Below are 82,500 nucleotides of genomic sequence, written 5' to 3' on the forward strand. Positions count from 1 at the left end.
GGAAGGGCCATCGCTCAACGGATAAAAGCTACCCCGGGGATAACAGGCTTATCTCCCCCAAGAGTCCACATCGACGGGGAGGTTTGGCACCTCGATGTCGGCTCATCGCATCCTGGGGCTGTAGTCGGTCCCAAGGGTTGGGCTGTTCGCCCATTAAAGCGGTACGCGAGCTGGGTTCAGAACGTCGTGAGACAGTTCGGTCCCTATCCGTCGTGGGCGTAGGAAATTTGAGAGGAGCTGTCCTTAGTACGAGAGGACCGGGATGGACGCACCGCTGGTGTACCAGTTGTTCTGCCAAGGGCATAGCTGGGTAGCTATGTGCGGAAGGGATAAGTGCTGAAAGCATCTAAGCATGAAGCCCCCCTCAAGATGAGATTTCCCATAGCGTAAGCTAGTAAGATCCCTGAAAGATGATCAGGTTGATAGGTTCGAGGTGGAAGCATGGTGACATGTGGAGCTGACGAATACTAATAGATCGAGGACTTAACCATATAATATGTAGCAATGTTATCTAGTTTTGAAGGAATATGCATTGAAATTTCTTCTTGACATTTCGAAAGAAATGTTTATAATGATAAAAGTCTGGTAATGATGGCAGAGAGGTCACACCCGTTCCCATACCGAACACGGAAGTTAAGCTCTCTAGCGCCGATGGTAGTTGGGACCTTGTCCCTGTGAGAGTAGGACGTTGCCAGGCTAATATTATTCCGCAGTAGCTCAGTGGTAGAGCTATCGGCTGTTAACCGATCGGTCGTAGGTTCGAGTCCTACCTGCGGAGCCATTATGCTTCCATAGCTCAGCTGGTAGAGCACTTCCATGGTAAGGAAGAGGTCACCGGTTCAAGCCCGGTTGGAAGCTTGGGAATAGGTTTAAAACTTTTTTGGCCCGTTGGTCAAGTGGTTAAGACACCGCCCTTTCACGGCGGTAACACGGGTTCGAATCCCGTACGGGTCACCACTTTTGGAGGATTAGCTCAGCTGGGAGAGCACCTGCCTTACAAGCAGGGGGTCGGCGGTTCGATCCCGTCATCCTCCACCATATATATTTAAAATGTCGGAGGGGTAGCGAAGTGGCTAAACGCGGCGGACTGTAAATCCGCTCCTTCGGGTTCGGCAGTTCGAATCTGCCCCCCTCCACCATTTTCTTTAAAATAACCTGAGAGGGTTTATTTTTTTGAAAAGATAACCATACTAGTAAATATTAATGGGCTATAGCCAAGCGGTAAGGCAACGGACTTTGACTCCGTCATGCGCTGGTTCGAATCCAGCTAGCCCAGCCATTTACGAGCCATTAGCTCAGTTGGTAGAGCATCTGACTTTTAATCAGAGGGTCGAAGGTTCGAGTCCTTCATGGCTCATCATTTTTGCGGAAGTAGTTCAGTGGTAGAATACAACCTTGCCAAGGTTGGGGTCGCGGGTTCGAATCCCGTCTTCCGCTTAATTAATAAGGGGCCTTAGCTCAGCTGGGAGAGCGCCTGCCTTGCACGCAGGAGGTCAGCGGTTCGATCCCGCTAGGCTCCATCTAAATAAAAAAGCTTACATCATACGATGTAAGCTTTTTTTGTGTTTAAAAAGACAACTTTTATACTTGTCGTTTAAAATGAAGAAAACGTAAAAATAAGGGATGGGGAGATAATTGTGAAAGTTGTTATTGCATCTGATTCATATAAAGAAAGCCTAAAAGCTATAGAAGTATGTGGAGCTATTGAAAGAGGTTTTAGAGCAATTTTTCCTAATGCAGAGTATGTGAAAATACCAATTGGAGATGGAGGAGAAGGGACGGTTGAATCACTTGTTGATGCTACAGGGGGGAGAATTATATCAATTAGTGTGACAGGACCGCTTAGAGAAGGTATACAAGCTTTTTATGGCATTTCTAAAGATAAAAAGACAGCGTTTATTGAAATGGCAGCAGCATCAGGATTACAGCACGTTCCAGTTGAAAAGCGCAACCCACTTATTACAACGACAAAAGGAACAGGAGAACTTATATTACATGCGTTAGATCAAGGAGTGGAGTACATAATTTTAGGACTTGGAGGAAGTGCTACAAATGATGGTGGGGCAGGTATGTTAGCAGCTTTAGGAGTAAGATTTATAAATGACAAGGGTGAAATAATAGATCCATCTGGAGGCACATTACATTCGATTGTTGCTATTGATTTTTCACGAATGGACCCACGCTTAAAGGGGGTAAAGATAGAAGCGGCATGTGATGTGGATAATCCATTAGTCGGAATGCAGGGAGCATCTTTCATATTTGGGAGACAAAAGGGTGCAAATGTAGAGATGATGAAAGAGCTAGATGAGAATTTACAACATTATGCGAATATGCTTAAACGATATGTATCTTTTGATGTATCTGAAATACCTGGTGCAGGGGCAGCGGGAGGAATGGGAGCGGCTGTTATTTCAGTGTTAAAGGGAGACTTGCGGAGGGGCATTGAAATTGTATTAGATTATACAAATTTCGATAAACATATAGAAGATGCAAATCTCATTATAACTGGTGAAGGTAGAATAGATAAACAAACTGCATATGGAAAGGCTCCTGTGGGTGTTGCGGGGCGTGCAAAACGTTTTTCTGTGCCTGTAATTGCTATTGGAGGGTCTGTATCATCTGATTATTCAGCTGTGTACGAGAAAGGAATAGATGCGGTATTTAGTATTACAACGAGACCGATGACACTAGAAGAAGCATATAAAGTAGCAGAAGAAAATATCGAAATGACAACAAAAAATATTGCAATAGTATGGAAAATAGCATCAGAAAAACACTTCTAAATGTAGGAGTGTTTTATTATTATTATTTAATAATAGTGATTGCGATTGTTTCATTAAGTTAACTTTATACATAGAATAGTCTTGAAATTTGGTTTTCAGTATGAATATAAGTGAATAAATTGTATATCCATACAGAAAAATGTCGAGTTGAGTCAGACTATATAAAAGATTTAAAATATTTAGTGAAGGCATAAAAGGGGGATACTATCTATGAAAAAAGAAATCTCAGTTATTGGAGTTCCAATGGATTTAGGACAGATGCGTCGTGGAGTTGATATGGGACCGAGCGCGATCCGTTATGCAGGGGTAATTGAAAGAATTGAAGAAATTGGATATGACGTTAAAGATATGGGAGATATATGTATAGAGAGAGAAAAAGAGATAGATGAAAATACAAAATTAAGAAACCTTACACAAGTTGCAACTGTATGTAATGAATTAGCAAGTAAGGTGGATCATATTATAGAAGAAGGTCGTTTTCCACTTGTATTAGGTGGTGACCATAGTATTGCTATCGGTACATTAGCTGGTGTAGCAAAACATTATAAAAACTTAGGCGTTATTTGGTATGATGCACACGGTGATTTAAATACAGAGGAAACTTCACCATCTGGAAATATTCATGGTATGTCACTTGCAGCAAGTTTAGGTTATGGACATTCTTCACTTGTAGATTTGTACGGAGCATATCCAAAGGTGAAAAAAGAGAATGTCGTAATTATCGGTGCGCGTGCATTGGATGAAGGAGAAAAAGATTTCATTCGCAATGAAGGTATTAAAGTGTTCTCAATGCATGAAATTGATCGTATGGGGATGACGGCTGTTATGGAAGAAACAATCGCATATTTATCTCATACTGATGGTGTACACTTATCATTAGATTTAGACGGTCTTGATCCTCATGATGCACCAGGTGTTGGAACGCCTGTAATTGGCGGTCTATCTTATCGTGAAAGTCATTTGGCGATGGAAATGTTAGCAGAAGCTGATATTATCACATCTGCTGAATTTGTTGAGGTAAATACGATTTTAGATGAGAGAAATAGAACGGCAACAACAGCAGTTGCTTTAATGGGTTCTTTATTCGGTGAAAAACTAAAATAAATGTAAGAAAAGCAACTGAGAAGTTGCTTTTTTTATTTGAAAATAGGCGTATAATAATGATTTATATTATACTGTACAATAAAAATGTTTGACATCTTACCAATTTGAGCTAAAGGGGGTTGTTTGTAATTGTCGTTTGTTTCATGTATGGTATAATTAACTAGTTGTTGGAAATACATACAGATAGAGCATAAAACAATATTTCAATATATGGATAGAATTGCTCGTAAGTAGGAGGAAGGGATAGCATGCCTTTTGAAGATACGACCATTTTGAAATATCTTAGTACGGCATTAGATATTGCCATTGTATGGTTTATTATATATAAGCTAATTCTTATAATCCGAGGGACGAAAGCTGTTCAACTTTTAAAAGGGATTACAGTTATTATCGTCGTTAAGATGATAAGTATTTTCCTTGAATTGCGTACGCTATCTTGGCTAACTGAACAAGTATTAACGTGGGGATTTTTAGCCGTTATTATTATCTTTCAGCCAGAATTGCGAAGAGCACTTGAGCAGCTAGGGCGCGGAAGTTTATTTTCGCGTGTTGGAACAAATGAGGATGATGAACCTGAAATGGTTGCAACAGCGATAGCAAAAGCAACCGAATATATGGGGAAACGTAGAATTGGTGCATTAATTACTTTGTCAAAAGAGACCGGTATGGGTGATTATGTGGAAACGGGTATTCCGCTTAATGCAAACGTATCATCGGAATTACTTATTAATATTTTTATTCCAAATACACCTCTTCATGACGGAGCGGTAATTATGCAAGGAAGTACAATTAAAGCAGCAGCATGCTATCTTCCATTATCAGAAAGTCCGTTTATTTCTAAAGAATTAGGAACTAGACATCGTGCTGCCATGGGAGTTAGTGAAGTTACTGATAGTATTACAGTAGTTGTGTCTGAAGAAACTGGTCAAATTTCTTTAACGAAAAATGGTAAGTTGCATCGTGATTTGAAGACAGAACAGCTGAAGGATATGTTATTAGCTGAATTTAGTGGAAACGAAAAAACGACTTCTTCGTCTTTATGGAATTGGAGGAGAAAGCGTCATGGATAAGTTAATGGAGAATCATTGGTTTTTAAAAGGGATCTCATTACTATTGGCGTGTATGCTTTTTATGTCAGCGACGTTAACTGAAAAAAATACGACATCAGGTATATTACCTTTTGCAAATGATACAAAAGAAACATTAACTAATTATGCTATTAATCTTAAGTATGATGAGGAGAAATATATTGTAAGTGGTATTCCAGCAGAGGGCGTTAAGGTGAAATTAGAAGGCCCAAAAGCATCAGTTGCTACAGCAAAAGCAAAAAAACAATTTGATATACCGATTGATTTGCGAGATAGTCCAAAAGGAACTTATGAGATTTCTTTAAAAACGAACGGGCTTCCAGATGATGTGAAAGGAACAGTTCAGCCATCAACAATTAAAGTTACTCTTCATGAAAAGGCGAGAAAATATGTTCATGTAGATCTGAAATTATCAAATGAGGATCAGATGCCAGCGGGGACTACACTAGAAAAATCAAGCCTTAAACCGGATACTGTTGAGGTAGTTGGGACGAAAGAAGAAATTGAAAGTATTTCATCTGCCAAAGCGTATGTTGATTTAAAAGGTGTTAATAAAACTGTTACAAAAACGCCCGAAGTTACATTATACAATAAAGAAGGAAAACGTTTAAATGTAAGAACAAGTCCATCTAAGATTAGTGTAACGTTGAATGTGGCAACGCAAACTACAGCCAATAATACTGAAAAAACTGTTCCTGTAACGTATACGAAGAAGGGGAGTTTAGCAGAAGGGTTGGCAGTTACAAATATCAGTGTTGAGCCGAGAGAAGTAACTATAGTTGGTCCAAAAGATATTTTGGATAATATACAATCGCTAGAGGGGGTCGAAGTAGATCTTAGTCAATTGACAGAGTCTACAACATTCGATGCCTCTGTTTTATTACCCAAGGGTGTAACAAGTGCAAAACCGAATCAAGTGAAGGTTTCGGTGGGAGTGCAAAAAACAAAACAAACGAAAACAAAAACGATTGATGGTATCCCAATCCAGCAAAATGGACTTTCTAAAGATGTTACTGCTCAGCTACTTTCGCCGCAAGATGGAAAGATAAGTGTTGATATTTCAGGAGAAGCAAGTATAGTAGATAAAATAACAGCTGCTCAAATAACAGCGGTAATTAATCTGCAAAATGTATCTCCAGGAACGAAAGATATTTCCATTCAAGTGAGTGGTCCTGGTAATATTTCAATAGAGCCAAAACAAAAAAGTGCTAAAGTTACTATTGTGAAGAAAGAAAAACCAGATAAAGAAGTACAGGGTAACGGTCAACAACCGGATTCAAACACCGATCAAGAAAATCAAAATGAGAAACCAAAAAATCCTGAACCTGATTCAGAAAAAGAACAGGAAAAGAATCAAAACCAAAATCAAAATCAAGATAAAGATAAAGATAAAGAAACGAGTCAAGAACCAACAGTAGATAATCACAATCAAAAAGAGCAAGAAAAAGGAGCGAATCATAATGGGTAAATATTTTGGTACAGATGGAGTACGCGGAGTTGCAAATAAGGAGTTAACACCTGAATTAGCTTTCAAAATTGGACGTTTTGGTGGTTATGTATTAACAAAAGATACAGATCGTCCAAAAGTAATTATCGGTCGTGATACACGTGTATCTGGCCATATGTTAGAAGGAGCTTTAGTAGCAGGGCTATTATCAACTGGAGCAGAAGTAATGCGCCTTGGCGTTATTTCTACACCGGGCGTTGCTTATTTAACAAAAGCACTAGACGCACAAGCGGGTGTTATGATTTCTGCATCTCATAATCCAGTACAAGATAACGGTATTAAATTCTTTGGTTCAGACGGCTTTAAATTAACAGATGAGCAAGAAGCTGAGATTGAAGCTTTATTAGACAAAGAAGTTGATGAACTACCACGTCCGACAGGTACTAATCTTGGACAAGTGAGTGATTACTTTGAAGGTGGACAAAAATATTTACAGTACATTAAACAAACTGTTGAAGAAGATTTCTCTGGCCTACATATCGCTTTAGATTGTGCACATGGTGCAACTTCTTCTCTAGCTCCATACTTATTTGCAGACCTAGAAGCTGATATTTCAACGATGGGAACTTCTCCAAATGGTATGAATATTAATGAGGGTGTAGGATCTACACATCCAGAAGGCTTAGCTGAATTGGTAAAAGAAAAAGGTGCGGATATCGGACTTGCTTTTGATGGCGATGGCGACCGTTTAATTGCTGTAGACGAAAAAGGAAACATCGTTGACGGTGATCAAATTATGTTCATTTGTGCGAAGTACATGAAAGAAACTGGTCAATTAAAACATAATACAGTTGTTTCAACTGTTATGAGTAACTTAGGTTTCTACAAAGCACTTGAAGCAAATAATATTACAAGTGATAAAACAGCAGTTGGTGACCGCTACGTAATGGAAGAAATGAAGCGCGGAGGTTACAACCTAGGTGGAGAACAATCAGGCCATATTATCTTACTTGATTACATTACAACTGGTGATGGAATGTTAAGTGCACTTCAACTTGTAAACATCATGAAAATGACGAAAAAGCCATTATCTGAGCTTGCAGGAGAAATGACGAAATTCCCACAATTGCTAGTAAACGTTCGTGTAACAGATAAAAAATTAGCATTAGAAAATGAAAAAATTAAAGAAATTATTCGTGTTGTAGAGGAAGAAATGAACGGTGATGGCCGTATTCTTGTTCGCCCATCTGGAACAGAGCCACTTATTCGTGTAATGGCAGAAGCACCAACACAAGAAGTTTGTGATGCATATGTACATCGCATTGTAGAAGTTGTGAAAGCCGAAGTTGGCGCTGAATAATTAGCTGAATTTATATGAAAAAGGAGCACAAAAAGTGCTCCTTTTTCATATGTTTTATAGACGATGAAAAAAATTTCATTGACGGTTTATCCATGTTTGTTATAAGATGGTCTTGTTCTTTTTCTCAAAGGAAATATTGTAAATTATAAAAGCGCCAGAACTACAAATAGTGTAGTTGACGAGGTGGGGTTTATCGAGATTTCGGCGGATGACTCCCGGTTGTTCATCACAACCGCAAGCTTTTACTTAAATCATTAAGGTGACTTAGTGGACAAAGGTGAAAGTGTGATGAGAGAAGAGGAACGGATGAAAACTAGCTGTATAAGTATATACGGACTTAAACCCAATCGAGAGGAAGGTGAAAGCCGTTACAAGCTTACAGGGCTAGCAATATGTAATCCGTTTTTTAGTATAAATAAAAATGGTATCGGACTATGTCGTTACATGTTCGCAGAGCAGTGTAAGCATTTGTAACGGCGACTAAACATGTGTGGAATCGTAGGATTTATTGGAGAGCAAGATGCAAAGGAAATTTTATTAAAAGGTTTAGAAAAGCTAGAATATCGTGGATATGATTCAGCAGGTATTGCAGTACAAGCAGAGAACGGTGTTGTTGTATACAAAGAAAAAGGCCGTATCGCAAAACTTCGTGAAATCGTAGATGAGAACGTAGCAGCAAGCGTAGGTATCGGACACACACGCTGGGCTACACACGGTGTTCCAAGTAAAGTAAACGCGCATCCGCATCAAAGTACATCAAAACGCTTTACATTAGTTCATAACGGTGTAATTGAAAACTATGAATTAGTGAAAAAGGAATATTTACAAGATGTAACGTTCGTAAGTGAAACAGATACAGAGGTTATCGTACAGCTTATGGAACAACAAGTGAGCACAGGATTAAGTGTAGAAGAAGCGTTCCGTAATACGCTATCTCTTTTACATGGCTCTTATGCAATCGGATTACTTGATGCTGAAAATCCAAACATGATTTATGTTGCTAAAAACAAAAGCCCGCTATTAGTAGGTGTTGGTGACAACTTTAATGTTGTGGCAAGCGACGCTATGGCGATGTTACAAGTTACAGATCAATTCATTGAGTTAATGGATAAAGAAATCGTAATCGTAACGAAAGAAAGTATTACAATTAAAAACTTACAAGGTGAAACGATTGAACGTGCACCGTTTACAGCGGAATTAGACGCAAGTGATATTGAAAAGGGAACATATCCTCATTTCATGCTTAAAGAAATCGATGAGCAACCACTTGTAATCCGTAATATAATTCAAAAGTATCAAGATGAAAATGGCGAAATTGAATTAAATCAAGACATCCGCAATGCGATTTTAGATAGCGATCGTATTTACATCATTGCATGTGGAACGAGTTATCATGCAGGTCTTGTTGGAAAACAATTTATCGAGAAGTTTGCAAAAATGCCAGTTGAAGTACACGTGGCAAGTGAATTCTCTTACAACATGCCATTATTAACAGAAAGACCATTCTTCATTTACATTTCACAAAGTGGTGAAACAGCTGATAGCCGTGCAGTACTTGTACAAACAAATGAAATGGGCCATAAAGCATTAACAATTACAAACGTGCCTGGTTCTACGCTTTCTCGTGAAGCTGATTATACACTTCCGTTATACGCTGGACCAGAAATTGCAGTTGCATCAACGAAAGCTTACACAGCACAGCTTGCAGTACTTTCAATTTTAGCGGCTGATATTGCTAAAGCAAAAGGTGAAGTTCTTGATTTCGATTTAACACACGAACTAGGACTTGTAGCAAATGCAATGATAGAACTTTGTGATCAAAAAGAAGAAATGGACGCATTAGCAAAACAATTTTTAGCAACAACGCGTAACTGTTTCTTCATCGGACGTAGCGTAGACTTCTACGTAGGATTAGAAGGTGCGTTAAAACTAAAAGAAATCTCTTACATCCAAGCAGAAGGATTCGCTGGAGGAGAGTTAAAACACGGTACAATCGCTTTAATTGAAAATGGTACACCAGTTATCGCACTTGCTACACAAGAGCACGTAAACCTTGGAATTCGTGGTAACGTGAAAGAAGTAGTAGCACGCGGAGCTAACCCATGTATCATCTCAATGAAAGGCTTAGAAATGGAAGGTGACAGCTTCGTATTACCAGCTGTACACGAAGCACTAGCACCGCTAGTAGCAGTTATTCCATTACAACTTATCTCGTACTACGCAGCACTTCACCGCGAGTGTGACGTTGATAAGCCACGTAACTTAGCTAAGTCTGTTACTGTTGAGTAGGAGATTGGTAGGTTAATAAATATAGTTATGCGTTTGAAATAAATTTTGATAGTTTATAATAAATTAAAACTAAGAAAAGAACTCTGTAAAAATCATTTTACAGAGTTCTTTTAGTTATTTATTGTTTTACATAACAAATTGTTACTTGTTCGTCTATGTGGAAAATCTGTAATGCTTTACCATCTAAATTTTTAACCTCATATGATGAATAAATAGGTCTTTCCAATTTCACTTCTTGACCATTTTGAGTTCCTTTTTCCACCATTAGCGTTAACTGATGGGAAGAAACGTCTGCTTGGTATGTTCCTGTTAAGTAATTATCTTTATTTGGATAAGAACCATTTGCATATGTTTCAAATGTCTTATCTGCTTTTAGGACTAACGTAGTTTTGACTCCGTCTCCGTAATCAATACCCCAATTACCTACAAGCTCTGTACCGTCTTTATAGTTGTTCTGTACATTCTTAAACTTAGCGGAATCCTCGTCTGGTGTATCAATTTTTCCTTTGAATATACCAGTTGTATCTTGGGTACTGTATGTTTTAACTGTATTACCACTAGATAAACTCGGTGAGTTAGAAGAACTAGTACCACTTGTTGTAGAAGTAGTTGTTGAACCACCCTTAGCTTCCGCTTTTAACTTATCAAATACAGGTTTCCAAATGCGTTTTGCTTCATCTAATTTATTGTTTGCTTTATCTATGATTGCATCATCCGTATCTTTAAGTGTTTTAGAGTAATCAAATAACTTCGATACTTCTTTGAAAGATTCTTTTAACTTTTGAACAGCTTTTACAATTTCCTTATGATCTTCCTTGTATTTTCCTGGTGCATCTATACGCTCTATTTTATTAAATACTTTATCTAAGTCTTTAATACTATCTCGTACCTCTTCATTTGACTTACTTCCCTTTTTATTATCCCTCACAGAAGCATCATAGTAATCTAGACGTCTTAATAAGTCTTCTTCAATGTCTACCATAAGTTGTGGGTAATCCTCAGGTAAAACCATAATCATCTTAACATCTTTACTTTCTTCTTTTGAGTTAGTTGATTTTTCCTTTGTTTCAGATGATTTACCTTCTGTCTTAGTTTCTTTACTTTCTTGTTTACCAGATTCAGCATTTGTTTTTTCTTTTTCTCCAAATAAACTAGTTACACTACAAGCTGACATAGAAACTACTAATCCGGATGCTAGTAAAATTTTACCTGTACTCTTTTTGAAATTCTTCATATGATTTTTCAATTCTCCCTCTAAAAACATAAAATAGATGTGCTTTAGCCCCTTTAAAACTAAAAAACATACCCCTTCTATATTTATTTTATAATACCTTTCTATGTATAATATTTTACAATTAATTACAGATGCAGTCAAAATTTATCTTAGTTTAACGATGTTTACAAAAAAGATGCGAAGCTTTATTCTTCAAGTAAAGATTCTAAGTGAGTTTTGATTAAAATTTTTTTATAAAAATCTCATACTTAGTTAAAAAGAGTAATTCTATTTTGATCAATCGCTTTTTCAAAATGGATTTTTTTGTTGTTAAATAAAGATTTATGACTTCATTTTTATCAAATTTTATTCCAAACCAACATATAGTTATAGCTTTAAAATAAATTTACAAATTTGTATCTAAAAGGGGTATTTTTGTGTCGAAAAAGAACATCTAAAATTGATAAGCGGAAAGAGCCCTATAGATTAAAGTTTTACTTTATCGGATTCACTTTTATTTATCTGAATTTTCCGTTACTATTTTAAGTATCCGTGAACAATTTCCTTTATTACGACAAGAAGAGACGGTAGATTCATGGACATTACAAGGGGGCTTATTATATGAAAGTGAAAGCAAAAACATATTTAAGTATAGAAGAGATTATTTCATTACCAACCGTATCAAGTACAAACATAAGTGATGATGGTAAAAACGTATCATTTGTTAAGAAGACGGCTGATTGGAAAGACAATATATATAGGAATCATGTATGGATATATGAAAAAGATAAGAAGCAGAGTTACCCATTATCAAATGGTGATATAGATAGTACACACCCATTATGGTCTCCAGATGCTAGGTGTATCGCATATCTTAGTCCAGTTGGTGATGGGGGAAATCAGATATTTGTTAAGTCACTAGATGATTATAGAGAGGTTCAAATTACTGATGAGAAAGAAGGAGTCAGTACATTCAAATGGGGTCCTACTGGCAAGGGTCTTTATTATGTTACGCAGTCAAAAGAATGTGAAGAGATAAAGAAACGTAAGGACCTATATGGAGATTTTCAACATATAGGTAAGGAACACCAGAATAATTGTTTATATTACATTGAAATAGAAAAGGTGATACAAAGTGATACAGATGAACACGAGAACAGAGTTGTTTATCAATTAACGGATGGTAAGGATTTTCATATCCATGAATTTGATATTTCAAATGATGGTAAAAAGGTTGTATTTATGGCGACACCAAGCTCAAATATGGCAGATTATATAAATGGAGATCTATACATACTCCATATTAAAGCTGGAGAGCTACAAAAGCTGAATATGGATAAGTTGTTGGGAGGGAGTGTTTGCTTTTCTCCTGACGGCAGTAAAATATGTTACACAGCAAGCATAAGAGAGAAGGATTACTATAGAAACCATATACAAGATAGTACGTTAGAGATATATGATATGAATACTGGAGAGGTAATTCAGCCTCTAACAAACTTTGATAGTACAGTTATGCCATTACAGTGGACAGCTAAAGGAATTTTAATTAGATGGCAGGATAAAACGAATTATCGTATTGGATTACTAGCTGAAGATGGCACTGTGGAAGCATTAAGCGACAAGGCAGATGGCTTTATAATGGATGCCTCTATAACAAAGGATGGAGATCATATAACCTATAATAAGGCTATAACAAATGAAACCTTTGAAATCTATTTAGACGATAAAAAAATAACGGATGAAAATAGCTTTTTCAAAGGGAAACTTAAAAGTAACAGGGAAATCATCTCATGGAAAAGTAGTGATGGTCTTGAAATAGAAGGTGTTTTATCAACGCCAGTAGAGTTTGACACTAATAAAAAATATCCTTTATTAGTAGTAATTCACGGTGGTCCGGCTTGGGCATCTTTTCCGATATTTTCAGACTGCTTCAATGAGAAATATCCGATTGAACAGTTTGTTGAAAAAGGCTTTATCGTTTTAGAGCCAAATTACAGAGGAAGTTCAGGTTATGGTAATGAATTTTTAAAAGCTAACTATAGAAAACAGGGGATTGCTGACTACGACGATGTTATATCAGGAGTTGATAAACTAGTTGATCAAGGGATAGTAGATAAAGATAGAGTAGGAGTTATGGGATGGAGCAACGGTGGATATGTATCAGCTTTCTGTTCTACATTTAGTAGAAGGTTTAAAGCTATTTCAGTTGGCGGTGGAATAACTAACTGGAGTACCCATTATGTAAATACAGATATACCTTACTTTATTAGAATGTATTTAGGAAATACTCCATGGAATGATCCAGATATATATACGAAGACATCACCTATGACGTATATTAAATCAGCTTGTACGCCTACCTTAATTCAACATGGGGAAAAGGATGCAAGAATTCCAATTACAAATGCATATGATCTATATCAAGGATTAATGGATATGGAAGTTGATACAGAATTAATTATATTTAAAGGAATGGCATATAGTTCTGACCAACCAGGAGTTCATGTGGCTATTATGAAGCAGAACTTGATGTGGTTTTCACACTATATGCTTGAAGAGAGTATGGAGGGTTTTAGGACTTTGTAATAGATGTTTGTACAAGATATATGATTGAAACGGTCTTCATATTGAGATGATTTATTATAAAATATATACTTAAACTACTATCAGTACATATATCAGGGAGGACTAATATGACAGGAAATAAAAATGACTTATTAGTAGAAAAACGTGAAGAGTTATTGAAAGTATTGCAAGCTCGTTTTGAGAAAAACATGAACCGCCATGAAGGTCTTGAATGGGCTAAAGTTGAAGCGAAGATAGAAGCTAATGCTGAAAAATTATGGTCACTTAACGAAATGGAAGTAACTGGTGGTGAGCCGGATGTTATTGGTTATGATGAAGAAAAGGACGAATATACTTTCTATGATTGTTCAAAGGAGAGTCCTAAAGGCCGCAGAAGTCTTTGTTATGATCTTGAAGCGTTAGAATCAAGAAAAAAGCATAAACCAGAAAATAACGCTATTGATGTTGCCAATGCTATGGGCATTGAACTATTAACGGAAGAACAATATCGGGAATTGCAACAACTTGGAGATTTTGATATGAAATCATCGAGTTGGGTACAAACACCTTCAGATATTAGAGAGCTTGGTGGTGCTCTATTTTGCGATTATCGCTTTGGACATGTTTTCGTGTACCACAATGGAGCAGACTCTTACTATGCTGCCAGAGGTTTTCGTGGTTCGTTAAAAGTTTAAATTAGGATAAATAAGAAAAAGAGCCTATATTCAGGCTCTTTTTCTTATTTATATTTTAAAAGTAAATTGTTACTACGCAGTTTTACTTAATTTATATATTCCGTGGTTGTTTTTACGGAAAAGTTTAGGGAAAACATAGCCATCTAATCCAATACGTCCAGCGTTCTGCCCTGCAACTAAAATGAACATAGTCAAAATAAGCAGGTTTGGGTTTACACTAACAGTTCCGCTTAATAAAAATGAAAGATTCATTATGATTCCGAAAAATGCAGCTGTTTTTGTTAATCCGCCTAAAATTAAACCTAGACCTACTAAAATTTCTCCCCATTGAACTAAAAAGCTAAATAGGTCTGCGTTTGGAAGGACAAAATGTTGAAGGAAATCTGCCCACCAACTTTGTACTGCAGGGTGGTCCCCTGATGCTTGAGCAATAGCACCCTTTAGAAAGCCACTTGCGTCAAAAGATTGTCCGAAGACTTTGCCTATCCCAGCAGCGAACCATGTATATCCTATGTAAAGCCGTAAAAGTAATAATATGAAAGTAGCACGTTTATCAGTTCTTAAAAAATTGATAACCATTGAAATCCCTCCAATATTGTATTTACACGTTTATTATATATCCAATGTGAAAAGATTCACAATGGAGAGAATGTGAACAAGGATAGGTTGTGAATAATTGTTTTATTTTTTGTAACATTTTATCTGCTTTGATAAACTAAGAATAGAGATATATGTAAAGGAGACAAAGACTCAATATGTGGATGAACTTGTAATGATTAGAAACTACTAGATAGATAAATTTTGCTCTCATAAGCGAGGGTTTATTTAGTTATCTGTAAATCATTCAAGGAATGCATATTTGGCTTGTACATCCCTTTTATAAGGATAGGTGTCTATTTTATGTATCTGTCTTTTTTGTGGGAAAGTTTATATCTCTTATATAAAATATGCGTCCTTTAAACTTGGAGGAGTATATGATGAACCAATTAAAAAATAAAGTAGCAGTTATTACAGGGGTAAGTCGTCTAGATGGTATAGGGGCAGCGATTTGTAAAGAATTAGCTGAATCAGGATACGATATATTTTTTACGTATTGGACAGCTTACGATAAAGAGATGCCTTGGGGCGTTGATAAAAATGAACAAATACAATTAAAAGAAGAGTTACTAAAAAACGGTGTTAAAGTATCAAGTATGGAGTTAGATTTAACTCAGAATGATGCACCAAAAGAGCTTATAAATAAAGTTACTGAACAATTAGGGTACCCTCATATATTAATTAATAATGCAGCATATTCTACGAATAATGATTTCTCTACGTTGACTGTTGAAGAATTAGATAAGCATTATATGGTAAATGTTCGTGCGAGTACCCTGTTAAGTAGTCAATTTTCTCGGGGATTTGATAAGAAATCTGGTGGTAGAATTGTTAATATTACTTCGGGGCAATTTCAAGGTCCTATGGCAGGAGAACTAGCTTATGCGACAACGAAGGGAGCTATTGATGCTCTTACTAGTACGTTGTCAGCAGAGGTAGCTCATTTAGGAATAACAGTGAATGCAATTAATCCAGGACCAACCGATACAGGATGGATGACTGAAGAGATAAAACAAGGGTTAAAGCCGATGTTTCCTTTTGGCAGAATTGGTGAGCCAAGGGATGCAGCTAGACTCATTAAATTTCTAGTAAGTGAAGAAGCCGAGTGGATTACTGGGCAAGTTATTCATTCAGAAGGTGGATTTAAAAGATAAAAAAGAAGGCATCTCACCAGGGTGAGATGCCTTCTTTTTTAATCTTTCTTCAATCTTCGTGCAACACCATTCCCTAAAGACTGTAATCCTTGAACGAGGATAATTAAAATAAAGACAGTTGCATACATTACTTCAGGCTCGTAGCGTAAATGTCCGAAGCGGTATGCTAAATCCCCTAGCCCGCCAGCACCTACAAGGCCAGCCATTGCTGTTGCGCCGATTAAGCCGATCGTTGCGATTGTTAATCCGAGTACAAGGGAGGGACGTGCTTCTTTCACCATAACGTGCCAAATGATTTTTATAGTAGAAACGCCCATCGCTTGGTAGGCTTCAATGACACCGCGATCGACTTCTAGTAAAGCTGTCTCCATTAAACGTGCGATATAAGGGGCTGTGAAGACGACAAGCGGTACGATAACACCTTGCACGCCAATGGACGTTCCCATTAGAAACTTTGTAAAAGGTAAGATGAAGAATAATAGAATGATAAATGGAAGAGAGCGAATGATATTAATAATTGTATTAAGAATAGGATAGATGATTTTATTTTCACGTTGCCCACCAGGTCTCGTTAAAACAAGTGTGACGCCAAGTGGCAGTGCAATAAGGATCGAGATGAGTAATGAAATAGATGTCATTTGAAATGTTTGGATTGTTGCTTCCCATATGACTTTACCCCATTCATCCAAAAAGGACTTGTTTCCCATAGTCTGTTCTACCTCCTTCTACGATGATTTCTTGCCCTTGTAAAAATGATAAAACACGGTGGATTTCATTTTGTTCCCCTTGCATATGAACGACTAGTTTCCCATATGTTTCATGTTTTAACTGCGTAATATTACCGGATAAAATATTCGGATACACTTGGAAACGTTTTGTGGCAACGGCTAAGGCAGGTTCCCCTGAAGTAGTGCCAATAAATGAAAGTGTTACAATTTCTCCAGTACTTTGTAGTTCTTTCTGTACCTCTTCTGGAATTTTCGCTGCAAATGCGCTATTTACAAATTTCTTCGTTGTTACATGTTGTGGGTTTGTGAAAATATCTTTTACAGTCCCACTTTCGACTACAGATCCATGTTCCATAACAGCAACGCGGTCACATATACGCTGGATGACATTCATTTCATGTGTAATGAGTAAAATCGTAATTCCGATTTCTTCGTTAATCTTTAATAACAAATCAAGGATAGAATCGGTTGTTTCGGGATCTAATGCGCTCGTTGCTTCATCACTTAATAACACTTCAGGTTCATGTGATAGCGCACGAGCAATTGCAACACGCTGTTTTTGACCACCAGAAAGTTCGCTTGGATACGCATCTTTTCGATTAAAAAGATCGACAATGCGTAAATACTTTTCTACTCTTTTTTCAATTTCTGCTTTTGGAATGCCAGCAAGCCGTAACGGTAATGCGATATTTTCATAAACGGTAACAGTTTTAAGTAAATTGAATCCTTGGAAGATCATTCCGATTCTTTGTCTCGCTTTTGCTAGTTCTTTTGTCGATAATGTTGTTAAGTCTTGTTGGTTTACAATGATATTTCCTGTCGTTGGTTTTTCTAATAAATTTACACATCGAATCAATGTACTTTTACCAGCGCCACTATACCCAATGATTCCAAATACCTCGCCTTTTTCTACTTTAAGGGAAGTAGACTTAAGAGCCTCAACATTCCCTTTTTTTGTTGTAAATACTTTGGATATGTTTTGTAATTCAATCATTATCGTCAGCTCCTACCAAGATGGTAAAACTGAACCATCAAATTTTTTCTCGATAAACTCTTTTACTTCCTTAGACTGATAAGCTTTCTTTAATTTATTTACAACGGCATCATCTTTATTTTCAGTACGAACAACGACCCAGTTCACATATGGTGAATCTTTTCCTTCGCGGAAGATAGAATCTTTCGCTGGACTTAATTTTGCACCTAATGCAAAGTTTGTGTTAATAGCAGCTGCTTTCACTTCACTTAGTTGTGTTGGTAATTGAGATGCCTCTAATTCGACAATCTTTAATTTTTTTGGATTTTCAATTACATCTTTTGCAGTCGCTTTTTCTGTAGCCTTCGGATCAACTTTTAAAACCCCTGCTTTTTCAAATAATTTTAAAGCTCGAAGTTCATTCGTTGGGTCATTTGGTACAGCAATTGCGTCGCCCTCTTTTAAGTCTTTTACATCTTTTATATCTTTAGAATATACGCCCATAGGGAATGTTACTGTTGAAAATACTTCAGCTAATTTCATATTGCGTTCAGCTTTAAATACATCTAAATACGATTTCGTTTGGTAGCTATTTACATCAAGGCTTTTTTCATCTAAAGATACGTTTGGCGCTACATAATCATTAAATACTTTTATATCAATTTCGAGACCATCTTTTGCTGCAACTTCTTTTACCTTTTCAAAAATTTGTTCATGTGGTCCACCTGTTACACCGACAGTAATCTTTTTCTCGTCTAATGCTTTTACCTCTTTATCTGAACTCACGCTACATGCGCCTAATAATAATACTGCTCCGCTTACAATGCTTAATAATACCTTTTTCATCTATAAATCCCCCTTCATATACGTTCCAAAATAAAAAGCACCTCCCAAAAATAAGAGAGGTGCCGAATAGACGAAATAGATTCCTCTCTTATCTTCCAAAACGAAAACTCGTTTTGCAGGAATTAGCACCTTAGCTTATACGTCATAAGCTCGGTTGCCGGGCATCATCGGGCCAGTCCCTCCGCCACTCTTGATAAGAGTATGTGTATGTAGTTTTGAATATGGTACTAATAGTAAATCTTACAAAAAGAATTGTCAATAATATTTTCAGAATATATTTTATTTTAAGGTAATCGAAACGTTCCCCTTTTTATGTCCTTTTTCTACATATATATGAGCTTCAGCAATTTCTTCTAATCGGTAAGTTCTATCAATAACAGGTTTTAGCTTTTCTGTTTCAGCTAGTTGTTTTAGCAGGTTCATATCTTCTTTACTGACCTTTGCCATCATTCCGTTCACAGATACATATTTTCCATTAGGCATTAATGCATCTGTACAAAGAGACTTTTTATATTTTCCAACTGCATCAAATATAATATCGTAGTGCTCGCCCCGCTTAGTAAAATCTTCTTTCATATAATCAATTACGTTGTCTGCCCCTAAAGTTGTTACTAAATCGAAATTCGAACTACTACAAATGGCTGTGACAGTCGCCCCGAAGTATTTAGCAAGTTGTATGGCAGCTGTCCCTACTGACCCAGAGGCGCCATATATAAGTACTCGTTGCCCTTTTTTTATCTGTCCTTTTCTAAGGAAGTGCAATGCTGAAGTTCCGCCGAAAGGAATAACGGCAGCTTCTTCATATGTCACATTGGTAGGTTTTAATGCTATTAATCCACTTTCATGCACGCATGTGTATTCCGCATAACCACCAAGGTTTAGTTCTGTTAATGCAAAAACTTGATCTCCTTTTTTAAATTGTGTTACATCTGTTCCAATGTCTTCGATTTCACCGGATAACTCTACGCCAAGTATAGGTTTTCTCGGTTTTCTGAAACCTAATATGATCCGCATAGGAATCCAAAATAAGAGTGGGCTATTAAAGCCACGTATTCTACAATCTCCAGTCGATACACTTGTTGCGTGAATTTTAACTAATACTTCATTTTTTTTAGGTTTAGGCTTTTCTACATTTTGAAGCTGGAGAACATTAGGTGGTCCGTACTTTGTACAAATAATCGCTTTCATAATGACCTCCTGAAATGAGTTGTTATTATTTACATCATATTTAAACTTTTTCTCAAACATGTTGTTATATAGGAAATAAATTTAAAGATAAATATTACGAATTATATAGATTTCATAGGAAAAGAGATGATATTATTTTTGGGAAGGAGGGGACGTTATGAAAAAACTTATTTTAATTTCAAGTTTAGTACTTGCAGTCGGTCTAGGAGTAGGGTGTAGTAATGAGAAAACAAAAAAGACTGACGAACCGAAAAAAGAAGCTGTGCAGAAAGAAAAGGAATTAACAGCGAAGGATGTTTTTAATAAAGCGAATGAAGCTTTTAAAAACGAAGAAAATGTAACGATGACATATGATGTGGGAATAAAGGCTGAAGGAACAGAGATGAATGTAATAAAGGCTAAAATGCAACTAGAGCCGAAGAAAAAAAATTCTCGTTCTGAAATGAATGTTTCTGGTACAGAGGTTGTTGTTTATGATGTGGGTGGCAAAATTGCTGGTCAGTTAAAAAATCCTAATACGGGTGAAATTATGTCTGTACCAGAGGAACAATTGAATGCTAACGGAATGAACGCGACTCAAGGAATGGTAGATAATTTAGAGATTCCATCGGAAATTTTAAATAAAGTGAAGATGGAGAAAAGTGGAGATAATTATAAGCTGAAGTTTGCATTAAAAGGGCAAGAGACAGAGAGTATGTTAGCTAGTATGGATGAAAAGCAGAAACAAATGCTACAAGGCCAAAATGCAAAGATAGAAGAAATAGATGGGGAATATATTATTACAAAAGATTTTAAATATGAATCAGCAAAGATAGATATGGTTATGAGTAGCAATGGTGAGGATAAAGCGCACATTATTACGGATGCAAAGTTTACATCGTATGATAAATTTGATCCAATACAATTGCCAGCAGCAAAGTAATCACTGTCAAGAGAGGTACCTGAAAGAACGGGTATCTCTTTTTGTTGCTAATAAGGAGAGTGTCCTTTGAAAAAAAGAAAGATAGCAGTGGTCATTGTCGCATATACGGTTTTGCTTGCAACGTCTGTACATACGTATAAAAAACAAATTGATCATCCTATTATGAGTGATGTAGGTAAATTGCTTCCGACAAAAATAAAACGTGTTGAAAGTGCTACGGAAGAGCACTCGTTAATAAAATTAGTGCGAGATGCAAAAGTTTCAGGAGAGAAAATTTCCATTGCAGGCATGCAACATAGCCAAGGAGGACAGACATATTATCCGAATGGCACGATGCTCGATATGAAAGGATATAATAAAATATTAGAATTTGATCCAGAGAAGAAGCGGATTACAGTTCAAAGTGGTGTCACCTGGAATGATATTCAGAAGAAAATAAATCCTTATGGCCTTGCGGTACAGGTCATGCAGTCTCAAAATATTTTTACTGTTGGCGGTTTATTAAGTGTAAATGTACACGGGCGTGATATTCGTCATGAGGCACTGATTGATACAGTAGATTCATTTAGATTGTTAATGGCAGATGGCACGGTACGTAATGTAAGTAGAGAAGAAAATGCAGAGTTATTTCCATATGTCATTGGGGGTTACGGTTTATTTGGAGTTATTTTAGATGTGACGCTGAAGTTAACAGATGATGAATTATATGAAATGCACACGAGAATGATAGATTATAAAGAATACGCATCTTATTTCAAAGAGAAAGTGAAAAGAGATGAGAATGTTCGTATGCACTTAGCGCGTATTTCTGTTGCTCCAAATTCATTTTTAAAAGAGATGTATGTGACAGATTATACTTTGGCACAAAATCAAAATATGAGAGAAGAGTACAGTGAATTAAAGGAAGAAAATATTATAGCTGCACCGAAATTTTTACTTGGTTTATCACGTTATAGTGATTGGGGAAAGAATACATTTTGGGATATACAAAGAGGTTATTTTGAACGTACAGATGGAAATTATGAGACGCGTAATAATGTTATGAGATCAGATAGTGCTTTTATGGAATATGAAAATCCAAATAGGACCGAAGTGTTACAAGAATACTTTGTGCCTATAGATGCTTTCACAGAGTATATAGATGATTTACGTAACGTATTAAATGAAGAAGAGTTTAATTTACTCAACATTACGATTCGTTACGTGGAAAAGAATGAAAATGCAGTTTTGTCCTATGCGAAAGATGATATGTTTGCGCTGGTTCTTTTGATTAACCAGGGACGCTCAGAGAGTGAGATAAAGAAAACAGAGGATGTCATTCGAAAGATGATTGATGTTACTTTAAAGCATAATGGTAGTTACTATTTGCCGTATTATTCTTATCCAACGAAAGAGCAGTTAAAGAGGGCATATCCTCGCATTGAAGAATTTCTCAAGAAAAAGAAGGAAGTAGATTCAGAAGAGAGATTTGTGAATTTATTTTATAGGGAGTATACGAAATGACATATAGAAGATTTGTGGCTTCGCAAAGTATCATCATGATGGCAGGAAGTATGGTATTTCCTTTTTATATATTATTGCTTCGAAACGTTGGAAATAGCTTCTCGCAATTTGGCTGGGCGTATGGCTTATTTGCTTTAACATCAGCACTTGTATATCCACTAGTGGGAAAGGTATCTGATCAAGTAGGGGATAAAAAATTATTAATCATATACGCTTGGTCCATGGCAATCTTAATGCTTTGCTTTCCAATTGCCACGGAAGTTTGGCATGTGTATATTCTTCAAATTGTAATGGGCGTTTTAGGTGCTGTGCAGCGTAATACTGAGAAGACTTCGTTAGCACGAAAGGTTGCGCAGGAAAAGGCTGGTTATGAGATTGGAAAATACCATGTGTGGACATCCATTGGCGGAGCAGTAGCGGTTATTGCCACGGGATATTTAGTAGATTTCTTTACAATTGGTACAATTTTTTATATTGCATCTATTTTATATGTAGTGAGCGGGATTGTATTAAGTAGTAAAAAAAAATAACTATTCCTATTTTCACCTTAATACCCTTTATTTGTTATACTAAAAGGGAATACAAAAGAAAAGGGGACAGTGCCTTTGATGAAATTTGTAGTTTTAGCTATTCTTACTTTGTTTTTGATTCCATGGACAAGAAGTAGTAGTAAGCTTCGAGCAGTGGATAAGAAGGGAGATAAGAAGGTTGTAAAGGGTAAGAAATCATCTATTTTAGTTATTCCTGTTTTATTTTGGATAGGTATTGCAATCTATGAATACTTTTGGCTAATTGATGATCGAGTAGATTCGATTCTTACTCATTATTCTGTTGCAGTAGCAATTTTAATTGGGCTTGTTTTATTTTCACAAGATCAAATAGGGAAATTAGAAGGTACATTAAAAGGACTTCTAATGTTTATTTTACTCGCAAGTTACGGCTACTTTGGTTATTTGCACGATATAGTAATCTCGCAAAAGAAATATGATTCTGTTGTTAAGGTAGAGAAAGATATTTCAGAGCCATTTACTGAAAATGACCAGCCGTTTACAGTGCCGCCAAAGACAGCGGAGAATAAGATGAAAAAAGTATTTGGTGATATTCCAAAAGTAGCTTATTTTGAGCTAGGAGAATTAACGCCACAAATGGTAAACGGCGAAGCTTTATATGTAGCGCCGATTGAAGTTTCAGGTTTTTTTAAAGCACGTAAAGCTGAGACAATTCCAGGGTATGTAACGATGTCAGGTACGAATCCTGATGCGGAAGCGAAACTGCACCTCGGTTATAAAATGAAATATGTGCCAAGCATGTTTTTTGGTAATAATTTAGAGCGTGTGGTAAGGCAAGCAGAACCAAATTTAATCTTTAAAGGAAAACCTAAATTTGAGGTTGATGATAAAGGAAAACCATATTATACAATGACGTATGGTGAATTTATTTCAGGAAGATCTGGATTTGAGGTAGAAGGTGTTGTCGTAGTAGATGCACAAACAGGTGAAGTGAAAAGATATGATAAAGGAAAGGCACCTAAATTTGTTGATGGTGTATTAAATCATGAGACTGCATCTACGTTAAATACGTACTTTGGTAAATATATTCACGGATTTTGGAATACGAAATTTTCACAAACAGATATGAAAATTCCGACTGAGTGGGGAACGAAAGAAGGCGTGACCCCGATTTTTGGTAAAGATGGAACACTGTATTATTTTACAGACTTTACTTCTCCAAAAGAAGGAGTAGATTCAGCTCTAGGCTATTCATTAGTAGATGCACGCACAGGCAAGCTATATTATTATAATGGAAAAGAAGTAAAGGGGATTATGGATGGTTCAGCAGCTACAGAAGTAGTGGATAATTCCTTTAAGAGAGAGAAATGGCATGGGACAATGCCTGTCATTTATAACGTATACGGTAAACCAGCTTGGATTATTCCGGTTGTTGATGACGGAGGCCTAGTACGTGCGCATACAGTTGTATATGCTGCTAATGCAAAAATATTTGCGACAGGTTCTTCGCAGAAAGAAGCGCTTGAGAATTATAAAAACGTAATGAGCGGTAATGGTGATACATTTAGACCAACCTCAACAGGAAAAGAAGCGCAAAAAGAAGGTATTGTACAACGTGTATATAAAGAAAAATCTGGTGAAAATACAATCGTGTACGTACTTTTAGAGAATGAACAAAAGGTATTTATGATACCAGTGAAGAAATTTCCATATGCTATGTTTACAGAAGTAGGAGATCCAATTCAAATTACATATTTAGATACGGGAGAGACGATGGCCTCGGTATCTAAATTTACGAATAGCAATGTGAAAAAGTAAAGCGGTAGAATTTCTATCGCTTTTTTTACATTATGAAAGAGGAAAATGCACTGTACTTGACGTATGTTTATGATGTAACTATAATTGTTACGATTCAGTGTGTATAGGAAAGGGTGAATTGAAAAAGTGAATGAAGTTAATCACGAAATATATAAACCTGTAAAGGCAAACAGGTTGTGGATGATTCTTGTATTAGGGACACTTACGGCAATTGGGCCATTATCTATTGATATGTATTTGCCTTCATTACCGAAGTTAACGGATGACTTGCAAACAGGTGCATCCCTAGCGCAGCTTACATTAACAGCTTGTTTACTTGGGCTTTCAGTAGGGCAATTATTTGTTGGCTCAATTAGTGATATTTACGGAAGACGCAAACCACTTATTATTGCTCTTATTATTTATGTTGCTTCTTCTTTACTTTGTGCTGTTGCGCCATCTATTTGGACATTAGTATTATTGCGCTTCCTACAAGGAGCTTCAGGATCAGCCGGGATTGTTATATCACGTGCGATGGTAAGAGATATGTACTCAGGTTCTGAAATGACGAAGTTTTTCTCACTGCTTATGTTAGTAAACGGAGCAGCACCTATTTTGGCACCGATTATTGGGGGGCAATTGTTACAGTTTACAACGTGGCGCGGTGTTTTCATCGTTCTTGGAGCAATTAGCGTATTCATGTTAATCTCAGCTACTTTTGTATTACGTGAAACATTACCTCCTGAAGAAAGAGAAACGGGTGGTTTGTCAGGGACTTTGGCGACGTACGGAAAATTGTTAAAGGACCGTCTGTTTATGGGATATGCATTGTCACAAGGATTAGTAACAGCGGCAATGTTTGCATACATTTCGGGCTCACCATTTGTGTTGCAGAACATATACGGAGCATCACCACAGCAATTTAGTTTATTCTTTGCGATTAACGGCATCGGTATTATTATTGCTAGTCAGGTAACGGGTCGTTTAGCGGGGAAAGTGAATGAGAAGACATTATTTGTTGCGGGTATTATTATCGCAGCTGTTGGTGGTCTATCTTTACTACTGACAATCGTACTAGGAATAGGTTTAATTGGTGTTTTATGTTCGTTATTCCTTGTTGTATCAAGTGTCGGGGTTGTATCAACAACTGGGTTCTCATTAGCGATGAGAAATCAGAAACAAGCTGCAGGAACAGCATCAGCTTTATTAGGTTTATTACAGTTTATTTCAGGAGCTCTTGTTGCTCCGCTAGTAGGTATCGGTGGAAGTAATACAGCATTACCGATGGGTATTGTTATTGCGCTTTGTGAAGTAGGAGCAGTGTTATGTTATCTATTTATGGCCAGAAGAAGTGAGAAACAGTTTGAACTGCAACAAAAACAAAATCTAGAGGCTTAACAAAAAAGAACTGATTCAAAGGGAATGTTTGAATCAGTTCTTTTTTCATTTCTTTGAAATACCTCATACAGTTTTGTAAGGTGATGTAGTAAAGCATTGCAAAAATTATTTGTATAAAGTGACGATACTGTGACAAACATGTTGGTATATATATTACGGTGTCGTCTTAAGTGTAAAAAGTAGGATGTTCTCGGTATAATAACAAGTGGAGATAAAAGAAACTATAATGAGTAATAGTTGTAGATAAAAGGAGAAGAAGAGATGAAGAAGGTTTTGGGTATTGCCGTAATGGGAGGAATGCTCCTTCTAGCAGGATGTAATGGAAATAAAGATACGAAAGAACCGAAAGAAAAGGTAGAGCAATCTACAGAACAAACAGAAGAGATGAAAGAATACCGTGCAGTACATGAAAAATACGATACGAAAATGAATAAAGAAATTAATAAAGCACTGCAGTTATTTGAAGTAGCAAAAGAAAAGGGCGGTAAGGAAATAACGACTGCTACATATAAAGAAGATGTGCAAAAGGTAACAACGAGCATGTTAGAAGATATTGATCATATACGTAAAGAAATTCGTGTGCCGAAGTCGAAAGAGCAAGAACATGAAGTATATGTTGGTTTCTTGAATGAATCGGAGCAAGCAATGAAAAAATTACAGAAGTTAGCTAAAGAAGAAGATTCATCGTTGATTCGTGATATAGAAATTAATTTTGCAACAGCATCAACATACTATAAACGTTTTCAAGCAGAAATGAAAAAATAACCTTGCCTGTGCAAGGTTATTTTTTCTTCTTACTACCGCCTACCTCTTTATTTTATTTCTCTTTTGTATTCTTTTTTCGTTCCATCAGAGAAGACAACTTCTAAATCAAATTTTTGATAGTCTTTATCAAGTTTGAACACGTTCACTACTTGATCGATTACTTCTTGGTCAGCAGTATTTTTATCAAATTTTAATTCTTGTAAGAGTGGGCTTAATTTTGTGATAGCCTCGTCTCCTGTTAATTTTACATCTGCTTTATGATCTTCAATTTTTGCTTCCATTTTCTTATCAGCTGCTACATTTTTATAGTCTGCTTCGTAGTCTTTCTTTGTATCTTGGTAGTCTGCCTTTAAATCGAATTCATTGAAGTTTAGTTTTAAATCTGCAGGAGCCTCATTTTTTGCTTCTTCAGTCGTCTTTTTATTAGAAGTTGTGTCTTCTTTTGCAGGAGCTTTACATCCTGTTAATGCAGGTACTAGCATAAGAGCTAATAAAACTGATAGTAGAATTCTCATTATAAATTCCTCCTTATGTAAATTCGTTCTATACAAGTTTTTCCCAAAAACATGTAATTATGTATGTGTTGAAAATAAATTATTATTCTGTAGTTGCAAGGGCTAATCCGCAATTTAAATCAAAAAAGATTTGTATGTATATGGTAAATTGAAGTTGTGAGGAGGGGCTAAAATGCATGAAGAATATAAAGAGATAATAAAAAAATCAATTGAATATATAGAGAATCACTTACATGAGGAGCTTACAACAGAAAGAGTGGCATCTCACAGTGCAGTATCGATGTACCATTTTCATCGCATCTTTCAAAGATATGTTGGGATGAGTGTAACAGATTATATTCGAAAGAGAAGGTTAACTCATGCTGCGCAAGTTTTAGTGTCAACGGAGAGAGCTGTTATTGATATTGCAGTGCAATACGGTTTTTCCTCACAAGAGGCATTTACGAGAGCTTTTAAAAGAATGTTTCAATTGCCACCAAAGAAATATCGAAAGTACTTTCAGTCATTTTATATAGAAAGAGAGGGTGTTTCAATGCAAAAAGGTATACCGAAAGGATGGATCTTAAGTGGAAGTCATCCTGCTGAATATGAGATGGGTTTAGATTATGAAGTTGTCCATCAGGGGAAAGTATCTGCATACATAAAAGCAAAAGAGAATGTTACGCACGGAGGATTTTCAACATTAATGCAAATGTTCCGAGCGGATAAATATGTAGGAAAGAGATTACGTTTTACAGCATTTATTAAGAGTGAAAATGTAAGAGATTGGGCAGGATTGTGGATGCGAGTAGATGGAAAAGATACAGAACCGCTCGCTATGGATAATATGCAAAATCGCCCCATTAAAAATACGAATAACTGGCAATCGTACTCGGTTGTATTAGATATAAAAGAAGAAGCACTTGGTATTGCATTTGGTGTTTTATTATCAGGAGAAGGTTGTGTGTGGCTAGATAGTATTCGATTTGATGAAGTAGATGAAAAAATTCCTTCAACAGATTTGGCAGAGAACTTTTATGAAACACTTTTAGAAGAGCCAGTGAATCTACAATTTGAAGAAGTAGAAAAATAAAAAACAAGGAGAAAAGATATGCTCAAATATGTAAAACTAATAAGTATTAGTTTAGTAATATCGTCTTGTATTATGGGAATTAATTATTTAGTTAGCTATCTTTGGTCAGGGCATATACCTTCTTTGACGTGGAGAACATATTTGATGTTTGTGTTTATATTTATGATGAGTTTTGGTTCAATGCAAAAAGAAGGAAAAGAGGATTATTGACAATAGTCTTCTTCGCCTTTCTTTCATTAACACAAATGTTTGTAACTGTTTTTGGAGATGCAGGTATGATTTTCAATATCATCTCACTATCGTTACAACTTGTAAGTTTGGGTGTAATTGTACCACATGAAATGCTTTCTAAAACATATCAAACAATCGGTGAATTATTTCCTGCAATATATGCAGGAAATGGCTATTATACAATAATATTTGGAGGAGTTAGTTTAGAAAGAAATATTATTTCATTATTAGTTATTGTATTGGTTATACAATTAGTAGCAGGTATGATTTTAGCTATAAAAGGAATGGCAAAGGGAAGAGGAAGCTCTGTAGTTAAAGTTGTATAAAAGTAAAAAGGTATCCTTCATGGGATACCTTTTACTTTTGTTACTTTGCAACTTCTGTCCACTTGTAGTTAAACTCACCACCGAAGTCAGTTGTTACAAGTCCTTTAATGAAAGAGCGTTGTAAGTAAGAACGACCTTGTTGGTATAAAGGAGCGACAGCGCCGTCTTGTAATAGAATTTTTTCAGCTTGCTTCATTGCTTCAAAGCGTGCTTTTTCATCGCCAGCTAAATCTGTTTTCACTTTATGAATTAGCTCATCGTACTCTTTGTTAGAGTATTTATCGAAGTTATAAGCACTATCTGTTGTAAATAGATCTAAGAATGTAATTGGATCAGCGAAGTCAGGGCCCCAGCCGTCAATACCAATTTCATAGTCTCCACTTAATAGTAGTTTTAGCTGTTGTTTACGTGGTTGTGGTTTTAAATTCACTGTTAATCCGTCTAAGTTTTTTTCTAATTCACCTTTTAAATATTCGCCAGTCTTTTTAGCTAAAGCATTGTCACTTGTTAATAGTTCGATTGTTACTTTGTCAGTACCAAGTTCTTGTTTTGCTTTTTTCCAGTTTTCTTTCGCTGTTTTCACATCATCCTTGACTAGATTTCCATTTTCTTTACGGAAGTCGTTGCCTTCTGGGCTCTTTGCGAATTTCGCAGGAACCATTCCTTCAGCTGGAACAGCGCCGTTATTTAAAATTGTTTCTACGTAAGCTTTTTTATTCATTGCGCCGTTAATAGCAAGGCGTGCATGTTGATTTTTTAATGTTTCATTTTTCTGATTTAGTCGTAAGAATTGAATGCCGACTTCAGCGCGTTCCTTGAAGTTTGGATCGCTCTTATATTTATCAACAAACTCTGCAGTTAAAGCAACGCGATCAATTTGTCCTGAATCATATAAGTTCACTTCTGTAGACTTATCTTTAACGACATTGAAGTTGATTTCTTCTAATTTTACCGTTTTAGCATCCCAATAGTTAAGGTTTTTCTTCAATTGGAAGCTTTGTTCATGTTTCCAGTTCTCTAATGTGAAAGCACCGTTGTAAATTAAATGATTTGTTTCCAAACCATATTTATCACCTTGAGATTTTAAGTACTCTTCATTAATTGGTAAGAATGTTGAGAATGTCGTTAAGCTTAAGAAGTAGGGAACAGGACGGTCTAGTTGTACTTCTAACGTTTTGTCATCGACAGCTTTGACCCCTAGTTGATCAATTGGCAATTGTTTTTGGTTTATTTGTTTCGCATTCTTTATATCGAAGAATAAGAATGCGTATTCAGCTGCTGTATCAGGATTTACGGCACGTTGCCAAGCGAAGGCAAAGTCCTTTGCTGTAACAGGAGTACCGTTTGACCATTTTGAATCACGCAGATGGAATGTATATTTTGTTTTATCGGGACTAATGTCAACCGACTCAGCGACACCAGGAACCGGTTTATTATCTTCTCCCATTGCATATAACCCTTCAAAAACATTGCGCATTACGTTCATGGATTCCCCATCCGTTGCTTTTGCAACATCCATTGTTGGAATTTCTGAAGCGAATGATAAGTTAATTGCCTGTTTATCAGGTGCTTTATCGTTTGCTTTCGCTCCGCTTGCATTATCTTTATTTCCCCCGCAAGCAGTTAGTAATAGACTTGCCCCTAAAACAGATGCAACAACAGGTATAACTTTTTTCTTCATTGTTCGTTCCTCCCTAAATGTGTTGTTCGTAACGTCATAATGTCCATGTCTGAAGTAGCTATAGAAGGAGATAAAACCTATTATAAATATTTGTTTATAGGTAATCAGGTGTTCTATATGTATATACATGTTGATCTATAATCTATCGTTATATGTTTCAACGTAGTAGACATTATATTTTGATGGTGAAATATTTCGTTTCTTTGATTATTTAGAATATTAACACTGAAAAGAACTATATGTCAATAATAAAAATAGATTGTTAATTTCTTAGAATAATATATTGAAAAAGCAGATTCTCATGTGTGAGAGAACCTATTTTAAATATATTTTGCTAAAAAAACAATTGGTGTGGGCTAATAATAAGTGGGGATGAAGAAACCCCCACTTATTAAAGTTTCACTTTATTTTTCAATTTTTGCCCACTTGAAGTTTAATTGACCTGCAAAGTCTACTTGCACAATTCCTTTCACATAAGAACGTTCTAAATAAGATTCGCCTTTTTGGTAAAGAGGAGCGATAACAGAGTCTTTAAATAATATTTTCTCGGATGCTAGTAATGCTTCCCAGCGAGCTTTTTCATCACCAGCTAAAGTTGTTTTCACTTTTGCTATTGTTTCATCGAATTCCTTATTAGAGTAATGATCTAAGTTATAAGGGTTATTCGTTGTAAATAGCTCAAGGAATGTAATTGGATCCGCAAAGTCAGGGCTCCAGCCATCAATTCCGATTTCATAGTCACCTTTTAATAAAAGCGAAACTTGTTGCTTACGCGGTTGCGGTTTTATATTTACTGTTAATCCATCTAGATTCTTTTCTAGTTGTCCTTTTAAGAATTCACCAGTTTTCTTATCAAGGTCAGCATCACTCGTTAATAATTCTAATGCTATCTTTTCAGAACCAAGCTCTTGTTTAGCTTTTTTCCATAACTCTTGTGCAGATTTTGTATCAACTTTTGTTAAATCGCCATTTGCAGTACGGAAGTCTTTTCCTTCAGGTCCTTTTGCAAAGTTTTTTGGAACGAGACCAAATGTTGGTGTAGATCCATCATTTAATAACGTATTTACAAAGGATTTTCTATCAATTGTTTGATCAATTGCTTGGCGTGCAGAAACGTTTTGAAGCACTTTGTTTTGTTGATTCATACGTAAAAATTGTACGCCTACGTTTGGACGTTCTTTAAAGTTAGCATCTTTTTTATATTTATCGACGAAGTCAGATGTTAGTTTTATACGATCTAATTGTTTTGACTCGAATAAATTTACTTCTGTTGATTTTTCTTTTACGACGTTAAAATTGATTTCTTCTAGTTTGACAGTATCTTTATCCCAATAGGTAGGGTTTTTCTTGAATTTAAAGCTTTGTTCGTGCTTCCAATCGCTTAGTGTAAAAGCTCCGTTGTACAAGATTGTATTATCTTCTAAAGCGTACTTATCACCTTGTGCTTTAAAGAATTCCTCGTTAATGGGTAGAAATGTTGGGAACGCTGTTAAGCTAATAAAATACGGAACAGGACGCTCCAATTCTACCTCAAACGTATGGTCATCAACTGCTTTTACACCAAGTTGGTCGGCTGGAAGTTCTTTGTTGTTAATTTTTGTTGCGTTTTTAATATCAAAGAATAGAAATGCATATTCAGAGGCTGTTGCTGGATCTACGGCTCTTTGCCAAGCGAACACAAAATCTTTAGCTGTAACAGGAGTGCCGTTTGACCATTTTGAATCTCGCAAATGGAATGTGTATTTCGTTTTATCGCCACTTACTTCATGAGATTTTGCAACACCAGGAACAGGTTTGTTACCTTCACCAAGATTATACAAACCTTCAAATACGTTTCTCATTACTTGACCAGAATCAGTATCTGTAGCACGAGCCGTATCCATTGTTCGTATTTCAGTAGGTGAAGATAAGTTTAAAACCTGTTTACTAGGTGCCTCGTCTTTTGCATTTGCTCCGCTTGCTTCGTTTTTATAACTACCGCAACCAGTTAATAAAATACTTACTCCTACAACTGATGCAATACCGGGTACAAACTTCTTTTTCATTTAATTTTCCTCCTAAATAATTAAGTTTGGATGATGATGAGGGAAATGAAAAATAAAAAATCCCTCTTTTCATATTGAGAAAGAGGGATTTTCACGTACAAGTTATGCACCCGTATATAAACGAAGTCCCTCATTCTATCTTTCAAGCATAAAGCTTGCAGGAAGTGGCACAGTATTCAAAATGAACCTGTTGCCGAGGTTTCAAAGGGCCAGTCCCTCCACCTCTCTTGATACAATGAGTAAACGAATAAATTTTATTAATTTTTGTGTTTCTTTGATAATTCAAAATCTTACACCTTGAATAATGAAGTGTCAACTAAATGAAATATAGTTTAAATATTCAGTTTTCTTAAATAAAAAAACCACTGCATAGGGCAGTGGTTTTTCTACTAGAAGTTAAAGTTATCTGGATCTGGACCAACGCGACGATCTTCATTTAAAGCTTGAATTGATTTCATATCATCAGCACTTAATTCAAAGTCGAAGATGTTTGCATTTTCAATAATGCGATGTTCTTTAATTGATTTGGGAATTGTTACAACTTCGTTTTGTAAATCCCAGCGTAAAATAATTTGCGCAGTTGATTTATTATATTTTGTCGCAATTTCTTGTAACGTTGGATTATCTAGTAGTTGTCCTTGCATTAATGGTGACCAAGCTTCAAGCTGGATATTATGTTCTTTACAGAATGCATGTAACTCTTCTTGTGCTAAACGTGGGTGGTATTCCACTTGGTTGACCATTGGCTTAATTTCAGCAATTTCAAATACGTCTTGTAAGTGGTGAATGTGGAAATTACTCACACCGATAGCGCGAACACGGCCATCTTTATAAAGTTTTTCTAATGCTTTCCATGATTCGGTATATTTCCCTTTTACAGGCCAATGTACTAAATATAAATCTAAATATTCTAGACCTAATTTCTCTAATGTAGTTTCAAATGCTTGAAGTGTTGTTTCATATCCTTGATCGCTATTCCATACTTTTGAGGTAATAAATAATTCTTCGCGTGAAACACCGGATTCACGAATCGCTTGTCCAACGCCTTCTTCATTTTGATAGATTGCTGCAGTATCGATGCTGCGGTAGCCATTTTTAATTGCTGCTTTTACAGAATCAATTACTTCTGAACCATCTTCTACTTTAAAAACACCTAAACCAAACCAAGGCATTTTTACACCGTTATGTAATGTTGTATAGTCTTTTAAACTTGTTAAAATCATATTATTTCCCCCTAGCTTTTTTGTTTGTTGCTTCTACTGCTTTTTGAATTGCCTCTGAAAAATTATATTCGTATAAAGTTTTGAGACCCTCGGCTGTGGAACCACCTGGCGTTGTTACTTGTTCGCGGAGGTTAGCTGGATTTTGCGTTTGTTCGAGCATAGAAGCAGAGCCAGAAATCATTTGAATGACAAGATGTTTTGCGGTTTCTTCATCGACTCCATAACTTTTTGTTGTTTCAATTAAGCTTTCAGCAAAGTAATAAAGGAAGGCTGGTGCACTTCCAGTAACTGCAGTAAGCTGATGAACTTCTTCCTCAGTACAAAGTTGCGAAGTACCAATACCTTTTAAAAGCAGTTGCAGGGTTTCTTGATGCATCGCGTTTACTGATTGTCCCATTGTATATAAGGAGATAGATTTTCCAATTTCAGCAGCTGTATTAGGCATAATCCAAGCAACAGGCGTGCCCTTTGGGAGTCTAGCTTCTAAATAAGATGGTCCAATGCCGGCTGCGACTGTTACGACTAGTTGATTTGATAGTAACGGAGATAGCTCAGCTAATAACTCTTCATGAGCAGAAGGTGGCATTGCTAAAACAACCGTATCAACAGATGTAACATGCTGTTTCCAATCTGTTGCAGTAGACACATTATATCGATGTTGTAACTGTTTTAGCTTTTCTACGTTGCTTCGGTTAGAGACGATAATTTCTTCGATGTACTCTTTGCTTGTTTTAAGTAATCCGGAAAATATAGCTTCTGCCATACGACCGGCACCAATAAATAAAATTCGATGTTTAGTTAGCATATCCGTTATTCCTTTCTAGTAGAGATATGTTATAAAAACGATATCATCTTTAAGAGAATTTTGTAAAAAGAAAAGACTTACCGTAGATGGAATGGATAATGAGAAGGCGGAAATTCATGCTAATATTAGCTGTTATTAATCTCTTTATATGTGTAGCTGGTTTGCTAGAGTGGAAGAGCAATTATAAGGGGCAAGAACATACAAATAATTATATCTAGAAAATAATTCGAATTGAAAAACCCCTGAAGCATATATGCTTCAGGGGTTTACTAATAGAATATAAGATTATGCTTTTGTCATACCAAGTAATACAGCGCCGCCGATAATTAAAACACTACCGAGTGCAATAAAGATCAATTGGCGTTTTGTTTTCTTTTCACCTAAGAATACAATCGCACCGAATGTTGAGATAACGATTCCGGTTTGAGATAATGGGAAGCTTGTTGCTACTCCAACACGTGGTAATGAAAGAAGTAAGAATAAGTTTCCAGTTCCCCATAGTAAACCAGACAAAGCATTACGGATTGCATATTTGTTAAATGGTTTATGTTTAGACGTCAGTACAACTGCACCAACAAACATACCAACTGCTTGTGGTAAAATAGCAGACCAACCATCGATATTATACCAACGAATAATAATTACATATACAAGATAGCCGAAAGTAGAAACAATTAAAGTAAGAAGTCCTTTTTTCAATTGTCCAGGTGGCTGAGCATTTTCTTTATCATCTAATGATGTGAATACAACACCAACTACAATTAATAGGATTGCAATCGTTCCCAGAATGATTGTTGTAGTAGTAGTCCACTCACGGAAAGCGATAACCCCAAAGATAGAAGTTGCAACAAGTTGCATACCAGTAGAAATCGTTACAGTAGTTGAAACACCTAGTTTTTCAACTGTTTTTAATTGGTTTACTTGTCCTAAAGCCCAGAATAAACCTGAAATAAAACCAACAATTAAGATTGTCATTGTTAAAGCTGGTTGAGTAAATACATACATAATTGTTGCGAAGAATAGAGCACCGATTGTCATACCTACCGTTTGGCTATATGCACCACCGCCCATTTTTACGCTTACTAATAAGATGTTTCCCCATGCAATTGCAGGAAGAAGCGCTAATAAAATGTCCATTACAAGACTCCCTTCGGTTTGCTATACCAATATAGTTACATATCGTTCTAACGATCGGTAATGCCCCACTAATAGAGTAGAAGATTACCGATCGCTAAAACAGGATGAAGAATTCACGATATAAATGCGTTTTCATTTCTTCATTTTTTGAAACACCTCCATATAATAACAGGAAATTGCCTATTTTAGAAAGTGAATTCAAATAAAATGTATATTTTAATAAGAGGTAAAATTCAGTTATTTCCCGGTGGTATATTTTATTTCCTAAGAAATAAAGAAGCAGCTTCGAAAAAAGCTGCTTTAAGAGTTAGTAATTCTTTTATTAATAAGTTGAATACATAGGAGAAATAAGAGTGACATAACGATAGTAATAACTACAAGTGTCCAGGCGAGTTGCATATTACTTGCATCAATAGCCATGTAAATTGCAGTTGGGATTGTCTGTGTTTTACCAGGAATGTTCCCGGCAAACATAAGTGTAGCACCAAACTCACCGAGCGCGCGGACAAAGCTCAAAATCATCCCGCTTAGTAAGGCAGGAAATGCGAGTGGAAGTGTAACGTGCAGAAAAACTTGATATTCACTTGCGCCAAGGTCACGAGCACTTTCTTCAATTTGTACATTTGCGATAGAAAATCCCGTTTTCGCTGATTGGTACATAAGCGGAAATGCAACAACTGTAGAAGCGATGATCGCAGCAGTAGATGTGAACATAATAGACTGCTGAAATAATGATTCAACCCACTTTCCGATCGGGCTGTTGTTTCCAAAGATGATAATGAGAAAGAAGCCGATAACAGTTGGTGGAAGTACCATTGGTAATAAAAATATGGTTTCTAATAGTACTTTATATCGCCATGAGGAGCGAGCTAGTGCTCGCCCGACAATTGTCCCTAAAATTGTAACGAGAATAGTGGCGCACGCAGCTACTCTTAAAGATAGAAAGAAAGGCGATAAAATAGCATCAATGCTCATAGTAATTACGACAGGACTGTAAATCCATATTTCTTAAAGATAGATTGTGCATCTTTTGACTGCAAATACTCATAAAATGAAGTCGCCTCTTTCTTATGTTTAGATTCCTTTATAACACCTAAAGGATAGTGGATTGGCTCATGAGAAGTAGCTGCTGCTGTCTCACCAATCTTTACTTTATCCGAAATGAGAGCATCTGTTTTGTATACGATACCAGCATCGACATTCCCTGTTTCTACATATGTTAACACTTGGCGAACATCTTTTGTAAATACGACTTTATTTTGAACATCATTCCAAAGGTTTTCGTGTGTTAGAGAAGCCTTTGCATATTTGCCAGCAGGTACAGATTCAGGTGTACCAAGTGCAATTTTTTTGATTTTCTCATCTTTTAAATCTTGAAATTTTGTAAGATAACTATCTTTAGGGATGACTAGAACTAGTTCATTTCCAAGAAGATTTTTCCCTTCTTTTTCATTAATGAATCCTTTTTTTACAAGGGTTTGGAATTTATCTTCTGCTGCTGAGAAGAATAAATCAGCAGGTGCACCTTGTTCAATTTGTTGTTGAAGTGCTCCAGAAGCACCGAAGTTAAAAGAAAGTTTGATATTTGGCTCTTTTTCTTTATATTGTTTTTCGATTTCTTTTAATGCATCTTGTAAGCTTGCAGCAGCTGAGATAGTCAGTTCAACTGTTTTATCCTCTTTAGCAGTTGACTTTGTATGCTTTTCCCCACTTGTACAAGCAGTGCTAAATATAAGAAGGAAAGAAAGTATAAGTGCCCCGATGGAACGTAATGTAAATTTATTCATAAAAAAATCCCCTTTCATTTTGATACATCTAATTATAACTAAATATAACTAAATATAACTATTTATAATTGAATATAATTTGAACATATATCTATTTTTAAAAAATAGGAGAAATATTCTTTTCTTTGTTACAATGAAAGGAGAAAGTGAGGAATCGTCTATGGATCATCATTCCTACACAACGGAAGAAGTAGCAAAGCGATTAAAAGTATCAAAATTAACTGTATACGACTTAATTAAAAAAGGAGAACTTCCTTCTTATAGAGTTGGTAGACAGATGCGCATTGATGCAGCAGATTTAGATCAATATATAAAGCAAATGAAAACAGGAAAAGTACAAGTTAATCCTGTAAAAAACGATGGTAGTAGTATCTTGAACACGTGTATTATTAGTGGTCAAGAACTAACGTTAGATATGTTAGCTAAACGTATAGAAAATCGTTTGCCAAGTTCTAATGTTTTAAGAGCGTATCAAGGTAGCTTAACGAGTTTAGTGAAAATGTATCAAGGAGAAGGAAGTATCGTTAGTTTGCATTTGTTTGATGGTGAAACGGGTACATATAATATTCCTTACGTAAAACGTATTTTAGTAGGACAGCCATGTCTTATGATTAATTTATTGTCCAGAAATGTAGGGTTTTATGTTCAAAAAGGAAATCCGAAGAAAATAAAGACATGGGCTGACATATCCGGGTCCACTATAAAGTTTGTGAATCGAGAAAAGGGTTCTGGTATTAGAGTGTTAGTGGATGAACAATTACGAATCCAAAAATTAAATAAAGCTGATATTAGTGGATATGAATGGGAAGAATCGAATCATCTTGGTGTTGCCACTCAAGTTGCAAATGGAAAAGCTGATGTAGGAGTAGGTTCAGAAAAGTTTTCGCAAATTGTAAATGTGGACTTTATTCCAATCATGAAAGAACAGTATGATTTAGTAATTTTGAAGAATAAAGAAAATGAAGAGTTGATTGAAGTTGTGAAAGATATTCTGCAATCGAAAGAATTTCATAATGAATTAAATGCGATTGGCGGATATGATATTACGAAAACAGGTCAAATTGTATATGAAACAAACTAAAAAGCTGCTTGTCTATAAGACGAGCAGCTTTTTCTATATAAAGGGGGTTGGGGAAACAAAGTGTTAAACAAGACCTTGAGCAAGTGTATAAATGAAAGCCGTAAGAAGAGTAGCTCCACTTGCAAGTCCGATAAAGTCTGATTTGTTGAAAGTAATGTTGTTCATTATAATCTCTCCTTATTTGTTTAATGTAGTTGCAACAGCTTTTGCATCGACAAGTGCGGATAGCACCATGCCCATTGTATTTAAAAGTTTATTTGATTTCATATTGTTCATCATGCGTATCCGCTCCTCTTCGAATTGTTGTTGCCCTGCTTATGTCTTAATTATAGGAAATATGTCTACTTGCAACTATCGAATTAGCTTACGAAAGACTTACACTTTTGTAAGAAAAAAAGACATTCGTGTAAGAATGTCTTTCATAGCATATTGATATGATGATGTTCTTCAATTGTTTTTAAAAAACTACGCATTGAATTCGTCATATAGCTATCTTTACGGCGTATGAAAACCGTTGAAATACTGCCGTATTTTTCAGGGATTGCATGACAATGTACCTTACCTGCTTTAGAAAGATGATGGACAGCAGACTGTGGTACGAGTGTAATTCCGAGACCGAGTGCAACACTGTTTAATATTGTCTCTAATATATTGAATTCCATAATTCTTTTTGGTAGCAAACCTTCATCTTTAAGCCAACGTTCTAGTTTGGAGCGGTATCCACATCCTTGGTTAAAAACGAGTAGAGGAGTTGTTGTAAATTCTTCTATATGAAAGGCTTTATTTTGTGTTATAAGCATTAATTTCTCTGTACTAACATCGTATTGTTCGATTAGTGGATGTTTAATAGGACCTGATATAAAGGCACCATCTAATTGGTGATCAAGTACTTCTCTAATTAATTCTTCTGTTAGACCCGCTTGTAATGATAAATCGACATTCGGATAGCTTTTATAGTAAGAAGATAAAATGGTAGGCAGTGTACTTACTGTTTCGACTGTACCGATTTTTAATATACCGGAGGGTGTTTCGCTATCTAAAAATACTTGTTTTAGTTCATCGACATCTTGCAAAATTTTACTAACATAAACGAGCATTTTTCTTCCTTCAGCTGTTAAAGTCATTCCTCGTTTATGGCGGTAAAAGAGTGGGGTTTTTAATTCGTTTTCTAGTTGTTTAATACGTGCAGTTACATTTGATTGTACATAATTTAATTCCTTTGCTGCGCTACTTACACTACCCTGATCGGCAACGCTTTTAAAGATTTGTAAGTCTCGTAATTCCATTTTGTAATCCCCCTTGATGTTAACTATCATTATAAATGATAGTTAACATCATTTTGAATCATTTTACGTGATATATTTTTTCTTTTACAATTCTCTTTGTGCAAATAGAAAGAAACGGGGGATTGCGGTGAGAAGAGGTCAAATGATAATAGGGGCTTTAGCGTGTTTAATTGCGAGTATGTCATGGGGAGCGATGTTTCCAGTTGCTGATCATGCGCTAGAATACATAGATCCATTTTATTTTTCGCTTATTCGCTATGGAGCAGTGGCGATAATGCTGATTGTATTGTTGTTAATGAAAGAAGGAAAACAGGCATTTCGTTTAGAGGGAAGAGGAAAGTTACTCGTCTTTTTTGGAACGATGGCATTTACAGTATATAATGTCCTCATATTTTTAGGGCAAATGTTGATGGGTAAGTCGGGTGTAATGGTAGCTTCCATTATGGAAGCACTTATGCCGATGATTTCTATTTGTATTTTATGGGGATATAAGCATATAAAACCGAAGAAGTATATGATAACGAGTATGGTTATTGCTTTTGTAGGAGCTGTGTTTGTTATTACAAAAGGTGACATGAGTTTCTTTGTAACATTGAAAGATAATATGTTCCCATTAGCATTTATATTTATTGGTGTTGTAGGCTGGGTTATTTATACGATGGGTGGTCAAACTTGTAGTGATTGGTCAACATTACGTTATTCTACGTTGACGTGTGTATTCGGTACGACTGTTACAGCGATTATAACGGTAATTATTACGTCGCTTGGATATATTTCAGTTCCGAGTATGGGAACGATTTCTATTGTGAAATATGATTTGTTATTTATGATGACATTGCCAGGTATTGTAGCGCTACTTGCTTGGAACTATGGTGTGAAAATTTTATCATCCATTAATGGGATTTTATTTATTAATTTTGTACCAATTACGACTTTAGCTATTATGATGATGCAAGGGTATCAAATCACAATGTTTGATATTATAGGGACTGTACTTGTTATTGCAGCGCTTATTCGCAATAACGTTTGTCAGAGAAAAGAAGAAAATATAAATAAGAGAGTTTTACAAGAAGAACAATTACGTCAAGCTGTTTAATAGGCAAATGGAGGATTTTACATGTTAGAAAGTTTATTGTTTTTCTTCGCCGTCGGAGTTGCCTGTGAGCTTGCAGCAATTAATCGAAATGGTCGTAAAAAGATAAAACAACAAGCTGAGCTGATACAGCTTTTAAAAGAATTGAAAGAAAGAAAAAATTAAAAAGACGACCGGGCATAGACGGTCGTCTTTTTCTATATAAAGGGGAAAGGGGACACAAAGTTATACAAGCGTAGCAGCGTAAATAAAAGCAGTAAGAAGAAGAGAGCCGCTAGCTAATCCTAAAAAGTCTAATTTGTTAAAAGTGATGTTATTCATAATACATTCTCCTTACTTGTTTAGTGTAGAAGCAACAGCTTTTGCATCGAAAAGAGCCGATAATACCATGCCCATTGTATGTAAGAAATTGTTCGTTTTCATTTTGTTCATCATATTAATCGACTCCTTTTCGAATAATTGTTGCCCTGTTTCTGACTTAATTGTATGAAATATAGTAAGAAGTAACTATCGAATTAGCTTACAAGAAAATTACACTTTTGTAAGAATTAAAATGTAACAATTCATACTCATTTTTATTACCAACTCCTAAAACTTAGTGTTATAATTGTTGTAAGAATATGATTATACTTCGGATGTTTAGAAAGGAACGAAATAAATGTATAAACCAATTACATTTTTGTTGAAATATATATTTAAAACAGCTGGGAAAGTAGAAGTGCAAGGAAGAGAAAAGCTACCAGAAGGTGGTCCGTATGTTGTTGCGTGTACACATACAAGTTTTATGGATGTATTAATGTTAGCTACAGGGATGTACCCAACTCAAATTCATTACATGGCAAAAAAAGAATTATTTGAAGGGAAATTCAAAAATTGGTTCTTTAAAAATGTAAATGCATTCCCTGTAGATCGCGCGAATCCGGGACCGAGTACACTTAAAATTCCATCACGTTTATTAAAAGAAGGAAAGGTAGTAGGGATTTTTCCGAGTGGAACGAGATCAGCGGAAGATGTTTCATTAAAAGCGGGTGCTGTGACAATTGCGATGCGTTCTAATGTACCTTTAGTGCCGGCAGCTTATGTTGGTCCATCAAGTGTAAAAGAATTAATAAAGGGGAAAAAGGCACAATTGATTTTTGGAGATTCGATTCAAATTGAGGCTGGAGAACAAATAGATCGAAAAACTGCTATGAAAATGATGACAGATCAATTAAATGAGAAATTTGAGGAGTTAAAAGAAGCTTTGCAATCAAATCAAAAATAAGAAAAGACGACCGGGCATAGACGGTCGTCTTTTCTATTACTATTTATAATAAAGGGGAAAGGGGACACAAAGTTATACAAGCGTAGCGGCGTAAATAAAAGCAGTAAGAAGAAGCGAGCCACTAGCTAGTCCTAAAAAATCTAATTTGTTAAAAGTGATGTTATTCATAATATATTCTCCTTACTTGTTTAATGTAGAAGCAACAGCTTTTGCGTCGATAAGAGCGGAAAATACCATGCCCATTGTATGTAAGAAATTGTTCGTTTTCATTTTGTTCATCATATTAATCCGCTCCTTTTCGAATGGTTGTTACCTTGTTTCTGACTTAATTGTATGAAATGTTGCCGAAAGTCACTATCGAATTAGCTTACAAAAAAATTACACTTTTGTAAGAGAAATGAATGAAGGTGTAATGATAAGAAGATTTGACATATGTTCATGAGATTCATTAACTTAAAGATAGAGGTGAGTGTATGGCTAATATTAAAGATATCGCAAAGATGGCGGGAGTTTCAGTTACGACTGTTTCGAGAGTGTTGAATGATCACCCATATGTAAGTGAAGAAAAAAGAAAAGCGGTTATAGAGATAGTTGAGAAATTGAATTACTCGCAAAACGCAAATGCTGTTCATTTATCAAAAGGAAAGACGAATATTGTTGGTGTGATTTTACCGTATATTAATCATCCGTGTTTTGATGCGATGGTGAGCGGAATGATGGAGATTGCGTTAACTCATAATTACAGAGTGTTACTTTGCCAAACGAATTATAATAAAAAAGAAGAAATGAAAAGTTTACATATGTTAAAAACAAAACAATTGGATGGTCTTATTATTTGTTCCCGTGCAAATGATTGGGAAACGATAGAACCGTATGCTTCTTACGGCACAATAATTGCTTGTGAAGACAATGATATTTCAAACATCTCAAGTGTATATACGAATCATTCAGCGGCCTTTCAATTAGGAATGGATTATTTGATTGAGAAAGGTTATAAAAAAATTGGTTATTGTACGGGAAGAAAATTAGGGCCGAGTAGTCAAAAGCGTTTTGATGTTTATAAACAGCAATTGCAATCTATAGACGAAGAGGTTAATGAAGAATGGATTTTTACAGAATGTTTTACACTAGAAGATGGTGTAAAAGTGGCTCATAAGTTAAAAGAGATGCAGGATCTTCCTGAAGCATTAATAGTAGCAGGTGATGAAGTTGCGATTGGGGTTATGACAGAGGTTGAAAAATTAGGGATTCAAGTTCCTGAGGATTTAGCGATTATTGGCTTTGATAATCAACCTATCTCGCAAGTGTTACAATTGACAACTATTGATCAAAATTTAAAGGAGATAGGGAAAACTGCTTTTGAAATGTTGCATAGAAAAGTGAATGACGAGAGTTCTGAACAAGAAAAGCTGGAAATTCCATACGAACTTGTGGAACGCTCTACGGTTTAATTTTAATCCGTTATGTGTATAATCGCATAACGGATTATTTTTTTGAAATATCTTTGACAGGAAACGCGTTTCATACTTTATAAAGGAGTTAAACCGGTCTGTAATATCCATGGATTCTTTTCAAGTGTTAAAGCAGTGAATAGAATTTGGAGGAATATGCATGAATGAACTTTTATCGAGTATGAAAAAGTATGTAGATGATGATGAAAAGATTTTGGTTTTTGTGGTAGGGATATTTGAGAAGGATAATTTTATATTATCGTATCAACATGGGGTTTTTGTTGCCACTACTAGACGTCTCCTTTTTTACGGGGAATTTCCGTACTATCCTTCAACATTTAAAGAGTACTCATATTTGCATATAGATAGCATAGATTTTCATCCGTACTTTGAGTTTACTTGTAATCATGAAACCATTCGCGCTAAGTATATTCAGAAAGGGAATGTGGAGCAATTTGTCCGTGCAGTTAGAGCAAATATGAATAATTAATCAACCCTCTGTTTAAACATAATATTTCAATTTTTAAGAGGGAAAATGCGGAATAAAAACCACTTCTAAACCTCTAGGAGATAGTGATACAATGTCAAATGGGGGGAGGGTATGAACTATGGTTAATCAACGTATAAAGGAAATAACACTAATTACAATTGGTTCATTATTATTCGCAATTGGTATTAATTACTTTGCAATTCCAAACCGTTTATCGGAAGGTGGAATTATTGGTTTAACGGTTGTTACGTACTACTTATTTGATTGGTCACCAGGGATTGTGAATTTTGCTATAAATGCAATTTTACTAGCTATTGGTTATAAATTTTTTGATAAGAAAACAATGATTTATACAATTTTAGGGATTGTAGAAACATCTTTGTTTTTATACGTTACAGAACATATTGAGTATCATGTAAATAGTGATACATTATTAGCAGCTTTATTTGCTGGTTTATTTGTGGGTATTGGATTAGGCTGTATGTTCAAAGCCGGAGGTACATCGGGAGGGTCAGCAATCTTAGCTCGGTTAGCAAATCAATATTTAGGTTGGAGCGTAGGTAAAGGCGTACTAATTATTGATATTGTTGTAATTGCTGGTTCTGTATTTATAATAGGGCAAGAAAAGGCAATGTATACACTTGTAGCTGTGTTCATCGGAGCGAAGGTGATTGATTTCATTGTAGAAGGAATGGATACAAAAACGGCTGTTACGATTATTTCGAATCAACCAGATTTAATTCGTGAAGCTATTACGAAAAATATGACACGCGGTGTTACTGTATTAGAAGGGCGCGGCGGATATACTGGTAAAAATAAAGAAGTTTTATATGTTGTTATTAATAAACAAGAGCTTGTTAAGTTAAAACAAGTTATTAGCCGGGTAGATGAAGATGCTTTCGTTGTTATACATGATGTACGTGATGTACTTGGCGGTGGCTTTAAAGCAAGCTAAAAGGTGAACGAGTAAATTCGTTCACCTTTTTTAATTCTTACAAAAATGTAAGTGTAATGTAATGAGATTCAATAGTAGATTTTATTCCCCCTTTTTAAAATGGATGTATATATATCCTGCAGAGGAGGAATGTTTATTATGAAGAAAAAAATGATCACTACTATAATAGCGATGATAGTGATAGTAGTAATGTTACTACCTACGAAACTTGGACCGGTTATCGATAAATATAATCCATTTTATAAGACGAAAGAATACTATACGGTTGTGAATACAATTGGTCAGCATATTGGTGATGAGTGGTATGAATATGAATTTATTGCATTCGATGAACGTGGTAGAGAGCAGAAAATAAAGAAAACGGTTAAGCATATGTTAAAGAGAGATGAAGCATTAAAGGTGTATGCAAAAGGACGTTACGGTGAATCGATTGAAGAGATTGAGGTTGCAAATATTCCTATAAATGCGAAGAGTAAACTTTTAACGATGAGATAGTAAAATATACCCCCAGCTATTTTTTGTCGAAAATAAAAATACTAGGTAAGGGTATTTTAGGGGTTAGCAAAAAAGCCTTAGTCCATATAGACTAAGGCTTTTTTATTATATAAAGGGGAAGGGGGTACATTGTAGTAGCATGGATGAAAGGTATAAGAAGAGTAGCTACTAGCAATGCAATTTGGTTATGTGAGTGTTCTTCTTATTTGGCTTACTTTCTAACTTTATTGTACGAAATATAAGTAAGGGGAACTATCGAATTACATTACACATAACTTACAAACATGTAAGCCTTCTGTAATGTAATTCGATAGTTAAAAGATAGTAATTTTCATATAGTGTAACTAGAAAGTCTTAATGTATTACTTTCTGTTTGTAATGAAGAATGAAAAACCAACTAATTTTTAATAATCCTCATCTGAATAAAGATGAGGATCCTTTTTTAAACCTTACAACATTGTAAGGTTTACGTAAGTTAATTCGATAGTAAATTTGTCATATTTTTTGCATAATAGATACAGATAGAAAAATAATTAGGGATCTAGTAAGAAGGGAGAAAAATGGGATGCGTAAAGAAGAAGTAGTGAAGTTACCAATTAAAGATTTCTGTAGCTACTTTACTGTTGCCGTAGTGTGTATTGGATTATTTGATATCATAACAAACTTAATTGTTAAATAATATAGATGATAAAACAAGAAAGGAAGTCCTTTCTTGTTTTTTTTATGGGGGCATAAAGATGAAATGGATTGATAGTCATATACATGTTGATCAATATAAGGATGAAGAGAAGAACAGATTACTGAAAGAGGTGGAAAATAGTAATGAAATAAAGGGGCTTATTGCTGTATCTATGAATTATCAATCTTGTAAGGAAACGTTATCTTTAGCGAAGAAGTATCCCTTTATATATCCAGCGATAGGGTTTCATCCAGAGCAACAGATTCATAAAGAAGAGTGTGAACAGATTTATAAACTTATTGAACAGAACGCAGAGGAAATTGTTGCGATTGGTGAAGTAGGTTTGCCCTATTATTTGAGGAAAGAAGATGAAAGCATTGCTGTAGATTCATACATAGCTGTATTAAAAAAATTTATAGAACTAGCTAGTAAGTATAATTTGCCGATTATATTACACGCAGTTTATGAAGATGCTGACACTGTATGTGATTTGCTAGAGAAATATAAAGTTTCACGTGCACATTTCCATTGGTTTAAAGGAAGTGATGAAACAATGAAACGGATGATGAAGAATGGTTATTATATTTCGATTACACCGGATGTTTTACATAAGGAGAAGATTAGAAAAATTGTTTCGTATTATCCGCTTGAATATATGATGGTAGAAACAGATGGACCGTGGGAATTTCAAGACGATGTTATGACGCACCCGAGAATGATTCGAGATGTATTAAAGGAAATTAGTGTTATAAAAAACATATCTGTTGATCAGGTTGCAGAAACAATATATGAAAATACCATTCGATTTTATTTGAAAGGATAGGAGAATTATAATTTTCATAATGTAACGGAAAAAGTAAAAGTTGAATTTATTTAATAAAATGCCACGGTTTGATATATGAAAAAAACCACCAAGCGTTCCGCTCGGTGGTTTTTTATTAGGATTCTAATTTTTTAGCACGTTTTAATAATAAAAGAAAGACAATGATAACGAACCCCAGTATAAGGAAGAAGCCATATTGCTTTATATAATCAATTATGTCATTCGCACTGGTTGGTTTTTCAACGTGAATGCCGTCTTTATTCGTCGTAATATGAATATCTTTCATTTTTACTTCATTTTTTTCCTTTTGTAAATCAATCCATTCTATATTTGGAATACTTTCTAGATCCTTTAATACTTCTTTTAATGGTTTCACACCTAAGTAAGGATGATAAAATGCCCCAATAATCCCATCGGATAATTTAGCAACAGATAAAGCATTTGCTTTCATTTTAGCGATAGCTTGTGGCTTGTCTTCTTCAATAAAACCGACTGTTTCAGGCATTAATTTCATTCCATGTAGAAATGATGGTGTACTTCTATATGCCGGAGAGTGCATGGATTTCCAAGTTATATCACTTAACTGTAGTTGTCCTACATAAGTTGAAAAGTATCTTGATAATATTTCATACCCTTTTTGAGACATCGTGTAATGGGGTGCTTCAAATGCGACGGGATATAGTTTAGCATCTACAAGTTCTTGAATGCCTTTTTCAATATGCTCAGTTGTATATTTTTCTTCAAATTCTTCCCCTTTTTTTACGTATGCATTATATGCTTCTATATTAGGAAAGGCATCTTTTGTTTTTGGTTTTTCATGTTTCGGTTGGCGAATTGGTTGATCTGACTTTACGTCCCAAAATTCAAAACCTTCCCCAGTTTCACTATCATAAAATTGGTGCGTATAACCGTGCATAATAATTGCTGCACCCTCATCTTGCATAGAGCGTAAAAGATCGACTAGTTCGGGTTTATCTTTTAAATGTAGTGTTTTTCCTGTCTCTGGATCTGTATATACAGGAATAACAGTGATCATGTAAGGAATATTTTTCTCTTTTAGTAATGTAGCAATTTCTTTTAATTGATTTATATCTGCGGCTGGATGGACGTCCTCAAGACGTAAATAAGCTTCTACCTTATTGTTCGTTGGCTTTTGTCCGAAGTAAGAAAATAACACTTCACCGATGTAATGAGACATCCAGTCAAAGAGATTTGGCGTTGCAACGTAATAAGAATTATTTTGTTGCACAATTAATGGATAAGGATTCTTCCCTTTTAAAGCGTGGGCAAGAATTGTTCCAGTTGTATCAAGATGTTTAATTGATCGTTCTTCCTCTAATGTATTCTTTATTTTACGTGTTGGATATTCAATTGTATCAGAGTTTATATCTTCATTTTTAAGTGTGATAAACGAAAAACGATTGGATAATTGTTCTATATTTTGACCTAAAAATAGTAGTGGCCCTGAGAAACTTTCTAGAAATTCTTTTGTTTCAGTAGAAAGTTCTTCTTGTTTTTCACCTAAGTAAATAATATGTGTATATGAAGATTTATCAGTTATTTCAGCTAACTGTTTTATGTTTTTTATTGTTATGTTATTAGTAAAATGTCCTACTTGTGTATTAAGTATTTGGGTATCACTTGTAATTTGATCATCGTTCGAACTGTATAGAATAAGGGCTTTTGGATTTGCGTTTTTTTGTGCGGAAATAGGGACAGGAATTAATAGTAGTAAACTAAATAAGAGTAGCAACCATTTTTTCATATTATTATTCTCCTAGTTTATATTTAGAATTCAATTTACAATTATATACAAAAAATGCGTTATAGTCTATGAAAGTTACATTTTTGCACGTATTTACCAGCTGTTTTTTCACAAAATCGGTCTAAAGCATGATGATAATACGTATAGTTATTTGCTATGATAAAAGAGTAAGAGAATGATGAAATTTGGGTAATTGTAAAGGGAAGAAGGCTGAAAGGGGACAAATTTCAGCGGAGAAAGAGGTAGAGGTAGTGAAGAAATTCTTTGTAGGATTTTTAGTTGTTCTTGGAGTATATTTATATTTCCAAGGAAAGTCTGAAGGAATGGATAAGCTAGTGAATGGAACAAGCTATGTTGATTCAGAAGAAGCAAAACAGATGAAACAAATCATTATAGAGGAAGCGAAGAAAGTAAATCTTCCGGAATGGATACCTCTTGCAATTGCCGAGCATGAAAGTCGATTAAATCCAAGAAGTGTTGGAGATAATGGAACTTCATTTGGATTGTTTCAACTACACCGCGGCGGCGGGCTTGCACCAGAACATTTAACTGATGATGAGCTGAAAGATCCACGTACAAATGCGCAAATTGCAATGCCGCATTTAATGAAAGGATATAAGCGTGGGGTGCAAAAAGGTTTGACTGATTTTGCATTACTGAAATATATAGCGAATACATCTGGATGGCCAGGGAATTTAGGGCCAGAGTGGACGGATAATAACATGAAGTATAACATCGGACTAGAAGATGTGTACTATCGAAATAAAGGTGTAATTAAAGAGTAGGTTTTCTATACCTACTCTGTTTTTTTATGAATAATTTCATCCTTTTCTTTCGTGAAATACTGCGTGAGTTGTATTTTCACCTCTTCTAGTTTTGTAGAAACTTGCGGTATTTTATATCCTACATACAATGGTGAAACGACAAATCTAGGTACAACTTTACAAATGATTTTTCCATTTAAGTAATAGAAGAATAAGTTATAACTACTGCATCCTTTATGGAAATCTATCAGTATGTAACGTACAGTTTGCTGAATGTAATTTGCCATTTCATCTATATATGAAATATTATCAATGATTATATTGAATTCAGTGAAGCCAATAATGGGATGCTCTGAAATATTAAGCTCAATGCGTTCATTTTTTTGAACAATTACCCCTTGGAAATTTTCTTCTTCAATATTTTCAAGATAATTTACATATTTCATTCCGATAATTTGCATGTGTGCATGATGCAAACTTCCACCTGAAAATGGACCGTGATTTTTGTATAAAATTACAGATGCAAATTCTTCGTTCTTCTGTAAGTGTAACCAATGTTGAATAGAAAATTGCATTAATTTTCGCATATGTTCTTCTGTATATGTTGCGATATGATCTTCGCAATTATCCGTTTCAATCAGCACCGTTTGAAATGTATCTTGTAGTGTAGGAAATTTATTTTTTAACCAAATAATAGAACCATCAGTTGCTAAAATATCCGTTAAATGTTCTTTATCGCAAAATGGACATGCAGCGCTTCTATTCCGAATACTTTCTGGTTTTTGTTTACCGATATCGTTTAAAAAATATAGTTGTTGTGTATCCATTTGTATATATGCCCCTTTAAAATATGTGTAAAAATCCCGCTTAATACATTCGGGAAAAGGAGAAGGAAATCCTCTAAAGACAATATGGAAAAAATAAAAGACAAGATATCCTCATTACGATAGGGTACCTTGTCTTTTATTTTTTCTCTAATAGTGTGTATGGATAATATAGAACATTTTCATTATTTTTCTTTTTTCTATTTTTTATTGTGTATAAAGTAATTGCTGTGCTTGCAATTATAATAATGGCTTTCTTCATATTCATATACCCCTTTTTATTGTTGGTTTAATTCTTGGCTAACTGCTTTTGCATCGACTAAAGCGTGTAAAATCATTTTCACCATGTTCATCATATTTCTTCACTCCTTTTTATAGTTCATTTAATTCTTTTACAACTGCTTGTCCGTTCACTAATACCTCAAAGATTGCTTTTACGATTTCTTTCATCATGTTTGTTTCCTCCTTGTGTTTGTCTCTCTTGTTTTACATCTTTATTGTATAGGGAGGCATCTTTTCGTACTATCGCTTTCCATTACGTGAACATAACAGTTTTGTAAGATTTGATGTCACTTATTGAAATGTTTAGTCTATCTTCATTATTTTCAGAAAAATGACTATTCAAACATGAAATTGGAAAGTATAATAAAGAAGTAAGTATTAAATTCCGTACGAAAGGGGTGCATGAGATGAAACGTTCTTTAGCTGCGCGTGCCAAATTTTTAGATTTTATCTATTTTTGTCGTGCGATTTTTCATGATGTAGTTGTTAACGGGATACGTATGCCCTTTTTTAACAATTGCATAGTGACTATTGAACGATAGAAATCTCTTCACCCATTTTTAATAAACGTGTGAAAAGGGAGCTATTTGGCTTCCTTTTTCTATGCCGAAAACCATGGGGAATGTTTCTTTCTCATGGTTTTTTATATTGAAAGGAGTACGGAAAATGACTATTTGTAGTGTAAATAATGTAACGAAATCTTTTGGTGGAAACATCATATTTGAAAATATATCGCTTGAAATAAAGAATGGTGAACGTGTTGGGTTAGTTGGTCGTAACGGTAGTGGGAAGACAACAATCTTTGGGCTTCTAACGGGAATGGAGAGTTTGGATGCAGGAGCCATTCATATGAAGAAAGGTACACGTATTGGTCATGTCGCACAAATTCCGAAGTTTGATGAGGCCATGACTGTATATGATGTATTGAGTTCCGCTTTTAAAGTAGAAAAGGAATTAGAAAAAGAAATGCATGCTCTAGAAAAAAATATGGCGGAGGAGCAGGAACAATCTGCTTTGCAAAAGCTAATGGAGAGGTACGGAGTAATTCAAGAAAAATTTGCATTTCTCGGTGGTTATGAAATAGAGGCAAATATAATGAAGGTAGCAAATGGCTTACAAGTCACAAACTTATTTCCAAGAGTATTTACGGAATTAAGTGGAGGAGAACAGACGAAAATAAGCCTTGCATATATGCTATTGCAGAAACCAGATTTACTTCTATTAGATGAACCAACAAATCATTTAGATTTGTTTGCAGTTGAATGGTTAGAGAAGTTTTTAAAAGAATATACTGGAACAGTTATGGTTATTTCACACGATCGCTATTTCCTTGATGAAGTTGTAACGAAAATTTTGGATTTGGAAGATGGAGAGATTCACGTGTACCATACGAATTATTCTCAGTTCGTTGAGGAGAAGGAAGAAAGGTTACTTCAAGAGTTTCAAGCTTATCAAGAGCAGCAAAAGAAAATAAAGAAAATGAAAGAAGCAATTAAGCGCCTACGTGAATGGGCAAATCAAGCGAATCCTCCGAATGAAGGATTGCATAAAAGAGCGAGGAATATGGAACGTGCGTTAGAGCGTATAGAGAAATTAAAGAGGCCGATTTTAGAAAGAAAACAGATGGGTCTTCAGTTTGAAGGGCAAGAGAGAAGCGGAAAAGATGTTGTTGTAATGAAAGAAGTGAGTAAAGGTTTTGCTGGCCGACCTTTATTTGAACAAGCGAATTTACATGTTCGTTTTCAAGAGCGTGCTGCTATCGTTGGTCGTAATGGTACAGGAAAGACTACATTATTAAAACTACTATTAGAAGAAATAAATCCAGACGTTGGTGAAATTCGCATTGGTAGTAGTGTCAAAATTGGTTATTTATCACAGCATACGTATGGAAATGTGAAGAGTAATGTATTGGAAGCGTTTAGAGAGTATGTGGCTGTAACAGAAGGAGAAGCAAGACATATATTAGCTAAGTTTTTATTTTATGGTCCAGCGGTGTTTAAGAAAGTAACACAACTGAGCGGTGGAGAAAAAATGAGATTAAGACTTGCGCAACTTATGTATCAAGACATCAATTTTCTAATTTTAGATGAGCCGACAAACCATCTTGATATTGAATCAAGGGAAGTTTTAGAGGAAGCCCTTGAGCAATATAACGGGACGATTTTAGCTGTTTCACACGATCGATATTTTTTAAATAAGTTATTTGAAAAGACGTACTGGATTGATAGATGCAAATTATTTGAGTTTGCAGGAAATTATGCATGGGCTCGTCAAAAGTGGGAGGAAAAGCTTGAGAAGCAAGTAATAAAGCAGAAACGCCAAGGGAGAAAAAGTGTTGAAACGGTTCCTTTAAAAGAGAAAGAAGCTAGGAATCTTGAAGAGATTGAAAATGAGTTAATGCATGTAGAAGAAGATATATATGCAATAGAATGTGGAATGGAACATGTAGCTGATGTTGAAAAACTTGAAAAATTATATGAGGAAAAAACGAAGAAAGAGTTGTTACGAGCAGATTTATATAATGAATTAGAGAATATTGTGGAGTAATGAGTAGAAAGCCACTTCCTTTCAGTTTTGCTGGAGGAAGTGGCTTTCTTCATAATGATATTTTGCTTTAAAGGTTAAATGAAGCGATGTGTTTCACGTGAAACAGTAACTTAGATAAATCCATTTTCCTCAATTTGCATAGTTTGTGAAACATATGAAAATGATAAGGTGAAAAATAAATGTCATTAGTGGTTTTTCGATAGGAGTAATTACAAAAACAAAGGCTAATTATTTCCCGAGAGATAAAGTGAGGGCTTTTACGGGCACCCCGACCCTGACCTAACTTCTTTTGCTTTCGCTGAATTTTGAGGTGGGGGTCTTACTGCACGGCAAATAGCGGGATAAATATGTGTAACAGAGACTAGTGAATGAAAACAAAAAGAGAGCAAAGTTACAGCTTTACGCGCTGAACTCTGCTCTCTTTTTGCGTGGCATCTTCTCTCGTTGAAATTATAATAGCGATCCCGAGCATGATAAAAAAAGCTAAAAAGAGGACGAACTTTGGGAAGAACGGGAATAGTAATAGCGCTCCGACTATCATAATTGTTAATAATACGTAGTGCAGGACGTATTGGAATAGGTTGTCCATATTTTCGCCCCCTTTTTGGTAATTGGTTATTAGTATTCTATGTTTCATGCTGAACGAATAGAAGTGAATTTTTAATTTTTTTATAAGAAATAAAAGAGAGCGATTGAAGAGTTTATTTCAACAAGTAAACGAAATTATGATGGATATTATAATCAGAAAGTAGATGAATTAGCTAAGCAAGCATTAGAAACGTTGGATATTGAAAAGCGAAAGGAAATTTATAAAAAATTATATCAAGAGTTAAGCGAAGCCCCGCTTGTAATCTTCTTGAATAATAGCAAAATGGTGTCTACACATCATGCACGAATTCAAGGATTATAAGAAGGTGACTATAACGGAGTTTTATTAAGTTTACCTAAATTAAAGATAGAATAATAATTTTAAAAAAATTCTTGAAATATTTATTTAGAAAGAATTGACAAAATATAACTGAAGATATAAGCTAATAACCATAAAGTCTACCGGAAAGGTCGGAATAAGATTGTTACCCCTCAAAAACATCTATTTTTTTACGATTAAAACCGACTTTTCCGATTGGCTATAAAATGTTGCTGTGGGAGGCATACATAAGGCAAGCAGTTCATAAGGTTTAATTATTAAAAAAAGAAAAGTTAGGGTGGGGACAATGAAGAAAAAGACAAAAAAATGGGCTGGTGTATTTTCGGTATTACTGAGTAGTTCGCTTGTGTTATCTGCTTGTGGGGGACAGGAGGATGCGGCTTCTACAGAGCCGGTTAAACAGCAGGATTTAAAAAGTGTGAAAATTGAAAAGATTGCTGCGACAGATAAAACGAAAGTGCCAGACAAAGCGAAGAATAGAAAAGATACGTTAGTAGTTGGTATTAGTAAGCCAGGCGGCGTATTTTTACCATACTTTCAACAAAATGGTTGGGATGGAAACGTAACTTCAGTTATTTTTGCATCTCTCGTATCAACCGATAAACAAGGGAAACCAATTCCAGAATTAGCTGAGAAGTGGGACGTTTCTTCTGATCAGTTAACATATACATTCCATTTACGTAAAGATTTGAAATTTAGTGATGGATCGCCATTAACGGCGGATGATGTAGCTTTCACATTGACGCTTTTACATGATAAGGCATATGAAGGTGAAGTAGATATCTCTCAATATGCCGTTAAAGGTGGTAAAGAATATAAAGAAGGAAAAGCAACTTCAATTGAAGGTATTCAAGTTGTTGATCAACAAACAATTAAAATTACAACTGAAAAAGTGAATTCACAAGCTATATTTGTTTTAGGAGGTACAGTACTATCAAAAGCTTATTATGGAAAAGATTATAAGCAAAATACAAGCTTAGATTACTTAAAAGATTTATATGGAAAGCCATTAGCTGCGGGTCCATATAAATTTGAAAAGTATATTCCAGGTCAAGAAGTTCGTTTTGTAGCAAACGAAAATTATTATGCGGGTAAACCAAAAATTCAAAACTTTATTTATAAAATTACTTCTGGTGATACGAAGCTTCAGTTATTCCAAACAGGAGAAGTTGACCATACTGGCTTAGGTACCGGTGATGAGGTTCTTGAACAGGCTAAGGCTTTAGAATTCGCAAATATCCAAATCGAAACAGCGCCGTCATTTAGTTATATTTATATGAATAATAATAAGCCTTACTTAAAGGATAAAAAGGTTCGCCAAGCACTTATTTACGGATTAGACCGCAAAAAATATGTTGATACAGCGTTAAAAGGATACGGTACAGTAGCCAATGTACCAATTCATCCAACTTCTTGGGCTTATACGGAAGAAGGAGTTAATAAATACGAATACGATAAAGAAAAAGCGAAAAAATTATTAGATGAAGCAGGGTGGAAAGTTGGTTCGGATGGAATTCGTGAAAAAGATGGTCAAAAATTAAAACTTTCTTATTTCGGTCCAAGTTCGGCTAAAGATAGTGATTTATTAATTCCGATTGCGAAAGAGAATTATAAAGAAATAGGTGTAGAGTTTAATCCTGAATTTATGGACTTTAATACGATGCTTTCTAAGGTAAACAAAGGAGATTATGATTTAGCTTCTGTTTCGACACCGATTACAAGTGACCCGAGTGAAACAGCTGGTGAATATTTGTCTACTGCAAATGAAACTAGTCTTGGTTATAAGAATGCAAAAGTAGATGAGCTAATTCAAAAAGGTATTGAAACTGTAGATATCGAAAAGCGTAAACCTATTTATAAAGAATTGTATAAAGAATTAAGTGATGATCCACCAGTAATTCTATTAAACTACCGTAGAACAATTACTGGTTATAACGGGAATATAAAAGGAATTGATCCTGAAAAGTACAACAGTATTAGTGCAAACTTACCGGTATTATCATTTGAAAAATAACGATAAGAATGTATAAGTAGAAGACATTTTTTCATTCGGTTAGTAATGTGCCGCTTTGAAAAAATGTTCTTCTATTTTAAGCATAAGATTGGAGAGAAAAAGGGTGAAAACATATATTGTTCGTAGGTTGTTACAAATGATTCCTACACTGCTTGGTACATCAATTATTATCTTTGTCCTGTTCGCACTTCTCCCTGGGGATTATATTGATTCAAACCCGAAAATTACACCGGAAAGAGCAGCTGAACTGAGGGAATTATATGGGTTGAACAAACCGATTGTTGAGCGTTATTTTCATTGGTTAGGTAATGCATTGCAAGGGGACTTTGGCTTCTCGCTTCAATATCAAGAGCCTGTAACGTCATTATTAAATAAATTTATTTGGAATTCTTTTAGTGTAGCAATTATTGCATTGTTTTTTATTTGGCTAATTGCACTTATTATCGGTGTATTCTCGGCGACGAAACAACATTCTTTATTCGATAAACTTGTAACAATCGGTGTTTTTGCAGCAATGTCATTCCCTTCATTCTTTATCGGCTTGTTTTTAATTAAGGTGTTTGCGGTTGACTTTAAGTTATTACCGATAGGTGGAATGATTGATGTTGGCAGTAATTCAACAGGATTTGCTTACGTGATAGAAGTTGCAAAACATATGATTTTACCAGTATTTATTTTGACACTTCTTGGGGTCGGCTCGCTAACTCGGTATTTTAGAACAAGTATGTTAGAGGTTGTAAGACAAGATTACATACGAACAGCAAGAGCGAAAGGTTTGAAGGAGAAGACGGTTATTTATAAGCATGCATTAAAAAATGCAATATTACCAGCAATTACGTTATTAGCATTTGAATTACCGGGATTGTTTTCTGGGGCAATTATTATTGAACAAATTTTTAACTGGCCAGGGATTGGTAATATTCAATTAGAAGCATTAAATTTCCGTGACTATACAGTATTGATGGCATTTACGATGTTTCTTTCTTGTTTAACAATCGTTTCAAACTTTTTAGCAGATATCGTATATGCAGTTGTTGATCCAAGAATTCGGTTGAAGTAAGGGGGAGGAAGAAATGGAGACTGTTACAGTAATTACAGAAAAAAAAGAAAAAAAGAGCAGAAGCGAATCATCACCATGGCGACAAGCTTTTAAAAAGATAAAGAAAAATAAGATGGCACTTGTAGGGTTTTATGCATTATTTTTTATGTTTTTATTTTGTTTTATTGGTCCGTTCTTTTCTCCATATGCATCAGGGAAAATACAAGTTGCGCTCATTAACAAACCACCTAGTGTTTCTCATTGGCTTGGTACAGATCAATTAGGAAGAGATATTTTAACAAGGCTTATGCAAGCGGGACGTATTTCATTAACCATTGGTTTAGCTTCAATGGTTTTATCGGTTATACTTGGAGCTTTATTAGGAGCGATTGCAGGTTTTTATCGTGGGATTGTGGACAATATTATTATGCGGCTTGCAGATATTTTAATGTCAATGCCAGGATTACCGTTACTTATTATAATGGGTGCGATTTTATCAGAGTGGAAAGTACCGTCTGATTATCGTTTGTATGTCATTATGATTATTTTAAGTCTAGTAGGTTGGCCAGGGCTTGCACGCCTTGTAAGAGGGCAAATTTTATCACTTAGGGAGCAAGCATTTATGCAAGCTGCGGATGTGTTAGGAATAAAAGATTACCGGAAAATTATATATCACTTAATACCTAATGTTTTACCCATTTTAATTGTTGTATCCACATTAGGTGTTGCAGGTTCTATTTTGGGAGAATCCGCACTAAGTTACTTAGGCCTCGGAGTCGTTCCACCTACACCATCATGGGGGAACATGATTAGCGCAGCTAACTCATTAATCGATTTCCAAAAGCGTCCATGGTTATGGATTCCGCCCGGTTTTGCAATCTTTATAACAGTTGTATCAATTAATTTACTTGGTGATGCACTTCGTGATGCGTTAGATCCAAAGATGAGACGGTAGGTGAGAAGATATGAGTAAAGCGGTAGTAGAGCTGAAAGACTTACAAACACATTTTCAAACTGACGAGGGGACAGTAAAGGCTGTGAACCATGTTAGCTTTGCGGTTCGAGAAGGGGAAACAGTTTGTGTAGTAGGAGAATCAGGTTGCGGGAAGAGTGTAACAGCTTTATCTATTATGGGGCTTATTGCTGAATCAGGCAGTGTAGTGGGTGGAGACATTTTATATGAAGGAAAAAGTCTTTTAGGAATGAAAGAGAAAGAACTTCGTAGTTTACGAGGTAATGATATTGCAATGATTTTCCAAGAACCAATGACATCGCTAAACCCCGTCTTCACTGTAGGAGAGCAAATTGTAGAAACGTTAAGGGAGCATGAATTACTTAGTAAAAATGAAGCATATAAGAAGGCAATTGAGTTAATTCGTAAAGTTGGCATAGCCCGCGCTGATGAAATCGTCCATTCTTATCCGCATGAACTGAGCGGTGGGATGTTACAACGTATTATGATTGCTGTTGCACTTAGTTGTAATCCTAAGCTATTAATTGCGGATGAACCAACAACAGCTCTTGATGTTACCATTCAGGCTCAAATATTGGATCTACTAAGACAAGTGAAAGAAGAATTTAAAACGTCGATTTTATTAATTACACATGACTTAGGTGTCGTAGCGGAAATGGCTGATTATGTTGTCGTTATGTATGGCGGGAAAGTTATTGAAGAAGCTCCAGTACTAGAGATATTCCAAAATCCAAAACATCCTTATACGAAAGGATTATTGAAATCAAAACCAGTAATGGGAAAACGAATAGATAAACTATATTCTATTCCAGGGCAAGTTCCGAATTTAGTTGGTTTAGGTGAGTTTTGCTACTTTAGTGGGCGTTGTGAGCATTGTATGGAAATATGTGAAAAAGAAGCTCCAAATCTAAATGTAAATGATGAAAATCATAAAGTAGCTTGCTGGTTATATGAGGAGCGTGCGGAACAATGAGTGAACCATTATTAGAGGTAAAAAACCTAAAGACATATTTTCCAATTAAGGGTGGCGTATTTAGTAGAACAATTGGGCATGTAAAAGCAGTTGATGGAGTAAGTTTTACTATTAATAAAGGTGAAGTGTTTGGTCTCGTTGGCGAATCAGGGAGCGGAAAAACAACAATAGGAAAAACAATTTTACGCCTCGTTCAAAAAACGGAGGGAGAAGTGAAGTTTAAAGGGAAAGATGTTCATTCTTTATCCAAGGATGAATTAAGAAAACATCGCCCTAATATGCAGCTCGTTTTCCAAGATCCATTTAGTTCATTAAATCCGAGAATGAGAATTGGAGAAGCGCTTGGAGAGCCAATGTTGGCCCACGGATTAGCGACGAAAGAAAATGTTCGTGAAAAGGTAATTGAAGTATTGGAGTTATGTGGATTAGCTCCTTATCATATTGACCGGTATCCCCATGAGTTTTCTGGTGGACAACGTCAGCGTATCGTAATCGCAAGAGCTATGGTATTAAATCCAGAATTCATTGTAGCTGATGAACCTGTGGCGGCACTAGATGTATCTATCCAAGCACAAATTATTAATTTATTTAGTGAGTTACAGGAGAAAAAGGGATTATCTTATTTATTCATTTCGCATGATTTAAGTGTAGTAGAACATTTATGTACGAAAATCGGAATTATGTATTTAGGTACGATTGTGGAGACAGCACCGCGTGATGAGTTATTTACCAATCCGCTACATCCTTATACGAAAGCATTGTTATCAGCTGTTCCAATACCAGATCCAAAAGTGAAGCGAGAGCGAATTATACTAGAAGGGGATATTCCAAGTCCAGCAAATCCACCTTCGGGCTGTCGTTTTCATACACGTTGCCCATTTGCAACGGATGTTTGTAAAAAAACAGTACCAGAATTCCGTAATGTTGGTGCAGAGCATTTTGTTGCTTGTCATCACGTATAAAAAAGGGACTCTTTCAGAGATTGAAAGAGTCCTTTTTTTATATACTAGATGAAGCTTGTTTCAATACAAATTGCTCGATTGCGTGAGCAACACCATGTTCATTGTTTGTTAGTGTTACAACATCACATAGCTTTTTTACATCTTCTTCAGCGTTGCCCATTGCAACAGATAAGCCTGCTACTTCTAACATTGGTACATCATTAAAATTATCACCAATAGCAACTGTATCTTCAATAGGGATATTAAAATGAGCTGCCATCTGCTGTATCCCGTTTCCTTTATGTCCATTCCTATCCATAATTTCTAAGTTAGTAGGAGCCGATGCTGTAACCATAATATCAGCATCTTCTTGTAATATACTTAATAGCTGTGCGCGATGCGCTGCATTAAACGTTAAAATGAAGAATTTAGATATTTCTAGTTCTTGGTTATTCACAACATCTTCTATTTTTTTGAAATCAGTAATTAGGTTCGATTTCTTTTGCTTTTCTGTAATTCGTTCAAGTTCCTCTAATGTAACATCAAGCGCATGCTTATTTTCTTCGAATGCTTGCATCACTTGATCTTGCCATGTATATGGAGAATAAACTCCTTTATTCGTATATAGCTTATATGGGAAACCTTCAGATTCTAGTAATTTTGCAAGTTTGTACACTTTGTCGTTTTGTATACAACGCGAGTTAATTACTTTTCCATCCACATAAACAATAGCCCCATTGCTTGCTCCGACTGGAAGAGATAATTTATATTCTTCCAATAGCTTTAAAGCATCCTCTTTCGCACGACCAGAACAGATCATTACAATATGACCGGCTTCTTGTGCAGTTTGGATTGCTTGTAGGTTTTCTTTGGAGATTTCAAGATTAGATGATAGTAGTGTACCATCCATATCTAATGCGATTAATTTCAAAATGACCACCTCTTTGTTTTTATTATACATAGTTATATAGAGGAAACATATAAACTTATCTTGGAAAGACGGTATTTTATCTCATATTAAAAGTAAGTAAAGATTAGATAGGTTTAGTGGCACTAAATAAACAATTTGTAACAAAAATAGAGAGGAATATGACTACATTTCACTTTATGACTGTAATGTTACACGGATGTTACAAACGTGAACTTAGTGAAAAACGCATTAAATAAAGGTTTTTGAGGGTTATTATAAAAAAACGTAAAAAAAGTGTAATAAATTTTACGTAATTATATTGCAACGTAATAATAGTTATGTTACATTAATGTTACAAACGTTACGTTATCAAATTTAATGTAACGTTAACATAAAAACTATGAAATAAACATTTCTTAGAAATTACATATAGATAACTTATAAAAAGGGAGGATAAATGATATGAAAGAGCAAGTATTACAAGTAACAAAAGGTGACTTCGTAGGATCAGCAAGTGGAGCGGTAGTATTAACAGCGTTAATCGTATTTCTATCAAGCGTATTAGTATAATAGAAGCTTTGTAACAAAAGAAAAAAAGGAGGATAAATGATATGAAAGAGCAAGTGTTACAAGTAACAAAAGGTGACTTCGTAGGATCAGCAAGTGGAGCGGTAGTATTAACAGCGTTAATCGTATTTCTATCAAGCGTATTAGTATAATAGAAGCTTTGTAACAAAAGAAAAAAAGGAGGATAAATGATATGAAAGAGCAAGTGTTACAAGTAACAAAAGGTGACTTCGTAGGATCAGCAAGTGGAGCGGTAGTATTAACAGCATTAATCGTATTTTTATCAAGTGTATTAGTATAATAGAAGTTTTAAATCAAACAAAAAAGGAAGGAGAATGAGGGATATGAACAGTGAACAAGTGTTTCAAGTAACAAAAACAGATTTATTAGGATCCTTAGGTGGAGCGGTAATATTAACATCATTTATTCTATTCCTTGCAAATGTATTAGTATGAGATATATAAATACAATCATTCAAAAAAAATAAAGACTCTAACGTATTAGTAAGTAGTTAATATGTTGGAGTCTTTTTTATATTCTTCTTATATACCTTCAAGTATTAAAGTTACCTCATTATCCAGCATTTATGGCTAATTAAACGCTGCGGTTGAAACTTGATTCAACGAATAATCAAAAATCCACTGAATAAAATCCCGCTTTATTTCAAAGAGAAAAAAGTCGAATTTTATATGTAAGAAAAAAAGAGGAATTTGACAGAAAAGATAGAAAATTTTAAAGGTCAGAATTTGTTAGCTTGCTAACTAATTTCTATTAATTAATGTTGGAAGCGTTTTCGGTTGGTTTTAAGTATGGACCATTTAATCTATTTACAGGGGGATGAAGATATTATGAAACAAAAATCTATGGATACGCTAGCTGCACAAATGGAGGACTTTTTTCCAGTACGTGATGTAGATCATTTGGAATTTTACGTAGGGAATGCAAAGCAATCGAGTTATTATCTTGCGAGAGCGTTCGGATTCAAAATTGTGGCTTACTCTGGATTAGAAACTGGAAACCGTGAAAAGGTATCTTATGTTCTTGTGCAAAAAAATATGCGTTTCGTTGTGTCTGGAGCTTTAAGTAGTGAAAATCGTATTGCAGAGTTTGTAAAGACTCATGGTGATGGCGTGAAGGATGTGGCACTACTTGTTGATGATGTTGATAAAGCATACTCAGAAGCAGTGAAACGTGGTGCCGTCGCAATTGCTCCACCACAGGAATTAACAGATGAGGACGGTACATTGAAAAAAGCAGTTATTGGTACGTATGGTGATACAATTCATACGCTTGTAGAGCGTAAAAATTATAAAGGGGCATTTATGCCAGGATTCCAAAAGGTAGAATTTAATATTCCATTTGAAGAGTCTGGTTTAATTGCTGTTGATCATGTAGTTGGTAATGTTGAAAAAATGGAAGAGTGGGTTAGTTATTACGAGAATGTTATGGGCTTTAAACAAATGATTCATTTTGATGATGACGATATTAGTACAGAGTATTCGGCGTTAATGTCGAAAGTTATGACGAATGGAAGTCGTATTAAGTTTCCTATTAACGAACCAGCAGACGGAAAGAGAAAATCACAAATTCAAGAGTATCTAGAATTCTATAATGGAGCTGGTGTACAACATCTTGCTTTATTAACAAGTGATATTGTTAAAACAGTTGAAGCGCTTCGTGCAAATGGGGTGGAGTTTTTAGATACACCTGATACTTATTACGATGAGCTAACTGCACGAGTTGGAAAAATCGATGAAGAAATTGATAAGTTAAAAGAATTAAAGATCTTAGTAGATCGTGATGATGAAGGTTACTTACTACAAATCTTTACGAAACCAATTGTAGATCGTCCGACTTTATTTATTGAAATCATTCAACGTAAAGGTTCTCGTGGATTTGGTGAAGGAAACTTTAAAGCGTTATTCGAATCAATTGAAAGAGAACAAGAGCGTCGCGGAAACTTATAAGATTTGTATCCACCAGCAAAAGTCCCTTTGCTGGTGGAAATTTCATTTTTATAAGGAGGAATCAGGATGAAATTTGTTACATTTCGTCTTCCTTCAAAAGAACTACGGGCTGGATGGCTTGAAGGTGACAAAGTAATAGATATGAATCTTGCTAGTGAAGGGAAAATCCCTTCTTCTATGATGGGATTTTTAGAGAAAGCGGATGAGTATGTAGAAGTAGTGCGGAATATTAAGAATCCAAATAAGGGTATATATGCTTTAGAAGAAGTACAATTGACAGCTGCTCTTCCTAATCCGAGTAGTATTCGAGATTTTTACGCATTTGAACAACATGTAAAAACAGCTCGCGGACGAAGAGGATTAGATGTTGTGCCTGAATGGTATGATATTCCGGTTTTTTATTTTACTAATCATCGTGCTGTAATTGGTTCCGGTGATTTTGTAATTGGTCCGAAAAAGTCTAAAAAGCTTGATTATGAGTTGGAGATTGCTTGCGTAATAGGAAGAGAAGGGCGAAATATCTCTCGAGAGCAAGCAGAGGAATATATTTTTGGTTATTGTATTATGAACGACTGGAGTGCGAGAGACTTACAAGCAACAGAAATGAAAGTAGGTCTCGGTCCAGCGAAAGGAAAAGACTTTGCAACTTCATTAGGAACACATCTCGTTACGAAAGAGGAATTAGACGTTTATCGTAATGGTGATCGATATAATTTAGAAATGACTGCTCATGTAAATGGAAAACTATTATCAAAAGGAAACTTCCAAGATATTTACTATACATTTGCTGAAATGATTGAACGTGCTTCAGAGGACGTTACGTTATATCCAGGAGATGTGATTGGTTCTGGGACAGTAGGAACAGGATGTATTTTAGAACTGGGTACAGAAGAGTGGCTACAAGATGGAGATGTTGTAGAACTGTCGATTACTGGTTTAGGTACACTACGTAATACGATCAAAAAAGAAAAGGAAGCGGGTGATGGGCATGTTTTATCGTCACATGGGAGAACTACCTCATAAACGACATGTACAATTTCGTAAAAAAGATGGGTCGCTTTATCGTGAACAGGTAATGGGAACAAAAGGTTTTTCTGGTACGCAGTCTATTTTGTATCATCATTATATGCCAACAGAAGTAGGTCATTCTGCATTATCGCATTCTTGTCAGTTGCAGTATGAAGAGGATGTTGCTCTTTCTCATCGCCACTTTCGAACGAAAGAAAGTAAAAAAAGTGGTGATGCAATAAGTGGACGGAATTTCATACTTGGAAATGAAGATTTGTTAATTGGAGTAGTGAGTCCAACAGAAAAAATGGATTATTTCTATCGTAATGGTGATGGCGATGAAATGTTATTTGTTCATTATGGAACAGGGAAAATTGAAACGATGTTTGGAACGATTCACTATAGAAAAGGCGACTATGTAACGATTCCAATTGGAACGATTTATCGTGTTATTCCGGATGAAGGAGAGACTAAGTTTCTTGTTGTAGAGGCAAATAGCCAAATTACAACGCCGCGTCGTTATCGAAATGAATACGGACAATTGTTAGAGCATAGTCCGTTTTGTGAAAGAGATCTTCGTGGTCCAGAAAAATTAGAGACATATGATGAAAAAGGCGAGTTTGTCGTAATGACAAAATCAAGAGGCTATATGCATAAACATGTTTTAGGACACCACCCGTTAGATGTTGTTGGATGGGATGGCTATTTATATCCGTGGGTATTTAATGTAGAGGATTTTGAACCAATTACAGGGCGCATTCATCAGCCACCGCCAGTACATCAAACATTTGAAGGACATAATTTTGTTATTTGCTCTTTCGTACCACGTTTATACGATTATCATCCAGAGTCAATTCCGGCACCATATTATCATAGTAATGTTAATAGTGATGAAGTTCTTTACTATGTAGAAGGAAACTTTATGAGTCGCAAAGGTGTGGAAGAAGGTTCTATTACACTTCATCCGAGCGGGATTCCTCATGGGCCGCATCCGGGGAAAACAGAGGCAAGTATAGGGAAGAAAGAGACGCTTGAATTAGCTGTTATGATAGACACATTCCGTCCGCTTCGTATTGTAAAACAAGCACATGAAACAGAAGATGAAAAGTATATGTATAGCTGGATTGAACAAGGTTCATATACTGTGAAATAAGTAAAAAAAGGCATGCTCTCAATAAGAGAGCATGCCTTTTTCACGGAATCGACATGTATAATAATACCAAAAAAATAATGGAAAGATATATAGAAAGAATAATAAGGATCGTGCATATTTAGAAGAATTTCTACTTGTTTCGACAAAAGTATTGACTAGGAAAAGCGTAATGAGTAAAATGAAAAAGCGAATTAAAAATTTTCAGAAAATTTAAAACTTGGAGGAGTGAAAGATGAAGCAAATTTTTCAAAAGAAGCCAATTGCAAAGTTAATGCAAGAAAGTAAGCAAAAAACGTTAGCAAGAACATTGGGCGCGCTAGATTTAACTATGCTTGGAATCGGAGCAATTGTTGGAACTGGTATTTTTGTTCTAACGGGTGTTGTGGCAGCGAAACATTCTGGGCCAGCTATTATATTATCATTTGCGATTGCCGCTCTAGCTTGTGCCTTTGCTGCATTTTGTTATGCTGAATTTGCTTCTTCAGTTCCTGTCTCGGGCAGTGTGTATACGTATACATACGCGACGATGGGGGAAGTATTCGCATTTTTAATTGGCTGGGACTTAATGCTGGAATATTTACTTGCTACATCTGCTGTAGCGAACGGTTGGTCTGCATATTTTCAATCTTTATTAAAGGGGTTTGGAATTCACATTCCGACTATTCTCTCCTCGGCTCCTGGTACAGGAAAGGGTGGAATAATTGATTTACCTGCAGTTCTAATTATTTTAGTGATGACAGTTCTTTTATCTAGGGGTGTTCGTGAAAGTGCACGAGTAAATAACATTATGGTATTTATTAAAATAGCAGTTGTTCTTATTTTTATTTTTGCTGGTTTTAATTATGTGAAACCTGAAAACTGGACGCCTTTTATGCCATTTGGTTTAGATGGTGTAATGGCTGGAGCGGCTACAGTATTCTTCGCATTCATAGGATTTGATGCAGTTTCAACAGCGGCAGAAGAAGTGAAACGTCCGCAACGTGATTTACCAATTGGTATTATTGCATCGTTATTAATTTGTACAGTTCTTTATATTGTTGTTTCGCTTATTTTGACAGGGATTGTTCCATACGGCCAGCTAAATATATCAGATCCAGTTGCTTTTGCACTTCAATTTATTGGACAAGATGGTTTAGCGGGGGTAATTTCAGTAGGAGCAATTACAGGAATTACAACAGTAATGCTAGTTATGATGTATGGGCAAGTTCGGGTTTCTTATGCGATGAGCCGAGATGGTTTACTGCCGAAGCGTCTTGCTAAAGTTCATCCGAAATTTAAAACGCCATTTTTAAATACATGGACAACGGGGATTATTGCGGCACTGATTTCAGGATTAATAGATTTAAATGTTTTAGCACATCTTGTAAATATGGGGACATTGTCAGCATTTGCACTCGTAGCTGTTGCGGTAATCGTAATGAGAAGAACTCATCCAGACTTACCAAGGGCATTTAAGGCTCCGCTTGTACCATTTTTACCAGCATTAACAGTGATTTTCTGTTTATACTTAATGCTTCAATTATCGGGGACAGCGTGGATTAGTTTTGGGATATGGATGGTTATTGGTATAGCGGTTTACTTCTTATATAGCCGGAAACATAGTGCTTTAAATAATAGTAAAAAAGAAGAAGATGTTGCAAATTTATAAGCGGAAAAATCCATTCTAACAGAATTAGAATGGATTTTTTTATTTGAAAATTTACATTTTTCTGAACTTATTATAAGATAATTGTTGGCTAACTAAAGGGGTGAAATGATGAAAAATACGTGGCGTGAGTTAAGGGAGATGGACCGTAACGTATGGATTCGATTTATTGGAGAGACGTTAAATGGAATTGCAATGATGATGTTAATGCCTTTTTTTGCATTATATTTAAAAGATAAGGTAGATTCGTTGTTGGAAGTTGGGGTTATTATGGCGCTTTCTCCAATTGCTGCAAGCTTTGGATCACTTATAGGAGGGAGAATTGCTGACATATATGGAAGAAAGCCTATTATGATATTTTCTATGGCAAGTAATGCATTATTAATGCTCGGTTTTCTATTTATAGAAGGATTTATTCCATATGCGATTTTATCTATTTTTTTAGGGTTGAGTAATTCTTTATTTCATCCAGCTGCATCAGCTATGGTCGCAGATGTAACGGCACCAGAAAAAAGAACAGAGGCATATGGTTTATTACGAATGGGACACAATATAGGTGCTGCCATTGGTCCGATAATGGGAGCATCAGTAGTTGTGTTGTCAAAGAACCTTGTGTTTATTATTGCCTCTTCTACAATGCTATTTTATGCGTTACTTGTATTACTTCTTATTCAAGAGACGATGCCAAAGAGGACAGATAAGGAAGAACATAAAGAAAAGGAATCTGGGGCAGTTTGGAAAATTGTAATGCAAGATAAGGCATTAATGATTTACTTATTAGCAGGTATTATCATTTCGATGGGGTTTTCTCAAACCGAAGGCATGTTGCCACTACATTTTGATAATGAAATGAAGCGTATTTTTGGAACGAATAATCCATATTTAATGGCGTTAAACGGACTATTAGTTGTTTTATTCCAGTTTCAAATTTCAAAATGGGCTACGGATAAACCAGTCGGGAAGACGATGTTATACGGTGCATGTTTATTCGGGATTGGATTATTTTTTATAGGGTGGTTACCGAAATGGTTTGGAGAATTTAATACAAATGCTACAATTATTTTAATAACACTACTGTTCGTTTATGCTATATATACGTTAGGTGAGATGATTATGTCGCCTGTACAGATGACATTTGTAGCAAATTTGGCCCCTGAGCATTTGAGAGGGACTTACATGGGAGCTGCAAGTTTGCAGTGGATTACAGGAAGCGCATTTGGTCCACTTTTGGGAGGTTTTTTATTAGATCGATTACTTGGTCACTTTCTATTTACAATTTTAGCTGTAGGATGTGTAGTTGCAGGTATTGTATATGTTTCTTTAGATCGCCTTGTGGAGCAAAGGCAAAAAGACACACTAACCAAACAATCTTCTTAGTGAATAGGTGACATACACAAAAAAGGGGATTTCTACATATTTTAGGTACATAACTAGATTAGATTGCCATTTTATTTTGTGTACCTATATAGAAAATGAAATGAAAAACCAATAAGTGATGTTATTTAATTATTTATGGAAGTTACATTTTATTTCAAATAGGAACTACCTATTTTTATAAAAAGTGCTAAAATAGAAAAATGAAAACAATTGGTTAGGGTGATTTCATTGACGAAAATTAAATTAGGTTTATTATATGGTGGAAAATCAGCTGAGCATCAAGTTTCGCTACAGACGGCTCTTGCTGCTATTAAAGCGTTAAATCAAGATAAATTCGAGATTCATCCAATTTATATTACAGAACAAGGTCAATGGGTACGCGGTGAGCGTATTGAAGGCGAAGTAACAGATGTTGAAGCTTTAAAAATGAGCGGTGCAGAAAATGCGATTTCTCCGTTATCATTAAGTACAGAAATTATCCCATCTGCAGCTTCTGAGGAGAACGCTATTGACGTTATTTTCCCATTACTACATGGACCAAATGGTGAAGATGGAACGGTTCAAGGACTATTAGAATTAATGAATATCCCTTATGTAGGAAATGGTGTTCTAGCATCATCTGCTGGTATGGATAAAGTTGTTATGAAAAACATCTTTGCAGAGGCTGGTTTAAAACAAGCAAAATATGCATCCTTCATTCGTAGTGCATGGGAAAAAAATCGTGAGGAAGCTTATTCTAAAGTAGAAGATAAGTTAGGATATCCTTGCTTCGTAAAACCAGCGAACCTTGGTTCAAGTGTTGGTATTAATAAGTGTAAAAATCGTGAAGAACTTGAGGATGCATTTGTAGAGGCATTCCAATTTGATCGCAAAATTATTGTAGAAGAAAATATTGTAGGTCGTGAAGTAGAAGTTGGGGTACTAGGTAATGATGAGCCGAAATGTTCAGTTGTAGGTGAAATCGTTCCGAAAAAGGACTTCTATGATTATAAGTCGAAATATATCGATGGTGATACGGCGCTAATTATTCCAGCTGAAATGACAGAAGAAGAATCTAATGTAATTAAGCGTGATGCGATTATTGCATTCCAATCATTAGACGGTGCAGGTTTAACGCGAGCTGATTTCTTCTTAACGAAAGATGGAGAAGTGTATATTAACGAAGTAAACACAATGCCAGGATTTACACCGTTCAGTATGTTCCCTCTATTATGGCAACATACTGGGTTACCGTATCCAGAATTAATCGAAGAGCTAATTCGTTTAGCAATTGAACGTCACGAAGAAAAACAAAAAATTAAATATACAATCTAACAAAAAAGGAGGAAGCACTATTCATAGGAATAGTGCTTCCTCTATGTAAGGAGCGTTTCTATATGATAAAGCGAATGTTAAAGCAAGTGGAACAGATGGTAAATGGTACTGGATTAGCAGAGCAATATGAGGGAATTACTATTCAAGGCGTGTCTATTGATACAAGAAAAATTGAAAAAGGAAACTTATATGTTCCGATTCAAGGGGAGCGCTTTGATGGACATGCTTTTGTAGATAAAGCTGTTGAAAATGGAGCTGTGGCTACATTATGGATGAAAGATGTAGCGAATCCACCTGAGAATCTTCCGGTTATTTTTGTGGAAGACACGCTATCGGCATTGCAAATGTTAGCGAAAAACTATCGCGATCAATTGGATGTTAAAGTTGTAGGTGTAACGGGTAGTAACGGTAAGACATCTACGAAAGATATTGTAACAAGTCTTCTTGCGACTAAATTCAAAGTGCAAAAAACAGAAGGGAACTTCAATAACCATATCGGATTACCTCTTACCATTTTAAACTTAGAAGAAAATACAGAAGTAGCAGTATTAGAGATGGGTATGTCAAGCCGAGGCGAAATTGAATTCTTATCTAAGTTAGCTCGTCCTAATGCAGCTATCATTACGAATATTGGTGAGGCACATTTAATGGATTTAGGATCTCGTGAGGCAATTGCTGAAGCGAAATTAGAAATTGTTACAGGGTTACAAGAAGGTGGCGTGTTCGTATATAACGGAGATGAGCCTTTATTAACGAATCGTGTTCCTGAAATGAATTTAGCAGCAGAAACGGTTACGTTTGGTGATGCAAGAGCAAACGATTATTATCCAACGACTGTAACATTACAAGCAACTGGGACACATTTCAAAATGAATAGAGATGAAAATATTTCATTCTACTTACCGGTGTTAGGAAAACATAATGTGTATAATACACTTGCTTCAATGGCAATTGCGAAACATTTTGGTGTAACGTGGGAAGAGATGAAAGAAGGTTTAGTAACACTTCAAATGACGGGCATGCGTATGGAAATTGTGAAAACAAATAGTGGTTTAACAATTATCAACGATGCTTATAATGCAAGTCCGACGGCTATGGAAGCAGCGTTCCATTTAATGAATGGTTTAGATGGTTTTGCTAAAAAAATCGTTGTGCTTGGTGATATGTTAGAACTTGGAGATCAAGAAGTGCAGTTCCATTATGAGGTAGGAAAATTAATCGATCCAGCAAAAATCTCGCATGTATTCACATACGGTAGATTAGGGGCTCAAATTGCTGAAGGAGCGAAAATTAATTTCCCTAATGAACGTGTAAAGGCGTATGATAATAAAGAAGAGTTAGTAAAAGATTTACAAGCAGTAGTCGATGTGAAAGATGTTGTATTAATAAAAGCATCTCGCGGTATGAAGTTAGAAGAAGTAATTACGATGTTGAAATAATTGGTGTATATAAATAGGGATGATAGTTACGAAAATAGAAGAAACTTATAATAAGCGCTTACAGTAAATATAAAAAAATAAAAGTGAAGAAAAAAACTCTGAATATGAAAATAAGGTAACAGTTGGGTTTGCTTTTTACACATACAAAACTTATAATTGATAAAGTGTAATAACGTTTAGAAGTATTTTCGCGAAGAATATACGCCCGTTTATATACGTGAGCATTCAGGAAAAGGGCTTTTCCGCAAATTCGGAAAACGCCTTTTTTTAAATGATAAGTATAGGATAGAAAAGGAGAAGTAACATTGACAACATTTCGAGAATTAGGATTAAGTGAATCTTTACTGCAATCTGTTGAAAGTATGGGCTTTGAAGAGGCTACGCCGATTCAAGCTGAAACAATTCCACATGCATTGCAAGGTAAAGATATTATTGGGCAAGCGCAAACAGGTACAGGGAAAACAGCAGCATTCGGATTACCACTATTAGATAAAGTGGATACAAATAAAGAAGCAGTTCAAGGTATTGTTATCGCACCAACGCGTGAATTAGCAATTCAAGTTGGAGAAGAGCTATACAAAATTGGTAAACATAAACGCGTTCGTATTTTACCAATCTATGGTGGTCAAGATATTAACCGCCAAATTCGTGCTCTAAAAAAACACCCACACATTATTGTTGGTACGCCGGGTCGTATTTTAGATCATATTAACCGTAAAACACTTCGCTTACAAAATGTAGAGACTGTTGTTCTTGACGAAGCGGATGAAATGTTAAACATGGGCTTCATTGAAGATATTGAAGCAATTTTAACAGATGTGCCAGAAACACATCAAACATTACTATTCTCAGCGACAATGCCAGATCCAATCCGTCGTATTGCTGAGCGTTTCATGACTGAGCCTCAACACATTAAAGTAAAAGCAAAAGAAGTAACAATGCCAAACATTCAGCAGTTCTATTTAGAAGTGCAAGAAAAGAAAAAGTTTGACGTGTTAACACGCTTGCTAGATATTCAATCTCCAGAGCTTGCAATCGTATTCGGTCGTACAAAACGTCGTGTTGATGAATTATCAGAAGCGTTAAACTTACGTGGTTATGCAGCAGAAGGTATTCACGGTGACTTAACACAAGCGAAACGTATGTCTGTATTACGTAAATTTAAAGAAGGTGCTATTGAAGTTCTTGTTGCAACAGATGTTGCTGCACGTGGTCTTGATATTTCAGGTGTAACACACGTATATAACTTCGATATCCCACAAGATCCAGAATCATACGTTCACCGTATCGGTCGTACTGGCCGTGCAGGTAAAAAAGGTATTGCAATGTTATTTGTAACACCACGTGAATCAGGGCAATTAAAAAATATCGAGCGCACAACAAAACGTAAAGTTGATCGTATGGAAGCACCGACACTTGACGAAGCATTAGAAGGTCAACAACGTTTAATCGCTGAAAAACTTCAAAGCACAATTCAAAATGAAAATTTATCATACTACAAGCGTATTGCAGAAGAAATGTTAGAAGAGAACGACTCTGTAACAGTAGTAGCTGCTGCTTTAAAAATGATGACAAAAGAGCCGGATACAACTCCAATCGCTTTAACATCAGAACCACCAGTTGTTGCAAGAGGTGGCGGTTCTAAAAAACGCGGCGGTAACGGAGGCGGATACCGTGATGGTAACCGTAATCGTAGTCGTGATGGACGCGGCGGTGGCGATGGACGTAATCGTGACCGTAACCGTGATGGAAACCGTGATCGCAATCGTGATGGAAACCGCGATCGTAATCGTGATGGTGGTAGTCGTGGTCGTAGAGGTGAAGGCCAAGGTCGCCCTGGTTCTTCAAATGGACGCGGCGAAAGAAAACATCATAGCCGTCCACAAGCTTAATAAAAAAAAGAGAATGCCCTTTGCGGGCATTCTCTTTTTTTATTTCTATAATTGTGCATACTACATAATAGTTATGATAGAAAAGGGGCTGTTATATGCTTGTAAGGCTTGGTTACGTTGCGATGAGTGTACATTTGAAGAATGCATCTCCATCTCAAACGATGACGTATGCACAGTTTCAGAAATTAGATGATCGTGCTGCTGCAATTCGTAAACTTGAAAGAATTGCTAATTCCAATTTAGAAAATTGTTTACGTTTATTAAAGCATAATAAAGGGCATGACATATCTTTCTTTCGGCTCAGTTCAAAGCTCATTCCTTTAGCGAATCATGAGGAATTGCTAGAGTGGAACTATATTCGTCCTTTAAAAGAAAATTTAAAAAAACTAGGTGAATATGCAGTTCATATGAATATGAGAATTGATTTCCATCCAGATCATTTTGTTGTACTAAATTCACCTGAGGAGAGTGTTTTTAAACAATCTGTAAAAACATTGCAGATGCACAAAAAATTATTAAAAGGCATGGGGATTGAACATAAGCAACGATGTATACTGCATGTTGGAGGAGGATATAAAGATAAAGAACTTGCATTAGAGCGCTTTATAGAGAATTGGTCGAATGTCCCAAGGAGTATTCAAGAAATGATTATATTAGAAAATGATGATACAACCTTTACGTTAGAGGAAACATTATATTTAGGAGAAAAATTAGATATTCCCGTCGTATTTGACTTGCATCACCATATGATGAATAATGAGCAAGAAGATTGGTATGAAGATTGGGCACGTGTCGTTCATACGTGGGAAACGTCTTTGTTGCCGGTTAAAATGCATATCTCTAGCCCTAGAGAGGGGAAAGATCCAAGAGCCCATGCAGATTATATTAATGTAGACGCATTTTTATCTTTTTTAAGAAGGATAAAGGGAAGTGTTCCGCAAATTGATTGTATGATTGAGGCGAAGATGAAGGATGAGTCTTTATTTCAATTAATGAGAGATTTAAGTGAACAAGTAGATGTAGAAATTATCGATGGTGCAAGCTTTTATATTAAATAAGCTTTGCACCATCGTTTTTTTTGGTTAAAAAAGGGGTTAAAATGCCACCGGTTATTAAACCTGTTAAATGACTGATCGGATTGGCAGAAGGGTTAAAGAAAGTAAATAGCAGTAATAGAAGAATCATAATTGAGAAAATGGCAATTTCTTTTGGTTTTGAAGAGCGGTATCGATTGTACAATAAAAATAACTGTGCACCTAATAGTCCGAAAATACCACCTGATGCACCTGCGTGAATATATTCAAGCGGCATAATAATATAAGAAGAAATATTTCCGGAAATTCCAGAGAGAAAAAATAGAATAAAAAAAGAAAAGTGTCCGAGTTGCTTTTCGATAGAGGAACCAAGAGCAAACAAAAAAATACTATTAGAAAGAAAATGTTGTAAGTCTACGTGTACGAGAAGAGAAGTTATGACACGCCACCATTCTCCTTTAGCGATATATTCATTAGAGGCTGCCAGTGGTAAGAGAAAAAAGTCGCCTAATATCATCATGACTAAATGAATAAGAAGTAAGGTAAGAATAGTCGGTTGTAAAGAAATATGAGTGGATCTTATTAGCATACGGTTACTTTCACCCCTTTTGCATCAGAAAGATTCTCTGTTATTCTTATAAATATGAAAGAAGAAAGTTAAATAGAAGAAGGGGATTTCGAAATGATTATAGGGATTGGTATCGATATTATTGAATTAAATCGTATTGAAAAAATGCTAGATGGAAAGCTTAAATTTATGGAACGTATTTTAACGGAAAATGAACGTAATGTTGCTATGGAGCTGAAAGGAAGTCGCCTTACAGAGTTTGTAGCTGGAAGGTTTGCAGCGAAAGAGGCGTATTCAAAAGCTGTAGGTACTGGTATCGGAAAAGAAGTGAGTTTTTTAGATATTGAAGTGAAAAATGATGAAAGAGGTAAGCCAATTCTGATTACAAGTACAGAGTATATTGTTCATTTATCAATTAGTCATAGTAAGGAATTTGCTGTTGCTCAAGTTGTTTTAGAAAGCTCGTCACGCTAGTCTGCATATTTTATATCTTTGTCTCATATATTTGAGGTAGCGATAAGGAAGGTACATCTTCCATTCATTTATAGGGGCAAAGGGGCTGAATTGATGAAAAGGCGTCTGTTTTTAGTTCTTGTCGGTTTGTTGACCGTTTTTGTGTTGGCGGGTTGTATGGAAAAGAAGCAAGATGATGTCGTGAGAGATTTAGAATCAAAAGTAAAAGGGATGAAAAGTTATCAAGCTGAGGCAAAATTATCTATTAAAACAGGCAATGAGCCTCAAGAGTATAACGTAGAGATTTGGCATAAGGAACCGTCTTTTTATCGTGTGAATTTAAAAAATGCAAAAAAAGATCAGAGCCAAATTATTTTGAGAAATGAAGAAGGTGTATTTGTATTAACGCCAGCACTTAATAAGAGCTTCCGTTTTCAAAGTGATTGGCCGCAAAATAGTAGCCAGGCTTATTTATATGAATCACTTGTAAGAGATATTTTGCAGGACAAGAAAAACCTTACTTTTGAGAAAACAGATAAGTATTATATTTTTAAAACAAAAACAAACTATCAACATCAAAATATGTTGCCGAGACAAGAGATTACATTGAATAAGAGCGACTTGACTCCAGTTTCAGTGAAGTTAATGGATAATGATCAAAATGTTCTTGTGAAAGTAGATTTCTCTAAAGTGAAATTCGATGCGAAATTTGATAAAGGTGCATTTGATACGAAACAAAATATGTCTAGAGCACAGGTAGATGTTCAAACAACAGCGAAAGAAGACAAACCGTTTGCTATTTTGTATCCACTTGATACACCACAAGGTATGACTCTGCAAGATGAAAAAGAGTTGAAGACAGACAGTGGCAAGCGTGCGATACTCACATACACTGGAAATAAGAAATCCTTTACTTTAATACAAGAAAAGGCAAAAGTTGCAGAGGCATCATCAGCGGTAAGTGTAAGTGGAGAACCAGTTGATCTTGGGTTTACGATTGGTGCATTAACGAAAGACTCTGTAACGTGGTCGCATAACGGAGTAGAATATATGCTCGTGTCTAAAGGTTTAGAGCAGAAGGAGCTGTTAATGGTTGCTCGTTCGGTTACAGCGAAGCAGGTGAAGTAAACTTCTTAGACGTGGTGATATATGTGCACCACGTCTTTTCTTAGTTTGAAGGTGGATTTCATAAAAGAAGCATATAAAAGAATAAGCTTCGCATATCGTGTATAAGGAAGTGTATTTATGGAAGAAGCACCATTTTACCGTGACACTTGGGTGGAAGTGGATTTAGATGCCATTTATAACAACGTTACACATATTAAAGAGTTCATCCCAAGTAATGTAGAGATTTTTGCTGTAGTTAAAGCAAACGCATATGGGCACGATTATGTACCAGTGGCTAAAACGGCATTAGAAGCAGGTGCAACGAGGTTAGCTGTTGCTTTTTTAGATGAAGCTTTAGTGCTTCGGAGGGCTGGTATTACTGAGCCGATTTTAGTGTTAGGTCCCTCGCCGCCGCGTGATGTAAATGTAGCTGCTGAAAATGATGTAGCGCTAACTGTTTTTCAAAAAGAATGGGTGGACGAAGCAATTAAACTTTGGGATGGTTCATCTGTAATGAAATTCCATATTAACTTTGATAGTGGTATGGGGAGAATTGGAATACGTGAAAGAAAAGAGCTAAAAGAATTTTTAAAGAGTTTAGAGGGTGCACCGTTTTTAGAGTTAGAAGGAGTATACACGCATTTTGCAACGGCAGATGAGGTTGAGACTTCGTATTTTGATAAGCAATATAACACGTTCTTAGAGCAGTTAAGTTGGTTGAAAGAATTCGGAGTGGATCCTAAGTTTGTTCATACAGCTAATAGTGCTGCGACGTTACGTTTTCAAGGGATTACATTTAATGCAGTGCGAATTGGGATTGCAATGTATGGATTATCTCCTTCTGTAGAAATACGTCCTTTTTTACCATTTGAATTAGAACCAGCGCTATCACTTCATACGAAAGTCGCTCATATTAAACAGGTAATTAAAGGTGATGGAATTAGTTATAACGTCACCTACCGAACGAAAACGGAAGAATGGATTGCGACTGTAGCGATTGGCTATGCAGATGGGTGGCTTAGAAGGTTGCAAGGATTTGAAGTGCTTATAAATGGTAAAAGGGTACCGATTGTAGGGCGAGTAACAATGGATCAGTTCATGATTCATCTTCCTTGTGAAGTGCCACTTGGTACGAAAGTTACGCTTATTGGAAGGCAAGGAGATGAGTATATTAGCGCTACAGAGGTTGCGGAATACTCAGGGACTATTAATTATGAAATTATTGCAACGATCAGTTTCCGTGTGCCAAGAATATTTATACGGAATGGTAAGATTGTAGAGATAATTAATTACTTGAACAATATATAGAAGGTAGTATGATTGCTTCTTGTCATTGGAGTGACTGTTCATTGCTGGATAATAAGCTCTTTTTGATGAGAAGCTTTTTACTTATAATCATTTTTTATATAAGTTGCACGTAAGTTTTGAAGAGGAGTTCTATTGTTTTTAGTTAGTTATGAGATAAAAAATTTAAGAAGATGAATGTTTTGTTTGTGAATTGGAAAACATAAGCAAGGAATAAGGAAGTCTTTGCAACAGGCTCCATACAATGGTATTATTACAATAGGTGTCATATATATATTTGGGTGTGTAGTTGACGGTGGAGGTGTATTTTTGTGTCCGAATCAAGTGTAACTACTGAAATCGTGGTTCGGTTGCCAAAGCAAATGGTAACGGAATTGGACGGAATTGGAAAACAAGAGAATAAGAATCGCCATGAACTAATTTGCCAGGCAACACAATTGTTATTGCGTCAACATAAGACGAAGAAACGCTACCAACATGAATCAATGCGACGTGGGTACATTGAAATGGGAAAAATTAATCTTGGTATTGCATCTGAAGCTTTCTTAGCAGAGTATGAAGCAGCTCATACAGTAGAACGCTTAGTTAGCGGGGGGTAATATTTTGATTGTAAAACGCGGCGACGTGTATTTTGCAGACCTTTCCCCAGTTGTTGGTTCTGAGCAAGGAGGCGTTCGTCCGGTTCTTGTCATTCAAAATGACATCGGAAATCGTTTTAGTCCAACGGTGATTGTAGCGGCTATTACTGCACAGATTCAAAAAGCAAAATTACCCACTCATGTGGAAATTGATGCGAAAAAGTATGGTTTTGAGAGAGATTCTGTTATTTTACTTGAGCAGATTCGAACAATCGATAAGCAACGCTTAACGGACAAAATCACTCATTTGGATGAAGTGATGATGAGTCGTGTAGATGAAGCGTTACAAATTAGTTTAGGACTAATAGATTTTTAAATCGGCAGTTTAAGTTGCTCTCTTTGAAGGGCAACTTTTTTTATTATAGAGGAGGTTACGGTTGTATATGGAAATGGTAGATAATCGACAAGCGTTAATGAAAATGTTAGTGAAAGAATTAGGCTTTACCGAAAAGCAAGTTCGTCATGTTATTCAATTAACAGAAGAAGGTAACACAGTTCCATTTATTGCTCGTTACCGAAAAGAATGGACAGGCTCTTTAGATGAGGTGCAAATTCGTACGATTTTAGAGAGATGGCAATATATGATGCAACTTGAAGATAGGAAGGAAGAAGTTCTTCGTCTTATTGATGAGAAGGGGAAACTGACAGAAGAGCTACGACAGCAAATTGTTAAAGCTACAAAGTTGCAAGAAGTAGAAGATCTATATCGTCCATATAAAGAGAAAAGAAGAACGAAAGCGACAATCGCTAAAGAAAAAGGATTAGAACCATTAGCTGAATGGTTATTGTTATATAAGAAAGAAGATCCGGCTAAAAAGGCAGTGGAATTTATTAATGTAGAGAAAGAAGTGCAATCTGCAGAAGAAGCTTTACAAGGTGCACAAGACATTATTGCAGAAATGGTTTCAGATGAAGCTGCGTATCGTAGTTGGATTCGAAATGTTACTTTTAGAAAAGGTGTTATGTCTTCGTCCGTGAAAGATGAAGAAAAAGATGAAAAGAATATATATGAAATGTATTACAGTTATGAAGAACCATTGCAAAAAGTAGTACCACATCGTGTATTAGCAATGAATCGTGGCGAGAAAGAAGATATATTGAGAGTTGCTGTTGTTCCGCCAGTAGATGAGATAGTAACTTTCTTAAATAAGAAAGTAATTCGTGATAACGATTCGAAAAGTGCACATTATGTACAATTAGCGATTGAAGATGGTTATAAACGATTAATTCAATCTTCAATCGAAAGAGAAATTCGTAAAGAATTAACAGAAACAGCTGAAGAACAAGCGATACATATTTTCTCTGAGAACTTACGTAACTTATTATTACAACCTCCGATGAAAGGGAAAGTCGTGCTAGCGGTAGATCCGGCATATAGAACTGGTTGTAAATTGTCTGTAGTAGATGATACGGGGAAAGTACTACATATCGATGTTATTTATCCGCATCCACCTGTTCGTAAATATGATGATGCAAAAACGAAAGTTCTTTCTATTATAGATAAATATCAAGTTGAAATGATTGCAATTGGTAATGGGACAGCATCTAGAGAAACAGAAGAGTTTATAGTAGATGTATTACAAAGTGTGAACCGAGATGTCTTTTATATTATTGTAAATGAAGCGGGTGCTAGTGTATATTCAGCTTCTGATTTAGCCCGTGAGGAATTCCCAAATTTACAAGTTGAAGAGAGAAGTGCCGTTTCTATTGGAAGACGTCTGCAAGATCCACTTGCTGAACTTGTGAAAATTGATCCTAAATCAGTTGGGGTTGGACAATACCAACATGATGTATCTCAAAAGAGACTGAATGAGTCATTAACATTTGTAGTAGAAACAGCTGTTAACCAAGTTGGGGTTAATGTAAATACGGCTTCGGTTGCATTGTTACAATATGTTTCAGGTTTATCGAAAACTGTTGCGAAAAATATTGTGGCAAAGAGAGAAGAAGATGGGAAATTCACGAAGCGCACGGAATTAAAGAAAATCCCGCGTTTAGGTGCAAAGACGTATGAACAATGTATAGGTTTCTTACGTATACTAGAAGGAGCGAATCCATTAGATCGAACAGGTATTCATCCAGAGCAATATAAAAATGTTGAATTGTTATTGAAGAGTCTAGGGTTATCGATAGATGACGTAGGACAACCGCAATTACAAAAGAGATTGGAAGAAGTAGAGATTTCTAAGTTATCTCAAGAAACAGGAGTTGGGGAGCCGACGTTAGTTGATATTATAGATGCGCTTATTAGTCCAGAAAGAGATATGAGGGATGAGTTGCCTAAACCACTTCTGAAAAAAGGGATTTTGAAATTAGAAGATTTAAAACGTGGTATGGAACTAGAAGGAACAGTTCGTAACGTTGTTGATTTTGGTGCTTTTGTTGATGTTGGCGTAAAGCAAGATGGTTTAGTACATATTTCTAAACTTAGCAAACAGTTTGTAAAGCATCCGTTAGATGTTGTATCAGTAGGGCAAATTGTAAAAGTATGGGTAGATGATATTGATACAAAAAAAGGACGCGTTGCACTATCTATGTTGCCGATTGAATAGTAAGAGAAGAGAGCAGATGAAACTGCTCTTTTTTTATGGAATAAAAAGTGTAATGGATTATGAGCTTTGATGTATTTTGCTATAATAAAACCAGCATTCATTTAATAATTTAATTTGATACCGGTTTTTTTCGAAATATGCACGTTGCATTTGTTTTTTTAGCCACGTAGGCATAGGAATCCCTCCTTGTTTAATCCTGCTCTCAAAAATCTAAAATGCTATTGATGAGAGGTTGGTGAGTGGATTTCTATTCATGTTTTGTTTTTAGAAACCACGCTTCTTACATGAGGATGGGTATATGTACTATTTAATATATGTATAAGAAGGGAGAAAAGTGTAAAAATATTTTTTTGTTTAGGAGGAATGAGAGTGGATGAGCAAGAAATTCAGCGACTAGTGGAAGAAGTGTCACTACAATACTTTGAGATGCCGTTCTTACATAAAGCAGTGTTTAATAATAGATTACGTACAACTGGTGGGCGTTATTTATTGAAGAGTCATAATATCGAACTGAATTATCGATATTACGAAGTGTATGGTGAAGAAGAGTTAGTCGGGATTATTAAACATGAGCTTTGTCATTATCACTTACATATTGCAGGAAGAGGGTATAAGCACAGGGACAGGGATTTTCGTGAGTTGTTAAAGAAAGTTGATGCACCACGTTTTTGTAAACAAATGATTAATGAAGAGAAGCAAAAAAAGATTTATAAGTATGAATGTATGGAGTGTTCACTTCAATATGTAAGAAGGCGTCAAATAAATACAAAAAGATATGTCTGTGGAAAGTGTAAAGGGAAACTCAAACCGATATCGAAAACATCTTGACAGTAAAAACGCAATCCAGTATATTATAAACATGTCACGTTTGAACAAGATGTTGTTAAAAACTTCTTGACTTACAGAGAGAATTTTTATAAGATACAAATTGTCTTCATTATTCCGCAGTAGCTCAGTGGTAGAGCTATCGGCTGTTAACCGATCGGTCGTAGGTTCGAGTCCTACCTGCGGAGCCATACAGAGAAGTACCCAAGTGGCTCAAGGGGCTCCCCTGCTAAGGGAGTAGATCGCTAACGCGGTGCGAGGGTTCGAATCCCTTCTTCTCTGCCATACATATTGGCCCGTTGGTCAAGTGGTTAAGACACCGCCCTTTCACGG

Annotated in this window: 81 protein-coding genes, 12 tRNA genes, 2 rRNA genes, 1 pseudogene and 2 riboswitches (2 of these 98 running past the window's edge); of the genes and pseudogenes, 71 read left to right on the forward strand and 25 right to left on the reverse strand. The window is 35.6% G+C overall.

The window, feature by feature from the left end:
- The 18 genes from NST86_RS00885 to glmS all read left to right on the forward strand — a co-directional run.
- A 23S ribosomal RNA gene (locus NST86_RS00885) occupies positions 1–491 on the forward strand; it begins 2,432 nt to the left of the window's first position.
- A gap of 90 nt (positions 492–581) precedes the next feature.
- A 5S ribosomal RNA gene (rrf, locus tag NST86_RS00890) occupies positions 582–697 on the forward strand.
- A 9-nt stretch (positions 698–706) separates the two neighbouring features.
- Positions 707–781 (forward strand) — tRNA-Asn (locus NST86_RS00895).
- A gap of 4 nt (positions 782–785) precedes the next feature.
- Positions 786–858: transfer RNA gene (locus tag NST86_RS00900), tRNA-Thr, on the forward strand.
- A gap of 24 nt (positions 859–882) precedes the next feature.
- Positions 883–957: transfer RNA gene (locus NST86_RS00905), tRNA-Glu, on the forward strand.
- 5 nt (positions 958–962) lie between these two features.
- Positions 963–1,038, forward strand: a tRNA-Val gene (locus NST86_RS00910).
- A gap of 17 nt (positions 1,039–1,055) precedes the next feature.
- Positions 1,056–1,139, forward strand: a tRNA-Tyr gene (locus NST86_RS00915).
- Positions 1,140–1,204: 65 nt separating this feature from the next.
- Positions 1,205–1,279: transfer RNA gene (locus tag NST86_RS00920), tRNA-Gln, on the forward strand.
- 5 nt (positions 1,280–1,284) lie between these two features.
- A tRNA-Lys gene (locus NST86_RS00925) sits at positions 1,285–1,357 on the forward strand.
- 8 nt (positions 1,358–1,365) lie between these two features.
- Positions 1,366–1,437, forward strand: a tRNA-Gly gene (locus tag NST86_RS00930).
- 10 nt (positions 1,438–1,447) lie between these two features.
- A tRNA-Ala gene (locus tag NST86_RS00935) sits at positions 1,448–1,520 on the forward strand.
- Positions 1,521–1,637: 117 nt separating this feature from the next.
- Positions 1,638–2,783, forward strand: a complete 1,146-nt coding sequence (locus NST86_RS00940; protein ID WP_061664882.1) for a glycerate kinase — start codon at positions 1,638–1,640, stop codon at positions 2,781–2,783.
- Between the two features lie 210 nt (positions 2,784–2,993).
- Complete coding sequence (rocF, locus tag NST86_RS00945) at positions 2,994–3,887, forward strand: arginase (RefSeq protein ID WP_000711563.1); 894 nt, start codon at positions 2,994–2,996, stop codon at positions 3,885–3,887.
- Between the two features lie 248 nt (positions 3,888–4,135).
- Positions 4,136–4,957 carry a diadenylate cyclase CdaA gene (cdaA, locus tag NST86_RS00950; RefSeq protein ID WP_001115698.1) on the forward strand — a complete coding sequence of 274 codons (822 nt, stop codon included), beginning with the start codon at positions 4,136–4,138 and terminating at the stop codon, positions 4,955–4,957.
- The gene (locus NST86_RS00955) at positions 4,950–6,443 is read left to right on the forward strand and encodes a CdaR family protein (RefSeq protein ID WP_000359596.1); all 1,494 of its coding nucleotides are present in this window, start codon (positions 4,950–4,952) and stop codon (positions 6,441–6,443) included. Before cdaA ends, NST86_RS00955 begins: the two co-directional genes overlap by 8 nt.
- Complete coding sequence (gene glmM, locus NST86_RS00960; RefSeq protein WP_000521476.1) at positions 6,436–7,782, forward strand: phosphoglucosamine mutase; 1,347 nt, start codon at positions 6,436–6,438, stop codon at positions 7,780–7,782. The genes NST86_RS00955 and glmM overlap by 8 nt, the downstream gene beginning before the upstream one ends.
- A gap of 288 nt (positions 7,783–8,070) precedes the next feature.
- On the forward strand, positions 8,071–8,256 hold the full coding sequence (locus NST86_RS00965) for a hypothetical protein (RefSeq protein WP_001206405.1): 186 nt from the start codon (positions 8,071–8,073) through the stop codon (positions 8,254–8,256).
- Between the two features lie 12 nt (positions 8,257–8,268).
- The gene (gene glmS, locus NST86_RS00970; RefSeq protein WP_000334163.1) at positions 8,269–10,071 is read left to right on the forward strand and encodes a glutamine--fructose-6-phosphate transaminase (isomerizing); all 1,803 of its coding nucleotides are present in this window, start codon (positions 8,269–8,271) and stop codon (positions 10,069–10,071) included.
- Between the two features lie 118 nt (positions 10,072–10,189).
- Here the strand turns inward: glmS and NST86_RS00975 are convergent, their stop codons facing one another.
- Positions 10,190–11,317, reverse strand: a complete 1,128-nt coding sequence (locus tag NST86_RS00975) for a DUF3994 domain-containing protein (protein ID WP_016118993.1) — start codon at positions 11,315–11,317, stop codon at positions 10,190–10,192.
- 588 nt (positions 11,318–11,905) lie between these two features.
- Between NST86_RS00975 and NST86_RS00980 the strand changes: the two genes are divergently transcribed.
- Together NST86_RS00980 and NST86_RS00985 are read left to right on the forward strand one after the other, a co-directional pair.
- Positions 11,906–13,870: a S9 family peptidase gene (locus NST86_RS00980; protein WP_340933009.1), complete on the forward strand. Its 1,965-nt coding sequence runs from the start codon at positions 11,906–11,908 to the stop codon at positions 13,868–13,870.
- Between the two features lie 107 nt (positions 13,871–13,977).
- Positions 13,978–14,544 (forward strand): DUF4256 domain-containing protein, encoded by a 567-nt coding sequence (locus tag NST86_RS00985; protein WP_000147389.1) that lies wholly within the window; start codon positions 13,978–13,980, stop codon positions 14,542–14,544.
- Positions 14,545–14,616: 72 nt separating this feature from the next.
- Here the strand turns inward: NST86_RS00985 and NST86_RS00990 are convergent, their stop codons facing one another.
- Complete coding sequence (locus NST86_RS00990) at positions 14,617–15,123, reverse strand: DoxX family membrane protein (protein WP_000236358.1); 507 nt, start codon at positions 15,121–15,123, stop codon at positions 14,617–14,619.
- A gap of 395 nt (positions 15,124–15,518) precedes the next feature.
- Between NST86_RS00990 and NST86_RS00995 the strand changes: the two genes are divergently transcribed.
- Complete coding sequence (locus NST86_RS00995) at positions 15,519–16,295, forward strand: SDR family oxidoreductase (protein ID WP_001987627.1); 777 nt, start codon at positions 15,519–15,521, stop codon at positions 16,293–16,295.
- Positions 16,296–16,333: 38 nt separating this feature from the next.
- Here NST86_RS00995 and NST86_RS01000 read toward each other — a convergent pair whose 3' ends face one another.
- The 4 genes from NST86_RS01000 to NST86_RS01015 all read right to left on the reverse strand — a co-directional run bounded on the left by NST86_RS01000 (position 16,334) and on the right by NST86_RS01015 (position 20,030).
- Complete coding sequence (locus NST86_RS01000; protein WP_000527151.1) at positions 16,334–17,002, reverse strand: methionine ABC transporter permease; 669 nt, start codon at positions 17,000–17,002, stop codon at positions 16,334–16,336.
- The gene (locus NST86_RS01005; protein WP_061663588.1) at positions 16,977–18,017 is read right to left on the reverse strand and encodes a methionine ABC transporter ATP-binding protein; all 1,041 of its coding nucleotides are present in this window, start codon (positions 18,015–18,017) and stop codon (positions 16,977–16,979) included. Before NST86_RS01005 ends, NST86_RS01000 begins: the two co-directional genes overlap by 26 nt.
- Before the next feature lie 12 nt (positions 18,018–18,029).
- Positions 18,030–18,842, reverse strand: coding sequence for a MetQ/NlpA family ABC transporter substrate-binding protein (locus NST86_RS01010; RefSeq protein WP_000756992.1), 813 nt, complete (start codon positions 18,840–18,842; stop codon positions 18,030–18,032).
- An 85-nt stretch (positions 18,843–18,927) separates the two neighbouring features.
- Positions 18,928–19,042: riboswitch (SAM riboswitch) on the reverse strand.
- Between the two features lie 79 nt (positions 19,043–19,121).
- Positions 19,122–20,030 (reverse strand): NAD(P)-dependent alcohol dehydrogenase, encoded by a 909-nt coding sequence (locus tag NST86_RS01015; protein WP_000643864.1) that lies wholly within the window; start codon positions 20,028–20,030, stop codon positions 19,122–19,124.
- A gap of 157 nt (positions 20,031–20,187) precedes the next feature.
- On the opposite strand from NST86_RS01015, the gene NST86_RS01020 reads away from it, so the two are divergent.
- The 6 genes from NST86_RS01020 (at position 20,188) to NST86_RS01045 (ending at position 26,924) form a co-directional block, all read left to right on the forward strand.
- Positions 20,188–20,952: a DUF6612 family protein gene (locus NST86_RS01020; protein WP_000733612.1), complete on the forward strand. Its 765-nt coding sequence runs from the start codon at positions 20,188–20,190 to the stop codon at positions 20,950–20,952.
- Positions 20,953–21,018: 66 nt separating this feature from the next.
- Positions 21,019–22,455 (forward strand): FAD-binding oxidoreductase, encoded by a 1,437-nt coding sequence (locus NST86_RS01025; protein WP_340933011.1) that lies wholly within the window; start codon positions 21,019–21,021, stop codon positions 22,453–22,455.
- Positions 22,452–22,985 (forward strand): MFS transporter, encoded by a 534-nt coding sequence (locus tag NST86_RS01030; RefSeq protein WP_061663590.1) that lies wholly within the window; start codon positions 22,452–22,454, stop codon positions 22,983–22,985. The genes NST86_RS01025 and NST86_RS01030 overlap by 4 nt, the downstream gene beginning before the upstream one ends.
- A 78-nt stretch (positions 22,986–23,063) precedes the next feature.
- Positions 23,064–24,782, forward strand: coding sequence for a DUF3981 domain-containing protein (locus tag NST86_RS01035; RefSeq protein WP_000674048.1), 1,719 nt, complete (start codon positions 23,064–23,066; stop codon positions 24,780–24,782).
- A 117-nt stretch (positions 24,783–24,899) separates the two neighbouring features.
- The gene (locus NST86_RS01040) at positions 24,900–26,159 is read left to right on the forward strand and encodes a multidrug effflux MFS transporter (RefSeq protein WP_223153447.1); all 1,260 of its coding nucleotides are present in this window, start codon (positions 24,900–24,902) and stop codon (positions 26,157–26,159) included.
- A 261-nt stretch (positions 26,160–26,420) separates the two neighbouring features.
- Positions 26,421–26,924 (forward strand): hypothetical protein, encoded by a 504-nt coding sequence (locus NST86_RS01045; RefSeq protein WP_000756518.1) that lies wholly within the window; start codon positions 26,421–26,423, stop codon positions 26,922–26,924.
- 47 nt (positions 26,925–26,971) lie between these two features.
- Here NST86_RS01045 and NST86_RS01050 read toward each other — a convergent pair whose 3' ends face one another.
- The gene (locus tag NST86_RS01050) at positions 26,972–27,439 is read right to left on the reverse strand and encodes a YusW family protein (protein ID WP_001221553.1); all 468 of its coding nucleotides are present in this window, start codon (positions 27,437–27,439) and stop codon (positions 26,972–26,974) included.
- Positions 27,440–27,611: 172 nt separating this feature from the next.
- Between NST86_RS01050 and NST86_RS01055 the strand changes: the two genes are divergently transcribed.
- The 3 genes from NST86_RS01055 to NST86_RS01065 are packed head-to-tail and all read left to right on the forward strand — an operon-like array spanning position 27,612 to position 29,068.
- Complete coding sequence (locus tag NST86_RS01055; RefSeq protein WP_000544203.1) at positions 27,612–28,511, forward strand: helix-turn-helix transcriptional regulator; 900 nt, start codon at positions 27,612–27,614, stop codon at positions 28,509–28,511.
- Between the two features lie 18 nt (positions 28,512–28,529).
- Positions 28,530–28,721 (forward strand): hypothetical protein, encoded by a 192-nt coding sequence (locus NST86_RS01060; protein ID WP_000922547.1) that lies wholly within the window; start codon positions 28,530–28,532, stop codon positions 28,719–28,721.
- On the forward strand, positions 28,718–29,068 hold the full coding sequence (locus NST86_RS01065; protein ID WP_016118996.1) for a hypothetical protein: 351 nt from the start codon (positions 28,718–28,720) through the stop codon (positions 29,066–29,068). Before NST86_RS01060 ends, NST86_RS01065 begins: the two co-directional genes overlap by 4 nt.
- A gap of 40 nt (positions 29,069–29,108) precedes the next feature.
- On the opposite strand, the gene NST86_RS01070 is transcribed toward NST86_RS01065, so the two are convergent.
- The 7 genes from NST86_RS01070 to modA form a co-directional block, all read right to left on the reverse strand.
- Complete coding sequence (locus NST86_RS01070; RefSeq protein ID WP_023520842.1) at positions 29,109–30,749, reverse strand: peptide ABC transporter substrate-binding protein; 1,641 nt, start codon at positions 30,747–30,749, stop codon at positions 29,109–29,111.
- Between the two features lie 404 nt (positions 30,750–31,153).
- The gene (locus NST86_RS01075) at positions 31,154–32,794 is read right to left on the reverse strand and encodes a peptide ABC transporter substrate-binding protein (protein WP_016118998.1); all 1,641 of its coding nucleotides are present in this window, start codon (positions 32,792–32,794) and stop codon (positions 31,154–31,156) included.
- A 132-nt stretch (positions 32,795–32,926) separates the two neighbouring features.
- Positions 32,927–33,031: riboswitch (SAM riboswitch) on the reverse strand.
- A gap of 152 nt (positions 33,032–33,183) precedes the next feature.
- Entirely contained in the window at positions 33,184–34,017 is an 834-nt protein-coding gene (locus NST86_RS01080) for an aldo/keto reductase (protein ID WP_000604197.1), read from the reverse strand.
- A 1-nt stretch (position 34,018) separates the two neighbouring features.
- Positions 34,019–34,822, reverse strand: a complete 804-nt coding sequence (gene proC / locus NST86_RS01085) for a pyrroline-5-carboxylate reductase (protein ID WP_000956280.1) — start codon at positions 34,820–34,822, stop codon at positions 34,019–34,021.
- Between the two features lie 285 nt (positions 34,823–35,107).
- Positions 35,108–35,959 (reverse strand): GRP family sugar transporter, encoded by an 852-nt coding sequence (locus NST86_RS01090; protein ID WP_000353544.1) that lies wholly within the window; start codon positions 35,957–35,959, stop codon positions 35,108–35,110.
- Between the two features lie 300 nt (positions 35,960–36,259).
- Positions 36,260–36,934 (reverse strand): molybdate ABC transporter permease subunit, encoded by a 675-nt coding sequence (modB, locus tag NST86_RS01095; protein WP_000020520.1) that lies wholly within the window; start codon positions 36,932–36,934, stop codon positions 36,260–36,262.
- A 5-nt stretch (positions 36,935–36,939) separates the two neighbouring features.
- Positions 36,940–37,746 (reverse strand): molybdate ABC transporter substrate-binding protein, encoded by an 807-nt coding sequence (gene modA, locus NST86_RS01100; RefSeq protein ID WP_061663592.1) that lies wholly within the window; start codon positions 37,744–37,746, stop codon positions 36,940–36,942.
- A 160-nt stretch (positions 37,747–37,906) separates the two neighbouring features.
- Between modA and NST86_RS01105 the strand changes: the two genes are divergently transcribed.
- Entirely contained in the window at positions 37,907–38,827 is a 921-nt protein-coding gene (locus NST86_RS01105; protein WP_016119003.1) for a substrate-binding domain-containing protein, read from the forward strand.
- A gap of 63 nt (positions 38,828–38,890) precedes the next feature.
- Here the strand turns inward: NST86_RS01105 and NST86_RS01110 are convergent, their stop codons facing one another.
- Together NST86_RS01110 and NST86_RS01115 are read right to left on the reverse strand one after the other, a co-directional pair.
- Positions 38,891–38,992 (reverse strand): DUF3948 family protein, encoded by a 102-nt coding sequence (locus tag NST86_RS01110; RefSeq protein ID WP_001060018.1) that lies wholly within the window; start codon positions 38,990–38,992, stop codon positions 38,891–38,893.
- 254 nt (positions 38,993–39,246) lie between these two features.
- Positions 39,247–40,113 carry a LysR family transcriptional regulator gene (locus NST86_RS01115; protein ID WP_000423032.1) on the reverse strand — a complete coding sequence of 289 codons (867 nt, stop codon included), beginning with the start codon at positions 40,111–40,113 and terminating at the stop codon, positions 39,247–39,249.
- Between the two features lie 127 nt (positions 40,114–40,240).
- Between NST86_RS01115 and NST86_RS01120 the strand changes: the two genes are divergently transcribed.
- Together NST86_RS01120 and NST86_RS01125 are read left to right on the forward strand one after the other, a co-directional pair.
- Positions 40,241–41,209 carry a DMT family transporter gene (locus NST86_RS01120; protein ID WP_016119004.1) on the forward strand — a complete coding sequence of 323 codons (969 nt, stop codon included), beginning with the start codon at positions 40,241–40,243 and terminating at the stop codon, positions 41,207–41,209.
- A gap of 21 nt (positions 41,210–41,230) precedes the next feature.
- Positions 41,231–41,371 (forward strand): YrzO family protein, encoded by a 141-nt coding sequence (locus NST86_RS01125; RefSeq protein WP_000894065.1) that lies wholly within the window; start codon positions 41,231–41,233, stop codon positions 41,369–41,371.
- A 60-nt stretch (positions 41,372–41,431) separates the two neighbouring features.
- On the opposite strand, the gene NST86_RS01130 is transcribed toward NST86_RS01125, so the two are convergent.
- Positions 41,432–41,527: a DUF3948 family protein gene (locus NST86_RS01130; RefSeq protein ID WP_001060007.1), complete on the reverse strand. Its 96-nt coding sequence runs from the start codon at positions 41,525–41,527 to the stop codon at positions 41,432–41,434.
- A 337-nt stretch (positions 41,528–41,864) separates the two neighbouring features.
- On the opposite strand from NST86_RS01130, the gene NST86_RS01135 reads away from it, so the two are divergent.
- Positions 41,865–42,470, forward strand: a complete 606-nt coding sequence (locus NST86_RS01135; RefSeq protein WP_061663593.1) for a lysophospholipid acyltransferase family protein — start codon at positions 41,865–41,867, stop codon at positions 42,468–42,470.
- Between the two features lie 72 nt (positions 42,471–42,542).
- Here NST86_RS01135 and NST86_RS01140 read toward each other — a convergent pair whose 3' ends face one another.
- Positions 42,543–42,638, reverse strand: a complete 96-nt coding sequence (locus NST86_RS01140) for a DUF3948 family protein (RefSeq protein ID WP_001060007.1) — start codon at positions 42,636–42,638, stop codon at positions 42,543–42,545.
- A gap of 305 nt (positions 42,639–42,943) precedes the next feature.
- Here NST86_RS01140 and NST86_RS01145 point away from each other — a divergent pair, with 305 nt between their 5' ends.
- The 5 genes from NST86_RS01145 to NST86_RS01165 all read left to right on the forward strand — a co-directional run bounded on the left by NST86_RS01145 (position 42,944) and on the right by NST86_RS01165 (position 47,363).
- Positions 42,944–43,921, forward strand: coding sequence for a LacI family DNA-binding transcriptional regulator (locus NST86_RS01145; protein ID WP_001273898.1), 978 nt, complete (start codon positions 42,944–42,946; stop codon positions 43,919–43,921).
- Positions 43,922–44,081: 160 nt separating this feature from the next.
- Positions 44,082–44,411, forward strand: coding sequence for a PH domain-containing protein (locus NST86_RS01150; RefSeq protein WP_001004249.1), 330 nt, complete (start codon positions 44,082–44,084; stop codon positions 44,409–44,411).
- A 118-nt stretch (positions 44,412–44,529) separates the two neighbouring features.
- The gene (locus NST86_RS01155) at positions 44,530–45,366 is read left to right on the forward strand and encodes a YitT family protein (protein WP_000248040.1); all 837 of its coding nucleotides are present in this window, start codon (positions 44,530–44,532) and stop codon (positions 45,364–45,366) included.
- A 138-nt stretch (positions 45,367–45,504) separates the two neighbouring features.
- Entirely contained in the window at positions 45,505–45,861 is a 357-nt protein-coding gene (locus tag NST86_RS01160) for a YxeA family protein (RefSeq protein WP_061663594.1), read from the forward strand.
- A 737-nt stretch (positions 45,862–46,598) separates the two neighbouring features.
- Positions 46,599–47,363 carry a TatD family hydrolase gene (locus tag NST86_RS01165; protein ID WP_044795056.1) on the forward strand — a complete coding sequence of 255 codons (765 nt, stop codon included), beginning with the start codon at positions 46,599–46,601 and terminating at the stop codon, positions 47,361–47,363.
- A 115-nt stretch (positions 47,364–47,478) separates the two neighbouring features.
- Here NST86_RS01165 and NST86_RS01170 read toward each other — a convergent pair whose 3' ends face one another.
- On the reverse strand, positions 47,479–49,128 hold the full coding sequence (locus NST86_RS01170) for a DUF2334 domain-containing protein (protein WP_227593456.1): 1,650 nt from the start codon (positions 49,126–49,128) through the stop codon (positions 47,479–47,481).
- A 251-nt stretch (positions 49,129–49,379) separates the two neighbouring features.
- Here NST86_RS01170 and NST86_RS01175 point away from each other — a divergent pair, with 251 nt between their 5' ends.
- Positions 49,380–49,913 carry a transglycosylase SLT domain-containing protein gene (locus NST86_RS01175; protein WP_000713249.1) on the forward strand — a complete coding sequence of 178 codons (534 nt, stop codon included), beginning with the start codon at positions 49,380–49,382 and terminating at the stop codon, positions 49,911–49,913.
- An 11-nt stretch (positions 49,914–49,924) separates the two neighbouring features.
- Here NST86_RS01175 and NST86_RS01180 read toward each other — a convergent pair whose 3' ends face one another.
- On the reverse strand, positions 49,925–50,719 hold the full coding sequence (locus tag NST86_RS01180; RefSeq protein ID WP_016119007.1) for a DUF4931 domain-containing protein: 795 nt from the start codon (positions 50,717–50,719) through the stop codon (positions 49,925–49,927).
- Between the two features lie 136 nt (positions 50,720–50,855).
- The gene (locus NST86_RS01185; protein WP_001998915.1) at positions 50,856–50,984 is read right to left on the reverse strand and encodes a hypothetical protein; all 129 of its coding nucleotides are present in this window, start codon (positions 50,982–50,984) and stop codon (positions 50,856–50,858) included.
- Between the two features lie 421 nt (positions 50,985–51,405).
- Between NST86_RS01185 and NST86_RS01190 the strand changes: the two genes are divergently transcribed.
- Together NST86_RS01190 and abc-f are read left to right on the forward strand one after the other, a co-directional pair.
- Positions 51,406–51,540 (forward strand): RAxF-45 family protein, encoded by a 135-nt coding sequence (locus NST86_RS01190; RefSeq protein WP_000830643.1) that lies wholly within the window; start codon positions 51,406–51,408, stop codon positions 51,538–51,540.
- Between the two features lie 124 nt (positions 51,541–51,664).
- Positions 51,665–53,545, forward strand: a complete 1,881-nt coding sequence (abc-f, locus tag NST86_RS01195) for a ribosomal protection-like ABC-F family protein (protein ID WP_086424133.1) — start codon at positions 51,665–51,667, stop codon at positions 53,543–53,545.
- A 391-nt stretch (positions 53,546–53,936) separates the two neighbouring features.
- Here the strand turns inward: abc-f and NST86_RS01200 are convergent, their stop codons facing one another.
- On the reverse strand, positions 53,937–54,134 hold the full coding sequence (locus NST86_RS01200; RefSeq protein WP_000369254.1) for a hypothetical protein: 198 nt from the start codon (positions 54,132–54,134) through the stop codon (positions 53,937–53,939).
- 102 nt (positions 54,135–54,236) lie between these two features.
- Here NST86_RS01200 and NST86_RS01205 point away from each other — a divergent pair.
- From NST86_RS01205 to NST86_RS01230, 6 genes and pseudogenes are all read left to right on the forward strand, one after another.
- Positions 54,237–54,455, forward strand: a pseudogene (locus NST86_RS01205) (ABC transporter substrate-binding protein); the annotation flags it as partial.
- A gap of 304 nt (positions 54,456–54,759) precedes the next feature.
- Positions 54,760–56,487: an ABC transporter substrate-binding protein gene (locus NST86_RS01210; protein WP_000730665.1), complete on the forward strand. Its 1,728-nt coding sequence runs from the start codon at positions 54,760–54,762 to the stop codon at positions 56,485–56,487.
- Between the two features lie 103 nt (positions 56,488–56,590).
- Positions 56,591–57,547 carry an ABC transporter permease gene (locus NST86_RS01215; RefSeq protein WP_000860748.1) on the forward strand — a complete coding sequence of 319 codons (957 nt, stop codon included), beginning with the start codon at positions 56,591–56,593 and terminating at the stop codon, positions 57,545–57,547.
- A gap of 13 nt (positions 57,548–57,560) precedes the next feature.
- Positions 57,561–58,481: an oligopeptide ABC transporter permease gene (gene opp4C, locus NST86_RS01220; RefSeq protein WP_061663598.1), complete on the forward strand. Its 921-nt coding sequence runs from the start codon at positions 57,561–57,563 to the stop codon at positions 58,479–58,481.
- A 10-nt stretch (positions 58,482–58,491) separates the two neighbouring features.
- Positions 58,492–59,472: an ABC transporter ATP-binding protein gene (locus NST86_RS01225; RefSeq protein WP_000030767.1), complete on the forward strand. Its 981-nt coding sequence runs from the start codon at positions 58,492–58,494 to the stop codon at positions 59,470–59,472.
- Complete coding sequence (locus NST86_RS01230) at positions 59,469–60,434, forward strand: ABC transporter ATP-binding protein (RefSeq protein WP_016119010.1); 966 nt, start codon at positions 59,469–59,471, stop codon at positions 60,432–60,434. Before NST86_RS01225 ends, NST86_RS01230 begins: the two co-directional genes overlap by 4 nt.
- A gap of 37 nt (positions 60,435–60,471) precedes the next feature.
- Here the strand turns inward: NST86_RS01230 and NST86_RS01235 are convergent, their stop codons facing one another.
- Positions 60,472–61,344, reverse strand: a complete 873-nt coding sequence (locus NST86_RS01235) for a Cof-type HAD-IIB family hydrolase (protein WP_000766423.1) — start codon at positions 61,342–61,344, stop codon at positions 60,472–60,474.
- Between the two features lie 441 nt (positions 61,345–61,785).
- Between NST86_RS01235 and NST86_RS01240 the strand changes: the two genes are divergently transcribed.
- The 13 genes from NST86_RS01240 to uvsE all read left to right on the forward strand — a co-directional run bounded on the left by NST86_RS01240 (position 61,786) and on the right by uvsE (position 74,743).
- Positions 61,786–61,893, forward strand: coding sequence for a DUF3948 family protein (locus NST86_RS01240; RefSeq protein WP_000664237.1), 108 nt, complete (start codon positions 61,786–61,788; stop codon positions 61,891–61,893).
- 41 nt (positions 61,894–61,934) lie between these two features.
- Positions 61,935–62,042, forward strand: a complete 108-nt coding sequence (locus NST86_RS01245; RefSeq protein WP_000664237.1) for a DUF3948 family protein — start codon at positions 61,935–61,937, stop codon at positions 62,040–62,042.
- 41 nt (positions 62,043–62,083) lie between these two features.
- Positions 62,084–62,191 (forward strand): DUF3948 family protein, encoded by a 108-nt coding sequence (locus NST86_RS01250; protein ID WP_000664237.1) that lies wholly within the window; start codon positions 62,084–62,086, stop codon positions 62,189–62,191.
- Between the two features lie 43 nt (positions 62,192–62,234).
- On the forward strand, positions 62,235–62,345 hold the full coding sequence (locus NST86_RS01255; RefSeq protein WP_001083690.1) for a DUF3948 family protein: 111 nt from the start codon (positions 62,235–62,237) through the stop codon (positions 62,343–62,345).
- A 393-nt stretch (positions 62,346–62,738) separates the two neighbouring features.
- The gene (gene hppD, locus NST86_RS01260) at positions 62,739–63,857 is read left to right on the forward strand and encodes a 4-hydroxyphenylpyruvate dioxygenase (RefSeq protein WP_000810922.1); all 1,119 of its coding nucleotides are present in this window, start codon (positions 62,739–62,741) and stop codon (positions 63,855–63,857) included.
- A 66-nt stretch (positions 63,858–63,923) separates the two neighbouring features.
- Positions 63,924–64,880: a fumarylacetoacetate hydrolase family protein gene (locus tag NST86_RS01265; protein WP_016119011.1), complete on the forward strand. Its 957-nt coding sequence runs from the start codon at positions 63,924–63,926 to the stop codon at positions 64,878–64,880.
- Positions 64,846–66,018, forward strand: a complete 1,173-nt coding sequence (locus tag NST86_RS01270; RefSeq protein WP_013141710.1) for a homogentisate 1,2-dioxygenase — start codon at positions 64,846–64,848, stop codon at positions 66,016–66,018. Before NST86_RS01265 ends, NST86_RS01270 begins: the two co-directional genes overlap by 35 nt.
- Before the next feature lie 232 nt (positions 66,019–66,250).
- Complete coding sequence (locus tag NST86_RS01275; RefSeq protein ID WP_000809361.1) at positions 66,251–67,666, forward strand: amino acid permease; 1,416 nt, start codon at positions 66,251–66,253, stop codon at positions 67,664–67,666.
- A gap of 108 nt (positions 67,667–67,774) precedes the next feature.
- Positions 67,775–69,040 carry an MDR family MFS transporter gene (locus NST86_RS01280; protein WP_340933017.1) on the forward strand — a complete coding sequence of 422 codons (1,266 nt, stop codon included), beginning with the start codon at positions 67,775–67,777 and terminating at the stop codon, positions 69,038–69,040.
- A gap of 228 nt (positions 69,041–69,268) precedes the next feature.
- A complete protein-coding gene (locus NST86_RS01285) occupies positions 69,269–70,354 on the forward strand; it encodes a D-alanine--D-alanine ligase (protein ID WP_000161427.1) in 1,086 nt (361 codons plus the stop codon).
- A 62-nt stretch (positions 70,355–70,416) separates the two neighbouring features.
- A complete protein-coding gene (gene murF / locus NST86_RS01290; protein ID WP_000595961.1) occupies positions 70,417–71,793 on the forward strand; it encodes a UDP-N-acetylmuramoyl-tripeptide--D-alanyl-D-alanine ligase in 1,377 nt (458 codons plus the stop codon).
- Positions 71,794–72,098: 305 nt separating this feature from the next.
- Positions 72,099–73,685: a DEAD/DEAH box helicase gene (locus NST86_RS01295; RefSeq protein WP_000206600.1), complete on the forward strand. Its 1,587-nt coding sequence runs from the start codon at positions 72,099–72,101 to the stop codon at positions 73,683–73,685.
- 95 nt (positions 73,686–73,780) lie between these two features.
- Positions 73,781–74,743, forward strand: coding sequence for a UV DNA damage repair endonuclease UvsE (uvsE, locus tag NST86_RS01300; protein ID WP_061664843.1), 963 nt, complete (start codon positions 73,781–73,783; stop codon positions 74,741–74,743).
- Here the strand turns inward: uvsE and NST86_RS01305 are convergent.
- Complete coding sequence (locus NST86_RS01305) at positions 74,736–75,308, reverse strand: rhomboid family intramembrane serine protease (RefSeq protein ID WP_000908523.1); 573 nt, start codon at positions 75,306–75,308, stop codon at positions 74,736–74,738. The two genes, uvsE and NST86_RS01305, sit on opposite strands and share 8 nt — an antisense overlap.
- A gap of 93 nt (positions 75,309–75,401) precedes the next feature.
- On the opposite strand from NST86_RS01305, the gene acpS reads away from it, so the two are divergent.
- The 6 genes from acpS (at position 75,402) to NST86_RS01335 (ending at position 81,342) form a co-directional block, all read left to right on the forward strand.
- On the forward strand, positions 75,402–75,761 hold the full coding sequence (gene acpS / locus NST86_RS01310) for a holo-ACP synthase (RefSeq protein ID WP_000583417.1): 360 nt from the start codon (positions 75,402–75,404) through the stop codon (positions 75,759–75,761).
- A gap of 156 nt (positions 75,762–75,917) precedes the next feature.
- Positions 75,918–76,868, forward strand: a complete 951-nt coding sequence (locus tag NST86_RS01315) for a LolA family protein (protein ID WP_001998927.1) — start codon at positions 75,918–75,920, stop codon at positions 76,866–76,868.
- Positions 76,869–76,985: 117 nt separating this feature from the next.
- The gene (alr, locus tag NST86_RS01320) at positions 76,986–78,155 is read left to right on the forward strand and encodes an alanine racemase (RefSeq protein ID WP_000390614.1); all 1,170 of its coding nucleotides are present in this window, start codon (positions 76,986–76,988) and stop codon (positions 78,153–78,155) included.
- Between the two features lie 308 nt (positions 78,156–78,463).
- The gene (locus NST86_RS01325; protein ID WP_000004570.1) at positions 78,464–78,751 is read left to right on the forward strand and encodes an antitoxin EndoAI; all 288 of its coding nucleotides are present in this window, start codon (positions 78,464–78,466) and stop codon (positions 78,749–78,751) included.
- Positions 78,752–78,755: 4 nt separating this feature from the next.
- A complete protein-coding gene (ndoA, locus tag NST86_RS01330) occupies positions 78,756–79,106 on the forward strand; it encodes a type II toxin-antitoxin system endoribonuclease NdoA (protein ID WP_000635965.1) in 351 nt (116 codons plus the stop codon).
- A gap of 67 nt (positions 79,107–79,173) precedes the next feature.
- Positions 79,174–81,342, forward strand: a complete 2,169-nt coding sequence (locus NST86_RS01335) for a Tex family protein (protein WP_000426236.1) — start codon at positions 79,174–79,176, stop codon at positions 81,340–81,342.
- A 57-nt stretch (positions 81,343–81,399) separates the two neighbouring features.
- Here NST86_RS01335 and cmpA read toward each other — a convergent pair whose 3' ends face one another.
- A complete protein-coding gene (gene cmpA / locus NST86_RS01340; protein ID WP_001143642.1) occupies positions 81,400–81,516 on the reverse strand; it encodes a cortex morphogenetic protein CmpA in 117 nt (38 codons plus the stop codon).
- A 195-nt stretch (positions 81,517–81,711) separates the two neighbouring features.
- Between cmpA and NST86_RS01345 the strand changes: the two genes are divergently transcribed.
- The 4 genes from NST86_RS01345 to NST86_RS01360 all read left to right on the forward strand — a co-directional run.
- A complete protein-coding gene (locus tag NST86_RS01345; RefSeq protein ID WP_016119014.1) occupies positions 81,712–82,170 on the forward strand; it encodes a SprT family protein in 459 nt (152 codons plus the stop codon).
- A 113-nt stretch (positions 82,171–82,283) separates the two neighbouring features.
- Positions 82,284–82,358, forward strand: a tRNA-Asn gene (locus NST86_RS01350).
- Between the two features lie 3 nt (positions 82,359–82,361).
- Positions 82,362–82,452 (forward strand) — tRNA-Ser (locus NST86_RS01355).
- Positions 82,453–82,460: 8 nt separating this feature from the next.
- A tRNA-Glu gene (locus NST86_RS01360) sits at positions 82,461–82,500 on the forward strand; it runs 35 nt beyond the window's last position.

Origin of the sequence: Bacillus sp. FSL L8-0199 (assembly GCF_038005705.1) — a bacterium.
GTDB classification, from domain to species: Bacteria; Bacillota; Bacilli; order Bacillales; family Bacillaceae_G; genus Bacillus_A; species Bacillus_A cereus.

Coding starts and splice junctions, on each gene's coding strand:
- NST86_RS01250 (WP_000664237.1), top strand. CDS start 62,084: ATGAAAGAGCAAGTGTTACAAGTAACAAAAGGTGACTTCGTAGGATCA.
- NST86_RS00995 (WP_001987627.1), top strand. CDS start 15,519: ATGATGAACCAATTAAAAAATAAAGTAGCAGTTATTACAGGGGTAAGT.
- NST86_RS01200 (WP_000369254.1), bottom strand. CDS start 54,134: ATGGACAACCTATTCCAATACGTCCTGCACTACGTATTATTAACAATT.
- NST86_RS01225 (WP_000030767.1), top strand. CDS start 58,492: ATGAGTAAAGCGGTAGTAGAGCTGAAAGACTTACAAACACATTTTCAA.
- NST86_RS01035 (WP_000674048.1), top strand. CDS start 23,064: ATGAAATTTGTAGTTTTAGCTATTCTTACTTTGTTTTTGATTCCATGG.
- NST86_RS01000 (WP_000527151.1), bottom strand. CDS start 17,002: ATGGGAAACAAGTCCTTTTTGGATGAATGGGGTAAAGTCATATGGGAA.
- NST86_RS01010 (WP_000756992.1), bottom strand. CDS start 18,842: ATGAAAAAGGTATTATTAAGCATTGTAAGCGGAGCAGTATTATTATTA.
- NST86_RS01180 (WP_016119007.1), bottom strand. CDS start 50,719: ATGGATACACAACAACTATATTTTTTAAACGATATCGGTAAACAAAAA.
- proC (WP_000956280.1), bottom strand. CDS start 34,822: ATGCTAACTAAACATCGAATTTTATTTATTGGTGCCGGTCGTATGGCA.
- NST86_RS01280 (WP_340933017.1), top strand. CDS start 67,775: ATGAAAAATACGTGGCGTGAGTTAAGGGAGATGGACCGTAACGTATGG.
- NST86_RS01050 (WP_001221553.1), bottom strand. CDS start 27,439: ATGAGAATTCTACTATCAGTTTTATTAGCTCTTATGCTAGTACCTGCA.
- NST86_RS01055 (WP_000544203.1), top strand. CDS start 27,612: ATGCATGAAGAATATAAAGAGATAATAAAAAAATCAATTGAATATATA.
- NST86_RS01270 (WP_013141710.1), top strand. CDS start 64,846: ATGTTTTATCGTCACATGGGAGAACTACCTCATAAACGACATGTACAA.
- NST86_RS01140 (WP_001060007.1), bottom strand. CDS start 42,638: ATGAATAACATCACTTTTAACAAATTAGATTTTTTAGGACTAGCTAGT.
- NST86_RS01185 (WP_001998915.1), bottom strand. CDS start 50,984: ATGAATATGAAGAAAGCCATTATTATAATTGCAAGCACAGCAATTACT.
- hppD (WP_000810922.1), top strand. CDS start 62,739: ATGAAACAAAAATCTATGGATACGCTAGCTGCACAAATGGAGGACTTT.
- NST86_RS00990 (WP_000236358.1), bottom strand. CDS start 15,123: ATGGTTATCAATTTTTTAAGAACTGATAAACGTGCTACTTTCATATTA.
- modB (WP_000020520.1), bottom strand. CDS start 36,934: ATGAGCATTGATGCTATTTTATCGCCTTTCTTTCTATCTTTAAGAGTA.
- NST86_RS01125 (WP_000894065.1), top strand. CDS start 41,231: ATGTTAGAAAGTTTATTGTTTTTCTTCGCCGTCGGAGTTGCCTGTGAG.
- NST86_RS01265 (WP_016119011.1), top strand. CDS start 63,924: ATGAAATTTGTTACATTTCGTCTTCCTTCAAAAGAACTACGGGCTGGA.
- NST86_RS01090 (WP_000353544.1), bottom strand. CDS start 35,959: ATGGACATTTTATTAGCGCTTCTTCCTGCAATTGCATGGGGAAACATC.
- glmS (WP_000334163.1), top strand. CDS start 8,269: ATGTGTGGAATCGTAGGATTTATTGGAGAGCAAGATGCAAAGGAAATT.
- abc-f (WP_086424133.1), top strand. CDS start 51,665: ATGACTATTTGTAGTGTAAATAATGTAACGAAATCTTTTGGTGGAAAC.
- NST86_RS01245 (WP_000664237.1), top strand. CDS start 61,935: ATGAAAGAGCAAGTGTTACAAGTAACAAAAGGTGACTTCGTAGGATCA.
- NST86_RS01070 (WP_023520842.1), bottom strand. CDS start 30,749: ATGAAGAAAAAAGTTATACCTGTTGTTGCATCTGTTTTAGGGGCAAGT.
- NST86_RS01315 (WP_001998927.1), top strand. CDS start 75,918: ATGGAAAAGAAGCAAGATGATGTCGTGAGAGATTTAGAATCAAAAGTA.
- NST86_RS01015 (WP_000643864.1), bottom strand. CDS start 20,030: ATGAAAGCGATTATTTGTACAAAGTACGGACCACCTAATGTTCTCCAG.
- NST86_RS01135 (WP_061663593.1), top strand. CDS start 41,865: ATGTATAAACCAATTACATTTTTGTTGAAATATATATTTAAAACAGCT.
- NST86_RS01130 (WP_001060007.1), bottom strand. CDS start 41,527: ATGAATAACATCACTTTTAACAAATTAGACTTTTTAGGATTAGCTAGC.
- NST86_RS01030 (WP_061663590.1), top strand. CDS start 22,452: ATGACATATAGAAGATTTGTGGCTTCGCAAAGTATCATCATGATGGCA.
- NST86_RS00955 (WP_000359596.1), top strand. CDS start 4,950: ATGGATAAGTTAATGGAGAATCATTGGTTTTTAAAAGGGATCTCATTA.
- NST86_RS01160 (WP_061663594.1), top strand. CDS start 45,505: ATGAAGAAAAAAATGATCACTACTATAATAGCGATGATAGTGATAGTA.
- NST86_RS01155 (WP_000248040.1), top strand. CDS start 44,530: ATGGTTAATCAACGTATAAAGGAAATAACACTAATTACAATTGGTTCA.
- NST86_RS01275 (WP_000809361.1), top strand. CDS start 66,251: ATGAAGCAAATTTTTCAAAAGAAGCCAATTGCAAAGTTAATGCAAGAA.
- NST86_RS00985 (WP_000147389.1), top strand. CDS start 13,978: ATGACAGGAAATAAAAATGACTTATTAGTAGAAAAACGTGAAGAGTTA.
- NST86_RS01145 (WP_001273898.1), top strand. CDS start 42,944: ATGGCTAATATTAAAGATATCGCAAAGATGGCGGGAGTTTCAGTTACG.
- NST86_RS01150 (WP_001004249.1), top strand. CDS start 44,082: ATGAATGAACTTTTATCGAGTATGAAAAAGTATGTAGATGATGATGAA.
- rocF (WP_000711563.1), top strand. CDS start 2,994: ATGAAAAAAGAAATCTCAGTTATTGGAGTTCCAATGGATTTAGGACAG.
- NST86_RS01020 (WP_000733612.1), top strand. CDS start 20,188: ATGAAAAAACTTATTTTAATTTCAAGTTTAGTACTTGCAGTCGGTCTA.
- NST86_RS01230 (WP_016119010.1), top strand. CDS start 59,469: ATGAGTGAACCATTATTAGAGGTAAAAAACCTAAAGACATATTTTCCA.
- NST86_RS01110 (WP_001060018.1), bottom strand. CDS start 38,992: ATGAACAACATTACTTTCAACAAATCAGACTTTATCGGACTTGCAAGT.
- uvsE (WP_061664843.1), top strand. CDS start 73,781: ATGCTTGTAAGGCTTGGTTACGTTGCGATGAGTGTACATTTGAAGAAT.
- NST86_RS00965 (WP_001206405.1), top strand. CDS start 8,071: ATGAGAGAAGAGGAACGGATGAAAACTAGCTGTATAAGTATATACGGA.
- NST86_RS01255 (WP_001083690.1), top strand. CDS start 62,235: ATGAACAGTGAACAAGTGTTTCAAGTAACAAAAACAGATTTATTAGGA.
- glmM (WP_000521476.1), top strand. CDS start 6,436: ATGGGTAAATATTTTGGTACAGATGGAGTACGCGGAGTTGCAAATAAG.
- NST86_RS01045 (WP_000756518.1), top strand. CDS start 26,421: ATGAAGAAGGTTTTGGGTATTGCCGTAATGGGAGGAATGCTCCTTCTA.
- alr (WP_000390614.1), top strand. CDS start 76,986: ATGGAAGAAGCACCATTTTACCGTGACACTTGGGTGGAAGTGGATTTA.
- NST86_RS01165 (WP_044795056.1), top strand. CDS start 46,599: ATGAAATGGATTGATAGTCATATACATGTTGATCAATATAAGGATGAA.
- NST86_RS01240 (WP_000664237.1), top strand. CDS start 61,786: ATGAAAGAGCAAGTATTACAAGTAACAAAAGGTGACTTCGTAGGATCA.
- NST86_RS01170 (WP_227593456.1), bottom strand. CDS start 49,128: ATGAAAAAATGGTTGCTACTCTTATTTAGTTTACTACTATTAATTCCT.
- modA (WP_061663592.1), bottom strand. CDS start 37,746: ATGAATAAATTTACATTACGTTCCATCGGGGCACTTATACTTTCTTTC.
- cmpA (WP_001143642.1), bottom strand. CDS start 81,516: ATGCCTACGTGGCTAAAAAAACAAATGCAACGTGCATATTTCGAAAAA.
- NST86_RS01305 (WP_000908523.1), bottom strand. CDS start 75,308: ATGCTAATAAGATCCACTCATATTTCTTTACAACCGACTATTCTTACC.
- NST86_RS01080 (WP_000604197.1), bottom strand. CDS start 34,017: ATGATTTTAACAAGTTTAAAAGACTATACAACATTACATAACGGTGTA.
- NST86_RS00980 (WP_340933009.1), top strand. CDS start 11,906: ATGAAAGTGAAAGCAAAAACATATTTAAGTATAGAAGAGATTATTTCA.
- NST86_RS01210 (WP_000730665.1), top strand. CDS start 54,760: ATGAAGAAAAAGACAAAAAAATGGGCTGGTGTATTTTCGGTATTACTG.
- acpS (WP_000583417.1), top strand. CDS start 75,402: ATGATTATAGGGATTGGTATCGATATTATTGAATTAAATCGTATTGAA.
- NST86_RS01075 (WP_016118998.1), bottom strand. CDS start 32,794: ATGAAAAAGAAGTTTGTACCCGGTATTGCATCAGTTGTAGGAGTAAGT.
- NST86_RS01060 (WP_000922547.1), top strand. CDS start 28,530: ATGCTCAAATATGTAAAACTAATAAGTATTAGTTTAGTAATATCGTCT.
- NST86_RS01335 (WP_000426236.1), top strand. CDS start 79,174: ATGGAAATGGTAGATAATCGACAAGCGTTAATGAAAATGTTAGTGAAA.
- NST86_RS01005 (WP_061663588.1), bottom strand. CDS start 18,017: ATGATTGAATTACAAAACATATCCAAAGTATTTACAACAAAAAAAGGG.
- opp4C (WP_061663598.1), top strand. CDS start 57,561: ATGGAGACTGTTACAGTAATTACAGAAAAAAAAGAAAAAAAGAGCAGA.
- NST86_RS01115 (WP_000423032.1), bottom strand. CDS start 40,113: ATGGAATTACGAGACTTACAAATCTTTAAAAGCGTTGCCGATCAGGGT.
- NST86_RS01190 (WP_000830643.1), top strand. CDS start 51,406: ATGAAACGTTCTTTAGCTGCGCGTGCCAAATTTTTAGATTTTATCTAT.
- murF (WP_000595961.1), top strand. CDS start 70,417: ATGATAAAGCGAATGTTAAAGCAAGTGGAACAGATGGTAAATGGTACT.
- cdaA (WP_001115698.1), top strand. CDS start 4,136: ATGCCTTTTGAAGATACGACCATTTTGAAATATCTTAGTACGGCATTA.
- NST86_RS01105 (WP_016119003.1), top strand. CDS start 37,907: ATGGATCATCATTCCTACACAACGGAAGAAGTAGCAAAGCGATTAAAA.